We start from the raw sequence: 115,343 nt of genomic DNA, 5'->3' as shown, positions 1-115,343 counted from the left end.
TCACCATGGCGTTGAGCAGCGGCCAGTCCGCGATCGCGTCCGAGCCGTCCAGCATCGCCTCGGTCTCGCGGTACGGGGAGGCGACGGAACCGCAGTCGAGGTGGTCGCGGCCGATGACGATCGGCGCGCTGAGCTCACCGCTCGCCACCATGTCGTTGAACCGCTCACCGGCCTTGTCCCGCTCGCCGTAGCCGAGCCAGCAGATGCGTGCGGGCAGGCCCTGGAAGTGGACGCGCTCACCGGCCATCTTGATCCAGCGGGCGAGGGACTCGTTCTCGGGGAACAGCTCGAGGATCGCCCGGTCGGTCTTCGCGATGTCGGCCGGGTCGCCGGACAGCGCCGCCCAGCGGAAGGGGCCCTTGCCCTCGCAGAACAGGGGCCGGATGTAGGCGGGGACGAAGCCGGGGAAGGCGAACGCACGGTCGTACCCGGCCAGTTGCGCCTCACCGCGGATCGAGTTGCCGTAGTCGAAGACCTCGGCTCCGGCGTCCATGAAGCCGACCATCGCCTCGACGTGCCTGGCCATCGACTCACGGGCGCGGGTGGTGAAACCGGCCGAGTCCTTGGCGGCGGCGTCGGCCATGTCCTCGAAGGCGATGCCGGTCGGCAGGTACGCCAGCGGGTCGTGGGCCGAGGTCTGGTCGGTGACGATGTCGATGGGCGCGCTCATGGCGAGCAGCTGCGGCAGGAGGTCGGCGGCGTTGCCGAGGAGGCCGATGGACAGCGGACGGCGGGCGTCGCGCGCCTCGACGGCCAGCTGGAGTGCGTGCTCCAGCGAGTCCGCCTTCACGTCCAGGTACCGGTGCTCGATACGGCGGTCGATGGCACGCGGGTCGCAGTCGATGCAGATCGCGACGCCGTCGTTCATCGTGACGGCGAGCGGCTGGGCGCCGCCCATGCCGCCGAGTCCGGCCGTCAGGGTGATGGTGCCGGCGAGCGTGCCGCCGAACTTCTTCGCGGCCACGGCGGCGAACGTCTCGTAGGTGCCCTGGAGGATGCCCTGGGTGCCGATGTAGATCCACGAACCGGCGGTCATCTGCCCGTACATGGTCAGGCCGAGGGCCTCCAGCCGGCGGAACTCCTCCCAGTTGGCCCAGTCGCCGACGAGGTTGGAGTTGGCGAGGAGCACGCGCGGCGCCCACTCGTGGGTCTGCATGACGCCGACGGGACGGCCGGACTGGACGAGCATCGTCTCGTCCTGCTTGAGGCCCTTCAGCGTGCGGATCATCGCGTCGAAGGAGCGCCAGTCGCGCGCGGCCTTGCCGGTGCCGCCGTAGACGACGAGCTTGTCGGGGTGCTCGGCGACCTCGGGGTCGAGATTGTTCTGCAGCATCCGCAGGGCGGCCTCCTGCTGCCATCCCAGGGCGCTCAGTTCCGTGCCGCGCGGCGCTCGGACGGGGCGGGGTCCTGACATGGTCTGCCTCCTGGGGTACGGCCGCACGCGGCCGGGGGCGCGCGGGGACTGTTGCAGTGGTTATTCACATCCTGGCCACCTGAATAGAACTAGTCAATACATTCTTGCGCCAGCGTGGTGGCGGCAGGGATGTTTGGCTGGAGATACGACCACAGACAGTGGCACGGGGACGGGGGACACGGTGGTGGACATGAAAGGCTTCGGGACGGGACATACCGGCGCAGAGGGACACCCCGAGGACGCCGAGCGGGTGGCACGCCGGGACGAGGCCGTGCGCGCCGCGGTCGAGCAGGGGCTGCTCGGGCCGGACGCTCCCATCGTCGGCCTCCTGGACGTCGCCGGCATCCGCGACTCGGCGGCGGCGCTGCGGGCGGCCTTCGATGCGGTCATCGCGCCGGGGACCCCGGTACTGCACGCCTTCGCCGTGAAGGCGACACCGCTGGTACCGGTGCTGTCCCTGCTGCGGGCCGCCGGTATCGGTGCGGAGGTGGCGAGTGCCGGGGAGCTGGCCCTGGCCAGGGCGGCCGGCGTCGCACCTGAGCACATCGTGCTGGACGCGCCCGCCAAGACCCCCGCGGAGCTGCGGGAGGCGCTGGAGCTGGGCATCGCCGTGAACGCGGACAACCCGCAGGAGCTGGCGCGGATCGACGGCCTGGTCCGCGCGGTGAAGACGTCCTCCCCTCTCGGGATCCGGGTGAATCCGCAGCTCGGGGTGGGTGCGATCGAGGCGCTGTCCACGGCGACCGCCACCTCCAAGTTCGGGGTGGCGCTGCGGGACGAGGGAGCGCGCGAATGGCTGGTGCGCGCCTGCACCGAGCGGCCCTGGCTGACCCGGCTGCACGCACACTCCGGCTCACAGGGCATCCCGCTCTCGCTGATGGCGCGGGGCGTCGCGGAGACCTACGCGCTCGCCGAGGAGATCAACCGGCGGATCGGGCGGCGCCAGATCGACACGATCGACATCGGCGGCGGACTTCCGGTCAACTTCTCCTCCGACGTGACGACGCCGACGTACGCCCAGTACGCACGGCTGCTGGCGGAGGCCGTGCCCGGGCTGTTCGACGGGCGGTACGGGCTGGTCACCGAGTTCGGGCGATCGCTGCTCGCCAAGCACGGCACCGTGGTGGCCCGGGTGGAGTACACCAAGCGTGCGGGCGGCCGGGCGGTCGCGGTCACGCACGCCGGTGTCCAGGTGGCCACCCGCACGGTCTACGCACCGGCGTCATGGCCGCTGCGGATTTTGGCGTACGACGCGAAGGGGCGCCCCAAGGAGGGACCCGAGGTGGTCCAGGACGTGGCCGGACCGGCGTGCTTCGCGGGCGACCTGCTGGCCACGGGGCAGGCGCTGCCGCTGCTGGAACAGGGCGACCACGCTGCGGCGCCGGACACCGGGGCGTACTACTTCGCCCATCACTACGCGTACAACTCCCTCACCCGGCCCGGCGTGTACGGCTACGCGCCGGGCGCGGACGGCGGCATCCGGTTCGCCGTCGTACGGGAACCGCAGACCCTCGAGGAGGTCGTGGCGGAGTCGGGTGGAGGCCACACGGGCGCGCTCACGGCGCTCTGAGGAGTCGCACGCCCCGGGTCGAGCGCTCCCATCGGCCGCATGAGCACACGCCGGTGGACGGACGTCATACCGGCCCCGACACCCCCATAGGTGTGCACAGCCGACCCACCCTAGCGGGGCGGCTGCATGTTCCACCGGAAAATGCCAGATCCCTCACCCCTCACGCACACGTTGCGTAGCCTCTTCGTCACTCAGCCGAACCCGAGGCGGGAGGGGAGCCACGGTGCCCGGAATCGACGAGTGCCTACTGGAAGCCATGCGACTGCCCGGTGCCCGGGGTGCCTCGGTGGTCGACTGGACCAGCGGGCTCGCCCTGGGCACGGTCGGGGACTCGCCCGGCGGTGACCACGAGACCACCGCGGCGGAGGCGGCGGAACTGGCCCGGCTCGCCGCCGAACACCGTGCGTTCGCTCCGGAGGACGACGCCGGCTGGTCCGGCGAGGCGTGCCCGGTCGAGGACCTGATCATCGCCAACCGGGACAGCTACCACCTGCTGCGGTTCGTCCCGACCACCTTCGACAGCAGCGTCTTCCTGCACCTCTGGCTGGCCCGCGCGGAGGGCAACCTCGCCCTCGCCCGCATCCGGCTCGGCGAGATGGCCGGACGGCTGGTGCTGGGATGACGACGGTCAGGATGCCCATGCCGCCCCCGCTGCCCGTCCGCCGGCGGACCGAGATCCCCAGCGTCGGCGTCTCCCCCATGTTCAGGCGGCTCGCGGCCGAACGGGCCACGGGGGTGCTGATGCGCGAAGGAGGCATGCTCCATCTGCTCGAGGGTCAGGTGGTGTACGCCGAGAGCCATGCGACCCCCGGACTCGACGTACTGCTCGTCGCGCGCGGCGCGCTGGACGAGGAGGGCTGGCGGGAGGCGGTCGCCGAGGCGGGGGCGCACCGGTTGGTCGGCCGGTTCCTGGTCGACAGCGGCCGGATCGGACAGGGGGCACTGGAACTGTGCCATCTGGGCGCACTGTACGACGCGGCGTACTTCGTCCTCGGCCCGAGCAGCGCGCCCGCCCGCTTCCGGTACGGGGACGGCCATTGGCTCGGTCCTGTGCGCCCGGTTCCGGTGGCCGCGGTGGAACGCGAGACCCTGCGCCGCCGGGAGTTGCTGCACCGCATATGGCCCGATCCGGAGACGGACCAGGCTCCGCTCGTCCGCGCCGCCCGCCGGGCGGGCCCGGCCGTCACGTCCCGCCAGGGAGCGGTGCTCGACCGGATCGACGGCGTGCGGACGGCCACCGACATCTCACGAGAGCTGGGCCGTACCGCCTTCCACACGCTGGTCGACGTACGGCGTCTGGCCGCCGCGGGTGTCGTCGCGGCCCGGCCGGCCGCGCCCGCGCCCCGCGCCGAAAACCTTGTGCCCACCGCGCAGCCGGCGCCCTTCGCCGACCCCCACGTCACGTTGCTCAAGAGGCTGAGGGATGCGCTGGAGGCCCTTTGACCGGATCGAACGGGACACCCCCGCCGAGAGGAGACCCCTGATGGACGCGGAGCCCGAGGTCCTCGACGAACTCCGCCGGCTCAGATCCCGCATCCCTCAGCTGACGGGCGCCCTCGTCGCCAGCGTCGACGGACTGGTCCTCGCCCAGGACGCGCCCGGCGTCGAACCCGAGGGCGTCGCCGCGATGACCGCCGCCGCGCTGGGCGTCGCCATGCGGCTCGCCGACGCGACGGGCCAGGGCGACTTCCGCGAACTGCTCGTCCGCGGCATCCACGGCTATGTGGCCACGTACGCGGCGGGCCGCAGTGCCGTGCTCACGCTGCTGGCCCAGGACCGGGTCAACGTCGGCCGGCTGCATCTGGAGGGCCGGCGTGCGAGCACACGCATCGGCGAACTGGTCGACGAGGCCGCCCTCCGGGCCGGAGCGGCGCAGTCCCGCGCCGCAAGGGCCCCCACCAGGACCACCACCCGGTCCGCACCCACGCGGACCCGCACCGCGCGCACCCCCGCGAGCCCTCGATCGGCCGCGGACGCGCGTACCACCACGGAAAGTTGAAAGGACACCACACCTCATGGCCAACACCGAAACCACGCTGAAGGAAGCCCTCGCCTCCATCGAAGGCGCCACCGGGGCCGCCCTGGTCGACTACACCAGCGGCATGGCGCTCGGCACGATCGGCGGCAGCAAGAGCTTCGACCTCACCGTCGCCGCCGCCGGCAACACCGATGTCGTACGGGCCAAGCTGCGCACCATGGAGCACCTCGGGCTCAAGGGGCAGATCGAGGACATCCTGATCACCCTGAGCGATCAGTTCCACCTGATCCGCCTGCTGACCGGCCGGGGCGGCAACGGCCTGTTCCTCTACCTGGTCCTCGACGCCAAGCGCGCCAACCTGGCGATGGCCCGCCACCAGTTGAAGAAGATCGAGGAGGATCTGGAGGTCTGAGCCTCGGCCTGCCCGCTCCCCGCGTACTACACGAGTTCGGCCGTCCGGCGGCGCGCCCCGCCCGGGGCCGCGTCGCCGGCCGCGATGCCGGTGCTGCGGTAGCCCTTGACGGGCTTGCCCGCGGGCGCTCCGCCACGGCGTCCGAGCCAGTCGACACGCACCCACAGCAGTACGTCGTCGGCGCGTTCGCGGCGGCCCAGCCAGGCCGCCTTCAGCCGCAGGCCGACGCCGGTGCCGGCGAGCAGCATGCCGCCCGCGGCGGGCACCGCGAAGGAGCTGCCGAGCGCGACGGCGACGGCGAGAAGCAGCCACCAACGGTGCCCGCGCCGCCAGGTCCGGGTGGTGACCGAGCGGTCCTGCAGCACGTCGTACTTGCCGGCGCGGGCGGCTGCGCGGGAGAGCACGGCGTAGCGCCTTCGGCGCGCCAGTGCGACGGCTGCGGTCGCGACGACGAACAGCGCGGCCCCGGCCATCACTCCGATCCGGCGTCCGGTCAGTCCCGGTACCAGCACTCCGATACCGGCCGCGAACACTCCCAGCCACCACAGCGGTGCGGCACCGGCCCGTGCGACGACCGCCACCCTCGCCAATCCCTGTCCTCCGCGTGCCACGCCCAGCCTCCCGTCCGTTGCGGTGCCGTGTTCCGGTTCGCGCAGGCTAGCGAGCAAATGTGAGACGAGTCTGAAAAAACCGGCACCCGTCGGCGTGGACCGCCGGCCGTCCGGACTACTCCACGAACAGCCCCCGGGCCACCGCCTGTGCGTCGAACTCCTCCAGCCGCGCCTGGGCGTCGGGCAGGTCGTCGCACATCGCCTCGAGCAGGACTCGGCCGAGCAGCATCGGAGCGCAGGCCGTGTCGAAGGCGAGCCCCGTACCGACGGCGGCCGGCAGCAGCAGGTCCGAGACCTTCGCCACCGGCGCGAAAGCCGAGTCGGCGACCGTGACGACGGTCAGTCCCGCCTCCTTGGCGTACGCGAGTGCGTCGACGACCTCGCGCGGGTGGCGCGGCAGCGCGAAGCACAGCAGCGCGCTCGCGCCCGCCCGTACGGCCGCGTCGATGCGGTCGTCGAGCATCGTGCCGCCCTCGCGCAGCAGCCGGACGTCCGGGTGGACCTTCGCCGCGAAGTACGCGAAGCCGAACGCCTGGGAGGCGGCGGCCCGCAGGCCGAGGACCGGCAGTGGGCGCGAGGCCGCCAGGATCCGCCCGGCCCGCTCCACGGGCCGCGGGTCGGCCAGTATCTCCGCCAGGTGCCTGAGGTTCTCGATCTCCGCCTCGACGGCCTGCTGGTACTCGTTGTAGGCCCCCGCGTCCGGTGCGGGCTCCGCGGGGGCGACCTCGCGCAGGTGCTTGCGCAGCGCCGGATAGCCGTCGAATCCCAGGGCCACCGCGAAGCGCGTGACGGACGGCTGGCTGACTCCGGCGAGTTCGGCCAGCTCCACGCTCGACAGGAACGGCACGTCGGCGGCGCGCCGCACCATGCTGTGGGCGATGCGTCGCTGGGTCGGTGTGAGCCGGTGCCCCTCGAAGAGCGCCTGCAGCCGTGCGGCAGGACTGTCGGTCACGCTCATGACGTGCTCCCCCTCCAGATGTCGGTGAACCGGTCGAGCAGTCGGGCCGCCGCCGTCACGTCGTCCGTGAGCGGCCGGTCGGCCAGTTCGGCCTCCAGCACCGACTCGGCGAGCTCCAGCGCCCGGCCAACCGGAAGCTCCGGCTCGGGCCTGAGACCGCGCAGATGCAACGCCCGTACGGCGGCCACCAGTTCACAGCCGACCACCAGACGGTACGCGGAGCACGCGCGCAGCGTTTGACGCGCGGCGAGTGAGGCGAAACTGGCCTGCTCCTCGACGCCTCGGGAGAGTACAGCGTGTCCGAGGGACGCGGGTGCGGAGAACGCGCGCAGATCGCCGAGGGCGGCCCCCGCGGCGTACTCCAGGATCATCACGCCGGAGGAGGCGGGTTCGTTGTCGGCGAGGAAGGGGCGCAGCCTGGTGTAGGCCGGTTCGTTCAGTGTCGACAGGCGGGAGGTGGACAGCCGCGCCACCTGCGTCACGGCCAGCCGGAAGTGGTCCAGGGCGAGGGCGAGCTGGGCCTGGTAGAAGCCGCCGTGGTGATAAGCGGCCATGTCCTCGGGCGAGATCAGCGGGTTCTCGGCGGCCGCGTTGATCTCGATAGCGAGAACCTCCTCCAGCGCGTCCGCCGCGTCGTGTGCCGGACCGTGGATCTGCGGCAGGCAGCGGAAGCCGTACGGGTCCTGGATGCGGCCGAGCGGCGGTGTCGGGCGGTCGGCCGCGCCGATCAGCCGCCGCATCCGGCGGGCGACCTCGGCGGATCCGCGATGCGGCCGGGCGGCGTGCACGGGGGCGGCGTACGCCTCGTGCGAGCCGTCCACCGCGAGCAGCGAGAGCGCGGCCACCACCTGGGTGGCACCGACCAGGCCCCGCAGCTCGTGCAGTGCCAGCGCGGCCTGACCGAGGGTGAGGGCGTTGCTGCTGATGAAGGCGAGGGCGTCGTTGTTGTCGAGGGGCTGGGGCTGCGGCGCCCCCGCGCCCTTCCAGGGGTGCTCGCCGGCCAGCGCGAGTCCCGCCTGCGCCAGCGCCGCGATGTCGCCGGTCCCCACCGACCCGAACTCGTTGACGACCGGGTACGCCCCGCTCTCCAGCGCATCGCACAGCGCCGTGACCACACTGGGGCGCAGGCCCGCGCCGCCCGCGAGCAACTGGTTGGCCCGGACCGCCAGCATCGCGCGGACCTGACGCGCCGGCAGCTCCTCGCCGATCGCCCCGGCATGGCTGCGCAGCAGGCGCAGACCGTGCCCGGCGGCGGCCTCCGTCGGCACGTCCTCGGTGCGGTTCGCGCCCACGCCGGTGGAGCGGCCGTACACGCGCCCGGTCGCCGCGATCTGCCGGGCGGCGTCCCAGGACTCCTCCACCCGCTTCATGGCCTCCGTGCCGGGGACCGGCCGTGCGGCGCCCTCGGCGAGGCGCACCACGTCCTCCACGCCGAGTCCCACGCCGTCGAGGATCACGAGGTCGGAATACCCGGGACTCGGCTTGTCCACGATCCGAGACGACATAAAGCCTCAAACTCCCCTCAACCCGGACATCCCATCTTGCTCTGCGGTCATCTGTTACCTCGGATTGGCGCCGAAGCGTTGACAACCTATTCACACACCAAGAACTCTGCATGACGTTATACAGCCGGGCAAGGGACATCTCATGATCCAGTTCGATGCGGTCCACAAGCGCTTCCCCAACGGCACGACGGCGGTCCACGACCTCTCCCTGGAGATGCCGGAGGGCGGTGTGACCGTCCTCGTCGGATCCTCCGGCTGCGGCAAGACGACCACCCTGCGGATGGTCAACCGCATGGTCGAGCCCACCTCCGGCACCATCCGCGTGGGCGGCCGGGACGTCACCCGGCAGGACGCCGCCGAGCTGCGCCGTTCCATCGGCTACGTCATCCAGCAGGGCGGCCTCTTCCCGCATCGCACGGTGCTCGACAACATCGCCACCGTGCCCCTGCTGCTCGGCTGGAACCGAAGGAAGGCGCGGGCCCGGGCGGCCGAGCTGCTGGAGACCGTCGGCCTCGCCGCCGACGCCGGCAAGCGGTATCCGCACCAGCTCTCCGGCGGACAGCAGCAGCGCGTCGGAGTCGCCCGCGCGCTCGCCGCCGATCCGCCCGTCCTGCTGATGGACGAACCGTTCGGCGCCGTCGACCCGGTGGTGCGCACCCAGCTCCAGGACGAACTGCTTCGTCTGCAGAAGGAGCTGAACAAGACCATCGTCTTCGTCACCCACGACATCGACGAGGCCGTCCGCCTCGGCGACCGCATCGCCGTCTTCCGCACCGGCGGGCATCTGGTGCAGTGCGCCGCACCCGAAGAGCTGCTGGCACGCCCCGCCGACGACTTCGTGGCCGGGTTCCTCGGCGCCGAGCGAGGGCTGAAACTGCTCTCCCTGAGGACCCTGGCGGCGGTCCCGCAGGGCCCGGCCCCCGACTCCGGCACCTGGACCCTCGTCCTGGACGAGGCGCGCAGGCCCCTCCACTGGCGTTCCGCGGACGACGCCGAACGCCCCGTACGACCGCTCGGGGACTCCGACTCCCTGCTGTCGGCGCTGAACGAGTCCGTCGCCTCCCCCACCGGTCTGATCGCCCGGGTCGACGCGGACGGCGAGCTCACCGGCGTAACGTCCCGCGACGACATCCTCGAGCACGCCAACCGCGCCCACGCGGAACTGGGCGTGGCGGCATGACCATCGACTGGTCCTGGATAGCGGACCACACCGACGACCTCACCTCCCTGACCCTCTCCCACCTCGAGGCCGCCCTCACCGCCGTCCTGCTCGGACTGCTGGTCTCGCTCCCCCTCGCGGTGATCGCCCACCGCGTCCGCCCCCTGCGAGGCTTCCTGCTCGGCGCCTCGAACGTCCTGTTCACCATCCCGTCGATCGCGATCTTCGTTCTCCTGCTGCCGGTCAGCGGCCTCACGCGCACCACGACCGTGATCGGTCTGACGGTCTACAGCCTGGTGGTCCTGCTCCGGAACACGGTCGAGGGCCTCGACTCGGTCCCGGTCCGGGTGAAGGAGGCGGCGAAGGCGATGGGCACACGCCCGCTGCGCACCCTCCTGACCGTGGAGCTCCCCCTCGCCCTGCCCGTGATCATGGCGGGCGTCCGGATCGCGACCGTCATGTCGATCTCGCTGGTCTCGGTCGCGACCTACATCGGCGACGGCGGCCTCGGCCAGCTCTTCACCGACGGCTTCCAGCGCAACTTCCCGACCCCGGTGATCGTCGGAGTGGTCCTCACCCTCCTGCTCGCCGTGGTCGCGGACGCGCTGCTGGTCGCCCTCCAGTACGTCCTCACCCCGTGGAAGAGGCGGCGAGCCTGAGATGTACGAACTGTTCAAGAACCTCGGCACATGGCTGGTCAGCAGCTCCCAGTGGTCCGGCCCGGACGGCATCGCCCACCGCCTCGCCGAGCACCTCCAGTACTCCCTGCTGGCCACGCTCATCGCGGCCGCCATCGGCCTCCCGCTGGGCCTGCTGATCGGCCACACCGGCAAGGGCGCGTTCCTCGCGATCAACCTCGCGTCCTTCGGCCGCGCCCTGCCGACCGTGGGCCTGGTGGTCCTGGTCTTCCTGGCCGGCGGCCTGTCCATGCTGCCGGTGTACGTCGCCCTGGTCGCCCTCGCGGTCCCCGCGATCGTCACCAACACCTACGCGGGCATGACGGCCGTCGACCCGGACGTGAAGGACGCGGCGCGCGGGCAGGGCATGCGCGGCCGTCAGGTGCTGCTCCAGGTGGAGTTGCCGCTCGCCCTCCCCCTGATCCTGACGGGCCTGCGCCTGGCACTGATCCAGGTGGTCGCGACGGCCACCATCGCCGCCTACGTCTCCTTCGGCGGCCTGGGCCGCTACGTCTTCGACGGGCTCGCCCAGCGTGACCTCGTCCAGGTGCTCGGCGGCGCGGTGCTGGTCGCCGTGGTCGCCGTAGTCCTCGACCTGGCCCTGTCCGGCCTCCAGCGCTTCCTCTTCCGCCACCGCACTGCCTAGGGATCGAAGAATGAATCGTCGTGCTCTCCTCGGCGGCCTGTTCGCCGCCGCCTCCGTCCCGGCGCTCTCCGCGTGCGCGAGCGGCATCACCTCACTCGACGGCCGGGGCGACGCCGCAGGCGGCGGGGGCTCCAGCAAGGGCGGAGTCACCATCGGCACCGCCAACTTCACCGAGAACCAGGTGCTCGGCTATCTCTACGCGGCCGTCCTGAAGGCGGCCGGGGTGAAGGTCACCGTCCGCCCCAACCTCGGCACCCGGGAGATCGTCATCCCCGCGCTCGAGGGCGGCGACATCGACCTGCTGCCCGAGTACCAGGGTGCTCTGCTCAACTACCTCGACCCGAAGGCCACGCCCACCGAGGAGGGCGCCATGCAGAACGCCCTCACCCTGGCCCTGCCGGCCGGTCTTCAGGTCCTGCCGTACGGCACGGCCGAGGACTCGGACGCGTTCGTCGTCACCCGGGAGACCGCGCGGAAGTACGGCCTGGCCTCCCTCGCCGACCTGAAGAAGCAGAACGGCAGGCTGGTCATCGGGGCGGCCCCCGAGGTGAAGAAGCGCCGGGTCGGCGCGGTCGGCCTGAAGGACGTGTACGGCGCCGAGTTCAAGGAGTTCAAGTCGCTCGACTCCGACGGCCCGCTGGTCAAGGGCGCTCTGAAGAAGGGTGATGTGGACGTGGCGAACCTGTTCACCACGGACACCGACATCGAGGCCGAGGACTGGGTGGTGCTCGCCGACCCGGAGCATCTGATCCCGAGCCAGCACATCGTCCCCCTCATCGCCGACCGCAAGGCCGACGACACGGTCCGCAAGGCCCTCGCACGGCTCGGCAACGTCCTGACCACCGCCGATCTCACCGCGCTCAACCGCCAGGTGGACAAGGACAAGAAGGACCCGGAGGACGTGGCCGACGCCTACACGAAGCAGCACGGACTGGCGAAGTAGCCGAACGGCCGGGACCTGCAGCGCCCCTCGAGCACGCCCCCGGGGCAAGAGGGGGGGTATCCCCAGTGCGGCGGGGTTCCCGGATCCCTAACGTGCTCTGTATGACCGGTATGGACGCACAGGACGCCGACCTGAAGAAGGAACTCAACGCCACGCTGCAGGCCCGCAGGGAGCTGGGCGAGGAGTACGAGTCGGCGCTGGTCGACTCCTTCCTGGAGAAGGTCGACCAGCGCATCGACGGCGCGATCGACCGCCGGGTACGCCGGCAGCTCGCCGAGCAGCAGATGGCGGTGGCCCGCGGCGCACGCTCCTCGCGGGCGACGGACTCCTGGGGTGAGCGCTTCGGCTTCGGCATCGTTTCGCTGGTGCTCGCGATCCCGCTCTCGGCGATCGGCGGCGGCGTCGCGCACCTGCCCGGCCTGCTGATCACCTGGGTGGGCATCGTCGGCGTCAACGCGGTACAGGCCGTCCGTACCAACCCCGGCCTCTTCACCCGACGCCGCACGTCCTCGCAGGACGGCTGGGAGGACTGACCCCCCGGTCCGCGACCCACCGCGGACCTCACGGCGTCCCACGTCGACCCGAAGGCCGGCCGCGCGCTCCCGCCGGTTGTCCCGACCAGCGCGGCGAAGATCGGTCGCCGCCGCCGCCGACCGGCCGGAAACGACGGCGGCCGGCCCTCCGCCGTCATGGCGGGGAGCCGGCCGCATGAAGCATGCGCGGGGACCGCCGCACCCCCGTTGCCGGGGGGCGGGACGACGGCGGTCCCCGCGAGGGACGCGGGCCGGGTCAGGGCCGGGCTTGCGCGTCCGTGGCGTCCATGGAGGTCCGGGAGCCGCTCCGGAGGTCCCTGGCGCCGTTTCGGCCGTCGGCCGGGGCGGGGAGCCGCTCCCGCCCTGCCGACACCCACCAATGTGCCGGACGCGTGTTAAGCGGGTGCTGCGCGGACGTGACACGCTCGTACCACTTCCGAGAAGCCCGTGCCTCCCCCCGTCACCGCGCGTTCCCCGGTGACACGGCCGGTTCACCGGGCGTGACGCCGGAACGGTCCGAACGACGGACCCTAGTGCCTTCCGCCCTTGGCCAGGAACGACAGCAGGTCCTGCCGGCTGACCACACCGGTCGGCTTGCCCTCGACGAGGACGATCGCCGCGTCGGCGGTGCCGAGCACCGACATCAGGTCCCCGACCGGCTCGCCGGAACCGACCTGGGGCAGCGGAGCGCACATGTGCTTCTCCAGCGGGTCGTCGAGCGAGGCGCGCTTGGTGAACAGGGCGTCCAGCAGCTCACGCTCGACGACGGACCCCACGACCTCGGCGGCCATCACGTCCGGGTGCCCCGCGCCCGGCTTGACGATCGGCATCTGCGAGACGCCGTACTCGCGCAGCACCTCGATGGCCTGGCCGACCGTCTCGTCCGGGTGCATGTGGACGAGGGACGGGATGGAGCCGCCCGCCTTGTCGCTGAGCACGTCGCCCACACGGGCGTTCGGGCCGGTGTCCTCCAGGAAGCCGTAGTCGGCCATCCACTCGTCGTTGAAGATCTTGCTGAGGTAGCCGCGCCCGCTGTCGGGGAGGAGGACGACGACCACGTCGTCGGGGCCGAGCCGCTCGGCGACCCGCAGCGCGCCCACGACCGCCATACCGCAGGAACCGCCGACGAGCAGCCCCTCCTCCTTGGCCAGCCGCCGGGTCATCTGGAAGGAGTCCTTGTCGGACACGGCGACGATCTCGTCGGGGACCTCCGCGTCGTACGCGGTGGGCCAGAAGTCCTCCCCGACGCCCTCGACGAGGTACGGCCGCCCGGACCCGCCGGAGTACACCGATCCCTCGGGGTCGGCGCCGATGACCTTGACCTTGCCACCGCTGATCTCCTTCAGGTAGCGGCCGGTGCCGGAGATCGTCCCGCCGGTGCCGACACCCGCGACGAAGTGGGTGATCTTCCCCTCCGTCTGCTCCCACAGCTCGGGGCCGGTCGAGTGGTAGTGCGAAAGCGGGTTGTTCGGGTTGGAGTACTGGTCCGGCTTCCAGGCGCCGGGCGTCTCACGGACCAGCCGGTCGGAGACGTTGTAGTAGGAGTCCGGGTGCTCCGGGGCCACCGCCGTCGGGCACACCACCACTTCGGCGCCGTACGCGCGCAGCACGTTGATCTTGTCCGTGGACACCTTGTCGGGGCACACGAAGATGCACTTGTAGCCCTTCTGCTGGGCCACGATCGCGAGGCCCACGCCGGTGTTCCCGCTGGTGGGCTCGACGATCGTGCCGCCGGGCTTGAGCTCACCGCTCTGCTCGGCCGCCTCGATCATCCGCAGGGCGATGCGGTCCTTCACCGAACCGCCGGGGTTGAAGTACTCGACCTTCGCCAGCACGGTCGCCGTGATGCCGGCGGTCACGCGGTTGAGCCTCACCAGCGGGGTGTTGCCGACCAGGCTGATCATCGAGTCGTGGAATTGCACCGTTGTCTCCGGTTGCTGCAAAAGAAGTGGTCGTGATGGTGCCGCCAGCGTAAGGGCTCCGGCGTCCGGACGGTCGGCAAGCGCGGGCCGTCCCGGGCGTTCACGTCCGGTTGAGATTGGACGACAGGGCGTACGGGGCAAGCACAGTTTGTACGGCTACTAGGAGGTGGCGGCGACGCATGTCGAGCATGTCGAGGGCGAGGGTGGCCCGGCGCATCGCGGCGGGCGCAGCGTACGGCGGCGGTGGTATCGGTCTGGTCGGTGCAGCCGCCGTCGGGTTGCTGGTCGCCGAGGTGCAGATGGCCAAGCGCCATGTGGGCAACGGTCACAGCCCGTTCCCGCCGAGCGCGAACGGGCTGTACGGCCGGGGGTACGAGGGATCGGCGCTGAGGCTGATGATGCTCGGCGACTCCACGGCGGCGGGACAGGGGGTGCACCGCTCCCGGCAGACGCCGGGAGCGCTGTTGGCCTCGGGTCTGGCGGCGGTGGCGGAGCGCCCGGTGGAACTGAGCGTCGTGGCGCTCCCGGGAGCGCAGTCCGACGACCTGGACCGCCAGGTGGGACTGGCGCTGGAGGATCCCGACCAGGTGCCCGACGTCTGCGTGATCATGATCGGCGCGAACGACGTCACCCATCGCATGCCTGCGACACGCTCGGTGCGCCATCTGTCGTCGGCCGTACGCCGGCTGCGCACGGCGGGTGCGGAGGTGGTGGTGGGCACCTGCCCCGACCTCGGCACGATCGAGCCGGTCCAGCAGCCCCTGCGCTGGCTCGCCCGCAGGGCCTCCCGTCAGCTGGCCGCGGCCCAGACGATCGGGGTCGTCGAGCAGGGGGGTCGTACGGTGTCGCTGGGCGACCTGCTCGGACCCGAGTTCGCGGAGAACCCGCGTGAGCTCTTCGGTCCCGACAACTACCACCCCTCGGCGGAGGGCTACGCCACGGCGGCGATGGCGGTCCTGCCGACCGTCTGCGCGACTCTCGGCCTGTGGCCCGCGGAGGAGGAGCGCCCGGACGCCTCCCGCCGCGAGGGATTCCTGCCGGTGGCCCGCGCCGCGGCCGAGGCCGCGTCGGAGGCGGGCACGGAGGTCACGGCCGCGATGCCGACCGGCCCCCGGGGCCCCTGGGCCCTCCTCAAACGGCGCCGGCGCCGGCGCCTGCCCACCCCGGACGCGACCCCTGCCACGGCCGCGGAGCCGACCCCCTGACCCACGCGCTCCCGCGCCGGGCCCAGGATCTCGCCCCCTCCCCCGGAGGGGGCAGCCGCCGTCCGCGGCCTCACCGGGGCGACGCGGCCGACGCTCGCGGGCCGGTCGGCGGCCCGAGGCCGGATGTCTCCGCCGCCGCCGCTCCGAACGAAGAAAGCAAGCGCTTAGAAAAGTGCGGTCCGAGTCACACCCCACTTCCCGTGACCTCTTCCGTACGTACGGGTAACTTCCCCCACAGCCCTGCCTCCCTCGTGCAATGGAGCCGTGATGCCCGAAGCCGTCATCGTGTCGACCGCCCGCTCGCCCATCGGCCGTGCCTTCAAGGGCTCCCTGAAGGACCTGCGTCCGGACGACCTCACCGCCACCGTCATCCAGGCCGCCCTGGCCAAGGTCCCCGGGCTGGACCCCGAGGACATCGACGATCTGATGCTCGGCTGCGGCCTCCCCGGCGGCGAGCAGGGCCACAACCTCGGCCGCATCGTCGCCGTGCAGATGGGCATGGACCACCTCCCGGGGTGCACCGTCACCCGGTACTGCTCCTCCTCCCTGCAGACCTCCCGCATGGCCCTGCACGCCATCAAGGCCGGCGAGGGCGATGTGTTCATCTCCGCCGGCGTCGAGATGGTCAGCCGCAGCGTCAAGGGCACCTCCGACGGCCTCCCCGACACCCACAACCCCCTCTTCGCCGACGCCGAGGCCCGCACCGCCGCCGTCGCCGCGTCCGAGGGAGCCGGCTGGCACGACCCGCGCGAGGACGGCCTCCTCCCCGACCCGTACATCGCGATGGGGCAGACCGCCGAGAACCTCGCCCGGCTGAAGGGCGTCACCCGCGAGGAGATGGACGAGTTCGGCGTCCGTTCCCAGAATCTCGCCGAGCAGGCCATCGCCAAGGGCTTCTGGGAGCGCGAGATCACCCCGGTGACCCTCCCGGACGGCACGGTCGTCAGCAAGGACGACGGTCCGCGCGCCGGCGTCACCCTGGAGGGCGTGGCCGGGCTGAAGCCGGTCTTCCGCCCCGACGGCCTTGTCACGGCCGGAAACTGCTGCCCCCTGAACGACGGGGCCGCGGCCGTGATCATCATGAGCGACACCAAGGCCCGTGAGCTGGGGCTGACGCCGCTGGCACGGATCGTCTCCACCGGTGTCTCCGGCCTGTCCCCCGAGATCATGGGCTACGGCCCGGTGGAGGCCAGCAACCAGGCCCTCAAGCGCGCCGGCCTCACCATCGACGACATCGACCTCGTCGAGATCAACGAGGCCTTCGCCGCCCAGGTGATCCCCTCCTACCGCGACCTCGGCATTCCACTGGACAAGCTGAACGTCAACGGCGGCGCCATCGCCGTCGGCCACCCCTTCGGCATGACGGGCGCCCGTATCACCGGCACGCTGATCAATTCCCTCCAGTGGCACGACAAGCAGTTCGGCCTGGAGACGATGTGCGTCGGCGGCGGCCAGGGCATGGCCATGGTCATCGAGCGCCTCAGCTGACCGCGGCACTCCGTACGACGGCCCGGAGCTCCCTTCCCTCAGGGCTTCGGGCCGTTTTGTGATCCAATCTCCCCCAGGATGTGACCTATCTCCCCCTGAAGGGGGTTTACGCAGGTCACGGCAGTTTCATGAATAAACCCCACCCCCGGGTTCCTGTCCGTTTCGTGACGTTACGCACTGACAACTGGATAGTCCACCCTTCAAGCTGATGTAGGAAGTCGAGGGTCGACTTTGAACCGGGAGTACGTCAGTGAGCGCCATGCCGATAGCTCTGCTGCTCACCACGTCCGCAGCCGCGGGTGTGGGCGTCGCCGTCCTGTGCAGCGTGCGGGCGCTGCGCCGGCAGTTCGCTGCCCTGCAGGCCGAACTCGCCGAGAGCCGCGCCACGCAGCCGCGCGGTGTCGTGCCCGCTGCCCGCTCCACCGCCGACGCGGAGGAGATTCGCGCCGCCGTGGCCGAGGCACTGGCCGACGAGCGGGAGCGCGAGCTTGCCGAGGCGCGCGCCTTCTGGGCCGCCCAGGAGGCCCGTGACATCGCCGACGCGCCCTCCCTGTTCGGGCTGTCCGACAACGACCTCTTCCTGCCCCGCCAGTCGGACTTCGCGGGCCTGGAGCACGACAGCCTGGAGCCGGTGATCGAGCCCGCATCCGACGACAGCGAGTTCGCCGGCGGCACCGCCGCGGAGGGAGTCCTAAGCGGGGAGTCCCCGGAACTGGCCGCCGCCCGCCGCCGCCACCCCTCGCACCCGGACTTCGTACCGGCCCCGTCCCCGGTCGTGAACGACCACGAGCGCACGGTCGCGTGCCTCGAGGAACTGGCCGCCGCGCGGACCGAGCTGACCGACGTCCGCCCGGGCCCGCTGGGCACCCTCGACGTCTATGTCTTCGCGGACGGCACGACGCTGTGCATGACACCGGGCCACCGCGAGACCGCCGAGCGGCTGGCCGACGCTCTCGACGACGGCCACACCCCGGTCCTGCTGGGCGGCTCGGGCGTCTCGGGCGCGTACACACTGACGTTCGCATGCGGCGAGGAGACCGTCTACATCCTGGCGGACCGGGTCATCGCGTCGCTGTAGCAGCCGTCGTATCGGTTCCGGACGCCGGACGTCACACCCCGGCGCGTTTCTGTGCCTCCCCCACGAGCGCCACCGCCTCGGCGAGTTGCGCCGCGTCCTCCAGGACGACCGCCAGGTCGTGTCCGGCCACCGTGATCTGGTCGGCCGCCGCGAACATGCCCGCGTCGGGCATCTCCCGGGGCTCGGCCGAAGGCTCCTCGAGGAGTTGCGCACGGCGCGCCAACTCCCTGGCCAGAGCCAGAGCCTCGGCCGCCGCGCCGCGTTGCAGCCGACTCTGCGGAGCGGCCCGCAAGCGGTCGGCGAAGTGATCCACTGCCTGGGTCAAAGGCGTCGTATCGAGCACGCCGCGAGAGTACGCGTTGGGGCAGGACTGTTGCCAACAGGCGAACGCTCAGGCACGGTGACCTGAAGGACCGGCTTCATCGAGTGCGTCCGGAGGCGCCGATGTCCCAAGTCTTCTCCGAGGAGACCCATCGCAATCTGCTCGCCCGCATCCCCCACTGCACCGGTCGTGAAGTGTCCGACTGGCTTCGTACCGTCGACGAAGGCCCCGCTCTCGGCTTCGAGGAGAAGGTCACCTGGCTCCGGCACGAGCACAATCTCGCGTACGGCCACGCCAAGGCGATCATCCATGAGTACGACCTGAGAAGGGCCGCACGCAAACTGCTCTGAGCGCGCACCACCGGTTCCGTCCGCGATCAGGCATCACCACGACGAAGGGCCCGTGCACCCCGGAGAGGGGTTCACGGGCCCTTCGTGGCCTCGGGCGTCCCGCGCCCCGAAAGGGCGCGGGCGCGGTCAGTCGTTGCTGCTGAAGATGGCGACCAGCCGCAGCATCTCCACGTAGATCCACACGAGGGTCATGGTCAGGCCGAACGCGGCCAGCCAGGCCTCCTCGCGCGGCGCGCCGTAGGCGATGCCGTCCTCGATCTGCTTGAAGTCGAGGGTGAGGAAGAACGCGCCGAGCAGGATCGCGATGATGCCGACGATCGCGCCCAGCGGGCCCATGCTGCGCAGACCGCCGTCGGGGGCGACCCCGAAGGCGACCAGCAGGAGGTTGACCGCCATGACCAGAACGAAGGCCACGGCGATGGCGAGACCGATCCGGGCGTACCGGGCGGTGACCCGGACCCAGCCCGCCTTGTACACGAGCAGGGTCGCGCCGGAGACGGCCATCGTGCCGAGCACCGCCTGGAAGGGCGCGCCGTTCCACTGCGCGTTGTACATCTCGCTGATGACGCCCAGGAAGACGCCCTCGAAGGCGGCGTACCCGAGGATCAGCGCGGGCGAGGCGGTGCGCTTGAAGGACTGCACCATCGCCAGCACGAACGCGATGAGCGCCGAGCCGATCGCCAGACCGTAGCTGGTGGACGAGACCGGCAGCAGGGCCCAGGCGAGGACCGCACCCACCGCGACCGTGCCGAGCGTCATGGCCGAGCGCATGACGACGTCGTCCATCGTCATCCGGCCGGTGGTGGCCGGGGCCTGCGGCGGGGCCCCGTACTGCTGCTGGGCGTAGGGGTTCTGCGCGTAGGGGTTCTGCGCGTAAGGGCTGCCTTGCGCGTAGGGGTTGCCCTGCGTGCCGACGGCGGCTCCCCCGGCCTGCGGCGCGGTGTTGAAGCCCGCGTAGCCGTTGTCGCGGCTGAACCCCCGTCGCGAGAAGACCGGGTTGCTGCTCCTCATTTCACTCCTCCATGGCCACCCTGCGTGGCCTTGGCTCAAGAGTAATAGGTAGGCAAAGGATTGACCCTAATGCTTGGGGAGGATCTTTCCCTCGTCCTTGCGCGCAACACGCTACGCGCGTCCTTGATTCCCCGGGAGGACCCCCCTCGGCCCATGACCAACCTGGGACAGAGTCGAGACCGGCCGCTGATCCCGCGGGCGCGGGACCCGGCCGGCCGGGCGCGGCGCCATCGGCCGTCCGGGTGATCGCGGGGCGCCGCCGCCGACGCGGACGATCACTCGAGCGGAAACCCCGTGTAACCGTGCGCGAGGTCCGTCTCGGCGGCGCGCGAGGCGGTGAGCCGTGTCAGGCGGGCCAGCTGTATCCGCTCGTCGAACGGTGTGGCATCCGGGGCACGATGCAGCATCGAGGTCATCTCGTAGGAGAACCGCTCGGCCTGCCACACCCGCCGCAGACATGTCTCGGAGTACGCGTCGAGCCGCTCCCACGATCCCGTCTCCCGCTGGTGCGCCAGGGCGTGCGCGAAGGTGACCACGTCGCCGACGGCCAGGTTGAGCCCCTTGGCACCGGTGGGCGGCACGATGTGGGCGGCGTCCCCGGCCAGGAACAGCCGTCCGTGGCGCATGGGCTCGTGGACGTAACTGCGCATCGGGGTCACGGACTTGGAGGTGATCGGCCCGCGGGCGAGCGCCCAGTCGTCGGCGGTCTCGAAGCGCCGCTCCAGCTCCTCCCAGATCCGGTCATCGGACCACTCCCCGGCGTCCGTGCCGGCCGGCACCTGGAGATAGAGGCGGGAGACGGACGGGGAGCGCATGCTCAGCAGGGCGAAGCCACGCTCGTGGCGCGCGTACACGAGCTCGTCGTGCGACGGCGCGACATCGGCCAGGATGCCGAGCCAGCTGAAGGGATACGTGCGCTCGAAGACACGGGAGACCCCGGAAGGCACCGCCGTGCGGGACACACCCCAGAAGCCGTCGCATCCGACGACGTACTCGCACTCCAGTACGTCCTCACGGCCCTCGTGGCGAAAGCGGATCCGGGGCCGCTCCGTGTCCGCGTCCTCGACGGCGAGCGCCTCCGCCCCGAACAGCAGCGGGCCGCCCTCCTCCAACTGGAGCGCGATGAGGTCCTTGCAGACCTCGGTCTGCGCGTAGACCATCACGGACCTGCCGCCGGTGAGGGCGGGGAAGTCGACACGGTGGCGGCGGCGCGCGAAGCGCAGTTCGATCCCGTCGTGGGGCAGCCCTTCGCGGTCCATGCGGTCGCCGGCCCCGGCGGCCCGCAGCACGTCGACGGTGCCCTGCTCCAGGATCCCGGCGCGCTGCCGCTGCTCGACGTAATCCCGATCCCGGCTCTCCAGTACGACCGATTCGACGCCCGCCCGGTGCAGAAGCCGCGCCAGCAGCAGCCCCGCGGGTCCCGCTCCGATGATGCCGACCGTCGTGCGCATCCCGGCGCCCCTTTGCACTCACACTTGTTCGCTCAGTGAACTTAATTTCACCTCATTGGACCGAGTGTCCGGCCGCGAGGACCCGCTGTCAACGGTGTCGCCCCGCACAACCGGCGGACCCGAGTGCGCCGGCCACCACAGGCGGCCCATGTGCAGGAACCGTACGGGAGTTGCTCTTCCGGCCCCACGGCGCCGGGCGGTGAGACCGCGCCCCTCGGCGTGGACCGCGGCATCCATTCGCCCCCGTCCCCGGTGTGTTCGAAGCTCACTCCGGGGACGGAGGTGCAGGATCCGGCAGGCCGGGCTACGACCGGCACGCTGCGTCCGGTTCGGTGTGTCGTGGACGACGGATGGCCCGGAGGTGCCCCGGACACCGCGCGGGGCGCGAGGGACGCACCATCGGCCCACCCCCGGGCAGGCCGCCTCACGGCGGCGGCTGAACCGCCGTCAGCCGGGTCTCGCCGCCGTGGGCCGGCAGGCCCCGGCGGGGCCGGTCCGCGTCGGGAGGCGGGCGAGTCGGGCGGACGGCGCATCGGCACGGAGGCGGAGCCCTCCGGCTTCGCCTCCGTGCCGATGCAGGCGCGGTGCGTCAGCGGCGGCGCAGGCGCTTGTCGGTGATGGGCGGGGTGGGGTCGATGTAGAAGTCGTCGGGGTTGACGTCGACACCGGGCGGCACGATGGCGTCGATGCGGTCGAGGACGTCGCCGTCGAGTTCCACATCGGCGCCTGCGAGGAGATCGTCGAGTTGGTCGGGGCGACGGGGGCCGATCAGCACGGCGGTGACGGCCGGGTGGGCACGTACGAAGGCGACGGCGAGGTGGGCGAGCGGCAGACCGGCCTCGGCCGCCAGGGCACCGAGCTTCTGCACGGCCTCGGCCTTGGCCCGGACGCCGGGCCGGGACAGATCGAACATCTTCGCGCCGAGCCCCGCGTTGCGGTGTCCCGCGGTGGGGTCGGTGCGGCCGGAGAGCCAGCCGGAGTTCAGCGGGCCGAAGGTCAGCACACCCATGCCGTACCGCTGGGCCGTGGGCAGCACACGGCTCTCCACACCCCGGGTGAGGACGGAGTACGGCGACTGCTCGGTACGCAGGCGGTGGTGGCCGCGGCGCTCGGCGGTCCACTGGGCCTCCACGGTCTCCTCGGGGGCGAAGAAGGAACCGCCGACGGCGCGGACCTTCCCGGCGCGGACCAGGTCCGACAGTGCGGCGAGGGTCTCGTCCACATCGGTGCCCGGGTCCGGCCGATGCATCTGGTACAGGTCGATGTGATCGGTGTCCAGACGGCGCAGGCTGTCCTCGATCGCGCGACGGATCCAGCGGGCCGAGCCGCCCCGGTGGTTGGCGTCCTCCCCCATCGGGAGCCCGAACTTGGTGGCCAGCACGACCTCGTCGCGGCGGCCCTTCAGGGCCTTGCCCACGATCACCTCCGACTCCCCGGCGGAGTAGACATCCGCGGTGTCGATCAGATTGACACCCGCATCGAGGGCCGTATGGATCATGCGGATGCTCTCGTCGTGATCGGTGTTGCCCATCGCTCCGAACATCATCGCCCCGAGCGCGTACTCGCTCACCGACATGCCGGTACCGCCGAGAATCCTGCGCTTCATCGCAGATCACCTCCTGGTGTTCGTGGTTGTGTCCGCGTTCGAGCCAAGCACGGCGGACGAGGGAGGTGAGAGGCCTGATCGAACAGGGGGTCCAGCAGTGCCCCCTTCGCCGATCCGTATCGGGACCGCCGCATCTACCCTGGTCGCATGGGTCGTGAGCCGAATGTGGCGTTGCGTGAGTTCCTGCGCTCACGTCGCGCGAAGATCACCCCCGAGGAGGCCGGGCTGCCGCCGCATCCCGGTACACGGCGAGTGCCCGGCCTGCGGCGCGAGGAGGTCGCCCAGCTCGCCGGCGTCAGCATGGACTACTACATCCGTCTCGAACGCGGGCACCAGGCGGGCGTCTCGGAAGCGGTCCTGGAGGCACTCGCCCGCGCCCTTCGACTCAGCGACGTGGAACGCGCCCACCTGTTCCGGATCGCACGGCCCACCCCTGCCCGGTACCGCCCGTCGGCGCCGCAGCGGGTCCGCCCGGGCCTGCGGCTGCTGCTCGACACGCTCACCGAGGTTCCGGTCCTGGTGCTGGGGCGGCGCCTGGACGTGCTGGCCGCCAACCACCTCGCCCGGGCCCTCTACACCGACTTCGACGCGCTGCCCCCGCGCCACCGCAACATGGCCTGGCTCCTCTTCCTCGACGAACGGGTGCGCGCGCTGCACACGGACTGGGAGGAAGGCGCCCGCGGCACGGTCGCCTCTTTGCGCCTGTACGCAGGGCGCCACCCCGACGACCCCGCCCTGGACGAACTCGTCGAGGAACTCTCCCTGCGCGATCCGGACTTCCGCCGCTGGTGGGCCGACCACGACGTCCTCCAGCGCAGCCACGGCGTCAAGCGCTACCACCACGCCCTCGTCGGCGACCTCGTCCTCGGCTACGAGGCCTTCACCGCCACAGACGACCCCGAACAGACCCTCGGCATCTACACCGCCGAGCCCGGCTCCCCCTCCGAGGAGCGCATGAGGCTCCTCGCGGGCCGGAGCGCCCCTTCACACCCTCCGGGCCACCCCCTGCTTCCGCCGCGCGGCTGAGCGGCACCCGGCGGTGGCGGTGGCGGCGGCGGTGAGGCCATGGGGCGCCTGGCGGCACGGAGGGCGCCGACGTACCCTCATATCCGGAACGGGTTCCGGTTGCAGGTGGCGGCAGGAAGGACATCGGCAGTGACCGACCACGAGGGGGACGCGGCACGGCACCGCCGGCCCCTGCGCGCCGACGCGCAGCGCAACGAGGACAAACTGCTGGAAGCAGCGGCCACCGCCTTCGCCCGTGACGGAGCGGGCGCCTCGGTCAAGGACATCGCCCGCGCGGCCGGCGTCGGTGTCGGCACCCTCTACCGCCGCTTCCCCTCCAAGGAACTGCTCATCGAGGCCGTCTACCGGCAGGAAGTGCAACGCCTGTGCGAGGCTGCGCCGCATCTGACGGCCACGCTGCCGCCCGGGGACGCGCTGCGGACCTGGATGGAACACTTCATCGACTTCATGACCGCCAAGCAGGGCATGGCCGACGCACTGGCCGTGGTGCTGACCGACGACAACGAGAAGCTGCACACCCGAGCCCTGCTCGCCGACGCCATCGCCCACCTCCTCGACCCCGGGCCCGGCACCTCGGTGACCCGGCCCGGTGTCGACGCACAGGACGTACTGATGGCGCTCGGCGGAATCAGCCTCATGGCCGCCGGCGAGCAGCAACGCGACCTGGCCACCAGACTCATCGACCTGCTCCTGCACGGTGTCGTGACCGGATGACACGAACAGCGAGCCATGCCGTGCCCGGGTCGATCGTCGAACGCCGGCCGCCGTTCCACCTCGAAGCCGGCAGCCGGGTGCGGACCCCGGACGTCACCGAGGCGGTCGAGGCGGTCGTCGCCCGGCTGCGTTCGGGCGGGACGCCGGAGCACACGACCGCGATCGTGGACGCATGAGGGAACCCGGAGTGCCGCAACCACCGCCCAGCCGTGAGGACGTGGCTGCTCGGTGGCAGGCGCTGGTCCCGGGTGAGGTGACCCGTGAGGCCGTACATTCATGGGCGGCTCCATGGGTGGAGGACGAGGAGGAGTGCGACCTCGCTCCTTTGGTCCTCACGGCCCTGCAGCACCTGCATGGTTTCGACCTCTGCCGGGATCCGAATCGTCCGGAAGTCGTCCGGCACGGCACATCGGGCGAGGGCGAGTGGGTTCATTCGCTCGACGACATCGCCGGTGGACTGGCCCGTTGGCGGTCGAGATGCGATCTGCACGACGCGGACAAGGTCGACCGGACGGCTCCTGGAACCGTTTCGGCAGGTCCGGTGGGGCCAAGGCGGCGACGCCGGAACTCCCGTACAAGGGAGGGGTTCCCCGAAGGGCGGGGGCCGGACGTTCCCGTGGATCCGGCAGAGTGAACCGCCGACCGGTCGTCACTCCAGGTCAGCACGCGAGTACGCGGTGGTGCCCGGAACCGGACTCGAACCGGTACGCCCGCGAGGGGCAGCGAGGTTTAAGCTCGCCGTGTCTGCATTCCACCATCCGGGCAGGCCATGAGCGCCGCATCGAGCGTTCCGAGCCTATCGGGGGCGCATCCCCCGAACAGCGGGCGGGCGACGCGATGTTGTCTTATTTTATTGATGTCTGAGGGTGCATCAGCACTCGGTACGGGCCATCCGCACTTGCCAATAGCCTCGCGGGCCGCCGGGGCCGGTGCATGGGGAATGACGGAATTTCACCGTCCCGATGGATGGCAGTGGAACGGGCCCCGCAGCACATGAGCAACCGCTTTCCCCCGGGCGCCTTCTCGGGGGAGCCCGTCATACCCAGGTATGACGGGACACGGGCCGGTCCGACTCGAGACTGCCCCGGGAACCGGAACAGCGGGTGACTACACGCCGCCGATCGGCCGCGACGATGGAACACGTCTTCATCACCGTCGCCGTCCCGACAGGAGCACCCTCCCGTGACCAGCACTCCCCTCGTCGACCGGACCACCACCGTGGCCGCCCGCGCCACGGATCTGTCGAAGGTCTACGGACAGGGCGAGACCCAGGTGGTCGCCCTCGACCGGGTCACCGTCGACTTCCAGCAGGCGCAGTTCACGGCGATCATGGGGCCCTCGGGCTCGGGCAAGTCGACGCTGATGCACTGCGTCGCCGGGCTCGACTCCTTCTCCTCCGGTTCCGTCCGTATCGGCGACGTCGAACTCGGCTCCCTCAAGGACAAGCAGCTCACCAAGTTGCGCCGGGACCGGATCGGCTTCATCTTCCAGGCGTTCAACCTGCTGCCCACGCTGACCGCCCTGGAGAACATCACGCTGCCCATGGACATCGCGGGCCGCAAGCCCGACAAGGCCTGGCTGGACACCGTGATCCAGATGGTCGGGCTGTCGGGGCGGCTGAGCCACCGGCCCTCGCAGCTGTCGGGCGGTCAGCAGCAGCGCGTCGCGGTGGCGCGCGCACTCGCGTCCAGGCCGGAGATCATCTTCGGCGACGAGCCCACCGGAAACCTCGACTCGCGCTCCGGTGCGGAGGTTCTGGGCTTCCTGCGCAACTCCGTACGGGAGTTGGGGCAGACGGTGGTGATGGTCACCCACGACCCGGTTGCGGCGGCGTACGCGGACCGGGTGATCTTCCTGGCGGACGGGCGGATCGTGGACGAACTGCACGAGCCGAGCTCGGAGGCGGTGCTGGACCGGATGAAGCGGTTCGACGCCAAGGGCCGCACGAGCTGACGCCGGGCGCAGATCCCCTCGGGGCCCGCCCCCGCCCGCCCCCTCGGGGCCACCCATCCACCGCATCCCCAGCCCTGGACAGACAAATGTTCCGTACCGCCCTGCGCAACGTGCTCGCGCACAAGGCCAGGCTGCTCATGACCGTGCTCGCCGTGATGCTCGGCGTGGCCTTCGTGTCGGGCACCCTGGTGTTCACCAACACCATCTCGGAGGCCTACCAGAAGAGTTCCGCCAAGGGCCTCGACCAAGTCGACGTGGCGATCCGGCCGGAGGGCCGGGCGTCCCACGGCGACACGATCGCCAAGCAACCCCGGCTGACACCGGAGCTCCTGGACAAGGCCGCCAAGGCACCGGGCGCCGGCACGGCCATCGGGGTCGTCAGCGGCTTCACCGCCATCGCCGACAAGGACGGCAAGCTCATCGGCGGTGACTTCCAGTCCCAGGGCGGGAACTACTGGGGGACCGAGGACCCCCGGTATCCGATCGTTGACGGACACGCGCCGCAGGGGCAGGACGAGGTCCTCGTCGACTCCGAGACCGCGAAGCGCGCCGGGTACAAGGTCGGCGACACGGTGCGGCTCTCCATCGACGGCCCCGTGCTGACGCCGAAGGTCGCCGGCGTCTTCACCACCGACGACGGCAACGTGGCCGCGGGCGGCAGCCTCGCCCTCTTCGACACGGCCACCGCCCAGCGCCTGTTCCACAAGGACGGCTCGTACGACGAGATCGATGTGAAGGCCGCCTCCGGGACGAGCCAGATCGCGCTGCGCAACGCCCTCGACGAGACCCTGCCGAAGGATGTCGCCTCCACCACCACCGGCAAGCAACTCGCCGACGACCAGGCGCAGCAGATCGCCGCGGCGACGCGCGACTTGCGCACGGGCCTGCTGGTCTTCGCGGGCATCGCGCTGTTCGTCGGCACCTTCATCATCGCCAACACCTTCACCATGCTGGTCGCTCAGCGCACCAAGGAACTGGCCCTGCTGCGCGCGGTCGGCGCGTCCCGCCGTCAGGTCACCCGGTCCGTGCTCATCGAGGCGTTCGTGGTCGGCGCGGTCGCGGCCGTCACCGGTCTGGTGGCCGGCATCGGCATCGGCGCCGGACTGCGCACCCTGGTGAGCCGGTTCGGCGGCACGATCCCGGACGGTCCGCTCATCGTCAGCCCGGGCACCGTCGCCACGGCCTTCGCCGTGGGCATCCTGATCACGATGCTCGCCGCCTGGCTGCCCGGCCGGCGCGCCGCGAAGATCCCGCCGGTCGCCGCCATGGGCAGCCTGCACGCGAAGGCCACCGCCAAGTCCCTGCTCCTTCGGAACACGATCGGCGCCCTGCTGGCCTCGGCCGGCGTCGCCGTCATCCTCTACAGCACCACGCTGAACGCCTCGGACGCCCAGGGCCCGATGGGGCTCGGCGCGGCGATCCTCGTCATCGGCGTCTTCGTACTCACCCCGCTGCTGTCCCGCCCGCTGATCGCGGCCGCGGCCCCTCTGCTGCGTGTCTTCGGGGTCGCGGGGAAGCTGGCCCGGCAGAACTCGGTGCGCAACCCGCGGCGCACCGCCGCCACCGCCTCGGCCCTGATGATCGGCCTGACCCTGATCACCGCTCTGACGGTGATGGCGGGAAGCCTGCAGACCGCGATCGACAAGATGGCGTCCTCCGCCCTCAAGGCGGACTACGCGGTGACGATGGCGAACGGCAACGATCTCTCGCCCGACGTGGAGAAGAGGCTGAAGTCGGCCGACGGTGTCATCGCGACCAGCCCGCTGCGCAACGCGCCCTCGCGCATCAACGGCGAGACCGAGTTCCTGACCGGCGTCGACGGCGCCACCATCGGCAAGCTGACCGCGCTGGCGGTCGACGCCGGCACCTTCGAGGTCGGCGGCACCCGGGTCGTCGTCGACCACGACACCGCCACGTCCCACCACTGGACGGCCGGTTCCCGGTTCACGGTGTCGTACGAGGACGGCAAGAAGCAGCAGTTGACGGTCGCCGGTGTCTACCGGAGCACCGAGATGATGCGCGGCATCATGCTGGACACCGCGACGCTCGCTCCGCACCAGACCGAGCCGTCCGACATGCAGGTCCTGGTCAAGACGTCCGGCGGGGCCACCGCCTCGGCCAAGGACGCGCTGGTGAAGGCGCTCGGCGACAACCCGGCCATCAGGATCATGGACAAGAAGGACATCTCCAACAGGATCGGCCAGATGTTCACGCTGATGCTGAACATGCTCTACGGCCTGCTGGCCATGGCCGTGATCGTCGCCGTGCTCGGCGTCATCAACACCCTCGCCATGTCGGTCTTCGAGCGCTCGCAGGAGATCGGCATGCTCCGTGCGATCGGACTCGACCGCAGGGGCATCAAGCGGATGGTCCGGCTGGAATCCCTTGTGATCTCGCTCTTCGGCGGTGTGCTCGGTGTCGGCCTGGGGGTGTTCTTCGGCTGGGCCGCCGGTGAACTGCTCGGCACGAAGCTGGCGACCTACGAGCTGATCCTGCCCTGGGGACGCATGGCCGTCTTCCTCCTCCTGGCGGCGACGGTGGGTGTGCTGGCCTCCCTGTGGCCGGCCCGCCGCGCGGCCCGTCTGAACATGCTCACGGCGATCAAGTCGGAGTGACGGCCTACCGAAAGGGCCCCGTTCCGCAGTCGGAACGGGGCCCTTTCGCCGTGCCTGGGAAGGTCACCCGCCCCAGGTACGGGCGCGCAGGGGCATGCCCGACGCGCCCGACTCGGGCGACCGCACCGCCAATACCTGGTTGACGCCGATGCGGTTGTGTTCGAAGGACAGCGCGGAGGCGGCCATGTAGAGGCGCCAGACGCGGGCCCGCCCCGGGCTGGTGAGGCGCTGCGCCCGCACCCACTCGGCCTCGAGGTTCGCGACCCAGCGGCGCAGGGTCAGAGCGTAGTGCTCGCGCAGGCTCTCCACGTCGCGGACCTCGAACCCGGCGCGCTCCAACTGAGTCACCGTGCTGCCGATGGGCGCGAGCTCGCCGTCGGGGAAGACATAGGCGTCGATGAACGCGTCGACCGAGTAGGCGGACTCGTCCTTCTGGGGCCGCCGCGCGATCTGGTGGTTGAGCAGCCGCCCGCCCGGCTTGAGCAGGGCGTACAGATCCCGGGCATACCCCAGATAGCGCTCGGCGCCCACGTGCTCGGCCATGCCGATGGAGGAGATCGCGTCGTACGGGCCGTCGGTGACGTCGCGGTAGTCCTGCACCCGGATCTCCACGCGATCGGTCAGGCCCTCCTCGGCGACCCGCTTGCGGGCGAACACGGCCTGCTCCTGGGAGAGGGTGATGCCGACGACGCTCACGCCGTGCTCGCGAGCGGCGTGCACGGCCATGGAGCCCCAGCCGCAGCCGACGTCGAGGAGCCGCTGACCGGGCTTCAGGTCCAGCTTGCGGCAGACCAGTTCCAGCTTGTCGCGCTGGGCGTCCTCGAGGGTGGAACCGGGACCCGCCCAGTAGGCGCAGGAGTACACCATCGACGGGCCGAGGACGATCTCGTAGAAGTCGTTGCCGACGTCGTAGTGGTGGCTGATGGCGCGTCGGTCGCTGCGCCGGGTGTGGAGGTGGCTGCGGACCCTGCGGACCTCCTCGGGAGGCGGCGGAGGCGGCGGGAAGGGCCCGGCCAGCCTCGCGAGCCCGCGTACCGCGGCGCGGACCTGCGGGTCGCGGGCGGCCTGGCTGAGGGAGCGGGCGTCTTCGCCGCGCTCCCAGATGAGCCCTGCGAGGAGGTCGAGGGCGGTGTACAGATCACCGTCGATCCCCAGATCCCCGGAGACCCAGGCGCGGACGAGGCCCAACTCGCCCGGTTTCCACAGCAGACGGCGCAGGGCACGGCGATTGCGCACGACGAGGGCGGGAGCGCCCGGCGGCCCGGACTCCGAACCGTCCCAGGCGCGGATGCGCACAGGGAGCGGGGCTCCCAGCAGTTGTTCGACGAGGCTCTTCAGCCGCGGCGCGGCGTCGGCCATGGTGCACACCTCCCATAGGGGCGTCCCCTTGCTCGAACACAGTCGATAGCTCGGGGAGAGCGATCCCGGAATGCTCTACACCACGTAAACACCTGTAGGGCCGCCCCGCAGTCCCCCGTTGGCGTTACAGCTGGGCAAAAAGCCTGCGTGCACGCCGAAAGGGGCCGCCCGCACCACGGATGGCGGGCGGCCCCTTTCGGGTGTTGCCGGGGGACCCGAGGTCAGGAGGCCTTGGCCTTCTCCTCGGTCTTGGCCGCGGCGGCGACGGGCGCCGGCTTGGCGGCCTCGTAGAACTCCTCGCGCGGCGACTCGATCGCGCCGAGGGAGACGACCTCGCGCTTGAGGAACATGCCCAGCGTCCAGTCGGCGAAGATCCGGATCTTCCGGTTCCAGGTCGGCATCGCCATGCCGTGGTAACCGCGGTGCATGTACCAGGCGAGACGGCCCTTGAGCTTGATCTTCATCTTGCCCATGACGATCATCGCGACGCCCTTGTGGAGGCCGAGGCCCGCCACCGCGCCCTTGTTCGCGTGGCTGTACTCCTTCTGCGGGAAGCCCCGCATACCGGAGACCACGTTGTCGCCGAGCACCTTGGCCTGCCGCAGCGCGTGCTGTGCGTTCGGGGGGCACCAGGCGTTCTCGTTGCCCGCCTTGCGGCCGACGAGGTCGGGCACCTGCGCGTTGTCGCCGGCGGCCCAGATGTAGTCCGTGCCCTGCACCTGGAGCGTTGCGGCGGTGTCGACGTGACCGCGCGGACCGAGCGGCAGCCCGAAGCGGGCGAGCGCCGGGTTCGGCTTGACGCCGGCCGTCCACACGATGGTGTTGGAGTCGACCTCGAGGCCGTTCTTCAGCACCACGTGGCCGTCGACGCAGGACTCCATCGAGGTGGAGAGGTAGATCTCCACACCGCGGCCCTCGAGGTGCTCCTTGCCGTACTGGCCGAGCTTGGGGCCGACCTCGGGGAGGATCTTGTCGGCGGCGTCGACGAGGATGAAGCGCATGTCCTCGCGGGACACGTTCCTGTAGTACTTGGCCGCGTCCCGGGCCATGTCCTCGACCTCACCGATGGTCTCCGCACCGGCGAAGCCACCGCCGATGAAGACGAAGGTGAGCGCCCTGCGGCGGATCTCCTCGTCGGTCGTGGAGTCGGCCTTGTCGAGCTGCTCGAGGACGTGGTTGCGCAGGCCGATGGACTCCTCGATGCCCTTCATACCGATGCCCTGCTCGGCGAGGCCGGGGATCGGGAAGGTGCGGGAGACCGCGCCGAGCGCGATCACGAGGTAGTCGAAAGGCAGCTCGTACGCCTCGCCGACCAGCGGGGCGATCGAGGCGACCTTGCGGTCCTGGTCGATGGTGGTGACCCGGCCGGTGAGGACCTCCGCCTTCGGAAGCACGCGTCGCAGCGGGACGACGACATGCCGGGGGGAGATGCTGCCGGCGGCGGCTTCGGGGAGGAAGGGCTGGTAGGTCATGTACGAGCGCGGGTCGACGACCGTGACGGTCGCCTCGCCGTAGCGCATCTTCTTGAGAATGCGACGAGCTGCGTACAGGCCTACGTACCCACCGCCTACTACGAGGATCCTGGGACGCTCCGTGGTGCTCATGGCATCGAGTATCCACCCGCCCCAGGGGGGTCGCTCGTGCGCCCCTTCACAAGCTTGGGTGGGGTGTCTGCTACACTGCGCCGCTCGCGTGACGGAGGTCATTCCGTCACGACATCATCCCCTCGCGGGGTGAACGGCCGTCAAGGCCACGTGAGCTGCCACGCAAGGCTTTCGGGGCGCCGAACGACGACTCCGCACCCTCGCCGGCGAACCCTCCCGGAACGATCGCCGGAGCACCCCCGGCGACGCCTCACACCCCGCGGACGGCCGAGTGGACCCCCGCCGTCGCCCGGCCGGTGCGATTTCCTTGTGAAGAACTTCACGAAGTTTTCCGTGCGCCCTCCGACAGAGGGACACCAGGGCCCCGCCGACTACGCTCATACGTTAACCGACCCGCTCAGGGGAGGCTACCGACGGGTAGGAAATTCCCCTGCCCGAGACCTCTGATCGCCCGTCAGAACCCGTGCACGCGCCGGGCGATGAGACACGTCTACGCGATGGACCAGGCGATGCCGTCGAGGATGTCGTGCTCGCTGACCACGACTTCGGCCGCCCCGATCCGCTCCATGATCGCGAGCAGGACGAGGGCGCCCGCGCCGATCACATCGACCCGGCCCGGATGCATGGAGGGGATCGCCGCGCGCTCGGCGTGCGTGGACCTCAGCAGCCGTTCGGTGATCTCCCGGACACGGTCCCGGGAGATCCGGGAGTGGTGGATCCTCTCGGAGTCGTACTCCGGGAGGCCCTGGTCGATCGCGGACACGGTGGTGACCGAGCCGGCGAGCCCGACGAGGGTGTGCGCCTCGTGCAGCGGAACCGTCTTCTCCACCAGGTCCAGTGAGGCCTCGATGTCGTGTCGTATGGCCGCGATCCGCTCCGGGGACGGCGGATCGGAGACGACTCCCTCGTGCACGAGATGACGCTCGGTCATACGGACGCAGCCGATGTCGACGGACCGCGCCGCCCGCACATGCTCCTCGCCCACCACGAACTCCGTGGAACCGCCGCCGATGTCCACGACCAGGAAGGGCTTCGCCAGGTCCGCGCGGCCCACCAGCTCCTTGGTCGCGCCCGTGAAGGAGAACTCCGCCTCCTGCTCGCCGGAGATGACCTCGGGCTCGACACCGAGGATCTCCAGCACCCCGCGGACGAAGACGTCCCGGTTCTCGGCGTCACGCGAGGCGGAAGTGGCGACGAACCGGATCCGCTCGGCGCCGTGCTCCTTGATGATCCCGGCGTACTCCCGGCAGGCGGCGAACGTGCGCTCGAGGGCCTCGGGGGCGAGCCGCCCGGTCCGGTCCACGCCCTGGCCGAGCCGGACGATGGTCATCCGCCGGTCCAGTTCGACGAGTTCGCCGGTGGCCGGGTCGGCGTCCGCGACCAGGAGCCGGATGGAGTTCGTACCGCAGTCGACGGCGGCGACGCGCGTCATGAGCCCTCCTCCTCGGAATCGGTGCGCGCGGCGGCGGACCGGCCGGTGCCGGACGGGTCCGCCTGCGCCTCCTCACCGTACGGCGGCTGCGCGGGTGTCACGCACGACCCCTTGCGCCACCACTCCGGCAGCATCGCGATCGCCTCGTCGCCCAGCGGGTTGACCCCGGGGCCGGCGACCAGGGAGTGCGCGACGAGCACGTGCAGGCACTTCACCCGGTCCGGCATGCCGCCCGCGCTCGGGAAGCCCGCCAGCACCTCGATGGCGTCGCGGCGGGCGATGTAGTCCTCGTGCGCGGCGCGGTAGGCGGCGGCCAGCGCGGGGTCGGTCGCCAGACGCTCCGTCATCTCCTTCATGACGCCGCCCGCCTCCAGCGTGCCGATCGCGGACGCGGCACGCGGGCAGGTCAGGTAGTACGTCGTGGGGAACGGCGTGCCGTCCGGGAGCCGGGGCGCCGTCTCCACGACGTCCGGCTGCCCGCACGGGCAGCGGTGCGCGATCGCACGCAGCCCGCGTGGGGGGCGCCCGAGCTGCTGCTCGATGGCCGCGACGTCCGCGTCCGTGGGCTCGGTGCGCGGGGTGGGCGGCAGATCGAACAACGTCTGCGCGCTGCGCTGCCCCTCAGGGGCGGCGGACGGGCGGCGGGCGGGAGTTTCCATGGCTGTCTTTCAGGCTGTCTTTCTCGTCGGTGCGCTGATCCGTCGGATCGGTGATGCGTCCGGTCATCGGGTCGTCCGGCTCGCAGCGCCTCTGCGTGTGCGACGGGGGCGCCGTGCACGGCCGCCCCGCCGGGGCGGCGGGCCGGTTCACCGGCCGGACTTGTCGGACCTGTCGACCCCGTCCCAGATGTTGTCGTACCAGGGGCGCGCGGCACTCGTGAGGTCCGCACGCGACTGCCTGGCCGCGTCCGGGTCGATCACGATGTAACCGGTCTCCCCCGGCAGCACATAGTGCAGCCGCAGCCGGATCTGCTGCTGCGCGTACGCGTCGTCCTGCCAGCGCGCCTTCAGGTCGCGCAGCTGCTCGACGCGCTCGCGGGCCTGCGCCTGCTGCCGCTCCAGGTCCGCGATCTCGGCCCGCTGGGAGACGTACTGCCTTATCGGGTACGCCAGTGCCACGATCAGCGAGCACAGGACGAGCGCGAGCAGCGCGGCACGGCCGGTCAGCCGGGAGCGGCGGGCCTGCCGCCTGGTCTGGGAGCGGTAGACCCTGGCCGCGGTCTGCTCCCCCAGCAGCCGCAGCCTGGTCGCGGTGGAGAACCGGTCACGGTCCTTCACGGCCATGTCCCCGCCTCCCCTTCCACACGTACGTACGTCCCCGCACACGGTACGGGACCGAGTACGGGGACGTACGGACGACTGGCTAAGGCGTGGCCCTGCCCGCTCAGCCCTTGAAGCGCGGGAACGCGCTGCGGCCCGCGTACACCGCGGCGTCGTCGAGGATCTCCTCGATGCGCAGCAGCTGGTTGTACTTGGCGACGCGCTCGGAGCGGGCCGGGGCGCCGGTCTTGATCTGGCCGCAGTTGGTGGCGACGGCCAGGTCGGCGATGGTGACGTCCTCGGTCTCGCCGGAGCGGTGGGACATCATGCACTTGAAGCCGTTGCGCTGGGCCAGCTCGACCGCGTCCAGGGTCTCGGTCAGCGAGCCGATCTGGTTGACCTTCACCAGCAGCGCGTTGGCGGTGCCCTCCTCGATACCGCGGGCCAGGCGCTCGGGGTTGGTGACGAACAGGTCGTCGCCCACGAGCTGGACCTTGTCGCCGATCCGGTCGGTGATGACCTTCCAGCCGGCCCAGTCGTCCTCGAACAGCGGGTCCTCGATGGACACGAGCGGGTAGGCCGCGACGAGCTCCTCGTAGTACTCCGTCATCTCGGCGGCGGAGCGCTCCTTGCCCTCGAAGAGGTACTTGCCGTCCTTGTAGAACTCGGAGGCGGCGACGTCGAGGGCGAGGGCGATCTGCTCACCGGGGACGTACCCGGCCTGCTTGACGGCCTCGAGGATGAGGTCGAGGGCCTCGCGGTTGGAGCCGAGGTTCGGGGCGAAGCCGCCCTCGTCGCCGAGACCGGTGGACAGGCCCTTGCTCTTCAGCACCTTCTTGAGGGTGTGGTAGACCTCGGTGCCCCAGCGCAGGGCCTCGGAGAAGGACTCCGCACCGATCGGCGCGATCATGAACTCCTGGATGTCCACGTTGGAGTCGGCGTGCGAGCCGCCGTTCAGGATGTTCATCATCGGCACCGGCAGCAGGTGCGCGTTGGGGCCGCCCAGGTAGCGGAAGAGCGGAAGGTCGCTCGCCTCGGAGGCGGCGTGGGCGACGGCGAGGGAGACGCCGAGGATGGCGTTGGCGCCGAGCGAGCCCTTGTTGTCGGTGGCGTCCAGGTCGAACATCGCCTGGTCGATCAGGCGCTGCTCGGTGGCGTCGTAGCCGACGAGCTCCGGGCCGATCTGCTCGATGACGGCGAGGACGGCCTTCTCGACGCCCTTGCCCTGGTAACGGTTGGGGTCACCGTCGCGGAGCTCGATGGCCTCGAAGGCGCCGGTGGAGGCGCCGGACGGAACGGCGGCACGACCCGTGCTGCCGTCGTCGAGGCCGACCTCGACCTCGACCGTGGGGTTGCCTCGGGAGTCCAGGATTTCCCGGGCTACGACGACGTCGATGGACGGCACGAGCATCTCCTTCTTGGATGTGACGCTGAGAGTGCGGGGCACTTGCGACTAGAGCCTATCCGCCCCGGAGCGGCGGTCGGCCGACCGACCGTCCCGTGGACAGGATGACGGTACACATTGTTTCAGCGCGGAACAAAGGGGCGGGGAAAGTCGCGGTGAAATGCACGGGACGGGCAAGCAAAAGCCCCGCTCCGGTGCGTACGGGGGGTACACGCACCGGAGCGGGGAGCCCGTGGGGACGGGGGCTGTCCTCACAAGACCGCACGAGGACTCGATGGGCCGGCTGCCCGGCCGCCGTCACTTCAGGTGCAGCTGCTGACCCGGGTAGATGAGGTCGGCGTCCTCGACGATGTCCTTGTTCAGCCGGAAGAGCTTCTGCCAGCCGCCCTGGACGCCGTTCTTCGCGGCGATGGAGCTGAGGGTGTCGCCCTTGACGACCTTGTACTCGCCGTCGCCCTTCTCGACCTTCTGGCCGGCCGGGGTGGTGACGGTCTTCTTAGCGGCCGGACGCTCGGTCGAACGGGAGGCCGGCTTCGGGGCCGTGCGGTCGGTGCCGCTCTTCGCGCTGCCGGAGGAGGCGGCGGCCGCACCGTTGTACGGAGTACCGGACAGGCCCTTGCCGCAGACCGGCCAGGCGCCCTTGCCCTGACCCGCGAGGACCTTTTCGGCTATCGCGATCTGCTGCGACTTGCTCGCCAGGTCGGCACGCGAGGCGTAGGCGGTGCCGCCGTACGCGGCCCAGGTCGAGTTCGTGAACTGCAGACCGCCGTAGAAGCCGTTGCCGGTGTTGATGGACCAGTTGCCACCGGACTCGCACCGGGCGACGGCGTCCCACTCGGAGGCGGTGGCAGCGGAGGCGTTGCCGGCCGCGAGCAGCGGGGCCGCGACGGCGGCACCGGCAACACCGGCGAGCGAGATGACGCGGACGGCCTTGGACGGACGGCGGTGCTTGCCCTTGCCGGAACACAGCATGGTTCGATCCCCTCACCGACGCCTGCGAGGTGAGCTGTCGGGTTCGGGCCGGTTGAGTTGCCCGGCCGTGCGCAACTGGGCGCACGGCTCCACCCCAAGCCGGCCCGGTCGATGTCCGGGCGCGGCACTTACCTTGGGTCCCCCGCTCCTGCCTACGGCGCTTGACGCGACGACTGTTCCGCACGGCCGCTGGCAGGATTCGGCGTTGCGACCGTGGGGGCCCGCTGTGGCGAGCGGTCATGACCGTAAGCAGTCGATCCGCGGAATTTCAAAGACGATCAGGGCCTTTGAGACCCATCTCTCACTCTCGCCAAATCGGACATTAAGCCCGAAGCGGGATGTGAAGTACCGCCGGTCGACGGGCAGTTCAGTGCTTCCCGGCGGTCGGATCCACATCGAGCGCAAGGCTCTGACCGGGGAGGATGAGGTCCGGATCGGCGCCGACCGTCTGCTCGTTGGCCTGGTAGAGCGCCCGCCACCCGCCGGAGAGGTCAAGGGAGTCGGCGATGTCCGACAGGTTGTCCCCGGGGCGGACGGTGTACGAGCCGTCGGCACCGTCGCGTGCGGCCCGGGAGTCCCGCGAGGCGTGCCGGCCCGCCGAGTCGCCCGCACGGCTGCCGGAGTCACCCTCGTCGGCACTGCCGCCGCGGTGGCGGCCGGCGCCGGACGCCTCATCCGCACCGTCGCCCGAAGAGGCATCACTCCGCCCGGACTTGTCCGACTCGTCACTCTTCGCACCGGTGGACGAGTCGTCGTCGCCCCGGAAGGTGCCGGCGCCCGAACGGTCACCCTCGCCGTCATGGGACGTACCGGAAGAGGGGGACGAAGAGGAGGAGTCGGACGACTCCGACGAAGGCGAAGAGGGGGACGGCTTCGCCGAAGCGGATGTTCCGGATGAGTCGGACAAGCCGGAGTCAAGCCCGAAGCCGGAGGAGCCTCCGTCCGACGAGTCGCCCGCCACGCCCGTGTCGACGTCCGCGGAGCCGGAGTCCTCGTCCAGTCCCGCGACCAGCGCGCAGGCGGACCAGACGGAGGCGCCCTGGTCGGCGAGGATCCTCTCCGCGACGGCGATCTGCTGCGAACGGCTCGCCCGGTCGGGGCTCGAGGCGTAGGCGAGACCGCCGTGCCGCTCCCAGTCCCGCTGCGTCAACTGCAGTCCGCCGTAGCGGCCGTTCCCGGTGTCGGCGCTCCAGGAGCCGCCGCTCTCGCACTGCGCGACCCGGTCCCACGTGGTGCCGTCGGCCGCGCTCGCGCCGCCCGCACCCAGAAGCGGAATGGCGATCGCCGAGCCGGTCACCCCTGCTGCGACGAGGAGGGCCGGAGCCTGGCGGGGGCGACGGTGACGACCGTTCCCGGAGAGCATGCGGTTGCCTTTCGTACGACAGCAGTGAACCCCGCGGCGGCTGTGGCGTGCCGCCCCGTTGCTGCGTGAACGTATCGGCACTCGGCCGCTTGTCACAAGTTAATGCAGCGCAGATCACGCGAAGATCACAGTGGTGAGGAACCGTCACCCTCCCGTGACCGGCCGCGCGTTCACCGTGTCATCCGGTGGAGTCGGCGGTACGGAAATGATCTTTTCCCGGAATCGGTGTGAACTCCACGGGAAGCGTGCGCAATCCGCGCATAATGAGCCCGCCGCGCCAGCGCAGATCGGTGGAATCCACCGCAAGTCGCAGGTCCGGCAGGCGGGTGAGGAGGGTGGCGAGCGCCATCTGCCCCTCGAGGCGGGCGAGCGGGGCGCCGAGGCAGTAGTGGATGCCGTGTCCGTACCCGAGGTGCTGATTGTCACGACGGGCGAGGTCGAGCACATCGGGGTCGGCGAACCGCTCCGGATCCCGGTCGGCCGCCGCGAGCACGACGAGCACCGGGTCCCCGGGGGCGATGTCCTGCCCGCCGATGGTGACCGGCTGTGTGGCGAAGCGCCAGGTGGCGAGCTCCACCGGGCCGTCGTAGCGAAGGAGTTCCTCCACGCCGGTCTCGAGCAGGGACCGCTCGCCGCGGGCGAGGGAGGCCTGGAGCCGGGCTCGCTGCTCCGGGTGGCCGAGGAGGGCGTAGGTGCCGTTGCCGATGAGGTTGACCGTGGTCTCGAACCCGGCGAAGAGCAGGATGAAGGCCATGGCGGCGGCCTCGTTCTCGGTGAGGTGCTCGCCGTGGTCCGAGGCACGGATGAGCCCGGAGATCAGGTCCTCGCCGGGGCCGGGCGCCTCGGGCAGGGCTTCCCGCTTGCGGTGGATGAGGTCGGCGAGGTAGCCGCGCATCTTCTTGACGGACCGGGCGACTCCGCCCCTCGGCCCCCCACCGTGCCGGATCATCATCCCTGCCCAGTCCCGGAAGTCGTCCTGGTCCTCGCGGGGCACGCCGAGCATGTCGCAGATGGCGTAGATGGGGAGCGGGAAGGCGAACTCGTGGATGAGGTCGGCGGAGCCGCGGCCCGCGAACCCGTCGATGAGCCGGTCGGTCAACTCCTGCACCCTCGGCGCGAACTCGGCGACGCGCCGGGGTGTGAAGGCCTTGGAGACGAGCCGGCGCAGCCGCGTGTGGTCCGGCGGATCGATGTTGAGCAGGTGAGTCATCAGCTCGGCCTTGCGCTCGCCGGGGATGCCGGTCCTGCCCTTGGCGTGTGCCGGTTCGTCGTGATGCGCCGGGTTCTTGCTGAGCCGCTGGTCGGCCAGGGCCTGCTTGGCGTCGGCGTAACGGGTGACCAGCCAGGCCTCGACACCGCTGGGCAACCTGGTCCGGTGCACGGGGGCGTACTCGCGGAGCCAGGCGTAGGCGGGATAGGGGTCGGCGGCGAACTCCCAGGTGAAGAGCTCAGGGGTGGGGTTCGTGCGCGCGGGGCGGGGCTGGTCGGTCACCCGTCGACGGTATCCGGCCGCCCGCAGCGGGCCGCACCTCAGCCGCCGCTCTCCGCCTCCCGGATCGCGTCCCGGTACGCACGGGCGGCCGCGCGCAGCGCCGCCTCGGGGTCCACGCCCTCGGCCTCGGCGCGCGCGGCCATCGCCAGCAGTTCGTATCCGATGCCCTCCCCGTGCGGCAGCGGGACGTCGAGACCGGCCGTGCGGGCGCGGGACGACAGCTTGGCCGCGAGCGCCAGGCCCGGCTGGCCGAGGGGGACGCCCTCCGTCACCGAAGTGCGCTGCTTCTCGAGGGCCTTGGTGCGCAGCCAGTGCTCCTTGACCTCTTCCGGCGTCGTGGCGGTCTCGTCGCCGAACACATGCGGGTGGCGGTGGATCAGCTTGGCCACGATGCCGCCCGCCACGTCGTCGATGGAGAACGGGGCATCCGGGTCCTCCTGCGCGATGCGGGAGTGGAAGACGACCTGGAGCAGGACGTCTCCCAGTTCCTCGCGCAGTTCGTCCCGGTCGCCCGCCTCGATCGCCTCGACCAGTTCGTACGCCTCCTCGATGCCGTACTTGGCCAGACCCCGGTGGGTCTGCCGGGAGGACCAGGGGCACTCGGCGCGGATGCGGTCCATGACCTGGACGAGGTCGAGGAGCCGGGCGCCGGGCAGGTCGTACGACGCGGGCAGCAGCTCGAGCTCCGGCATCCGCACCCGTCCGGAGCCCGCCAGCCGGGCCAGACCGTCGGTGAGCCGGGGCTCTCCCTCGCCGGTCGCGACGACCACGACCGTACGGCCGCCGGCGCAGGCCTCGACCAGCTCCTGTGCGGACGGGGCGGCCTCGTCGACCACGATGCCCGCCTCACGCAGATAGGGCAGCTGGGGGTGCGCGCCGTCCGCGCAGCTGACCCGGTCGGCGTCGCGCAGCACCTGCCAGGCGGGCCAGGACAGCAGACCCGGTGCGACCCGGTGGCTGGTGGTGAGCAGGACGATACGGCCGACGGCCGCCTCGGAGGCTTCGGTCCCGTGCGGACCCTGGGCGCGGGAGCTGGTGGTGTTCACCCTTCGAACGTAACGCACGCCACTGACGGCCCGTACGCGGTCCACGGGCCCCGCACCGACCGTGCTACGCCTGCTGCCCGGCCGCCGCGGTGACCTCCTTGACCCACGGCGTCCTCGCGTCCACGCGGCTGCTCTTCTGCACGTCCCAGGTGCCGTAGCGGGGATTGAGCTTGATGCCGAGCTCCTTGGACGCCTGCGCCATCGCCGTCCAGAACGCGGCCTTACCGTCGGTCGTGTTCATGTCGACACCGAGCGCCCCGGCCAGCTTCTGGGCCTGGACCTCCGTGCGCAGGCTGTCGTCGAGGCGCTGGGGGGCGACCCCGTACTGCTGCAGCCACGCCGACTGCAGCGCCTTGCTGCCGCCCGCCTGCTGCTCCAGGCCCTGCCGCATCTGCTCGACGTCACTGCGGGTGACGCTGACGCCCGCCTCCTTGGCGGCACGGTTCAGGACCCGGTCGAGGACCATGGTGTGGAGCGTGTCCCGGGTGAGGCTGCTGGTCTGGGCGAGAGTCTGCTGGTACTGGGCGTCGTCGGTGGCGGCGGCGTGCTGGGCCGTGCGCACCTCGTTCACCCGGCTCTCCAGCTGTGCGACCGTGATCCGCTGCCCTCCGACAACGGCTGCGGCACCCGCGTGGGGGGACCCGCCGCACGCGGTGAGGAGGGGAGCCGCGGCCAGGGCGGCGCTGAGGGCGATCGCGGTGCGACGGCGGTGCAAGGTGGCCTCCCGAGGAGATTGTGCGGCGATGCACAAGGTCTTGCGAAGATCGATGGTAGGCAGTGACCAGGCTCTGGCCAACCCATTCGAACCAACGATTCGCCGGGACTTCGGGCACCGCCGCGTCCGCCCCGGGCTCAGCCGGTGATGGCGACCGGCGCGTCCCACGCGTCCCGGTCCACGGTGAGCGTGTAACCGCCCCTGGTCTCCTTGCTGTTGACCATGTACTGATGACCGCGGCTGTGGCCGGTGTACTGGGTCTTGCCCCACGGCCAGTCCGTGGTGGTGGTGTTCTGCTTGTCCCACAGGGCGTACCAGAGGTTGCCCGGAAGGTCGGTCTTGTTCGTCGCGGTCGCGATGGCCTTGGCGCTGGAGCTGCTGAAGCCGTAGAAGCCGGCACGGTACGTCTTGGCGCGCAGCGTCTTGGTGAAGGAGCGGACGTAGGTGAGCACCGCGTCGTTGCACGACTTGTTGGTGATGTCGTACGGCTCCATGTCGAGGTAGATCGCGCTGCCGGCCTTCATCCCGAGCGCCGAGGCCTTGGCCACCGCGTCCGCGCCGTCCTTCGTGCCGAGGGAGGCGGCCGTGGAGACGGTCAGCTTCTCGGGGTTGGTACCGGTCTGGCAGGACGGCTGGGCGCCGACGTAGATCGGAATGAGCTTCCAGCCGAGCGAACTGACCGACTTCACCCAGGACGCCGTGAGGTTGGGCTGGCTGCAGCCGCGGTTCTTGCCGCCCACGTATACGGCGGCCGCACCGTACAGACCGCCCTTCCATGCCTTCATCGCGGACAGCGAGGGCGCGGTGCAGGTGTCGAAGGCGCGCCCCGTGTAGGTCTTCTGGGCGGGCCAGGTCGTGGCGGCCATCGAGGTCTGCGCGGCGATCCCGGCCCCCGCGACCACCGCAGCGCCCGTCACCCCCCAGGCGATGTATCTGCGCTTCCTGGACAACCGGTGATTCGACATGAAGGTCCCCACCCATGATCGATCGTGCATGACACAAACGGAGGCAACCTAGTGGACGGTGCTTCCGTGATCGGAAAACGTAACCCCCCGGGCCCCACAAGATTTCTCCAAAGCCCGGCAAAAGCAAGGGCCTCGGACGTGACTCAGCCGCGCACCTGCCCCAACCACTGGAGCGTCCGGCGGACGTCCACGGCCAGCGGATGACCTGGGCCGCGCAGGCGTTCGACCTCGTGCAGGAGCCGTGCGAGCGTGTCGTGGGCGGCGGCCCGGTCGCCCAGTGCCAGCAGCAGATGGCCGATGCGGCGGCGGACGTCATGGGCGAGTTCCGGGTCGCCCGCCACGTACTGGTTCTCGTAGTACGGCAGCAGTGCCCGGTACTCGGCGAGCGCCGCGGCCGGCTCGCCCAGTTGCTCGAGGCACTGCGCGGCGTCGAGGCGGAAGCGCAGCGCCTGAGGGTCCGCCTGGCCCACCTCGGCGGCGCGTTCGTCCGCGAGGCGGCGGAGTTCGGGCAGCGCCCGCCGGTACTGGCCGTCGTCCATGAGGGTCGCCGCGTACTGCTTGCGCAGCGTGCGGACCACCGGGGAGTGCTCGCCGTGCTGGGAGGCCGCCGCCGGGAGGATCGCGCCCAGTATGTCGACGGCCTGGGTGATGCGGCCTTCGCCGAGCAGCCGCTTGACCTCGTCGACGGCACCGGCGACATCGGGCTTCTCGACCGCGGGCGCCGCCTGCGGCCGGGGCGCCGGGGTGCGCGCCCGATCGGGCCACGGGGCGTACGGGCGCAGGAAGGGCCGGGTGGGATCGAGCGGGGCGCCCGTGGGTATGCCGCGCGCCGGGAGCAGCGGAAGCAGGTGCTCGTACGTCTCCTGGGCCGAGGCGGGGCGGTGCTGCGGGTCCTTGGCGAGCAGACGCAGGACGAGCGATTCGAGCGGCTCCGGCACCTCGGGGCGCAGCCGGCGCACCGGAACCGGGGGCTCGTAGAGATGGCGGTGCAGCACCCCGAGCGCGGTGGCGCCGGTGAACGGCACGTCCCCGCTGAGGAGTTCGTGCATGAGCACACCGAGGGCGTACAGGTCGGTGTACGGGCCGACGGCCCCGCCCATCGCCTGCTCGGGCGCCATGTAGGCCGGCGAGCCGATGGGGGAACCGGTATGGGTGAGGCGGGTGGTGTCGGTGTCCATGACCGAGGCCACGCCGAGGTCCAGGACGGTGACCGTACCGTCCTGCTTGACCATCACGTTCCGCGGCTTGAGGTCACGGTGGATGATCGGCACGGCGTGCACCGCGGACAGTACGGCGCACAGTTGGGCGGCGACCGCCACCACCCACTGCCAGGGGTAGGGATCGTGCTCCGCGAGGTGGTCGGCGAGGTCGGCCCCGTCGACGTACTGCATGACGAGGTACAGCTCCTCCCCCTCGCTGCCGGCGTCGTGCACCGTGACCAGCCCCGGGTGGTCGACCTGCGCGGTCACCCGGCACTCCCGCGCGAAGCGGCTGCGCAGTTCGTCGGCCTCGTGGCCGGCCACCTTGTCGGGACGCAGCAGCTTGACGGCCACCCGGCGGTCCAGCCGCTGGTCGTACGCCGTCCAGACCTGGCCCATGCCGCCTTGACCGATGAGTGTCGACAGTTCGTAGCGGCCGGCGACGACGCGTCCGGTCGCCACGCTCACCTACCGTCCTCGTGCTTGCGAAGGTAGTCGCTCAGTTCGTCCAGTTCGGCGCGTACCTGGTCGATGCGGGCGGGCGCGGGACGCTGCGGTGGCGGGGTAGGCGGCGTGTACTGCGGCGGAGGCTGCGGATGCTGCGCCGCCTGGTACGGCTGGGTTGCCGGTGGATAGCCGTGGCCCTGCGGCGGCGGCTGGGGCGGCAGGTAGGCGCCCGTCTGCTGCGGTGCGGGGCCGAGGGGAGGCTGGGCTCGGTGGTGGCGTATGTCGAACACCAGGAAGTAGGCACCGCTGAACGCGCCGAGGACGAGGACCAGCGCCAGCGCGACGTCGCCCCGGTGGTCGCTCTCGGGGACGGAGCCGACGACGGCGAGGCAGCCGATGGCCACCGGAAGACTGATCCAGGCGAGCAGCCAGTCCGTCCGCCTGCCACGCAGCACTGCCACCCGGAACAGCGGCAGGCAGGAGAGCAGCCCGCAGCTGAGGAAGCCCGCGATGACGAACAGCACCCGCAGGGTGATGACGGTGCCCGACGTGCGGGTGGGCGGCGCCGCGCCGTGGCCGTACATGACTGCTCCTGGGACCGGGTGAGGACGAGCGTACGAGTGTCGAGGTCCGAGCGTATAGCCCGGCTCGGACACACGGTCACGGGTTGTACCGAACCGTTGTCCTTGTGATCCGGTCGAAGCGTCGGGCGGGGCGCGGGATGCGGGTGCGGCGGCCTTGGGTGCGCGCCCGTCAGTCCGGCGCGACCCTGCCGTCCGTCAGTCCGTCGTACAGGCCGCGCACGAGTTGGTCACCGAGGCGGCCCGCGAGGCGCAGGGTGTCCTCGAACGCGGCGAGCGCCCGGAAGCGCGCGCCGTAACGGCGCTGCTTGCCGAGCGGGATCCTCGGCAGTTGGAGCCGGCGCACGTCGAGCCGGGTCGCGGTGGAGGCGTAGCTGCTGGCCTGGCGGTTGTTGGCGGTGCCGCGCAGGAAACCGGCGAGGAACCAGGGATCGACGGCGGCCGGATCGGGGCGCAGCAGCGTGAGGTTGCGCCCGAGCGCCGCCCCCGCGGTCGCCTCGTCGATCACCCGCGCGACGGCGCCGCCGCCCAGGACCGGGACGACCACGTCGCCCTCCTCGACGAGGACCGGGTCCTCCCCGGAGTCGGGCAGCGCGCCGGAGGGCGCGACACCGGCGATGACGTCGTGGTCGGTGAGCACGCGTGCATGGGGGCCGTGTCCACCGGTCCGCATCACCAGCGCGCCCGCACGGGCCAGTTCGCCGACCGTGGTGAGCGGCCAGCGGCCCTGTTCGTTGGTGTCGGCGGCGGGCGGGGCGAGGTCGGCGGTGAGGCGGAGGGTCTCGTCCAGGCGTGCCCGCAGGGCACCGAGCTCCTCGGCGCCGCCGCCCGCCGCGGGAGGCGGCAGATGGCGGGCGGGGGCCAGATCGACGTCGTCGTCGAGGAGTTCGATGACGGGAACGGACCGGCTCAGGCCCGCCACCGAAGGTGCGCTGCCGCTGCGGGCGAACCGGCGCCAGGCGTCGAGCATCATCGAGCGCACCGCCTGCCAGTCGGGGCCGCCCCGCCCCTCGGCCGTGAGCGCCCCGGCGTCCGCGACCAGCAACTCGGGCTGTACGGCGGCCGATGCGGGGCGGCGCAGCACCCACAGGTGCAACGGGATGTTGTGCGGTGGCGCCGCACCGGCGGGCAGGGCGAGCACGGCCCGCAGGGCGCCGCGGCGCAGCAGGTCGGCGCGGATGCGGCGGCCGGAGCGCCGGGAGGCGGCGGCGGGCGGCATCAGCAGGACCGCGGTGCCGCCGTCCTTGAGACGGGCCAGCGCATGCTGCACCCAGGCGAGTTCGGACTCCATACGGGCCGGGAAGCCGTACTCCCAGCGGGGGTCATAGGCGAGTTCGTCGTGGCCCCAGTTGCGCTCGTTGAACGGCGGGTGGCACAGCACGGCGTCGGCCCTGAGGGTGTCGAAGGCGTCGGCCCGGAGGCTGTCGCCCGCTGCGGTGCGCACGGCAGCCTTCGTGTGCAGCGTGAGGCGCAGCGCGCTGAGCGCGGCGAGATGCGGGTCGCTGTCCTGGCCGTGCAGTTCCTGGGCGGGTGTGGGAGCGACGGCGCGCAGCAGGGCGCCCGTGCCGCAGGCCGGGTCGAGAACCGTCCGGGCGGGGCCGGCGAGGTCCGCCATCAGGGCGGCGAGATCGCCCGGGGTGAGCGTGTACTGGCGTGGGTTGGCGTCGAGATGCCGACCGAGCAGGAACTCGTACGCCTGTGGAGCGCCCAGCTCGGCGGCGAGCTGGGCGGCGGCGCGCAGCAGCGGGGCGGAGGGCAGGAGCTCGGCGGGTGTCGGGGCCGGCACGCCCGTGCGGGGGGTGAGCACCTGCTCCAGGGCCGTGGGCAGCAGTTCCGCGAGTCGGGCGTCCGAACCGGCGCTCGCCTCCTTCCAGACCGTCGGCCGGTCGTGGACGAGCACCAGGGTGCAGCCCGCGTGCACCAGGGCCGTGACGGGTCCCTCCGGGTGGCCGGCGGCCTGCTGCCACACGCGCTCCCGCAGGGGCACCTCGGCCAACTTGCCCTGGCGGCGCAGCCATTCCTCGATGTCCGCAAGGGCGAAGGAGGGACTCGTCTCGGTGCCGCCGATCGGCTTGGGGAAGTCCGTATGGCGGCGGCGCCAGTTGCTGACGGCGGCGCGGCCGACACCCGCGAGCCGGGCGATCCCGGCGGCGGTCACCTCTGTCCCGTTGTCCTGCACCCGCCCGGCTCCCCTCTGCCCTGCGCGGTCCGACTGCCCGTGCTACGCCGTTGCCCGCGGTGGTCGTCGCGTGCGGTGCACCCGTCACATGGCGTCGAGCATACCGATACACGCAAGATCCACCCTTTCACGCGCGTGTACTCGACTCAACGATGAGTTCGTGTTGACTCGGTTCACAAGCTCTGGTCTTATTGACTCATCGGACGAACGGCCGCCCGGGAAAGGCAGCGGCCACGTCGGTACGGGGGAGGGGAACTGCCGTGGGCATCGGAACAGGCATCGTGTTGAGCGCCGTGACCTGCGACGTCGTCATCGGCACGGCGTCGGCGATCGCGGATGCCCGAGCCGGCGGGGACGGCAGGGGGCCGTCCGCACCCACCGGACGGCGCTCCGGGCCACCACCGGACCCCACCGTGCGGTCCTGCGCCCGGCGCTCCCGGCAGTGCGCCGAGAACGCCCCGCACTCCCCTGGGCCCGTCAAGGCGAACGCCGTCGTCACCTGAACCACCGTCGTCACCGTCGGCGCGCACGACGCCTGCTTCCGGGCGACGGACCGCCGGGCCGGGACGACGTCCTGACTCGCCGCCCCACCGGGGCGGACATGCCATCGCGCACCCGCACTCCCGCGGCTCTCCACTCACTTCATTTCACGCCATCTCACCTCGAGGAACTCCCATGCGTCGCACCGCACTTGCCGCTCTCTGCCTCGCCGCCGCGGCCACCGCGGGACTCACCGGCTGCCTGCCCGGCCAGAACACGGCCGACGACAAGCCCAAGGGCCCGTTCGCCGGGATGACCGGGGGCGAGATCGCCGACCGGGCCGTGAAGGCCACCACCGCTGCGACGTCGCTGCGTATCAAGGGCGACGTCCCCGACGACGAGAGCGCGGGCACGATCCGGATCGACATGGCCCTGAACAAGAAGGGCGAGTGCGCAGGCACGATGAGCATGAGCGGACAGGGCAACGCCGACCTGGTCAAGAGCGGCGACACCGTCTACATGAAGTACGACGAGGCGTTCCTGCGCGCCCAGGGCAAGGGCGAGTCCAAGGCCGACACCGACGCGGTGGTGGCCATGATGGCCGGGAAGTGGACCAAGATGTCGGCCAAGGGCCAGGACGCCAAGGACATCGCGGGCTTCTGCGACCTCAACACGGTGCTGGCCGACGCCCGGAACGTGAACTCGGACGCGACCCGCGGCCGGACGACCACGGTCGACGGCACTTCGGCGATCGTCCTGGAGGAGAAGGAAGGCAGCGACCGCTACACGCTGTACGTCGCCGCCGAGGGCAAGCCCTACCTCCTGAAGGTCACCAGCACCTCCAAGAAGGACCCGGGCACGATCGTCTTCACGGACTACGAGAAGCCCGTTCCGGCCGTCGCGCCCAAGGGCGACGTCCTCGACCTGGACAAGCTGGGCGGCTGACATGAACCGGGCGGTGCGGTCGGGGCCGATCGGAGGGGGCGGCCCCGCCCGCACCGACCCACGGCACCCTTCACGACCGGTGCCCTGCCCCCATGTCGCGCCTCGGCGAAGGCACACCGTCCGGCGGCGTGGACACGCGGGAACAGGCGGTCGGACGGGCGGACGGCAGGGATCCGGCACCCGTCACACAGGGCACGCGCAGGTGGGAGCGGTCAGCCGCCGCACTGCGCCAGCATCGCCTGCTTGTCGGCGGTCGTGACGGGAAGGTCGTACTTCTGCGACACCTGGGCGAAGCGCACCGCGTAGGAGCAGCGGATCCCCTTGCTCGGGGGCAGCCAGGCGGCCGGGCCCGAGTCGCTCTTGGAGCCGTTGGTGGGGCCGTCCACCGGCATCAGGTTGAGCGGGTCGTTGGCGATGTCCTCGCGCTTGCCCTTCGTCCAGTGCGCGGCGCCCATCTGCCAGTCGTAGGAGAGCGGCATCACGTGGTCTATCTGGATCGTGGTGGCACGGGACTTGGTCCACTCGATCGTCTTGCCGGTGTAGGGGTCGTGCAGCGTCAGGGAGGTGACGACGCAGTCCGAGCCCGACCGGAAGCGGACCTGCTCCCCGTCACGCTTCAAGAGATCGTTCCTGGAATCGCACCCGTTGTGCGCGAAGGGAATGCCGCCGGGAGCGGAGTCCATCCAGGCGTACCCGAACTTGTCCCGCTCGTAGCCCGTCTTGGGGCCGCGCCCCTTTGTGGCCACCTTCTCGATCAGCGTGCGCGCCTTCGCCTTGTCCGCCGCCGAGGTGATCGCCGCCAGTCCCGGCTTCGTGCCGTCGGGGTTGTCCAGCGGGCTCACCGCGCGACCGCTCTGTGCCGGGACACCGGCGCCCGAGGCGGAGCCGTCGATGGGGAAGTCGGCGCTGTCGCAGCCCGTGAGCAGCAGCCCGGTGCCGAGCAGGGCCGCGGACGCCACAACAACGCGCCGGGTTCCGCCGATGTGCCTCATATGCCTCTCGGAACGCATGGCGCCCCGCCCTCCCCTTGCCCGTAGCACTCGTCCGAACCGCCCCCGTGGGCACGGTTTCCCTGATCTCACCGTAGCGGCCGGGGCGTCATGCCCACACCACCGCCCGGCGGTCGACCGGGTGCACGCCCGGCGCGTACGGCACCGGCCGGGGCACGCTCGGCCGGTCCCGGGGCCGGGGACTGCCGCGCCGAACCGTTCGGCCCCGTCGCCGCCTTGGCACTTCCTCATACCTTCCCGATGCCGAGCGTCGTCTCGGAGGGGAGCAGACCCGAGCTCAGTGCGGCCACCCAGAACTCACCCAGCAGGTCGGCCAGTTCGGCCGCCGCGGCCGGGCCCGACGCCAGCCAGGGCTGTGCGGCGAGCTCATCGGTGTGCTGCTCGGCCCGGCGCCGCAGCTCGCGGCCGGCCTCTGTCGCCGTGCCGTCCCGGTTCACCAGGCCGCGGGCAACGAGCCGGTCCCGGGCCGCCGCCCACTCCTGGGACGTCCAGCCCCGGCTCTCGAAGCGCTCCACCGAAGCCGCGCCTATCGCGGCGAAGGAGACCAGGGACTCGACCGGGTCCAGGCCCGCGACGAGGAGAGCCGCGAGATGGCCGTCACCGCGGTGCTCGCGCAGGATCGTGGCCGCGTGCCACAGCTGCTGGTGCGGCGCTCGGGGCCAGGGCAGTTCGGCGTTGGCGGCGGCGAGGGGGCGGCCGGCGGTGTTCGCGGCCTCGGCCGCGCGACGGGCAAGCGCCGCGGCCCTGGCGAGCTCGGGGCTGTCGACACGGTCGCTCAGTATCGACCGGTAGACCCGGTCGACCGCCCGCTCCCGTGCCTTCAGCACGACCTCCGGACGCGCGATGCGCCATGCGGGAGCGATGTGCTCGGCGACCATGCGCGGACTGAAGCTGTAGAAGGCGGAGGCCGCACGCTCACCGCCGACAGCACCCAACGGCGCGGCGCGGTACGGGAAGTAGCTCGGCCAGCGCTCCCCGATGTCGAACCCGAGCGCGGCCGCTTCCTCGAAGGCCTCGGGCGCGTAGTAGAGCAGTGCGTGCAAAGGCTCCAGCAAGTGCCACAACTGCCGTACCCGGCCCGGCTCGACCGCGTCACTCTCCCCCGCGCCCACGGCGCTCGTCGGGCTCTCGACATTCCCGGACATGGCCCACCCCTCGTCTCGGCCACCATGGAACTTGACACTGACTAGATTGCCGGACCCCACTGAACTTGTCAATGCCTAGATTCCGCGTACCCTGCTGCACATGACCGCCGCCAGGACCGCGAAGACCACCCGGACCGCGAACGACTCCACGACCACGTCTGCCGACGACCCCGCCGGGACCGAGGAAGCCGTGCGGGCCGCAGCGGCTGGGCGGGCCGAAGAGGCCACGCGGCCCGAGGAGGCCGAAGGGCCACCCTCCCGCCGCTACCACCACGGCGACCTGCGCCGCGCGATCCTGTCCGCGGCCCTCGACGTCATCGGCACCGACGGCCCGTCCACGCTCAGCCTGCGCGATCTGGCCCGTCGCGCGGGCGTCTCGCACGCGGCTCCCGCCCATCACTTCAAGGACCGCACCGGCCTGCTCACGGCGATCGCGGCCGAGGGTTACGCCCTGCTCGCCGCGGCACTCGGCGACGCCGACGGCCTGCGCGACGCCGGCGTCCGCTATGTGCGGTTCGCGACGGGGCATCCGGCCCATTTCCAGGTGATGTTCACACCGGAGCTGCTGCGCGGGAACGACGTGGAACTGACCGCGGCCCGGGCTCTGGCGGGCGAGCGCCTGCGCACGGCCGTCGCGGACTCGGAGTCGGCGGGCCGCACCGCCGACGCCCGCCTCGCCGGTGTCGCCGCGTGGTCCCTGGCCCACGGCTTCGCGACACTCCTCCTCGGCCACAATCTCGACGCCCCGATCGGCGACCGGGACCCCGAGGACGTCTTCCGCACGCTGTCCGGGATGCTGTTCCGCTCCGGCTGAGAAGGCACCGGCGGACAGGACGCCGACGGAACCGACGCGCGAGGGCGGCACGCCGGCGGACAGGGCCCCGGCGGTCCGCCAGGGCCCGCGGCCCGAACCGTACGGGCCCCTAGGACCCGAGGATCGAGGTCAGGAACTCCCCGACCCACCCCAGCAGTTCCCGGCCGACCAGCGGCTTTCCTCCCACCTTCGCGGTCTTCGGGCGCGGCACCAGGACCTGGTGGGCCGTCGGCTTGATGACCGTGCCGGGGTAGAGCCGCTTGACCCGCAGCTCCTGGGACTCCCTCAACTCCACCGGGGCGAAGCGGATGTTGTTGCCCTGCAGCACGATCTCGCCGACGCCGCAGGCACGCGCGAGCATGCGCAGGGCCGCCACCAGGAGGAGGTTCTCGACAGGCTCGGGCAGCTTGCCGTAGCGGTCGACGAGTTCCTCGCGGACGGACTTGATGTCCTCCTCCGTGTTCACGGAGGCGATCGCACGGTAGGCCTGCAGACGCAGCCGCTCGCCCGGGGCGTAGTCGTGCGGGACGTGTGCGTCGACCGGGAGCTCGATCTTCACCTCGAGCGGCGGCTCCTCCTCCACCCCGCCGTCCAGGGACGCGCGGTAGTCGGCGACGGCCTCACCGACCATCCGCACGTACAGGTCGAAGCCGACGCCCGCGATGTGGCCCGACTGCTCGCCGCCGAGGAGGTTGCCAGCGCCGCGGATCTCCAGGTCCTTCATCGCCACGTACATGCCCGCGCCCATCTCCGTGTGCTGGGCGATCGTCGCGAGGCGTTCGTGGGCGGTCTCCGTGAGGGGCTTCTCCGGCGGGTACAGGAAGTAGGCGTAACCGCGCTCGCGGCCCCGGCCCACACGGCCGCGGAGCTGGTGCAGCTGGGAGAGACCGAAGTTGTCGCCGCGCTCGACGATCAGGGTGTTCGCGTTCGAGATGTCGATACCGGACTCGACGATCGTCGTGGAGACCAGGACGTCGTACTTCTTCTCCCAGAAGTCGACGACCACCTGTTCCAGCGTCTGCTCCGACATCTGGCCGTGGGCCGTGGCGATCCGCGCCTCGGGGACGATCTCGCGCAGGCGCGCCGCGGCACGGTCGATCGACTCCACCCGGTTGTGGATGTAGAAGACCTGGCCCTCGCGCAGCAGTTCACGGCGGATGGCCGCGCCGATCTGCTTCTCCTCGTACGGGCCCACGAAGGTCAGCACCGGGTGCCGCTCCTCCGGCGGGGTCGTGATGGTGGACATCTCGCGGATGCCCGTCACGGCCATCTCCAGCGTGCGCGGGATGGGCGTCGCCGACATGGTGAGCACGTCGACGTTCGCGCGCAGCTTCTTCAGCTGCTCCTTGTGCTCGACGCCGAAGCGCTGCTCCTCGTCGACGATGACCAGGCCCAGGTCCTTGAACTTGGTCTCCGAGGAGAACAGCCGGTGCGTGCCGATGACGACGTCGACCGAGCCGTCCCTGAGCCCCTCCAGGACCGCCTTCGCCTGCGTCTCCGTCTGGAAGCGGGACAGCGCCCGCACGTTCACGGGGAACTGCGAGTACCGCTCGCTGAACGTGCCGAAGTGCTGCTGCACCAGCAGGGTCGTGGGGACGAGGACGGCGACCTGCTTGCCGTCCTGCACGGCCTTGAAGGCCGCCCTGACCGCGATCTCCGTCTTTCCGTAGCCCACGTCTCCGCAGATCAGTCGGTCCATCGGCACCGACTTCTCCATGTCGTCCTTGACCTCGGCGATCGTGGTCAGCTGGTCGGGCGTCTCGACGTAGGGGAACGCGTCCTCCAGCTCGCGCTGCCAGGGCGTGTCCCCGCCGAAGGCATGGCCGGGCGCCGCCATCCGCGCGCTGTACAGCCTGATCAGGTCCGCGGCGATCTCCTTGACCGCCTTCTTCGCGCGGGCCTTGGTCTTGGTCCAGTCGGCGCCGCCCAGGCGGTGCAGCGTCGGGGCCTCGCCGCCGACGTACTTCGTGATCTGCTCCAGCTGGTCGGTGGGGATGTACAGCCGGTCGCCGGGCTGGCCGCGCTTGGCCGGCGCGTACTCCACCACCAGGTACTCACGGGTCGCGCCCTGCACGGTGCGCTGCACCATCTCGATGTAGCGGCCCACGCCGTGCTGTTCGTGGACGATGTAGTCGCCCGGCTCCAGGGTCAGCGGGTCGATCGTCTTGCGGCGCCGGGCCGGCATGCGGGTGCCGTCACGTCCGGCCGCCTTCTGCCCGGAGAGGTCGGTCTCGGTGAGCACGGCGAGTCCGAGCGCGGGGTCCACGAAGCCGTAGTCGATCGAGCCGCACGCCACATGCACGAGCGACGGGGACATCTCCCCGAGGTCGGCGTCCAGACGGGCCGCGATGCCCTCGCTGCCCAGCACCTCGACCGTGCGCGACGCGGGGCCGTGGCCCTCGGTCACGAACACGGCGCGCCAGCCGTCGGCGAGCCAGCCCTTGGTGTCGGCGAGCGCCTTCGCGGTGTCGCCGCGGTAGGTCTCGGTCGCATGCATGCCGAGCTTGAGGGTGTCCCCGTCCAGGGAGTCCAGCTCGTCGTCGGCCGCGAACGGCGACACCGACCACCACAGCATGCCCAGCTCGCGGCCGCGCTCCCGGACGTCCGCGATGGACCAAAGGGAGGCCGCGCCGACGTCGATCGGCGCTTCGCCGCCGCCCGCGGTGGCCGCCCAGGACGCCTGCAGGAACTCCTGGCTGGTGGCCACCAGGTCCGCGGCCCTGGTCCGCACCCGCTCGGGGTCGCAGACGACGGCCATGGCGCGCGCCGGCAGAACGTCCAGGAGGAGTTCCATGTCGTCGACGAGAACGGGGGCGAGGGACTCCATGCCTTCGACCGCGATGCCCTCGGCGATCTTGCCGAGCAGCTCGCCCAGCTCGGGGTGCGCCTCGGCGAGGGCGGCGGCCCGCCTCCGCACGTCGTCGGTCAGCAGCAGCTCACGGCACGGGGGCGCCCACAGGCCGTGCTCGGCGACCTCCAGGGAGCGCTGGTCGGCGACCTTGAAGTAGCGGATCTCCTCGACGTCGTCGCCCCAGAACTCGATGCGCAGGGGGTGTTCCTCGGTGGGCGGGAAGACGTCCAGGATGCCGCCGCGCACTGCGAACTCGCCGCGCTTCTCCACCAGCTCGACCCGGGAGTACGCGGCCGCGGCCAGCGCGCCCACGATCTCCTCCAGGTCGGCCCGCTGCCCGGTGCGCAGCGCGACCGGCTCCAGGTCGCCCAGCCCCTTGACCTGGGGCTGGAGCACGGAACGCACGGGAGCTACGACAACCGAGACCGGTCCGGTCTCGGGGTCGTCCGGCCTCGGGTGGGCGAGCCGTCTGAGGACGGCGAGCCGGCGGCCGACGGTGTCGCTGCGGGGGCTGAGCCGCTCGTGCGGCAGGGTCTCCCACGACGGGTACTCCACCACGCCGTCGGGGGGCAGCAGGGAGCGCAGGGCTGCCGCCAGGTCCTCGGCCTCCCGGCCGGTCGCGGTCACGGCCAGCACGGGCCGGTCGGTCTCGCGGGCCAGGGCGGCGATCGCGAAGGGGCGTGCCGCGGGCGGGCCGACCAGGTCGACATGCATGCGGTTGCCGTCTGCGGCCGCCTGGATCGCTTCGGCGAGGGCGGTGTCCTTGACGACGGCGTCGAGCAGACCGTGCAGGCTCATGAAGGGGCATCCCGTCCCGGGTGGGCAACACGAAGACCCGGCCGCGAGGTTCCGGGGGCCGGGGTTGTCCAGCGTACGACGCTGCGCGGGTGTACGCCGGGCCTGTGGACAACGCCCGCCGTCGCACGCCCGGCACGGAGTGCAACCGCCCCCGGGGGATCCGCCGCGGCGGGGGAGGGACTCGGGGCGACCGACGCGCGCGGCCCGGTGCCGGGGAGCGGTCGCTCCCCGGCACCGGGCCTTCCCCCGTGCCCCCGTTCTCCCCGCCCGATGGCTACTCGGTGGCGATCGCGTTCAGCACGTTCATCCGGCCGGCGCGGAACGCCGGGATCAGGGCCGCGAGCAGGCCCACGAACGCGGAGCCGATGAAGACCGCGATGATCGTGCCCCACGGGATCTCCAGGACCTGCAGTCCCTCGAGGGCCAGCAGCTTCTGGGCGGTCGCGCCCCAGCCCATGCCGAGTCCGAGGCCGAGCAGGGCACCGAAGAGGGCGATCACGACCGACTCCAGACGGATCATCCTGCGCAGCTGGCGGCGCGAGAGCCCGATCGCCCGCATCAGGCCGATCTCCCGGGTGCGCTCCACCACGGACAGGGCCAGGGTGTTCACGACTCCCAGGACCGCGACGATGATCGCCAGTGCCAGCAGGCCGTAGATCATGTTCAGCAGCTGGCCGATCTGGTCCTTCAGTGCCTGCTTGTAGTCGGTCTGGTCCCGGACCGTGTACTGCGGATAGTCGTGCAGTGCCGACTTCAGCGACTTGTAGGCGGCCGTCTCCTGGCCGTCCTTGGCCGTGGCGAACACCAGGACGTCCAGCGGCATGCTGTCGGCCGGCACGTACTTCGCGGCCGTGGTGATCGACGCGTACATCGCGCCCTTGTCGATCACGACGTCGTCGCTGGTGATCGCGCGGACCGTCAGATCGGCCGTCCGGCCGTCCTTGAAGTCGACCTTCACGGTGGACCCGACCTTGATGCCGTGCTTCTTGGCGAACCCTTCGAAGACGGACATCGAGTCCGGGCGGTAGGCGTCCGCCAGGTCTCCCGCGACCGTCTCGGTGCGCAGGTCCTGCGCGTAGGTCGGGTCGGCGGCGTTGATCGTCTCGTTCTTGGAGGTGCGTCCGTCGGGCGTGGTCAGTGCGGCGTCGAGCACCTTGTACTCGGTGACCCGTTCGAGATCCGGGGTGGACTTCACGGCCTTGACCGCCTGCGGGGTGATCAGCTGCCCGCTGTCGCTCTGGACGATGAAGTCCGTGCCGACGCTCTTGTCGAGCTGGTCGGTCGCGGAGGCCACCATGGAGGAGCCGACGACCGAGAGGCAGGCCACCAGGGCCAGGCCGATCATCAGGGCCGCGCCCGTCGCGCCCGTGCGGCGCGGGTTGCGCAGGGCGTTGCGTTCGGCCATCCGCCCGACCGGGCCGAAGATCCGCAGGACGACCGCTCCGAGCGCCCGGACCACACCTCCCGCGAGCAGCGGTCCGACGGCGACAAAGCCGATCAGCGACAGGACCACGCCGAGGCCGAGCCAGAGCGAGCCGTCCGTGGCCTTGTCGGCCGCCGCCGCCAGGTAGAGGCAGTAGCCGCCGGCGCCGGTGAGGAGCAGGCCGATCAGGGCCCGGATCCGTCCCGCCCTCGCGTCGGCCGGGGCACCCGCGTCGCGGAGTGCGGCCATCGGGGAGATCTTGCCGGCACGCCGGGCGGGCAGGTAGGCGGACAGGATCGTGACGACCACACCCAGCACGACACCGGCCACGGGGGTCGTCCAGGCGACGGTCAGATCACTGGTGGACAGATGCATGCCCATCGAGCCCATCAGCTTCATCAGGCCGACCGCGATGCCGACTCCCGCACCGACACCGAGAACGGATCCCGTCGCCCCGAGCAGCAGGGCCTCGGTGAGCACCGAGCGGTTGACCTGGCGGCGCGAGGAGCCGATCGCCCGCATCAGACCGATCTCCCGGGTCCGCTGGGCGACCAGCATGGAGAAGGTGTTGATGATCAGGAAGATGCCGACCAGGAAGGCGATCCCGGCGAAGCCGAGCATCGCGTACTTCATCACGCTCAGGAGGCTCTCGACGTCCTTCTGGTTGGCGTCCGCGGTCTCCTTCGCGGTCTGCACCTTGTAGGCGCCACCGATCCCGGCCGCCACGTTCTTCTTCAGCTGTGCGTCGCTGACGCCGCTGTCCGCGGTGACGTTGACGTTCGTGTAGACGCCGGTCTTCCCGACGAGCGCCTCCTGGGCCGTCCTGGTGTCCAGGTAGAAGATCGCGGCACCGGGATTGGTGACGGTGAAGGTGGCGATTCCGGAGATCTTCGCGGAGTGCGTGCCGACGGCGCTGATCACGCCGATGTCGTCCCCGAGCTTCAGGTGGTGCTTGTCGGCGGTGTCGGCGTCGACCATGATCTGGTCGGTGCCCTCGGGCGCCGCACCCGAGGTGATCTTCATGGTGCGGGCGTCGTTGCCGTTCCAGCTGCCCACGATGGTGGGGGCGCCGCTCTTGGGCGACAGGTTGTTCTTATCGGCGTCGACGACGGTCACCGAGGTGGAGAAGACCGTGCCCTCGGCGGACTTCACCCCTTGCGCCTTGCGCACCTCGCCGAGCACGGAGGCCGGCATGACGGGCGGCTTTCCGTTCCCGGACGTGGTCTCACCGGTGTCGGAGGCGCCCTTCGCGCTGACCGTCACATCCGACGACGTGACCGCGAAGAGCTTGTCGAAGGTCGTGTTCATCGTGTCGGTGAAGACGAGCGTGCCGCACACGAACGCCACCGACAGCAGGACGGCGACGGCCGACAGGGCCATGCGTCCCTTGTGCGCGAAGAAGTTGCGCATCGAGGTCTTCAGGACGGTCATGACGTACGCCCCCGGGCGTCGAAGTCCTTCATGCGGTCGAGGACGGTGTCCGCGGTCGGCTTCAGCATCTCGTCGACGATCCGGCCGTCCGCCAGGTAGAGCACGCGGTCGGCGTACGAGGCGGCGACCGGGTCGTGCGTGACCATCACGATGGTCTGGCCGAGCTCGTCGACCGAGCGGCGCAGGAAGCTCAGCACCTCGGCGCCGGCCCGTGAGTCCAGGTTTCCGGTCGGCTCGTCACCGAAGATGATCTCGGGGCGGGCCGCCAGGGCGCGGGCCACGGCGACACGCTGCTGCTGGCCTCCGGAGAGCTGGGTGGGGCGGTGCTTGAGGCGGTCGGCCAGGCCCACGGTCTCCACGACGCGGTTCAGCCACGCGCGGTCCGGCTTGCGACCCGCGATGTCCATGGGCAGCGTGATGTTCTCGATCGCGTTCAGCGTGGGAAGCAGGTTGAACGCCTGGAAGATGAATCCGACGCGGTCCCGGCGCAGCTGGGTGAGCTTCTTGTCCTTCAGCCGGGTGATCTCGGTCTCGTCCAGGAAGATCTGGCCGCCCGTCACGGTGTCGAGCCCGGCGAGGCAGTGCATCAGGGTGGACTTGCCCGAGCCCGAGGGGCCCATGATCGCGGTGAACTGGCCACGCGCGATGTCCACGTCGACATGGTCGAGGGCGACGACCCGGGTCTCCCCGGAGCCGTACGCTTTGACGACCTGCCGCGCCCGCGCGGCTACGGCCGTACGCCCTCCAGTACCCCCGTGCCTGGGAATGGTCACGGCCGATGTCATGGCAAAGTCTCCTCTTGCGGTCGGTGGACGGGACGTGCGGTCCCGCGTCGCGGCGGGCGGTGCCCTGCCGCGTCGAACAGTCTGGTTCCGGGAGGGGCCCCGGCGCGCTGGTGCCCGGCCCCGTCTTCCGCTGGGGAAAACCCCACCCCTTCCGGTACGGCGGGCACGCCCCCGTGCGTCCCGGCCGCTCCCCAGCGGCGTAAAGCCAGGTTAAGAACGGACGGGGCGCGGCTCGTCCTCCGTCGGGACGAACCCTCCCCGAGCCCTGGTACGGAGCTACCCCTAGGGGCAGTCCACCGGAGGGTGGAGTCCTTCTCAGGGTGGGCTCCACCCACCTGCGACATCAGGCTCCACCCTTCCGTCGCGTGAGGGTCAAGGATCCACGGCCCCGGGGGGCGCGCGAGGCCCTCACGCGCCCCCCGGAGTCGGCCTTACCGCGGGGTCCGGGTCGGTGAGAAACTTGCGTGCGGCAGACATGTGAAAGGGAGGGCATCCGGTGGGCAGTACAAGACCCGCGACACGAGAGGCCGTACGGCACACCGGATCCGCGAGGCGCGGCGCCGTCGTCGCCGCCCTGATGCTCGCGATGGCGCTCGCCGCGCTCGACTCGACGATCGTGTCGACCGCCGTGCCGCAGATCGTCGGCGACCTCGGCGGCTTCTCCGTCTTCTCCTGGCTGTTCTCGGGCTATCTGCTGGCCGTGACGGTGACGCTGCCCGTCTACGGCAAGCTCTCGGACACCATGGGCCGCAAGCCGGTGCTGGTCGCGGGCGCGGCCCTCTTCCTGGTGGGCTCGCTGCTGTGCGCGGTCGCGTGGAACATGGGTGCGCTGATCGCGTTCCGTATCGTGCAGGGCCTGGGAGGCGGCGCCCTCCAGGGAACGGTGCAGACGCTCGCCGCGGATCTGTACCCGCTGAAGGAGCGTCCGAAGATCCAGTCCAAGCTGTCCACGGTGTGGGCGGTGTCCGCGGTCGCGGGCCCGGCGCTCGGCGGAGTGTTCGCCGCGTACGCCGACTGGCGGTGGATCTTCCTGGTCAATCTGCCGATCGGGGCGCTCGCGCTGTGGCTGATCGTCCGCCATCTGCACGAGCCGCACCGGGAACGGGGTCCCCGTCCCCGTATCGACTGGGCCGGGGCGCTCGCGGTGTTCGCGTGCGGTGGCGTCCTGCTGACGGCGCTGGTGCAGGGCGGGGTGGCCTGGCCCTGGCTGTCGGCACCCTCGCTGGCGCTGTTCGCCGCCGGACTCGCGCTGATCGCGATCGTGGTGGCGGTCGAGCGCCGGGCGGCGGAGCCGATCATCCCCGGCTGGGTGTGGCGGCGCCGTACGATCGCCGCGGTCAATCTGGCGCTCGGCGCGCTGGGGCTGCTGATGGTGGCCCCGTCGGTCTTCCTGCCGACGTACGCCCAGGCGGTCCTCGGCCTCGCCCCGGTCGCGGCCGGATTCGTGCTCTCGGTGTGGACGCTCAGCTGGCCGGTGTCGGCGGCGCTCAGCCAGCACGTGTACCGCCGCATCGGCTTCCGGGACACGGCGCTGCTGGGCATCGGGCTCGCGGCCCTGATCCTGCTGGCCTTCCCCTTCCTGCCCTATCCGGGCTCCCCCTGGCAGCCGACGCTGCTGATGCTGCTGCTCGGCGGTGCGCTGGGGCTCTTCCAGCTCCCGCTGATCGTGGGCGTGCAGTCGACGGTCGGCTGGTCGGAGCGCGGCACGACGACGGCGTCGGTCCTGTTCTGCCGTCAGACGGGCCAGACCGTGGGGGCGTCGGTGTTCGGCGCGATCGCCAACGGCGTCCTGGCGTCCCGGCTGGGCGGTGTCGGCGATCTGGACGCGGTGACGAGGGCCCTGGACAAGGGGTCCGTGCCGGAGGCGACCCGCAGGGCGATCGCGTCCGCGGTCCACTCGGTCTACCTGGGCGCGTCCTGCGCGGCCGCGCTCGCCTTCGTGGCCCTGCTCCTGCTGGCCCCACGCCGCTTCCCGGTGCTCAACGACTGACCGACGGCCGTGTCGACGCGGGCTCCCGCCGGTCCCGGCCGCTACCGCCGGGGCCGCGCGGAGGCCGGCCCTGAGACGTTGAGTATTGAAGTAAACGCGGGTAACAACACAGGTCGGTGAAGGTAAGCGCATACCGACCGCTCAGTTCGGTGAAAAGCCCGCACGGTTCCCTACGCGCGGGTAACGTGCGTCGCCACCCCCCGCTCCCTGCGGTCCGCCGCCACGGACCCGAGCCGGCAAGGAGAATCGGGATGTCCGACGCCTTTCTGTCACCGCATTCGCCCCCCGAGTACACACCGCCGCACCACGCGCCACCGTCGCACGCGACCTATCCCTGGCAGCCGCCGCCCGCCGAACCGGTCCGCAGGCGGCTGCCACGCCACCAGCCGCTCGGACGCCACAGCGACCTGCGCGTGCTGCGGACCGCCTACCGCCGGCAGCGGCGCGTGGCCACCCTGACCGCGCTCGGCTACTTCACGTTCTTCCTGGTGCTGTCCGCGTTCGCGCCCTCCTTCATGACGGGCGAGGTCTCCGGCGGTCTCACCACCGGCATGCTGCTGGGCCTGATCCAGGTCCCCGTCACCTGCGTCGCGATCGCCGTCTACGAGTACACCGCCCGCCACACCGTCGACCCGATCGCCGACCGCATCCGCCGGCAGACCGCACTGGACGCCAAGCGGGAGGCCGGACGATGACCGCGACCGCAGCCGTCGGGCTCACCGGATTCAGCAGTTCGGCGCAGACCATGTCGCTCGTGGCGTTCACCACCGTCGCCACCATCACGCTCCTGCTGTGTGTGATGACCGGCCCGGACCGGGACGACCTCGACGAGTTCTACACCGGCTACAGTTCCCTCTCCCCGATGAGCAACGGCCTCGCCATCGCGGGGGACTACATCTCCGCCGCCACCGTGCTCAGCACCAGCGGGATCATCGCGCTCACCGGGTACGACGGTGTCGTCCTCGCCCTGAGCACGGTCCTGTCGCTGATGCTGCTGATGTTCCTGCTGGCCGAACCCCTGCGCAACGCGGGCCGTTTCACCATGGGCGACGCCCTGGCGCGGCGGATGCCGGGACGGGCCGTCCGCATGACCGCGTGCATCGTGACCCTCGCCGCGCTGCTGCCGATGATGCTCGTCCAACTCGCCGGGGCCGGGGACCTGCTGGCCTTCATCCTCGGCTTCTCCGGCGACTCCGTGAAGACGGGGTGCATCGTCGGCCTCGGCACGCTGATGATCAGCTACGCGGCGATCGGCGGCATGAAGGGCACCGCCCTCATCCAGATCCTCAAGATCGTGATGCTGCTGGGCTCCGGCGCGACCGTCGCCGCGCTGATCCTGCGCCGCTTCGGCTGGGACCCGGGGGCGTTGCTCACGGCGGCCGCGCAGAACAGCGGGGTCGGTTCCGCCTTCCTGCACTCGGGACTGCAGTTCGCGGGCGGTCCCGCCCCCCGACTCGACATGATCAGTTCCGAGCTGACGGTGGTGCTCGGCGGCGCCTGCCTGCCGCACATCACCATGCGCATGTACACGGCCAACAGCGCCCGGCAGGTGCGCCGCTCGCTGTCCTGGGCGGTGCCGTCGGTGACCCTGCTCGTGCCCATCATCACGGTCGTCGGGTTCGGCGCGACGGCCCTGATCGGGCGGGCGGCCGTCGCGGCCGCCGACCCGCAGGGCCGCACGGCCTATCTGCTGGGCTCCCGGGCCGCGTTCGGGCCGGACCTGTCCGCCGCCGCGACCCTGCTGTTCACCGCGGTGACGACGGCGATCTTCCTCACCCTGCTGGCGTCCGTGGCCGGAATGATCCTCGCCTGCGCCAACTCCCTCGCCCACGACGTGTTCGCCTCCCACGTACGGGACCTGACACCGCGTCGCGAGATGACGGCGGCACGCCTGTCGGCACTGGCTGTGGGCGCCCTGGCGATCCTGCTCGCCACCCTCGTCCAGCACCTGAGCCTTCAGCCGCTGGTGACGCTCTCGTTCTGCATCGGTGCGTCCGCGATCGCACCGGCACTCGTGTACAGCCTCTTCTGGCGCCGCTACACCCGAACCGGCCTGCTGTGGACGCTGATCGGCGGCACGGTGACGGTGGTGGTCCTGATGACCGGAACGAACCTGGTCTCGGGCTCCCCCACCTCCGCCTTCCCGAACGTGGACTTCAACTGGTATCCGTTCACCACCACCGGTCTCGTCTCCATCCCGCTCGGCTTCGCCTACGGCTGGCTGGGCACGATCGCCTCCGGCCGCCGCCAGGCCGCGGAGCAGCGCCGGCAGTACGAGGCGGTGGAGGGGTGGATCCTGGCGGGGGCGGTGCGAAGGAGCGGCTGAGAGGGGGCACGCCCAGAACCCGGACTACTCCGCGACGGCCCGGCCCGTCAGCATGGCGAGGCTGTTGCGCACATGGTCCATCTGGGCCTGCACACAGTCCCATTGCTCGCCGTGCTCCCGCAGCACCCGTTCCGTCTCCCGGGCGATGCGCTCCTCCCGCAGGCGCGCATCGGCGATGATCTCGGCGGCACGCGCCCTGGCGTCCCGCTGGATCTGCCGGGCCGACTCCTCGGCCTCGCCGAACGCCTGCTTCGCCTGCGACAGTACGGCCTCCACCCCTGCCACCCGCTCGGCCTCCGCCGCGTCCAGCGCGGCGGCCCGCGCGGCCACCGCGCGCTCCTCGCCTTCCTGGCGCTCGGCGTGCTCCCGCTCCTGCTCGGCGAGCAGCGTCTCGGTGCGCTGCCGCACCTCGCGCAGCGCGGCCAGCGCCTCACCGCGCCCCTCCTTCACCTCGCGCCGTGCCTGGATCCGCATGTCGTCGGCCTCGGCCCGGGCCGCCAGCATCCGGGTGCGGACCCGCTCCTCGGCGTCCGCACGCACCTCGCCCGCGTGGTCCTCCGCGGCCTGCCGCATCCGTCCGGCCGCCTCCTCCGCCCCGGCGACCAACTCCTGCGACTCCCGCCGCGCCTCGTCCCGAAGGGCGCCGGCCTCCTCCCGCGCCATGTCGAACAACCGCCGGGCCCGGTCGCCGAGCGCCTCGTACGTCTGCGGATCGAGCTGCGACACCGTCTCGCGCAGCCGCTCCAGGTCCCCCTCCATCTCCTTGGCCAGCACGGTGAGCCGGGCGGCCCGCTCCCAGGCGGCGTCGCGGTCCTGCGAGAGGGCCGCGGTGTACGCGTCGACCTGATCGGGACGGTAACCCCGCCGCACGGACACGAAGCCGTGCGGCGACCCCGCTGCGCTGCTCATGGAACCCCTCTCCGCCCGACCCACAGGAGCCGATGATCGTGCGCACATCTTGATGGATCAGACAGAAGTGTTCATAACGCGACACTCCACATGTAAGCAACGGACAGCGGTGAAGATCACCTGAAAAAGGGGCTGGGCCCGGTCGTATGTACGACCGGGCCCAGCCCTTGACGAAACCTCAGAAACGGGTCAGAGCAGCCCGTCCCACATCTGTTCCAGCAGCACCGACCACCAGCTCTCCGGCGAACCGAGCGCCGCCGGGTCCAGGGAGGCGAGTTGGGCCTGGAAGTCCACGGTCCAGCGGCCCGCCTGCTCCTGGTTGAGCCCGAACCTCAGCCGCCACATCCGCCCGAGCAGCGCAAGACAGCGCACGAACTCGGGCAGGCCCGTGTTCACGAACTGCGGCGGAACGGAGACGGCACCCTCCACCGGCACCGCGACGATGTTCGCCGTGCCGTACTGCACACAGATCGCCTTGCCGAAGTCGCTGCCCATGACCAGGTACGAGGCCGCGTCCGGGGCGGGCTGCACGCCACGCTCCTGCGCCAGTTCGGCCAGCGTCGGCACCGGACGGCCCGGCTGGGCCTGCGCCCAGAAGAACGGGCCCATGTCCAGCGGCAGTCCGGCCACCACCAGGGTGTGCGACACGATCGGCGGCACACCCTGCCGGGAGACCGCGGCATGATCGAACCGGAAGATCCCCGGCCCGAAGGCGCCCGCCAGCTCCTGCGCGATGCCCTCCGGCGGGATCGGCGGCACGGGCTGCACCGCGGGCAGCGGCGCACGCACCGGGCCCGGCCGCGCCGGACCGTCCGCCACCTGGTGCAACTCACCCTGGTGCGCCAGCAGTTGCTGCATGCCCTGCTGACGCGAGGCGTGATCGGTGCCGTACGGGGCGATGCTGGTGATCCGCGCCTGCGGCCAGTTCTCCCGGATCATCCGCGCGCAGTAGGCCCCCGGCAGCTCGCACGACTCCAGCTCCGTGTGCAGCTCCAGCACCTGGTCCGGCGGGACGTTCATCGCCCGCAGCTCGTGGAAGATCTGCCACTCCGGATGCGGAGTTCCCGGCGCCGAACGCCGGATCAGCTGCTGCTCGGAACCGTCCTGCGCGCGGTAGCGCAGCACGGCCTGGTAGCCGGGACCCACCGTCGGCAGACCGGAGGGCGGATACCCGTACGCCGGCTGCTGACCCGGCACCGGCTGCGGAGCCCCGGGCGGCACACCCGGGGCCCCCGGGGGCGGCGGAGGCGTCCCGGGCCCACCGGCCGGCGGCCCGGACAGCACGGTCTCGGCGTGGTGGACGACACCCGGAGCGCCGGGAGGCATCCCCGGGGCGCCGGGGGCGGCCGGCGGCTGCGGGGCACCCGGGCCGGACGGACCGGCGAGCATCGTGGCCGCGTGGTGCGCTCCGCCGGGAGGCGTACCACCCGGCGTGTTCGGCGCACCCGGAGTCTGCGGAGCACCCCCCGGCGGCCCCGGAGGAACCGGCGGCCCCGCGGGAGCGGCCGGCGCCGCAGGAGTGGCGGCGCCCGGCGCACGCGGCGGCACACCCGGTGCACCAGGGGCGCCCGGCGGCTGCGGAGCACCCGGGCCCGCGGCACCCCCCGGCCCGCCGGGCCCGAGCTGTGACACCAACTGGGTCGGCACATAACCACCCGCCCCGGGGCCCGGCGGCGGAGGCGGCGGTGCGGCACCCGGCCGCGGCCCCGGCGCGCCGGGCTCACCCGGCGGACGGAGCGCACCCCCGGACCGCGCCCCCCGAGGAGGCGCCGCCTTGCTGGTCGCGGCATCGGCGATGTCCTCGGCGTTCGGCGCGAGCCGCGGGCCCGACGCGGCCGAAGCCGCCGGGGGCTGCCCGGCGCCGGGCGCTACGGGAGCCTGCGGCCCATCCTGCCGAGGCGCGCCCGGCGCACCACCGGGGCCCTGCGGATAGCCGTACGCCGGAGCACCGGGACCACCCGGACCCTGCGGCGCACCCGGCGCGCCGCCCGGACCCTGCGGATAGCCGTACGAGGGCGCACCCCCGGGCGCGGCGCCCGCCCCCGGCTCCTCCACCACCGGAGCGACCGACGTATGCGGCAGCCGGCTGCCGCCCGCCATCAGCGTGGTCTCCGCATCCGGGACGGACGCGGGCGGCGGCGTACCGCCGTCGTCCGCGTCGGCCAACGGCGGCGCGAACACCGTCGCCGGCAGCGGAACCGAACGGTCCTCGCCCGCATCGGCGTTGGTGTCCGTCCCCGTCCACGGCGTCGCCCCCGCCGGCACACCCGGCCTCGCGTCCTGCGGCTCCTCCTGCCCGCCCCCGGCCGCGGGCCACGGCGTACCCGAAGGGGCCGCGGCAGCCGCACCGTCCTGGGACCCGGCCGCCGCGGCCGGGCGCGGACCCGCGCCGTCCGACGCCCCGGACGACGAACCGCCGTCCCGGCGACGGTCCGGAATACCCATCCTGTCGGCCGCCTCCTGAAGCCATTCCGGCGGGCTCAGCAGGAACGACGTCTGGTTCAGATCCACCCGGGCCGGCGGCGCCGGCGCCTGCCGCGCCGCCGCGTCCACCACCCCGTACTGCTCCTCGTACCGGCGGATCACCTCACCCACCGCAAGGCCCGGCCACAGCGTCGCCTCACCGCTGTCACGGGCTATCACCAGCCGCTGCGCGCCACCGTCCGACCGCGGCCCCTCGGCCCTGTCCTCCGCCCACACCACGAAGCCGAGCTCGAACTCCCGCACCCGCACCTCACGATGCTGGTACGTCGGCACGTCACCGTTGATCCACTCTTCCGCGCGCTCCTGCGCCTGAGCGAACGTCACCATCGCTTCGACTCACTCCCCCACCGACGACACAGGCACCGCGCGCGCGAACCCACCGTCCACCATCAGGTTCGCCACGGTCTCCAACTCCGGCGGACCGCCCGCGAGCCGCGACAGAAACCCGTCGAAGTCGTCACCGCACGGCAGCAACAGCCGCCGCACACGCTCGGCCGCCGTCCACGACGCATCCACGTCACGCACGTCGTCATAGGCGCAGAACCAGACCGAACCGATCGCGTCGCCCTTCACCTTCACGGCCAGCAGACCGCCCTGCACGAACCCGACACCCAGATAGTCCTTCGTCAGATGGTCGCGCAGACACTTGTTCATATAGACAAGGTCGTTGACGGCCGCCTCGTCCCGCACCGTGAAGAACGGCTGGTCCACCAGCAGCCCCAACTCCGCGTCGAGCGCAACGCCCACCGGCGCCGCACCACCCGCCGCCTTCAGGAACGACCGGTACGCGCCCGGCAGCCGGTACCCCAGGTCCTCCTCGACCCCCAGCACCTGCTGCTCCGTCACCGCCACCGACGACTTCGGCAGCCCGAAGTGCGCCGGCCGCGTCTCCTGCAGCGGACGCGTCCCCCGCTTGCCGTGATCGACGCGCGCCGTCGCCACCCCGCCGTGATGCCGCAACAGCGCCTTCACCTCGACCGGGACCAACTCCAGCCGCCGCGTGCCCCGGACGTGGTGCCACGTCCACCCGTGCGGCGTCGCCACCGCCGGGATCGTGTCCCACAGCTCGTTGCCGGACGCCGCCGACACCGCATTCGCCGACACGTAGTCCGTCAGCCGCAACTCGTCCACACCGAACCCCTCGGGCGGCTCCGCGATCTCCGCGGCCGCACGGGCATAGGGCGAGAAGTCGGGATACCCGAACTCGTCGACCTGCACCCCCCTGGGATGCCGAGCAGCCCTCACCGGGTCAGGAAAGTGCACGACCTGTCCGGCGTAAGCCGCGTTCGGCGGCGCGGCATGTCCCCCAGCCTGAGGTACCCCCAGCCCGAGCCGACCTGTCGTCATGACGTTTGCCCCCTGCGGCGTTCTGTCTGGCCTCTACGGCAGTGTGGATCGCGGATGTCACCAGCCTATGCGGTACGACGGCGCCGGTCACCGGGCCACCGCTCACACACCGTGGCCGACACGCCGCCATCGTGACCAGCCGTCACCCCACCGTGACCGTACGCCGAAGCCCTGGCGTGTCGCAGCGCCCCAGCTTCCGCACCGGCCAGGGCATTTGGCAGTCTGTTTCCTCCCAGGAGGGATGCAAGGGAGGGGAAGACGATCATGAACGCAACACAAACGGGCACGTCGGGAGACCCACGCGTCGACTGGAGCACCAGCGACGCCGCCCCCGCCCCCACCCTCCACCACCGTCGCGACGGCATACTCCCCACCGTCGCCGCCGCCCTCTCCGTCCGCGGCGCCACCCTCACCGGCACCGCCGCCCGCGGCGACCAGCCCCCCGTCCTGCACCCTCTCGTCCAGGACTTCCTCGACACCCTCACCAGCGGCCAGCGCGACCGCTGCACCGGCAGATGCGCCGAAACGATCCTCATCTCGCGGCACATCGCCACCGCCGACGCGGCACGCACCAAACGCGCCGCACGCAAACCCATGACCAACGGCGAAGCCCGCAAAACCCTCAAACAGGCCAAGCTCACCGCCCGCCGCATCCGCGAGGACGGCGACCCCCTGCACGGCAGCTTCGCCGCACCCTGCCGCGCCTGCACCGCACTCAGCGACCACTTCGGCGTACGCATCGTCGACCCCACGGCACAGGACTGACCCCACGGCGCAGCACCACCACCCCCACACCCCACCGCACGACGGCGCCCGCGCCGCGCCACCGCACTCGACGAACGAAGGGCAGATGCACGCCGACCGCACCTCCACCACACGCTTCTCCGTACCCGTCGACGCCGCATTGCGCGCCGCCGGCTGGCAACCGGGCCGCTGGGACATAAAGCAGGCGGAAGTCTGGGCCGACACCCTCCGCGGCCACACCTCCCCCGCAGGCCACCAGCACGCGGTCTTCCCCGCGGCCGTCGAAGCATGGGCGGAATTCGGCGCACTGCACATCACCGCACAAGGACCCGGCCGCGGGCTCGCCCCCGCCGCCCTCCACCTCGACCCCCTGCACGGCCTCCACATGGCCCGCACCCTCGGCGACCTCGGCCGGGCCCTCGACACCGAGGTCTGCCCCCTCGGCGAGGAGACCGACAGCCGCGCGGTCCTCGCCATCGACACCGAAGGCCGCGTCTACGCCCTCGACCACACCGGCGACTGGTACCTCGGCCCCGACATCGACCACGGCCTCGCCACCCTGCTCACCGGGATCGAACCCGTACGGCTCACCCCCGGCTGACGACCGCCACCACCACACGGGCCATGGCACACAAAAGCCGGCCCGCACCCGGGACCGCCTCAGGCCACCTGGGCCGGAATGACCGCCGACACCCGGAACCCACCGGCGTCCGTCGGCCCCGACACAAAAACCCCGCCCAACGCGCTGACCCGCTCCTTCATCCCGACGAGGCCGTTGCCCCCACTCGGCAACCGCGCCGACTGCGCCGAACCCGGCTCCGACGGCGGCTCGTTCTCCACCTGCATCGCGATCTCCGCCGAGCGGTGCGCCAGCCGCACATGCGTCTTCGCCCCCGCCGCGTGCTTGTGCACGTTGGTCAGCGCCTCCTGCACCACGCGATACGCGGTCTGCTCCACCTCACGCGCATACGCGCGCACCTGACCCTCCACCGACAGGTGCACAACCATCCCGGCCGCCGCCGACTGCCCGATCAGCTCGTCCAACTCGGCCAGACACGGCCCCTCGGAGGAATCCCCCACCGCCCGGGACGCTGCGGCCGCCGCAGCCGCCCCGACAGCCGCAAGCGGCACAGCGTCCCGCACCGACCGGCCCGCCAGCCCCTCCCCCGTACGCAGCACCCCGAGCATCTCGCGCAACTCCGTCAGCGCCTGCCGGCCCATGTCCCCGACCAGGGCGGCGTTCTTGACCGCCTTCTCCGGATCCTTCCGCGCCACCGCCTGCAGCGCCGCCGCATGCACCACCATCAGACTCACCCGATGCGCGACGACGTCATGCATCTCCCGCGCGATCCGCGTCCGCTCCTCGTTCCGCGCCCACTCGGCCCGCTCCTCCGCCCGCTCAGCGAGCAGCATCAACTCCCGCTCCAGCGAGTCCGCCCGCTCCCGCAGGCTCTCCATCAGCCGCCGCCGGGCCCCCACATACAACCCGAGCAACACGGGCGGAGCCGTCATCCCCAGCGCGGTGGTGACCGAAAGAAACGGGATGAACCCGCCCGCGATCGACAGATCCCCGCGCACCATCCCCTGATGCGCCCGCACATACGTGACGATGAACATCCCGACGAACGACATCCCCGCCAGCGCGCCGATGATCCGCCGGGGCAACTCCGAGGCCGCCAGCGTGTACAGCCCCACGAGACCCAGCAGGAAACCCATCTGCGCCGGAGTGATCGCGATCGACACGAGCACCACCGCCACGGGCCACTTCCGTCGCAGCAGCAACGTGACCCCGGCGAACAGCCCGAACGCCATCCCGACCGGAACGGGCAGCCCGGCATCCCTCGAGAACTGGATGCCCTCCAACGAGCACTCCACGGCGGACACCGCCGCGAGAGACATGTCGAGCACCGCACTACGCCACCGCGTCCACCACCACGGGCCGGTCACGGCCCCCTGGTGGACTTCCCCCGTCGTGGTCATGCCTCCAGCCTACGGGCGCAGGGCGGGGGTTTTCCGGCGAGTTTCCACTGCTGCGTCACACCACCCTCCGTAATCGAACAGAAGCGAAACCGGCCGGAATCCCTCGAACTGCTGAATCACACAACGTTCGACCACGGACGACCACATTCCGCCCGGACGGTATGCCCGTGGCAGACGCACAGGGCAAATACGCGGACTTCGAAGAACCGAGGGAACGGGCGGTCGCGCCAGGGCGCTCGTGGCTCAGCCTTCGGCAGATCGCAACCAGTTGAAGATCTTCAACAACTGGGGTGCTCGAGGAGTTCCGTCTCGATGTGGGTACGGGGTCCTCCGACGCCGGAGCGCAGGCGCAACCGCGACGCTCGAGAAGCACGATCCCAGGACGGTGCGCAAGAACGTCGGCGGACTCCCACCGAGGATGCCTGGTGATCAAAGTCCTGAAGGGAGCCGACTTGTACCGTCGCATCGAGGGGTCCTGGTACGGCATAGTGTTGGGTGCCAACCCGGCGGTCTGACCGAATGTCCGATTCAGCCAGGTGTCTTCCCCCATGGTGTAACCAGGCAGCACTGAGGGTTTTGGTCCCTTAAGTTCAGGTTCGAATCCTGATGGGGGAGCTGCTGGCGCCCGGGCCCTGACAGCACCGTCAGGGCCCGCTCTCATGTCGCACCGGAAACACCCCGGTATCCTGCGGTTGTCCACCCCACCATGAAGCCGAAGGGCATCTCCGTGAGCGCCAACCGCCCGGCCGCCGTCGTCGTTCTCGCAGCGGGTGAGGGCACCCGTATGAAGTCGGCCACACCCAAGGTTCTGCACGAGATCTGTGGCCGCTCCCTCGTCGGGCATGTACTCGCCGCCGCACGCGAGTTGAAGCCCGAGAACCTCGTCGTCGTCGTGGGCCACGCCCGGGAGCAGGTCACCGCGCACCTCACCGGGATCGACCCGGAGGCCAGGACAGCGGTCCAGGCCGAGCAGAACGGGACGGGGCACGCCGTCCGGATGGCTCTGGAGGAGCTGGGCGGGTCCGTCGAGGGCACCGTCGTCGTGGTGTGCGGCGACACTCCGCTGCTGACGGGCGAGACCCTCCAGCGGCTGGCCGGCACGCATCAGCAGGACGGCAACGCCGTCACGGTGCTGACCGCGGAGGTGCCCGACGCCACCGGCTACGGCCGTATCGTCCGTGACAGCGGCACCGGTGCCGTGACCGCGATCGTGGAGCACAAGGACGCGAGCGACGCCGAGCGGGCGATCAAGGAGATCAACTCCGGTGTGTTCGCCTTCGACGGGCCTCTGCTCGCCGACGCCCTCGGGAAGGTCCGCACGGACAACAGCCAGGGCGAGGAGTACCTCACCGACGTTCTCGGGATCCTGCGGGAGGCCGGGCACCGTGTGGGTGCGTCCGTGGCCGGCGATCACCGTGAGATCGCGGGCATCAACAACCGGGTGCAGCTGGCGCAGGCCCGCCGCATCCTGAACGACCGGTTGCTGACCGACGCGATGCTCGCTGGGGTGACGGTCGTCGATCCCGCGACCACCTGGGTCGATGTGGCCGTGACGTTCGAGCAGGACGCGGTCGTGCTGCCGGGGACGCAGCTGCTCGGTTCGACCCACATCGGGCAGGGGGCCGAGGTGGGCCCGAATTCGCGGCTGAAGGACACCTCGGTGGGTGCGGGGGCGCGGGTGGACAACACCGTGTCCGACGGGGCGGTCGTGGGGCCGCAGGCCTCCGTCGGCCCGTATGCCTATCTCCGTCCGGGTACGCGGCTGGGTCCGAAGTCGAAGATCGGTACGTACGTGGAGACGAAGAACGCCTCCATCGGTGAGGGCACGAAGGTGCCGCATCTGTCGTACGTGGGGGACGCGACGATCGGCGAGTACACGAACATCGGCGCGGCGAGTGTCTTCGTGAACTACGACGGGCAGGACAAGCACCACACCACGGTGGGGTCGCACTGCCGCACCGGTTCGGACAACATGTTTGTGGCTCCCGTCACGGTCGGGGACGGCGCCTACACGGCCGCGGGGTCTGTGATCACGAAGGATGTGCCGGCCGGTTCGCTGGCTGTGGCCCGTGGTCAACAGCGGAATATCGAGGGCTGGGTGGCCCGTAAGCGTCCGGGGAGCGCGGCTGCGAAGGCGGCCGAGGCGGCTGTCCGGGACGTGGAAGGCGAAGCCTGACCGGAAACAGGTGCGTCTGACACGGCGTACCGTGATAAGTGCACACCCGCACCCACCAGCTGAGACGGCCGTCGCACCCAGCCGCGGCGTCTGCCGGCATCGAGCTGAGAACACCTCTGAGGAGACAGTGCTGTGACCGGGATCAAGACGACCGGCCAGAAGAAGTTGATGTTCTTCTCCGGCCGCGCCCACCCCGAGCTTGCCGAGGAGGTCGCCCGCCAGCTGGATGTCGGGGTCGTCCCGACGAAGGCCTTCGACTTCGCCAATGGCGAGATCTATGTTCGCTACGAGGAGTCGGCGCGTGGTGCCGACTGCTTCCTGATCCAGAGCCATACGGCTCCGATCAACAAGTGGGTCATGGAGCAGCTGATCATGATCGACGCCCTGAAGCGGGCGTCGGCGCGTTCCATTACGGTGATCGTGCCCTTCTACGGTTACGCGCGGCAGGACAAGAAGCACCGCGGACGTGAACCGATTTCGGCACGCCTGGTTGCGGACCTGATGAAGACGGCGGGTGCGGACCGCATCCTGACGGTGGACCTGCACACGGATCAGATCCAGGGGTTCTTCGACGGTCCGGTGGACCATCTGTTCGCGCTGCCGCTGCTGGCGGACTATGTGGGCGCGAAGGTGGACCGGAACAAGCTGACGGTGGTGTCCCCGGACGCGGGTCGCGTGCGGGTGGCGGACCGTTGGTGCGACCGTCTGGGTGCGCCGCTGGCGATCGTGCACAAGCGGCGTGACAAGGACGTAGCGAACCAGGTGACGGTGCACGAGGTCGTCGGTGATGTGAAGGGCCGTATCTGTGTCCTGGTCGACGACATGATCGATACGGGTGGCACGATCTGTGGGGCTGCGGACGCGCTGTTCGCGCACGGTGCGGAGGATGTCATCGTGACGGCGACGCACGGTGTGCTGTCGGGTCCGGCGGCCGACCGGCTGAAGAACTCGAAGGTGAGTGAGTTCGTGTTCACGGACACGCTGCCGACGCCGGGTGAGCTGGATCTGGACAAGATCACTGTGCTGTCGATCGCGCCGACGATCGCGAGCGCTGTGCGTGAGGTGTTCGAGGACGGTTCGGTGACGAGCCTGTTCGACGAGCAGTGATGGTGGTCCGGCCGGGCCGGTAGAGATCGTTTTGGGTGTGGCCTCCCGCTCCGAGTAGACTGCTGCAGTTGCTCGGCGAGGGAGGCCGTACCCATGGGTACGGCGGTCCGTTATCGACGCGCTCTTCGTAGCAGGCCGTTCGTGGCCGGGTGACCGTCCATTACTGCTTCTACGAGGAGTGATCATGTCCGAGGTGAAGATCGCCGCCGAGACGCGCACCGAGTTCGGCAAGGGTGCCGCGCGTCGTATCCGTCGTGACAGCAAGGTTCCCGGTGTGCTGTACGGCCACGGTTCCGAGCCGCTGCACCTGACCCTGCCGGGCCACGAGCTGCTGCTGGCGCTGCGTACGCCGAACGTTCTGATCTCGCTGGACATCGACGGCAAGAGCAATGAGCTGGCGATTCCGAAGGCCGTGCAGCGTGACCCGCTGAAGGGTTTCCTCGAGCACGTGGACCTGCTGCTGGTCAAGCGTGGCGAGAAGGTCACGGTCGAGATTCCGGTCCAGGCCGAGGGTGAGCTGGCCCCGGGTGGCAACCTGCTGGAGCACGTGCTGGCGGCGCTGCCGGTGGATGCCGAGGCCACTCACATCCCCGAGGCGGTGACCGTTTCGGTGGAGGGTCTGGAGGCCGGTGCGTCCATCCACGCCAAGGACATCGTTCTTCCGTCGGGTGTGACCCTGGCTGTGGACGAGGACGCCGTGGTGCTGCAGGTTCTGGCCGCGCAGGCGGAGGAGGCCCCGGAGGGCGAGTCGACCGAGGGCGAAGAGGCCGCCGTCGAGGCCTGATTCCCGTCGTCGTTCTGTCAGCCGCTGTTCCCGTGTGGGGCAGCGGCTGGCGCGTATCGAGGAGACATGGACGTGACCACCCCGGTAAACGGCCCCTGGCTCGTTGTGGGCCTCGGCAATCCCGGATCCGAGTATGCGATGAACCGGCACAACGTGGGGTTCATGGTGGCCGATCTACTGGCCGAGCGGATCGGCGGGAAGTTCAAGCGGGCGGGCAAGGCGCAGGCTCAGGTCGTGGAGGGGCGGATCGGTCCGCCGGGTCCGGCGAACCGTCGGGTGATCCTGGCGAAGCCCATGTCGTACATGAACCTGTCGGGCGGCCCGGTGAGTGCTCTGCGGGATTTCTACAAGGTTCCGGTAGCGAACGTCGTGGCGGTGCACGACGAGTTGGACATCGACTACGGCACCCTGCGGTTGAAGCTCGGGGGTGGGGACAACGGTCACAACGGGCTGAAGTCGATCACGAAGGCGATGGGTGCGGACTATCACCGGGTGCGGTTCGGGATCGGTCGTCCTCCGGGGCGGATGCAGGTCGCGGATTTTGTGCTGAAGGACTTCTCGTCGGCGGACCGCAAGGAGCTGGACTACTTCCTGGACCGTGCGGCGGACGCGGTGGAGTGTCTGGTGATCGAGGGGCTGGAGCGGGCGCAGGGCACGTACAACTCCTGAGTGCGGACGGGTGGGTGCGCGTGTCGGGTGCAAGGCGGCGTTTCATGGGTACAACTCGGGACTTGTCGCACTCGGCGACGGGCCGGAGTTGACCGGGCGCAAGGCCATGGCCAAGGATCGCCGGCATGCCTTCTGCCGTCTCGTCCTCTCAGGGTGCGGTCGCGGTGCTGCGGTTCGGGCGGCTCGCGGCCATGGGTGCGGTCGCCGTCCTGATCGTGGTCGCCGGCGCCTGGGGTTCCTGGGGCACCGCGCAGTACGTGATGCTGACCAAGGGCCGTGAGCGCGGCACGATCGAGGTGACGCGGTGCGGCGCCGACACGTGCACCGGTCCCTTCACACCCGTCTCGCCGGGGGCGCGGGCGCGCGGGAGCGTGGTCATCGACAAGTCGGTCGCGGTGAAGCGCGGGCAGACGTACGCGGTGATCGTGAAGCCGGGTTCGGACGCCGTCGTGCGCTCCGGTCCGGCGGGTGTTCTGTATGCCTGGGTGCCGCTGGGCGGGGCGTTGCTGCTGGCCTCGGTCGTGGTGGCGGGCGGACTGCGTGCGGTGCGTGCGGCGTGGGTGCTGGCGGGGGCCGGGGTCGCGTTGCTCACGGCCGCCTTCGCCCTGCTGTGAGGGTGTCCGGATAATGTCCGGGGTGGCCGTTTGCCGGGTGTGACGGTGCCCCCGTGCCCGCCTGCGGGGCGGGTACGGGGGCACCGTGGTGCGCGGGGTGGGTTCAGCCGGTGTTGCGCAGGCCCGCGGCGACGCCGTTCACGGTCAGCAGCAGGGCCCTGGCCAGCAGCGGGTCGGCCTCGGCTCCCTCGGCCGCCGCGTCGCGCTGGCGCTTGAGCAGGGCGACCTGGAGGTAGGAGATCGGGTCGAGGTAGGCGTCCCGGATGCCGAAGGTCTGCTTCAGGACGGGGTTGGCGTCGAGGAGTTCCTGCTCGCCGGTCACCCGCAGTACCTCACGGACCGTCAGTTCGTGTTCGGCCTCGATCGTGCCGAACACGTGCTTGAGCTCGTCGGGGACGAGGGTGTCGACGTAGTGGCGGCCGATCCGCAGGTCCGTCTTGGCAAGGGTCATCTCGACGTTGGAGATGAAGTTGCGGAAGAAGTGCCACTGTTCGTGCATCTCGTCGAGCACGGTGTCGAGGCCGGCCTCGCGCAGCGCCTTCAGGCCGGAGCCGACGCCGAACCAGCCGGGCACGATCTGCCGGGACTGGGTCCAGCCGAAGACCCAGGGGATGGCGCGCAGTCCGTCGAGTCCGGCCCCGGAGTCGGGGCGCCGTGAGGGGCGGGACCCGAGGTGGAGGTCGGCGAGCTGGTCGACCGGCGTGGAGGCGAAGAAGTACGCCGGCAGGTCGGGGTCCTCGACGAGCCTGCGGTAGGCGGCGTGGGCGGCGTCGGAGACGACGTCCATGGCCGCGTCCCAGCGTGCGAGGGCCTCGACGGACTGGCGGGGCGCGGTGTGCAGAGCCGAGGCCTGGAGGGTGGCGGCGACCGTCAGTTCCAGGTTCTCCCGGGCCAGGGAGGGGATCAGGTACTTGTCGGAGATGACCTCGCCCTGCTCGGTCACCTTGATCTCGCCTTCCAGGGTGCCCCAGGGCTGGGCGAGGATCGCGTCGTGGCTGGGGCCGCCGCCGCGTCCCACGGTGCCGCCGCGGCCGTGGAAGAGCCGCAGGCGTACGCCGTAGCGGTGGGCGACGTCGCGCAGCCGGCGCTGGGCGCGGTGGATCTCCCACTGGGAGGTGGTGATGCCGCCGAACTTGGAGGAGTCGCTGTAGCCGAGCATGACCTCCTGCACGTCTCCGCGCAGCGCGACGAGCCGCCGGTAGGACGGGTCGGAGAGCATGTTCTCGAGGAGGGTGTCGGCGGCCTTGAGCTCGTCGGTGGTCTCCAGCAGCGGGACGATGCCGATCTTGGCCCAGCCGGCGTGCAGGTCGATCAGTCCGGCCTCACGGGCGAGGACCGCGGCGGCGAACACGTCGTCGGCACCCTGGCACATGGAGATGATGTAGGACTCGATGACCTCGGGTCCGAAGACCTTCAGGGCCCGCTTGATCGTCTCGAACGTGCCGAGGGTCTTGGCGCCCGCGGCGTCGAGCGGGGCCGGGGTGGGCGCGAGGGGCCTGCGGGAGCGCAGTTCCTTGGCGAGCAGCCGGTGCCGGTACTCGCGCGGCATGTCGTCGTAGCGCCAGGACTCCTCGCCGAGCCGGTCGAAGAGCTGGCCGAGGGCGTGGTGGTGGGCGTCGGCGTGCTCGCGGACGTCCATGGTGGCGAGCTGGAGGCCGAAGGCGGCGATGGTGCGGATGGTGCGGGCGAGCCGGCCGTCGGCGAACAGGCCGCCCCGGTGGGCGCGCAGCGAGGCCTGGACGAGCCGCAGGTCGTGCAGGAGTTCGCCGGTGCCGAGGTAGTCGCGTCCGGGCTCGTGCTGGGTGCCTCTGGCGAGGCGCCGCTTGGTGTTGACGAGCTTCTGGCGGATGCAGGTGGCCTTGAGGCGGTAGGGCTCCTCGGCGTTCAGGCGCTTGTAGCGGGGGCTGATCTCGGGCAGCAGCTCGAGGTCCGCGCGGAGGGACTCCAGCAGGTCCTCGGTGGCGCCGGTGTAGCGGATCGACTGGGACAGCAGGCCGCGCAGTTCGTCGACCATCTCCAGCACGTCGTTGATGCCGTGCTCGTGCTGCAGGATCAGCACCTCCCAGGTGACCTCGGGGGTCACGTTGGGGTTGCCGTCGCGGTCGCCGCCGATCCAGGTGCCGAAGGTCAGGGGGCGGGTGCCGTCGGGGAGCTTGACGCCGACGCGCTCCAGTTCCGCGGTGAGGTCCTCCAGGACGTCGCCGACGGCGCCTGCGTGCAGTTCGTCCAGGTAGTAGATGGCGTTGCGGGCCTCGTCGCTGGGCTCGGGGCGTACGACGCGCAACTCGTCGGTCTGCCAGACGAGGTCGATGTTCTCGGCCAGGCGGATGTCCTGGCGGCGCCGGTCGGACTCGAGGACGGGGGTCTCCAGGAGCGCGGCGATACGCCGGAGCTTGTTGAGGACGGAACGGCGCGCGGCCTCCGTCGGGTGGGCCGTGAACACCGGGCGGACGTTCAGGTGCGTGACGGTCTCACGCAGGTGCTCCGGGTCGGCGTCCTTGAGGCGGTCGGCCGTACGGGCGAGGAGTCCGCCCTCGGCGGCGCGCTTGGCGCGCAGCTCGCGGCCGCGGTGGACCTGCTCGGTGACGTTCGCGAGGTGGAAGTAGGTGGAGAAGGCGCGTACCAGCTTGGCCGCGGTCTCCAGCTCGGTGCCGCGCAGGAGTTCCGCGGCGGCCTCTCCGTCCTCTCGGGTGAGCCGGCGTACCCGCTCGACCAACTCCAGGAGTTCGGGGCCCTCCTGCCGGACGAGGGTCTCGCCGAGCAGATCGCCCAGTCGGCGGATGTCGGCGCGCAGCTCGCTGCTGGTCGTCGTGGTCTGGTCGTCGGCACTGCTCACAGGTGCGGCTCCTTGCAGTATTCAGGAGGTGCGTCGCGTCAGCGACTCCCTGGAAGGGCGGTGGTGGGCGACGGGTGGAGGTCGTCTGGGAGGGAACCCGGATGGGTGCCGCGCGGTGGGTGCCGCATACGGAACGGGCATCCGGGAAGGTAACAATGCGGACCGCGGTGTCCGACCGACTCCAGGATAGGTGCCGGGCGGACGCGCAGGCCCACGGGCTCTTGCCGCCGGGCAACGCACTGCCATACTTACGATGCCGTAGGTTACGGAGACGTAGGGTCTCCCGTCAGATCACGGGAGCACCTTGGGGCCGTAATCCGGGCACCTGCCGCAACCCTCGACCCCACAGGGGACGCCCCATGACCGCACGCTCCGATGTGATGGCAGACGCCACACAGGCGAACGACGACACTCTGCTGCCCTCCGCGACTCTGGGTGGCGAGCAGAAGCGCTCGATCGAGCAGATCGCCCTGCTGCTGTTCATCACCGTCCCGTTCCTGGCGCTCGTCGCGGCGGTGCCGCTGGCCTGGGGCTGGGGCGTGAGCTGGCTCGACCTCGGCCTGATGGTCTTCTTCTACTACCTGGGCTGTCACGGCATCACGATCGGTTTCCACCGCCATTTCACGCACGGTTCGTTCAAGGCCAAGCGGCCCCTGAAGATCGCGCTGGCGATCGCGGGTTCGATGGCCGTGGAGGGCCCCTTGGTGCGCTGGGTGGCCGACCACCGCAAGCACCACAAGTTCTCGGACGCCGAGGGCGACCCGCACTCCCCTTGGCGGTTCGGCGAGACGCTCCCGGCCCTGATGAAGGGCCTGTGGTGGGCGCACATCGGCTGGCTGTTCGACGAGGAGCAGACGCCTCAGGACAAGTACGCACCGGACCTGATCAAGGACCCGGCCCTGCGGGCGGTCTCCCGGCAGTTCGTGCTGTGGACCGTGGTGTCCCTGGCGCTGCCGCCGCTGATCGGCGGGCTGGTCACGATGTCCTGGTGGGGCGCTTTCACGGCGTTCTTCTGGGGCTCACTCGTCCGGGTGGCGCTGCTGCACCATGTGACCTGGTCGATCAACTCGATCTGCCACGCGGTGGGCAAGCGCCCGTTCAAGTCCCGTGACCGCTCCGGCAACGTGTGGTGGCTGGCGATCCTGTCGTGCGGCGAGTCGTGGCACAACCTGCACCACGCGGACCCGACGTCCGCCCGGCACGGCGTGGAGCGGGGCCAGCTGGACTCCTCGGCGCGGATCATCCGCTGGTTCGAGCTGCTCGGCTGGGCGTCCGACGTGCGCTGGCCGTCACGCTCGCGTATCGATTCCCGCCGCAGCACGGACGGGAACGGCTCCCGGCGAGGGAAGGCGACCGCCGACGCGGCATGATTGACGCGTGGCGACCGACTCCTCCAGCACCCCCAGCAATGAAAAGCCGCGGCGCCCCCGCCGCACCCGGATGACCGGTGCGGAGCGCCGCCAGCAGTTGCTGGAGATCGGTCGCACGCTGTTCGCCGCCAAGGGCTTCGAGGGCACATCGGTGGAGGAGATCGCAGCGAAGGCCGGGGTCTCCAAGCCGGTGGTCTACGAGCATTTCGGCGGCAAGGAGGGGCTGTACGCGGTGGTGGTGGACCGCGAGATGCGGCGCCTGCTGGACATGGTGACCGGTTCGCTGACCGCGGGGCATCCCCGCGAGCTGTGCGAGCAGGCGGCCTTCGCGCTCCTCGACTACATCGAGGAGTACACCGACGGTTTCCGCATCCTGGTCCGCGACTCGCCCATCCCGCAGTCGACGGGTTCCTTCGCCTCCCTCATCTCGGACATCGCCACCCAGGTGGAGGACATCCTCGGCCGCGAGTTCAAGAGCCGCGGATTCGACCCCAAGCTGGCCCCGCTCTACGCCCAGGCCCTGGTCGGCATGGTCGCCCTGACCGGGCAGTGGTGGCTGGACGTGCGCCGGCCGAAGAAGGCCGAGGTCGCCGCCCACCTCGTGAACCTGGCGTGGCACGGCCTGGACGGGCTGGAACCGAAGCCGCGGCTGATAGGCCATCGCAAGAACTGAGGCGGGCCCGCCGGGGTCACCCGTTGTGGTGATCCTCGCCGGCCGTGACCGGCTCGAGGAACTCCAGCCGGTTGCCCACCGGGTCCTGCATGTAGAAGCGACGGTGACCGGGAAGGCCGCCGTCCCAGGTGACCTCGGCCCCACGCGCCCGGAGCCGGGCCGCGTACGCCCCGATGTCCGTGACCCGCAGCCCCGGGTGGGCCTTCCTCGCGGGCCGGAAGTCGCTCTCGATCCCCAGGTGCAGCTGCACCGCGCCCGCCCGGAACCAGCAGCCCCCTCGGGCGACGAGCACCGGCGGCTTGGGGACCTCGGTCATGCCGAGGACATCCGTGTAGAACGCCCGCAGCAGCTCCTCGGAGCCCGGCGGGGCGGCGAGCTGGACGTGGTCGACGGCGGCGAGCATCCCTCACGCCTCCTTCGTGGCGACGGCGAAGATGCGGCGGAACGGGAACAACGTGCCGTGCGCGGTCGCCGGGTACGCCTCCCGCAGGGCCGCGCGGTAGTCGGCGAGGAACTCCTCCGCGCCGTCCCCGAGCTCGGTCAGCACCGGGCGCAGTCCGGTGCCCTTCACCCAGTCCAGGACCGGATCCTCGCCGTGGAGCAGATGCAGGTACGTCGTCTCCCAGGCGTCCACCGTGCAGCCGAGGTCGGCCAGGCGCTCCAGATAGGCCCCCGGGGTGAGCACGGCGTCGTCGTGGCGCAGCGTGCCGGCCAGACGGTCCTTCCAGCGGGGCGAGTGGGCCAGTTCCCGCATCAGCCGGTGGCTGGGCGAGTCGAAGTTGCCGGGGGCCTGGAAGGCGAAGGTGCCCCCGGGAGCGAGGCCGGCGATCCAGTCGGGGAAGCGTGCGGCGTGCCCGGGCACCCATTGCAGGGTGGCGTTGCTGACGATCAGGTCGTACGGCTGCGCCGGCGTCCAGGTGCGGGCGTCGGCCGGGGCGAAGTCGAGGCGCCCGCCGCCCGGGGTGGGGCCCTCGTGCTCGGTGTGGGCCTTGTCCAGCATCTCCGGCGAGTTGTCGTACCCGGTGATGTGCGCGGTGGGCCAGCGCTCGGCGAGCAGGGCGGTGACATTGCCGGGGCCACAGCCGAGGTCCGCGATGCGGGGCGGGCCGCCGGGCAGATCGGGGACGCGGGCGAGCAGATCGGCGAAGGGGCGGGCGCGGTGGCCGGCGTGGCGCAGGTACTGGCCGGGATCCCAGACGGGGGCGGCGGGCATGACAGGGCCTCCTCACGGCAGGCGGACGGGGCGCGGCGGAGCACCCTGCCCGGGTGCCCTCGTACGGAGGCGGCGCCCCCGTTCGACGTTCGACGTCGCCTCCGTACGGACAGCATCCTCGTACCCAAACTATCTCGACGTCAAGAGACTCCACATCAAGAGACTTCATGTCGACACAACCACTACACTGATCGACATGGAGGACGAGGTCGATCGGCTGGTCGCTGCGTGGCGCCGGGAGCGCCCGGACCTCGACGTGGAACCGCTCGAAGTGCTCAGCCGGGTCAGCAGGCTGGCCCGGCACCTGGACCGCGCACGTCGGCTGGCGTTCGCGGAACACAGTCTCGAGCCCTGGGAGTTCGACGTCCTCACCGCGCTCAGGCGGGCCGGCGGCCCCTACCAGCTCTCGCCGGGCCAGCTGCTGACCCAGACTCTGGTCACCTCCGGCACCATGACCAACCGCATCGACCGCCTGGCGAAGAAGGGCCTGGTCGAGCGGCTTCCCGACCCGAGCGACCGCAGGGGTGTGCTGGTACGCCTCACGGACGAGGGCCGGGACCGGGCCGACCAGGCACTCGCCGGACTGCTCGACCAGGAGCGCGCGATCCTGGCGGAGCTGAGCGCCGCCCAGCGCAGTGAACTGGCCGCACTGCTACGCCAGTTGACCGCCCCGTTCGACAACATCCCCGGCTAGGTCGACCGGTCCGACACCGGCGCGCCGGGCGAGGGCCACGGCCGCGAGGGTGGAGTGGACGCCCAGTTTGCCGAGGACGTTCTGCATGTGTGTGCGGACGGTGTGCGGGGAGAGGAACAGCCGCTCGGCGACGGCCTTGCGGCCGAGCCCGGCGACCATGCAGCGCAGTACCTCACGCTCCCGGGGCGTCAGGGACTCCACCAGCCGCTCGCTCTCGGTGCGGTGCTTGCGGGCCGCGGTCAGCTCGCGCAGTACACCGGTGAGCAGGGCGGGCGGCAGATGCGTCTCGTCCCGCAGCACACCCCGGATGACCGTCAGCAGCCGGGACAGCGAGCAGTCCTTGGCGACCCAGCCGGACGCCCCGGCCTGCAGGGCGAGCGCGGCACGGCGCGGGTCGTCCTTCTCGGCGAGGACGACGGTCCGCACATGAGGCTGACCGGAACGGACCCCGGCGACCAGGGATATGCCGTCGACGAGTCCGTCCTCGTCGCCCGCCTGGACGGGGACCGCCGGGCGCGAGCCCGGGACGTTGCCCCCGAGGTCCGCGTCGACGAGCATCACGTCGAATCTGCGGCCCTCGGCGGCCGCCCGGTCGAGGCAGCGCAGTGCGGCCGGGCCGCTGCCGGCCGCGGACACGTCGACGTCGGGCTCGGCCGCCAGGGCGGCGGCGAGCGACTCGGCGAAGATGCGGTGGTCGTCGACGACCAGGACTCGGATGCGGATCACTGAAACCCCCACAGCTCGGGGGACGACCGGCGCAGGTACGGCGCCCGGAATGCTCCCCGGTCATTCACCTGGGACGGAGGCGACGCAGTCGCACGGCCGCCGCCGTGCTGGAACTGCTACCCCCACCCCGGGCGTCGTACCCGACTGTTTCGCCCCCTGATCAGCACCGGCCCCCACCGGCGCTGTTCACAGGGTAGGGCCAGGGACCGGGAGCGGAAGGAAATTTGCAGAACTGGTTGGCCGACGCGCTTATGGTGTGCCGCATGTTTCGTATCGAGACGGAAGTCGACAAGACGCGGCGGGAACTGCTCATCACTCGGCTGCGCGAGACGAACACGGCGGCCTCCCCGATACTGCGCGCGCTGCGCGGAACCCCGACCGAACGCGAAGTCCCGCTCCAGATATGGGCGTTGGACACGACGGGCGAACTGGCCGGCGGCCTGGTCGGGCACACCTGGGCGACGTGGCTGTACGTCGCCTACCTCTGGGTGGACGACCGCCATCGCGGCGCCGGCCTCGGCGGCCGGCTGCTGGGCGAGGCGGAGCGCGTTGCGAAAGAGGAGCGCGACTGCACGGCCGCGCGCCTGGAGACCTGGGACTTCCAGGCCCCGGAGTTCTACCGGAAGCAGGGCTACGACGTGGTGTGCGTGATCCCCGACTATCCGCCGGGGATCACGGAGTACACCCTTACGAAGCGCTTCGGCCGACCCGGTGCGCTCCCGCCGCAGGAACTGCCGGGAACACCCGGGGCGCCGTGAAACCGGCGGCGCCGAACGCCTCCTCGATCGCCTTGGCGACGGTGTCCGCCTCCGAGGCCTCCACCAGGACGATCGCCGAGCCGCCGAAGCCGCCGCCGGTCATCCGGGCACCGAGCGCGCCGCAGGCGTTCGCGGTGTCGACCACCAGGTCCAGCTCCGGGCAGGAGATGCGCAGGTCGTCCCGCAGGGAGACATGGCCCTCGGTCAGCACGGGCCCGATCGCCCGGACGTCGCCCGCGTCCAGCAGGGCGACGACCCGGTCGACGCGGTGGTCGTCCGAGACGACATGGCGTACATAGCGGCGCAGCCGCTCGTCGGACAGGCGCTCGAGCGCGGGCTGAAGGTCCTCGTAGGCGATGTCGCGCAGATGCGAGACCCCGAGCTGTCGAGCGCCCTCCTCGCACCCCTCGCGCCGCTCGGCGTACGCCCCGTCGCCCAGCGCGTGTTTGACACGCGTGTCGACGACGAGCAGCGCGAGGTCCTGGGAGGCCGGGTCGAAGGGGATCTGGCGGAGGGACAGATCACGGCAGTCGAGGTGGAGGGCATGGCCCTCGGTGCTGCAGGCCGACGCCATCTGGTCCATGACCCCGCACGGCACGCCCACGAAGTCGTTCTCGGCGCGCTGGGCGAGCCTCGCCAGCTCGGGACGGCCGAGGCCGAGGCCGTACAGGTCGTTCAGGGCGAGGCCGGTGACCACTTCGAGCGCCGCCGACGAGGACAGACCGGCGCCCGTCGGCACGGTCGAGGACAGATGCAGATCCGCGCCGGTGATCTCGTGCCCCGCCTCGCGCAGCACCCACACGACTCCGGCCGGGTAGGCGGCCCAGCCGGTGTCGGTCCGCGGCCGGAGTTCGTCGATGCGTAGTTCGACGACCGGGCCCTCGATGTCCGCCGAGTGCAGGCGCAGCACCCCGTCGGTGCGCCGCGAGACCGCCGCGACCGCCGTGTGCGGCAGTGCGAACGGCATCACGAACCCCTCGTTGAAGTCCGTGTACTCGCCGATCAGATTGACCCGGCCCGGTGCCGCCCAGACGCCCTCGGGAGCCGCCCCGTACAGCTCCTCGAAGCCCTCGCGTACGCCCACCTACTGCTCCCTTGTGATGTTCTGTGCGAACTCCCACGCGTCCGCGACGATGCCCGCGAGATCCGCGCGGGACGGGTTCCAGCCGAGCCGCTCGCGGGCCGTGGCCGCGGAGGCGACCAGGACCGCCGGGTCGCCGCCCCGGCGCGGGGCCACGACCTCCGGGATCGGATGTCCGGTGACCTGGCGCACCGTCTCGATCACCTCGCGCACGGAGAAGCCGTTGCCGTTGCCGAGGTTGCAGATCAGGTGCTCGCCGGCGGTGGCGGCGTCCAGTGCCAGCAGATGGGCCTCGGCCAGGTCCGCGACGTGGATGTAGTCGCGCACGCAGGTGCCGTCCGGCGTCGGGTAGTCGTCACCGAAGACCGAGATCGCCTCGCGCCGGCCCTGCGCGACCTGGAGCACGAGCGGGATGAGGTGGGACTCCGGGTCGTGCCGCTCGCCGCAGGAGCCGTACGCGCCCGCCACGTTGAAGTAGCGCAGCGACACGGCGCCCAGACCGTGCGCCGCCGCCTCACCGGTGATCATGTGGTCGACCGCGAGCTTGGAGGCGCCGTAGGGGGAGGTCGGCGCGGTCGGGTCGGTCTCGGTGATCGGGGTGCTGACCGGCTCGCCGTAGGTCGCCGCGGTGGAGGAGAAGACGAGCTTGCGCACACCCGCCTCGCGCATGGCGCCGAGCAGCGCCATGGTGCCGCCCACGTTGTTGTCCCAGTACTTCTCGGGCTTCACGACCGACTCGCCGACCTGCGAGAACGCGGCGAAGTGCAGGACCGCGTCGAAGGAGGGGTCCAGCCACTTGGCGGCATCGCGGATGTCGCCCTCGACGAAGGAAGCGCCGGCCGGCACGCCCTCGCGGAAGCCGGTGGAGAGGTTGTCGAGAACGACGACCTCGTGCCCCGCCTCCAGCAGATGCTGCGCGACCACACTGCCCACATAGCCCGCGCCACCGGTGACCAGATACTTCCCGCTCATGAACTCGCTACCTCTCGCAGTCGCTGGGCCGCGGCTTCCGGCGGCACGTCGTTGATGAACACGTTCATGCCGGACTCGGAACCCGCGAGGAACTTCAGCTTGCCTGAAGTGCGGCGAATGGTGAAAAGCTCGAGGTGGAGGGCGAAGTCGTCCCTCGTCACGCCGTCGAACTCCTCCAGCGTGCCGAACGGCGCCTGGTGCCAGGCGGCGATGTACGGCGTCGGCGACTCCTGCGCTCCCCCCTCGCTGTCGTCGAAGATCCGGTCGAAGCGCCTCAAGAGTTCCAGGTAGACCTTGGGGAATTCTGTGCGCGCCGCCTCCTCGAGCGCCAGCAGATCGGGGACACGGCGGCGGGGATAGAGGTGGACCTCGTAGGGCCAGTGCGCGGCATAGGGCACGAAGGCCACCCAGTGCTCACCCTCGAGTACGACCCGCCCGTCGGCGAGTTCGCGTTCGAGGACGGCGTCGAAGAGGTTCTCGCCTCCGGTCGCCTCCTTGTGCGCGGCCAGGGAACGGAGCATCAGGGCGGTGCGGGGCGTGGTGAAGGGGTAGGCGTAGATCTGACCGTGCGGGTGGCCGAGGGTCACACCGATCTCCCGGCCCCGGTTCTCGAAGCAGAACACCTGCTCCACGGCGGGCAGATGGGACAGTTCGGCGGTGCGGTCGGTCCAGGCGTCCAGGACCAGGCGAGCCTGCTCCTCGGTCAGGTCGGCGAAGGAGGCATTGTGGTCGGAGGTGAAGCAGACGACCTCGCAGCGGCCGGAGTCGCCGGCGAGCGAGGGGAAGCGGTTCTCGAAGACCACCACATCGTACGAGGAGTCCGGGATCTCGCTCAGCCGCTCACCCCGGGAGGGGCACAGCGGGCACTGGTCGGCGGGTGGGAGGTAGGTGCGGCCCTGCCGGTGCGAGGCGACGGCGACCGAGTCGCCGAGCAGCACATCGCGGCGGATCTCGGAGGTCGTGACGGTCCGCTCCAGCGGCCGGCGGTCCACGGCGTCCCGCACGGTGTCGTCGCGCAGGTCGTAGTAGATGAGCTCACGACCGTCGGCCAGCCGGGTCGAGGTCTTCTTCACGACACCTTGCCTTTCTGCTGCACTGCCGGACTCGCCGTCCGCACCCGAACGGGCTCGTCATCCGCACCCGTACCACTCTTCAAACATAACTCAACACAACAAACCACGAGCAACCACCAGCGTCAACATCACAATCCAACAAAGCCCATCATCGGAAGTGTTCAAATATCGAACACAACGGCGTAGGTTCCGCTCTGATTGGTTCACGCAACGAAGCGAGTACGTATGCAAACCCCCACATATCTCGCCGCCGGGCTCCGTCTCCCCACAAACGGGCTCGACTACACGATCCTCGGGATCTACTTCGCCGTGGTCCTCGGCATCGGGCTGGCCGCCCGGCGCTCGGTGAAGACCAGCCTCGACTTCTTCCTGTCCGGGCGCTCGCTGCCCGCCTGGATCACCGGTCTGGCGTTCATCTCGGCCAACCTGGCCGCCACCGAGATCCTCGGCATGGCCGCCAACAGCGCCCAGTACGGTGCCTACACCGTCCACTGGTACTGGATCGGCGCCATCCCGGCCATGGTCTTCCTCGGCCTGGTGATGATGCCCTTCTACTACGGCTCCAAGGTCCGCTCGGTCCCGGAGTTCCTGCTGCTCCGCTTCGACAAAGGGGCACACCTTCTGAGTTCGATCCTGTTCGCCTTCGCCGCCATTTTGATCGCAGGCGTGAACCTGTATGCGCTGGCGATCGTCGTGGAGGCGCTGCTGGGCTGGCCGCAGTGGGTGGCGATCGTGGTCGCCGGGTTCTTCGTGCTCGCCTACATCACCCTCGGCGGTCTGTCCTCCGCGATCTACAACGAGGTGCTCCAGTTCTTCGTGATCCTGGCGGCCCTCATCCCGATCACCCTGCTCGGCCTGAAGAAGGTCGGCGGCTGGGACGGCCTGACCGACAAGCTCAGCGCGACCCACGGGCATGACTTCGTCACCGCCTGGGGAGGCACCGGAATCGGCCATGCCAACCCGCTCGGCGCCAACTGGCTGACGATCGTCCTCGGCCTCGGATTCGTGCTGTCCTTCGGCTACTGGACGACCAACTTCGCCGAGGTGCAGCGCGCCCTGTCCGCGAAGAACCTCTCCGCCGCCCAGCGCACCCCGCTCATCGCCGCGTTCCCGAAGATCTTCATCGTCTTCCTGGTGATGATCCCGGGCCTGGTCGCCGCCGTCCTGGTGCCGAAGATCGGCACCCCGGGCTCGGATCTGCAGTACAACGACGCGATCCCGTACCTGATGCAGGAACTGCTGCCCAACGGCATCCTCGGCATCGCGGTGACCGGCCTGCTGGCGGCCTTCATGGCCGGCATGGCGGCCAACGTGTCGTCCTTCAACACGGTGTTCACCAACGACATCTGGGCGAAGTACGCGGTCAAGAACCGCGAGGACGCGTACTACGTCAGGTTCGGACGGCTCATCACCGCCATCGGCGTACTCGCGTCGGTCGGCACGGCGTTCCTCGCCTCGTCGTTCTCGAACATCATGAGCTACCTGCAGACGCTGTTCTCCTTCTTCAACGTGCCGATGTTCGTGGTCTTCATCGTCGGCATGTTCTGGAAGCGCGCGTCCGCGAAGTCCGGACTGTGGGGCCTGCTCGCCGGCACGGTCACCGCGATGGTGAACTACTTCGTCATCTACAAGCAGGGCATCATCGGCATCCCCACCGACCAGGGCGCCAACTTCGTCTCCGCGATCGCCGGTTTCGTGGCCGGTGCCGTCGTCATGGTGGCGGTCTCGCTGTTCACCGAGCCGAAGCCCGCGGAGAGCCTGCAGGGCCTGGTCTACGGCACCCGCTCCCCCGGCGTTGCCGAGGCGCCCGCGGCGGGCGACGACGCCTGGTACCGCAAGCCCGCCCTGCTGGGCTGGGGCGCGGTCGTCCTCGCCGCCGCCTGCTACATCCCGTTCTCGCTCTGACCGCGGGAGGATTGAGAAACCATGTCCGAGTACTCCGAGCACGACGTCCACCGCGCCGTCACCGACCTCGAGGGCAAGTCCACGACCGCCGCCCGGATCTTCGACCTGCGCCGCATCATCGGCGGCCTGTTCGTGGTCTACGGGATCATCGTCATGATCGCCGGCTTCACCGCCTCCGACGCGGACATCCGCAAGGCCCAGGGCGTCAACATCAACCTCTGGACCGGCCTGGGCATGCTGCTCCTCGGCCTGTTCTTCCTCGTCTGGCTGAAACTGCGCCCGACGGCTCCGCCGCTTCCGGAGGAGACCGCGGACGAGAAGCCTGCGCCATGACGTGCCCCTCGGCGGGCGAACCGTCCGCGGCCTGAGCCGCAGCGGCACCCCGCGCCCCGGCAGGAGCGCGGGGTGCCGCCCGGCCGGTCGCGAACGGCCGCACGGCGATGGATCCGCGGCTACTGCGGCGCCGGGTCCGCCCCGTGCGGCCGCGCGTTGTCGAGCGGTCCTGCACGGTCCAGCAGACCCGTGCGGGCCGCGAGGGCCGCCGCCTCCAGACGGGAGCCCACGCCGAGTTTCATCAGGACGCGCTGGACATGGGTACGGGCCGTGGACGGCGCGATGCCCATGCCGGCCGCGATCAGCCGTGTGTCCTCGCCGTCGGCGACCCGTACCAGGACCTCCACCTCGCGCGGCGTCAGCATCTGCAGCAGGCGCTGCCCCTCGTCGTCGGGCTGGGCCGCCGGATTGAGCAGCTCGCTGAAGGCGCCCTGCAGCAACTGCGGCGCCACCGCCGCCTCACCCGCCCGCGCCTTCATGATCGCCCGCTCGACCCCCTCGATGCGCTCGTCGTGCCGCACATAGCCCGAGGCGCCCGCGGCGAACGCGGCAGCGATCCCGCGCGGACTGGGCACCGGTCCGAGGACCAGCACCGCCACCTGTGGGCGCTCCCGTTTGATCCGCACCACCGGGTCGAAGATCCCCGGCTCGGCCGGTGTCGCCGTCCCCAGCAGGCACACCTCGGGTGCCCTGGTGATCACCAGTTCCGCCGCGCCCGCGGCCGGCGCGGCCGCGGCGAGCACCCGGTGCCCCCGCAGCTTCAGTGCCGAGGCGAGCGCCTCGGCGAGCAGCCGGTGGTCGTCGACCACCATGAGCCGCACTCCCATCGAGCAACCCCCCAGTCCCCCCATGGATGCCCACTACGGATGCCCACCGGCCCGTACGGGCGAAAGCCCCCGCGCACCCCCGCCCTTCATGCCCCCGGAAGCTACACGCTTGTTCGACGTCGCGCGCCCCTACCGGTGAGAAGTGCCCCGGATTGCGGAAATCCCAACCATTCGGAAGGAACGAGAATACGCGTACGGCCCCGCCCTTGAACTGGGACGGGACCGCACGACCGAGACTCGGTCAGATGTCCGGGCCGGTGATCGCGAAGGCCGGCCGGGCCGTCAGCCGGTGCCGAACGCGACGGCCAGGTAACGGCCGTCGCCCGAGCCCGACAGCTTGTCCGCGAAGACCTGGGCCATGTAGAGGTGGCCGCTTCGGTAACGGATCTCCGCGTAGTCCGGGGAGAAACGGCTCTCCGCGTTGCGGACCGACTCGGACGAGGGGTTCTCGAGGAGCTCGGTCGGCTTGAAAGAGCCGCCGTCGATGCTGACGATTTGGCCGCCCTTGTCGTAGGGCGGGCGCTTGTAGGCGATGATGTTGCCGCCGTCCATGCGCAGCGGGGAGAGGGTGTAGCCGTCGCCCGCGTCCGCGCGCTGGCCGTTCAGCTTCCCGGTACCGAGGTCGAAGGCGACGATCTCGTTGGTCTCGCCGTAGCCGCCCGCGCTGCCCTCGTGCTCCTTGGTCGGCACATAGACCCTGTCGTTGCCGACGGTGATCTGGGTGCACGCCTCGGTCTGTGTGATCCCGTCGCACCTGGCCGCGTACGTCTTGGCGGGCAGCGAGATCTTCGTACGCAGCGCGCCGGTCTTGTTGTCGATGGAGAACAGGTCCGAGATGCCGCTGCCGGCCGCGGAGTCGCCGACGTCCGCGGCGACCACGAGCGGGTCCGTCGACACGACGCTGGCGTACTCGATGCCGGTCGCCATCTTGTATTCGGACTTCACCTGCCCGGACTTGGGGTCGATGGTCTGGATGTGCAGCTGGCGTGCGCCGTACTGACCGCACTTGCGGACGGCGACCAGGGCCGGCCCTCCGCCGTACCCCGCGTCGTAGCAGGTGTCGCCCGGCTTCGGGCTCCACAGCGACCGGCCGGTGGCCAGGTCGAAGGCGGCCCCGCCCGAGGTGCTGCCCAGGGCGACCGTGTTCCCGCTCTGGGTGATGTTGCCGAAGGAGATCTTGTCGTCACCGGCCTTGGCGGAACCGGTCCACAGCTTCCTGCCCGCGCTCAGGTCGATGGCGGCGACCTCGGTGCAGCCGTAGGACGGCTTGTCCTTCGTCGGCATCCCCGACTGGTAGAGGATCGCCGTGCGGTCATCCTCGCTGGTGTAGCGGCTCACCGCACACACCGGGCCGGGAAGCTTGATGGTCCACAACTTGGTGCCCTTGTCGGGGTCGTAGCCGTCGATCTCGGCCACCCCGCTCTTCACATACGCCTTGTCGGTGGCCCAGGAGCCGGCGACCTGGACGCTGGAGTCGTTCTTCACCACCGGCATCGGCAGCTGGAACAGCACCTTGGCGGCGGTGTCGGCCGGGGCCTTCTCCTCGGCACCACCGGAACCGGAGCCGCCGATGGGGCCCTTGTCCTTGCCGCCGTCGGACGCGGAGTTTCCGCCCTTGTCACCGCCGCGGTCGTTCGCGTACCAGACACCGCCGCCGATGATCAGTGCGATGGCGGCGACCGCCGCGACGATGATCCAGACCTGGGCGGAAAGCCCCTTGCGGCCGCCGCCCTGTGGGGCCTGCGCCCCCAGCGGAACGGTCGGCGCGGAGCCGTAGGGCTGCTGGTTCGGGTAGCCGTGACCGGGGTGCTGCGGGTAGCCGTACGGCTGCTGCGGCGGGTTCGGCGCCTGCGGGTAGCCGTACCCCGGGCCCTGCGCCGGCGGCGGAGGGGTCTGGGGCGGGGGCGGGGTGCCGTATCCCGGGCCCCGCGCCGGCGGCGGATCCTGGGGAGCGCCGAAACCGCCCGGCGGCGGATCCTGCGGGGCGCCGAAACCGCCCGGCGGCGGCTGGTTCGGGGGCGGAGGCGGCTGGCTCATGAAGGGGTACCTCGAAGGACGGAAGAGTGGTGGGCAGGGACGGAGGAGCCGGCAGCCGGGTCACTTGCCGTAGGCGAGCATCAGCTTCTCCTTCGACTGGTTGGTGCCGCTCAGCCGGGTCGTGGAGATGTAGAAGCGCCCGTCCACGTAGTCGACCGCCTTGGCGTAGAAGCCGCTCTCGACCTGCGCGGCACCCGACGGGTTCTGCAGCAGCCTGCTGACGCCGTGGCTGCCGCCGCTCGTCGGGATCGAGACCACCTGACCGCCGGCGGAGTACGACGGCTCGACGTAGGCGATCAGCCGGGTGCCGTCCGTCTTCAGCGGGAGCATCGTCTCGTCCGCGGGGGACTTCACCCGCCACTTCTCCTTGCCGGTGTCGAGGCTGAACGCGACGACCTCGTTGGGGCCGCTCTTCGACTCGGTCGGCAGGTACAGGGTGGTCGCGTCGGCCACCGCGCCGGTGCAGCCCTGCAGGTCGCGGCTGAGGACGGCAAAGCCGCACTCGGGCGCGAAGGAGTCCTTCGACTCGACATCCGAGCGGGGGGTGCCGTCGTTCTTCAGCGTGGAGATGGCCACGGCCTTCTTGTCGTCGTTGGTCAGATACAGGACGACGGGATCGACGGAGAAGGCGCGCGCCACCTTCCAGCCCTTCGGGATCGGCCTGGTCCACTTGGTCTTGCCGGTCGCCGGGTCGAGTTCCTGCACCTCGTCGTGCGCCTTGGAGTTGCCCGCGGCGCAGGAGGCCACGGAGATCAGCCTGGTGCCGCCGGCGAAGGCGGTCGGGAAGCAGGCTCCGGTGTACTCCCGCTTGTCCCACAGCTTCTTGCCGGTGCCGACGTCGTAGGCCGTGCCCGACTGCGAGCGGCCGACCACCAGGGTCTTGCCGGTGACACTGAGATCCAGGCCGAGGGTGCTGTCGAACAGGGCGCCGTCGGCGACCTGCGCCTTCCAGCCCAACGCGCCGGTGTCGAGGTCGATCTGCTGGAGCAGGTTGCACTTGGCGTTCTCGCTGACGCCGCTCATATAGGCCACGACGACCTTGTCGTCGGCCGTCTTGTGCGGGGTGACCGCGCAGATCTTCTGCGGGAACGAGACCGGCTGCCAGGCCGGGGCGCCGCCGGCGATGTCGTACGCGAACACCTGCTTGTACGCGGCCTTCACCACCGCCTTGCCGGTGACCCACATGCCGGGGGCGTCGGCGCCGGAACCGGGCGCCTCGGGCGCCTCCTTGTACCAGAGGACCTTCGACTCACCCGCCTTGCGGCCCTCGTTGAGGTTCTCGGGGTCCTGGCCGCCGTCGCCGCTGCCGTCGCCCCGGTCGACCGGTGTGGAGGCCGCCGCGGACGGCTTGGCCGGCCCGCTCCTCTCGGCGGTGGGCTTCTTGTCCCCGCCGCCGTCACCGCTGACCGCGTACACGGTCCCGCCTATGACGAGCAGCACGGCGACCGCGGCGCCGACGGCCAGCGCCGGCCTGCCCTTGAAGGGGTTCTTGGAGCCGCCGGGAGGCGGGGTCGGGGCGCCCGGGAACTGGGGCGGCGCCTGCGGATACCCGTACCCCGGCTGCGGCGGGGCGTAGGGGCCCGGCTGCTGTGGATAGCCGTAGCCGGGCTGGGAGTTGTACGGGCCGGGCTGATGGGCGTAGGGGCCTGGCTGTTGCGGTCGGCCGTACCCGGGTTGCGGCGGGGCCGGGGGTTGGGCGGGCGGCGAAGGCGTGGCCTGCCGGGGGTCCTGCGGAGCGCCGAAGCCCCCCTGCGGCGGTGGATTCTGCGGTGCTCCGAAGCCGCCCTGCGACGGCTGGTCGGGAGGCTGAGTCATCAGTGCGTTCCCCCTCATAACTGATGCGTCCCCACACCCGCGGTGCGCAAAATCGCGCATACGCCGGTGGTACTCAGGCTGTTCTCGGACGGCCCTTTGTATCACTGGGACGCCCATGAACACCGGGCCGATCCTGCCCCTGTTCCCAAGGGAGGACCGGCCTGTGATGACCCCGTTATGGCCTTCACGGGGCCTTCACGCCGGGTTGCGGGCGCCGCCGAACGGCTAGGCCTCGTCCGCCAGTTCCAGCCAGCGCAGCTCCAGCTCCTCGCGCTCGCCGACGAGTTCGCGCAGCTCGGCGTCCAGGCCGGCCACCCTCTCGAAGTCCGTGGCGTTCTCGGCGATCTTCCGGTGGAGTTCGGCCTCCCGCCCGGAGAGCTTGTCCAACTGCCGCTCGATCCGCTGGAGTTCCTTCTTCGCGGCGCGGGCGTCGGCGGCGGAGACGGCCGGCTTCTCGACGACGGGCGCCGGGGTCGCGGCGGCTGCCGCGGCCTCCTCCATGCGGTGTCGCCTCTCCAGGTACTCGTCGATACCGCGGGGCAGCATCCGCAATGTGGCGTCGCCGAGGAGGGCATACACCTTGTCCGTGGTCCGCTCGACGAAGAACCGGTCGTGCGAGATCACGATCATCGATCCGGGCCAGCCGTCGAGGACGTCCTCGAGCTGGGTGAGGGTCTCGATGTCGAGGTCGTTGGTGGGCTCGTCGAGGAAGAGGACGTTCGGCTCGTCCATCAGGAGCCTGAGCAACTGCAGCCGCCGCCGCTCACCACCTGACAGGTCCCCGACGGGGGTCCACTGCTTCTCCTTGGTGAAACCGAAGGTCTCGCACAGCTGCCCGGCCGTCATCTCGCGTCCCTTGCCGAGATCCACGCGCTCGCGCACCCGCTGCACGGCCTCGAGCACCCTCCAGGCCGGGTCGAGCTCCGCGACCTCCTGCGAGAGATAGGCGAGTCTGACCGTCTTGCCGACCGCGACCCGGCCTCCGGCGGGCTGCTGCTCCCCTGCGCTGCGCGCGGCCTCGGCCATGGCACGCAGCAGGGAGGTCTTGCCCGCGCCGTTCACCCCGACGAGGCCGATCCGGTCGCCGGGACCGAGCTGCCAGGTGACGTGCTTGAGCAGCACCTTGGGGCCGGCCTGGATCGTCACGTCCTCGAGGTCGAAGACCGTCTTGCCGAGCCGGGAGCCGGCGAACCTCATCAGCTCGCTGCTGTCCCGGGGCGGGGGCACGTCGCTGATCAGTTCGTTGGCCGCCTCGACGCGGAAACGCGGCTTGGAGGTCCGGGCGGGCGCGCCGCGCCGCAGCCAGGCCAGCTCCTTCCTGATCAGGTTCTGCCGCTTGGTCTCCTCGGAGGCGGCGATCCGCTCGCGTTCGGCACGGGCAAAGACGTAGTCGGAGTAGCCGCCCTCGTACTCGTGGACCGTGCCCCGCTGCACGTCCCACATCCGGGTGCACACCTGGTCGAGGAACCAGCGGTCGTGGGTGACGCAGACCAGCGCGGAGCGGCGCTCGCGCAGATGGGCGGCGAGCCAGGCGATGCCCTCGACGTCGAGGTGGTTGGTGGGCTCGTCGAGCACGATCAGCTCCTGCTCGGCGATGAGCAGCTTGGCCAGTGCGATACGGCGCCGCTCACCACCGGACAGCGGACCGATGACGGTGTCGAGACCCTGCGGGAAGCCGGGCAGGTCGAGCCCGCCGAACAGCCCGGTGAGCACGTCGCGGATCTTGGCGTTGCCGGCCCACTCGTGGTCGTCCATGTCCCGGATGACCTCGTGCCGGACGGTGGCGGCCGGGTCGAGGGAGTCGTGCTGGGTGAGCACGCCGAGGTGCAGCCCGCCGGAGTGGGTGACCCGACCGGAGTCGGCCTCCTCCAGCTTGGCGAGCATCCGGATCAGGGTGGTCTTGCCGTCGCCGTTGCGGCCGACGATCCCGATCCGGTCCCCCTCGGACACGCCGAGTGAGACGCCGTCGAGCAGGGCGCGGGTGCCGTACACCTTGCTGACGTTCTCGACATTGACCAGGTTGACGGCCATTTCTCTCCTGACGCGGGGATCGATCAGCCTTCAAGCCTAGGGCCTGCGGGGGTGGTGACGGGACGCGAACGGGGCGTCACTCTTCGTAGTGAGGCGCTATGCGATCGACGCGCGTCATCGGCATCGGCAGGAACGCCTTCGGCGACCTCCGGAACGGGTCGGACGGCCGCACCCCGGCTCCGGCCCGCCAGCTCCACCAGCAGCCACCCCGAGAGCGTCATCACGACCGCCGCGGGAGCGGTGACGTGCACGGCGATCAGCAGCGCCGTACGTCCTTGCAGAAGACCCCCGAAGCCCACCGCCGACAGGCCAAGGACCCCGAACAGGCAGAAGGTGACGCCGAGCGCGGCGGCGGATCCCGCCCAGGCGCGCGGCGCACTCGACTCCCGCGCGCCCGAGGGTTTTTCGAAGACACGGAAGACGGCCACCAAGGCACCGGTGAGTGTCACGGCGGCCACGATGCGCCATGTTACCTGTATCCACCACGCACTCGAGCCGGGTTCCGGCAGTCGGACACCGAGGGCGAGCAGCGCGCCGTAGACGCCGAGCATCGCCGTCAGATGCCACAGAAAGGCGGTCATCGAGACGCCGTTCGCCGCCACGACCGTGCGCCACACACGCGGACAGTCCAGCCACCGCGCGGCGGGCGCGCGCAGCAGTTCCACGACCCCGACCAGCCACAGCCCGTGGCACAGCAGGGCGAGCGTGGGCGGCGCCATGTTGGAGACCTTCTCGCCCGGCATGCCCACCATCGACACCGGATACGGTCCGAGGGCCACCAGCAGCGCCGCGCCCGCGAGGCCCGCCCCGGCGAGGACGTACGGCCGGCCGAGCCGCCCGTCCGCGCGCAGGAAGCCGAGTTGGTGGACGGCCAGCCAGACGAACGCGAAGTCGAGGAACTCGACGTAGGGGACGCCGAGTCCGAAGCGGAGCAGGTCGACCAGCCCGGCCGCGGCGACCAGCCCGCCGAACGCCCCCCACCCGTATCTCTCGTGGAGCCCGAGCAGCGGCGGGGTGAAGGCGACCATGGCGAGATAGATCCCCACGAACCACAGGGGCTGCGCGACCAGCCGCAGAGTGACGTCGAGCAGCCCGCCGCCGAGCCCGGACATCTGGAGGGCCGCGGCCACCGCGCCCCACACCCCGATGAACACGACGGTCGGACGCAACAGCCGCTGGAGGCGCACGCGCAGGAACACCGAGTAGGCCCTGGCGGTCCGGCGGCGGGTCGACCGCCAGGAGAGGGCGTGCGAGAAGCCTCCGACGAAGAAGAACACCGGCATCACCTGGAAGACCCAGGTGAGCAGTTGGAGCCGGGGCTGGAGGGCGAGCAGGTTGCCGACCTGGACGCGCCCGTCCGCTTCCACGGACACGGCCGCCATCAGCCAGTGCCCGAGCACGACGGTGGCGAGCGAGGCGACCCGCAACAGATCGATGAAGCGGTCGCGGGAGGCGGGTGTGGCGGCGGCGAGATCGCTGGGCCTCATGGCGCCACGATCGCGCGGCGGCGAGGGGACATGTCAGCGCACTTGTACTCAAGTGCGCTCTGAGTACGGCGCCTTGACCGAGAGCGCACCGACGAGACCTGCTCGAACGCGCCCTTGCGGGTGGTGCCTTTGCCGAAGGGCGGCCCGGGTGCGGCGGCTTGCTCAAGCCCGGCAGCTACGCGCGGACTTGCTCAAGCGCCTCTCGCCAAGGGGACTTTGCCCAACTGGGCCCGGCGAACAAGCCCTTGCTCACATGAGGCCCAGGCACCCGGACTTGCTCAAGTACGCCTTGGGCACGCGGCCTTGGGTATTCGCCTTCTCAGTCTCGAGCCCCGGTCGCGTCCCGGTGGCCGGGGCGGACCACGGTCGCTCCCGGAGCCGGCGACGGAGCAACCCGTGCCGACTTGCACGTCCCGGACGCCCGCAGAGCCTCAGCGATCCTCTCCGCCCCGGACGCGTCCCGGGCGAGAAACGCCGTCGTGGGTCCCGATCCCGACACCAGCGCGGTGAGCGCCCCCGCCGCACGCCCGGCGTCCAGGGTCTGCGCCAGCTCTGGGAACAGGGACAGCGCGGCCGGCTGGAGGTCGTTGGAGACCGCCGCCGCGAGCGCTCCGGTGTCCCCCTTGGCCAGCGCCTCCAGCAGATCCTGTGAGGCGACGGGTTCCGGGATCCGCACTCCTTCGCTGAGCCGGTCGAACTCGCGGAACACCGCGGGCGTCGACAGCCCCCGGTCGGCCATGGCGAACACCCAGTGGAAGGTCCCGCCGACCTCGAGCACCGTGAGCTTCTCGCCCCGCCCGGTACCCAGCGCCGCCCCGCCCACCAGGCTGAACGGCACATCGCTGCCCAACCCGGCGCAGATCTCGAGCAGTTCCTCGCGTGACGTCCGCGTGCCCCACAGCGCGTCGCAGGCCACGAGCGCGCCGGCCCCGTCCGCGCTGCCGCCCGCCATTCCGCCGGCGACGGGGATGTCCTTGGCGATGTGGATGTGCACGGCCGGTTCGAACCCGTGGCGGCCGGCGAGTGCCAGCGCAGCCCGGGCCGCCAGGTTCGTGACGTCGAGCGGCACCTGTGCGGCGTCGGGGCCCGAGCAGGTGACGCGCAGGGCATCGGCCGGGGTCACCGTGATCTCGTCGTACAGGCCGACGGCCAGGAAGACGTTCGCCAGGTCATGGAAGCCGTCGGGACGGGCGCCGCCCACCGCGAGCTGCACATTGACCTTGGCGGGGACACGTACGGTCACGCTCACTGCTGGGCCTGCTCCTCGTTCTCGGTGCTGTCGTTCCCGGTGCTGTCGTTCCCGCTGTTGCGGTTCTCGGCGATGCGCGCGAACTCCTCCACCGTCAGCGACTCCCCGCGGGCCTGCGGCGAGACCCCGGCGGCGACGAGCGCGGCCTCGGCCCTGGCGGCCGACCCCGCCCAGCCGGCGAGCGCGGCCCGCAGCGTCTTGCGCCGCTGGGCGAAGGCGGCGTCCACGACGGCGAACACCGCCGCCTTCGACGCGGCGGTCTTGACCGGCTCGGCCCGCCGGACCAGCGAGACGAGCCCGCTGTCGACGTTGGGCGCCGGCCAGAAGACATTGCGTCCGATGGCCCCGGCGCGCTTGACGTCGGCGTACCAGTTGGCCTTCACCGACGGCACCCCGTACACCTTCGAACCGGGTGGGGCGGCCAGTCGGTCGGCGACCTCGGACTGCACCATCACCAGCGTCCGCTCGATGCTCGGGAAGGTGTCGAGCATGTGCAGCAGGACGGGCACCGCGACGTTGTACGGCAGGTTCGCGACGAGGGCGGTGGGCGCGGGGCCCGGCAGCCCGGTGACGTGCAGGGCATCGGAGTGCACCAGTGCGAACCGCTCCGCGCGCTCGGGCATCCGCGCGCCGATGGTCGCGGGCAGCGCCCCCGCAAGGACGTCGTCGATCTCGACGGCCGTGACGCGCTCGGCCACCTCCAGCAGCGCCAGCGTCAGGGAGCCGAGTCCCGGCCCCACCTCCACAACGACGTCCTCGGGACGGACGTCGGCGGTGCGCACGATGCGCCGCACCGTGTTGGCGTCGATGACGAAGTTCTGGCCGCGCTGTTTGGTGGGGCGCACACCGAGGACGGCCGCGAGTTCACGGACGTCGGCGGGGCCCAGGAGGGCGTCGGGGGTGGAGCTGCTCACGGAGCAAGGGTACGGGGCGGTGTGACGGCGCCGCGCACGCACGGCCGCGGGCCGCCCGGGCCTCCCCCGGTGCCTTGTGAGCCAGGGGCGGCCCGGGCCTCCCCCGGTGCCTTGTGAGCCAGGGGGAGGCCCGTGGACGGTGCCGTCCCCGGAGGAACGGCGGCGGTTGCGGCTTCAGCGGTAGAGGTGCGGCCCGCAGTGCGGCCAGGGACTGGAGCCCTGGCGCACGTACAACTTCTTGGCCCGGTACGTCTGCTCCGAGGACGGAGCGTCCTGCGGCCGGCCGGAGCCGCCCAGGCTGCGCCAGGTGCGCCGGTCGAACTGGTAGAGGCCTCCATAGGTGCCCGACGGGTCCACCGCACGCGCCCTGCCGCCGGACTCGCAGGTGGCGAGCCCGTGCCAGTTCAGGCCCTCGGCGCCCCTCACCGAGTCCGGGTGCCGCCTGGTGCCCACCCGGATCAGCTGGGTCCTGGGCTCCTGCACCACCTCGGACTCGATCCGCTTCGGCTTCTGCCGGACGCCGTTGACGGTGCGCAGGACATACGTCACCCGGCGCGTGCCCGGCCGCCCGGCGCGGACCACGACCTCGGTGCCCCTGAACAGACGCGGGTCCCGGGTGCGCCGCACGTCGAACGGGATCTGCTCCTCGCGGATCTCCTTCGAGCCCTTCACCCTCAGCACGGTCACCGTCTGGCCGTCGCGCGGAAAGCTGTCCGGCCGTGCCGAGGTCGTGTCCTGTCCGCGCAGGACGATGCCGGCCTGCTCGACCGCCTCGCGGACGGTCGCCACGTTGGTCCGGATCGTGCGCGGCCGGCCGTCCGCGATCACCGTGACCGAACGCTCGGTGCGGATGTTCAGCGCGAGTCCCTCGCGACCGATCTTCCGGGAGCGCACGGTGGACAGAAAGGCGCCCTCCGCGCGCACTCCGAACTGCTGGAGCGCACCGTCGACGGTGCGCGCCGTGGTCCACACCTGGCGCCGGTGGCCGTCGACGGTGAGGAACAGAGGTCGCCCGTAGCGCACCACGACATCGTCCCCGCTGGCCAGCGGGGTCCCGGGCGCGGGCGAGACGACGTCGTGCGCACCCACGGAGACCCCCTCCTCGGTGAGCAGTTCACCCACGTCGGCGGCGAAGGTGTGCAACGCGCGCGGCCGGCCGTCCACGGTGAGTTCGATCGCCTTGTCGTTGGCGACGAACGCGGTGGTGCCGCCGGCGAGGAATGCGACGACCAGTGCCTGAGGGATGAGACGGCGGACGGAATCGGGGCGGGAGCGGCCCTTTCCGCGGCGCGCGGCGTGCCGGGCCTGGGCACGGCCCGGCGGACGGGCCGTCGTCTCCGGCTGGCCCGGCCTCGGTCCCGCTATGTCCCCGGCGTGCACGGTGTGGGCCCGCGCCTCGTAGGCAGGCCGGTAGGTGTCCGGGTACGCCGGGCCGTAGGGCTCGTGATCCTCGTACGCCGGGGCCGGGTCGTACGTCCCGCATGGCGAGTACTGCCGATTGCTCACGACGACACGCTCCAGAGAGGTCCGAAACGGGAGACCAGAACCTAGCGCCTGGCCGTCACTCTCCAAAGCAACGTCGTTACTCGGTGTGGCGACACGCTTTCACTCCGAAACACCCGGAAATCCGGACGTTCCGGCGCTCCGGCCCCACGCCTGCAACCGGGTGAAATCACGTTCAGTAATCGAAGGCGCGCGCCGTGTTCCTTGCGATCGCCTCCGCCAGCACGTCCTCCTCGAGCCCCTTCACGGCGGCCATCGCGCGGACCGTGATCGGAACGAGATAGGGGGCGTTGGGCCTGCCCCGATAGGGCGCGGGAGTGAGGAACGGGGCGTCGGTCTCCACCAGGACGAGGTCGAGCGGGGCCACGGCGAGAGCCTCCCGCAGCGGTTGCGCGTTCTTGAAAGTCATGTTTCCCGCGAACGACATGAAGTACCCGGCGCGGGCGCAGGTCTCGGCCATCGCCGCGTCACCCGAGTAGCAGTGGAAAACCGTCCGCTCGGGCGCACCCTCCTCCTGCAGAATGCGCAGCACGTCGGCGTGGGCGTCACGGTCGTGGATGACCAGCGCCTTGCCGTGCCGTTTGGCGATCTCGATGTGCGCGCGAAAGGAGCGTTCCTGGGCGATCCTGCCCTCGGGCCCGGTGCGGAAGTAGTCGAGCCCGGTCTCACCGACGCCCTTGACGTGCGCAAGGGCCGCGAGAGCGTCGATCTCGGCGAGCGCCTCGTCCAGAGCGGCGTCACCGCCCGGTTCGCGGGCGCCCTGCCGGGACCAGCCGTCGGGGTCGCCGCCGACGATGCGGGGCGCCTCGTTGGGGTGCAGCGCCACGGCCGCGTGCACGGACGCGTGCGCGGCGGCCGTCTCCGCGGCCCAGCGCGAGCCCTTCACATCGCAGCCGACCTGCACGACCGTGGTCACGCCCACCGCCGCCGCCCTGGCGAGCCCCTCCTCCACCGTCCCGGACTGCATGTCGAGGTGGGTGTGCGAGTCGGCGACGGGCACGCGCAGGGGTTCCGGAAGCGGGGGCGGCCCGTTCTTGTCGGACGCTTGGGAAGGCATGCTCCGATCCTACGAAAGGGCCGCGCCGCCTCTCGCCCGGGAGGATCCGTTCACCCCGCCTTGCGATGGTGAAACATGTGGAGCAGGTCCGAGAGGTGCCAGTGGTGGTGCTGCCCGGTCTCCTGCGCCCGCGCCGCCGCCTCGTCCAGGGTCTCCTCCCCGGCGGTCCGCCCTGCCGGGTGGTGGTGCCGGTGCATGGAGTTCTGGACGGAGGACACCTGGCCGGGGCGCATGATGCGCACCACGTGGCTGTCGCAGTTCAGGCAGCTGGGACGGCTCAGCGGCGACGGGACGACGCGGCCGCCCGCCACATACATCACGAACTCGTTGCCGTCTCCGTCGAGGTGGTGCTCGATGTCGTACGACTGCTCCCAGCCGTGCCCGCACCGCATGCAGGCGAAGGAGTAGGACTCCTGTACGACGGCGGTGGCCATGCCTCGGTCGGCCTGCCCGATACCGGCCGCCTCTATCCGGCCGGTGCGTCCTGCGATCTCACTCATGCCAGCTCCTCTTGTCCGCTGGACAAGCGCCCCGGTGAGGCGGGGTTCCCCCGGAATCCCGCGAGGTCCCACTGTGGGCGAGGGACGGGGACGTCCCTTCACCCAGTGGACGACTTCACCAGCGCGAACGCATCAAGGCCTGCCGAGTGTTGGAGGCGATTTGGAGTCCGCTTGCCAAATCGACCCGAACGCACCGTTATGGCTTTGCCTTCGGCGACAGCTCTTTGCCCGTCCATGGGGCGTCCGCTCATGGGAGATGATCCCTGCTCGGAGGGGGTGTGGCCTCACGCGGACCGGTCGGCGGTCTTGGCCGCCACCACCGCGTCGAAGACCTCCCGCTTCGGCACGCCCGCCTCGGCGGCGACCGCCGCGATGGCCTCTTTGCGCCGTTCGCCCGCCTCTTCGCGCACCCGCACCCGGCGCACCAGCTCGGTCGCGTCGAGCTCCTCGGCGGCCTTCTCGCCCGCGCCCTCCACGACGACGGTGATCTCGCCCCGTACACCCTCGGCGGCCCACTCCGCCAGTTCGCCGAGCGGACCCCTTCGGACCTCCTCGTACGTCTTGGTCAGCTCGCGGCAGACGGCGGCCCGGCGCCCGGCGCCGAAGGCCTCGGCCATGGCGTCGAGGGTGGCCTGGAGCCGGTGCGGGGCCTCGAAGTAGACGAGGGTGCGCCGCTCCTCGGCGACCTCACGCAGCCGTGACAGCCGCTCGCCCGCCTTGCGCGGCAGGAACCCCTCGAAGCAGAAGCGGTCCACGGGCAGCCCGGACAGCGCGAGCGCGGTGAGCACGGCGGACGGACCGGGCACGGCCGTGACGCGGACGTCCTTCTCGACGGCGGCGGCGACCAGCCGGTACCCGGGGTCGGACACGGACGGCATCCCCGCGTCGGTCACCAGCAGCACCCGCGCCCCGCCCTCCAGCGCCTCGACCAGCTCGGGCGTCCGGGCGGACTCGTTGCCCTCGAAGTACGACACGACACGCCCGGCCGGCTGCACGCCCAGCGCCTGCGTGAGCCGGCGCAGCCGGCGGGTGTCCTCGGCGGCGATCACGTCGGCGGTGGCAAGCTCCTTCGCGAGCCGCGGCGGAGCGTCCTCGATGTCCCCGATGGGGGTGCCTGCGAGGACCAGGGTTCCGGGCGTAGCTGTCACGTTTCCATCCTCCCAGGCGCGGGCCGTACCCGATCGGAGGGGCCAAGCGCGGGACTCACACAGACGCGTTCCCTACGATGGCGCCGTGACCAGTACCGCGTCCTCCACGGACACCCGGCAGGGCCAGGCCACCGAAGAGCACCGGCCGGCATGGCAGCAGCGGCTGCGCCGTTTCGGATACACGGCGCGCCCCACAGGCGACGTCCGTGACCGGCTGGTGCCGCCCTACAGCGAGCCCAGCCCCCGTGTCTGGGGGGCGCTCGGCCTGCGCAAGGAGGTCGCGGACCGCCTCACCCGTTGGTCGGGCTGGGGCGGCCCGCTGCTCGTGACGCTCGTGGCGGGGCTCATGCGGTTCTGGAACCTGGGCAGCCCCAGGGCGGTGATATTCGACGAGACCTACTACGCCAAGGACGCCTGGGCGCTCATCCACAACGGATACGAGGCGAACTGGGCCAAGGACGCCAACGACCTGATCCTCAAGAACCACGGGCATGTGGCGATCCCGACGGACGCCGCCTACGTGGTGCATCCGCCGGTCGGCAAGTACGTGATCGGGCTCGGCGAGCTGATCTTCGGGTTCAACCCGTTCGGCTGGCGGTTCATGACGGCGCTGCTCGGCACGCTGGCCGTGCTGATGCTGTGCCGCATCGGCCGCCGGCTGTTCCGCTCGACCTTCCTGGGCTGTCTGGCCGGTGCGCTGATGGCCGTCGACGGTCTGCAGTTCGTGATGAGCCGCACCTCGCTGCTGGACGGCGTCCTGGAGTTCTTCGTGCTCGCGGCCTTCGGCTGCCTCCTCATCGACCGGGACAGGGTGCGCGAGAAACTGGCGGCGGCGCTTCCGGCGGACGCCGACGGCCGGGTGCGCCCGGACCCGCACACGGCGGAGACGGTCCGCTTCGGTCTGCGCCCGTGGCGCTGGGCGGCGGGAGTGATGCTCGGTCTCGCCATCGGCACCAAGTGGAACGGCTTGTACTTCCTGGCGGCGTTCTGTGTGATGGCGGTCCTGTGGGACTACTCCGCCCGCAAGGTCGCCGGGGCCCGGCAGAGCGCCACGGCGGTCCTGAAGCGCGACCTGGGTCTGACCTTCCTCGCCACGGTCCCCGTCGCGATCTGCGTCTACCTCGTCTCGTGGATCGGCTGGATCCTCTCCCCCGCCGACGGCTCCGGAGGCTACTTCCGCAACTGGGCGGCCACCGACGGCAAGGGCGGCACCTGGGCCTTCCTGCCCGACTGGCTGCGCAGCCTGTGGCACTACGAGCACGAGGTCTACCTGTTCCACGTGGGCCTGTCGTCCCCGCACACGTACCAGTCGAACCCGTGGAGCTGGCTCGTGGTGGGCCGGCCGGTCTCGTACTTCTACGAGTCCCCCTCCCCCGGCGAGTCGGGCTGCCCCGCGGACGCCGGCGACAAGTGCGCCCGGGAGGTCCTGGCGATCGGCACCCCGCTGCTGTGGTGGGCGGCCTGCTTCGCGATCCTGTACATCCTGTGGCGGTGGGCGTTCCGCCGCGACTGGCGGGCCGGCGCGATCGCCTGCGGGATCACCGCGGGCTACCTGCCCTGGTTCATGTACCAGGAGCGCACGATCTTCTACTTCTACGCGGTCGTCTTCGTCCCGTTCCTGTGCCTGGCGGTGGCGATGATGATCGGCGCCATCATCGGACCACCCGGCTCGGACGAACGCCGCCGACTGGTGGGAGCGGCGGGCGCGGGCATCCTGGTCCTGCTGATCGCCTGGAACTTCATCTACTTCTGGCCCCTGTACACGGGCACCGCGATCCCGATCGACCAGTGGCGGTCGCGGATGTGGCTCGACACCTGGGTCTAGCTGCTCAGGCGTAGCAAGGGGCGCGGCGACCTGCCGCGCCTGCTTCGTCGTTGTCGGTCGTCGGCGATTGCCGCCCACCGCCCCCGGACGGCCCGGTCAGGGCGCCCCGGGAGAAGTGCCCAGGGCCAGGTCGCGGTCGACGATCACCGCTACCTTGCCCACCACGCCGTGGCCCGACTTCAGCGACTGGAGCCCCGCGTTGATGGCGTCGACGGCGCTGTCGATGGTCCGGCCGATGTGCGGGACCACAAGCCCCTGCTCCGCCCACTCCATCGCCAGATCCATCCCCTGCCGGAGAAGGGCGCGCGCCTCGCCGTCGAGCGTGGCGGGCTCGGAGAAGTAGCGCAGCAGATTGACGTCGACACGCTCGGCGCCGCGCTCGGCCAGGATCGCGTCCACAGGGCTGTGGGTTTCGGCCAGGCGCGTCGTCCTGCCGGGGCCGACGCCGAGCACGATCCAGCTGCCGCCCCGCCGGACGGTCTTCGCGCTCTCGACGAAACCCTGCTCGCTGTAGGTGGCGTCGAAGACGAGGTCGACTCCCCGGCCGCCGGTCAGCCGGGCGATGTCGGCGGCGATGTCGTCGTGCTTGTAGTCGAAGACGTGCTGGGCACCGGATTGCCGGGCCAGTGCGATGGACTGCGGCGTACTGCCGCTGCTGACGACCATTCCGGCACCCAGCGCACGCGCTGCCATCTGCACGGCCAGATGCCCGACGCCGCCCCCGCCGCCCGGGACATAGACCGTGTCGCCGGTCTGCACCGCTTTGTGAAGACCCGCGAACGCGGACAGAAAGCACATCGGAAGCGCCGCCGCATCGCGGAAGCTCAGGGACGGTGGTTTGCGGGCGGTGAGGAATCGGTGGGCGAGGGCATAGCCGCCCTCGCCCCCGCCGGATGCGACCCAGCCGCCGTCACCGTCCAGATCGGCCAGGGCGGCCACCGCGTCGCCGACGGTCACATCACCGACATCGTGACCCACGGCGACCACCACACCGGCGAGGTCGAGCCCGAGGCCGACAGGGGGCGTCCGTCCCATGAAGTTGAGCTCGGCCAGCTTGTACTCCAGCGGGTTGAGCGACGAGGCAGCGACGCGGATGAGCACCTGGCCCGCCGCCGGCTGCGCGACGGGAATCCGCACCGCCTCGAGCGGCAGCCCGGCCCGGTCATGTGTGTAACCGACGCCGAGGAACGCCTCGGGAGTCTTCACGGTCTGCTTCATGACGCTGCCACCTCCGCAGCCACTCGTATCGGGACGGACCCCGCCACCTGAAGCCGGCCCCGCTGTCCCCGTACCACCATGTCCGATTGTCGTGGACCTGCGCGCTGCCGCCAGCGGTGACGGCGGCGCAAGCACGACGAAGGGTGCGTGGCCTGCGGTCATCGCAGGCCACGCACCCTTCGTGCCACTGATCGCCGCCGTCTGCAGCTCATGCTCTGCCTTACCCGGGCCGGATCGTCAGGAGACGATCCGGCCCGTTCGTGCTCTGCAGTCTCCAACGCCGATGTCGGATCGCTCAAGGCGTACCGGGTGGAGGCGGAGGACCCGTTCACCAACCCGGAGGGAGCCAAGGGCATCGGCGAGATCTGCGTCGTCGGCACCGCCGCGGCGATCGCCGACGCCGTCCACCACGCCACCGGCGGCCGCGTCCGTGACCTGCCGATCACTCTGGACAAGCTGCTGAACCAGGTCGGCGCCGGGCAGTCGTGGAGCGGGTCGGGCGCCGCCGTCGTCGTTCAGGTATGTGGTTCGATGTGGGGGTTTGGGTCATGTATCTGATCACTCTTCGGCCAATAATCAAACACGCCCGTCACAACCTCCCCGAGGGCCGCCTACAGTGCGAGATCTACGGGGAGGGGATGACGCGCCATGCGCAAGGGGGTCAAGACCGCCATAGTCGGCGGGGTGTTCATGGTCATGGTGGGGGGTGCCGGGTACGGGGCGTACAACTTCCTGACGGCACTGAACGGGGACACCTCCTCCGGCAGCAGTGTCGGCGGACCGGCGCCCGTGAAGACCGGACCGCCGTCCGCGAGCGAGGTCAAGGAGGCGAGTGCCAAGTTCCTCGCCGCCTGGCAGAAGGGCGACGCGGCCGCCGCCGCCTCGTACACGAACAACGCCGGGGCCGCCGAGCAGTTGCTGACCGCCTACGGCACCAGCGCGCACATCACCAAGGTGCACATCACTCCGAGCGCGCCGAGCGGTGACTCGGTGCGGTACTCGGTGAAGGCGACGGTGTCGTACGGCGGGAAGTCCGAGCCGCTCGCCTACGACAGCGAGCTGACGGTCGTGCGCGGTGTTACCACCGGGCGGGCACTGGTCGACTGGCAGTCGTCCCTGGTCCATCCCGCCCTGGAGAAGGGCGACACGCTCGTCACGGGTGAGGCCAAGGTCCCGCCCATCGAGGCGGTGGACCGGAACAACACGGTCCTGACCGCGGCCAAGTACCCCTCGCTCGGACCGATCCTGGACGCGCTGCGCGAGAAGTACGGCGACAAGGCGGGCGGCAGGCCCGGCGTGGAGCTGTCCGTCGAGCGCGCCGATCCGAGCGCGCCGAGCAAGACCCTGCTCACGCTCGCCAAGGGCACCCCGGGCAAGCTCCGCACCACGATCAGCGCCCCCGCGCAGGCGGCGGCCGAACAGGCCGTGCGGCAGTACGCGGAGTCGTCGGTGGTGGCGGTCAAGCCGAGCACGGGTGAGGTGCTCGCGGTCGCCAACCACCGGCAGGACGGGTTCAACGCGGCCTTCGAGGGACGGCTCGCGCCGGGTTCCACGATGAAGGTCATCAGCGCGGCGACGCTCATCGACAACGGCGTCACCAGCATGAACGGCCCGGCGCCGTGTCCTGAATCGGCCGTCTGGCAGAGCCAGACGTTCCACAACCTCCAGGGTCTGGTCCCCAACGAGCAGGCCACGCTGGCCAACAGCTTCATGCGGTCGTGCAACACGGCGTTCGTGAAGTACGCGGACGCGGTGAAGGTCGACTCGCTCACCCGGGAGGCCGAGGACCGTTTCGGGCTCGGCCAGGACAACTGGAAGACCGGCATCGTCTCCTTCGACGGGTCGGTGCCCGCCTCCGGCGGCCCGGACACCGCGGCCAACCTGATCGGCCAGGGCCAGGTCCAGATGAGCCCGCTGAACATGGCGTCGGTCACGGCGACCGCCACCACCGGTGCGTTCCGGCAGCCGTACCTGATCTCGCCGAAGCTCGACGGCCGCCAACTGGCCCGGGCCAGGGGCCTGTCCGCCGGTACCGTCGCCCAGCTGAGGGCGATGATGCGGCTGACGGCGACCCAGGGCACGGCCGCACACGTCATGGCGGGGCTCAGCGGTGACATCGGGGCGAAGACCGGCTCGGCGGAGGTCGACGGACAGACCAAGTCCAACAGCTGGTTCACCGGCTACCGGGGCGATGTCGCCGCGGCGGCCATGACCCAGGAGGGCGGGCACGGCGGCGACGCGGCCGGTCCTATCGTCGCAGCTGTGCTACGAACCGGCGGCTGAGGTCACCCGCGCCGACCCGGGACTCTAGTGTGGTGTTCTCGTTGAGGAACGTGGGGGCACCGGGGGACCTGGGGACTGCGGAGGATCGGGAGCTGTGGGCAAGAGAAGGCGCGCCGCCGAGCGCAGGAAGAGCCGCCCGCTGGTGGTCGGAGGACTGATCGCCGTCGTCGGTGTGGCCGGAGCGTTCGGCGCCTACAGCCTGCTCGGCGGCGCGGCGGCCGACGACGGCAAGGCGTTCCGGGGCGTGCTCAAGCCCGCGAAGACCGGGCCGCCGTCCGCCTCCGAGGTCCGCACGACGGCGGCGGCGTTCCTCACGGCCTGGCACCAGGGCCAGGTGGCGAAGGCCGCGGCCGTGACGGACGACTCGGCGGCCGCGACGCAGGCCCTGACGGGTTACGGCAAGGACGCGCACATCACCGGGGTGACACTGACCCGCGGTACTCCGTCCGGTGCCTCGGTGCCGTTCTCCGTCAAGGCGACGGTGTCGTACCAGGGCAAGAGCAAGCCGCTGGCGTACGGCTCGAAGCTGACGGTCGTGCGCCGGGCCGAGGACGGTCTGCCGCTGGTCCGTTGGCAGCCTTCGGTGATGCACCCGGACATGGCCGAGGGCGACCGCCTGGTGACGGGGGAGGCGGGCACGCCACCGATCAAGGCCCTCGACCGGGACGGCGGCGAGCTGACGACGGGCAAGTACCCCTCGCTCGGGACCGTGCTGGACGGTCTGCGGGAGAAGTACGGCAAGAAGGCCGGCGGCAAGGCGGGCGTCGAGCTGCGCATCGTACGCAAGGCGGCGGCCAAGGGCAGCCAGAAGGTGCCCGACAAGACGCTGGTGACGCTGAGCGAGGGCACGCCGGGCACGGTGAAGACGACGCTGAGCCCGACGCTCCAGGCGAAGGCCGAGCAGCAGGTGTCGCAGAAGGACAAGGCCTCCGCGGTCGTCATGCGCCCGTCGACGGGCGAGATCCTGGCCGTGGCGAACTCGAGCCACGGCTTCAACGCGGCCTTCCAGGGCTCCCTGGCACCTGGCTCGACGATGAAGATCGTGACGTCGACGCTGCTGTTCGAGAAGGGGCTCGCGCACGCGGACAAGCCGCACCCGTGCCCCAAGTACGTGACGTACGGCGGCTGGAAGTTCCAGAACGACGACAAGTTCGAGATCAAGAACGGCACGTTCAAGGCGAGCTTCGCGGCCTCCTGCAACACGGCCTTCATCAGCCAGGCGGAGAAGCTGAAGAACGACGACCTCACGAAGATCGCCCAGCAGATCTACGGTCTGAGCATGAACAACTGGGCGATCGGCGTCCCGTCCTTCGACGGCGCGGTCCCGGTACAGAACGCGGCCCAGATGGCGGCCTCCCTGATCGGCCAGGGCAGCGTCCGCATGAATCCGCTGAACATGGCCTCGGTGGTCGCGACGGCCAAGACCGGCGTCTTCCACCAGCCGTACCTGGTCTCACCGTCGGTGGACGACCGCACGCTGGCCAAGGCGACCCGCACCATGTCGGCGTCGACGCAGGCCCAGCTCAAGGAGGTCCTCCAGTACACGGCCGCGGCCGGCACCGCCGCCAAGGCGATGGCGGGCCTGGGTCCCGACTACGGCGCGAAGACCGGCTCGGCCGAGGTGGACGGCCAGGAGCAGCCGAACGGCTGGTTCACGGCGTGGAAGGGCGACCTGGCCGCCGCGGGTGTGGTCCAGCAGGGCGGCCACGGCGGTGACTCGGCGGGACCGATCGTGGCGTCCCTGCTGCGCGCGGGGAGCTGACCCGCGACCGGTCGTGTCCCCTCGCCGCGGGCCCGCGGCGAGGTGGCCCTCGGCCGCATCCGCGGCATCGGGCCCCGCGGATGCGGGGCGGCTAGGAGAAGCGCTGCCCGGCGGCCCCCGCCGTGTACGTACGGCGCAGGAAGCGCAGCAGCGCCTTCGACTCCAGCTGCACCACCTCGACCCCCCGCTGCGAGTGGAACTCCATGACCGCCTGGACCCGGCCGCAGGGCCAGATACGGACATCGCCCTTCTCGGCCGGGGCGCGCAGCCCCCTCTCCAGGAGATCCCGCGAGAAGGCCCACTCGTGCGGTCCGGGCAGACCGATGCTGACGGATCGTGGATCGGTGTCGGGGTCGTAGCGAAGAACGATGGGAACGGCGTCCGGGGCTTCGGGGGAATCCGTGACGACATGGGCTCGTGCGTACTGCTCCACAACTGTCATGGGACCGCTCCTCACGTTGCGTCACCCACACAGAAGGTGAATCCACTACTTCTCTAATGTCTCATATCAGGACAAAGGCGGCTTTCGATGCTCGCAAGAGGTAGTCACGGAAACCAAGCTCTTGCAATAGCTTCGCAATAAGCCGCTATCCTCCAACGGTGCATGTACCCGACGGATTCATCAACGCCCCCACCTCCGCCGCAACCGGTGTCCTCGCCGCGGGTGCCCTGGCCGTCAGCCTCAAGGGTGCCCGGCGTGAACTCGACGAACGCACCGCGCCGCTCGCCGGCCTGGTGGCCGCGTTCATCTTCGCCGTACAGATGCTGAACTTCCCGGTCGCCGCCGGTACCAGTGGACATCTGCTCGGCGGGGCGCTGGCCGCCATCCTGGTCGGGCCTTTCACCGGGGTCCTGTGTGTGTCGGTCGTCCTCCTCATGCAGGGGATCCTCTTCGCCGACGGCGGACTGACGGCCCTGGGCGTCAACATCACCGACATGGCGATCGTGACCACCGTCGTCGCCTACGCCGTCTTCCGCGGTCTGGTCAAGATCCTCCCGAGGACGCGCCGCTCCGTCACCGTCGCCTCCTTCCTCGCCGCACTGCTCTCCGTCCCGGCGGCGGCCGTCGCCTTCACCCTGATCTACGCCGTCGGCGGCACCACCGATGTCTCCATCGGCAAGGTCGCCACCGCGATGATCGGCGTCCATGTGCTCATCGGCCTCGGCGAGGCCGTCATCACCGCCCTCACCGTCGGCGCCGTCATCGCCGTACGCCCGGATCTCGTGTACGGCGCCCGGGGTCTTCAGCAACGCCTCAAACTGCGCGTAGGCGGCGAACTGGTCGACGCGCCGGCCACCGGGCCCGCACCCGTGCCGGCCGCCGCCCGGTCCCACCGCAGGCTGTGGATCACGGGTCTCGTCACCTCCCTCGTCCTCGCGGGCTTCGTCAGTTTCTACGCCTCCGCCAGCCCCGACGGCCTGGAGAAGGTCGCCGCCGACCACGGCATCGACGGCACGGCGCGGCAGCACGCCTCCGCCGACTCCCCGCTCGCCGACTACGGCGTCAAGGACGTGGACGACGCCCGCCTGTCCGGCGGTCTCGCCGGTGTGATCGGCGTCGGAGTCACCGTCGCGGCGGGCAGCGCCGTCTTCTGGGCCGTCCGCAGGCGGCGCGCCGAGAGCACCTCCCCGGCCGCCTGAGATGAGGACGCAAACCGGACCCTCTCGAGCGAGGGGAGGCGAGCGCGGTGCCGCGCACCGGCTCTACCGGCACGGGCACTCTCCCGTGCACGCCCTGCCGCCGCACACCAAACTCGCCGCCACCTTCGCCTTCGTGGTCGTCGTGGTGTCGACACCGCGCGAGGCGATGTGGGCGTTCGCGCTGTACGCCGTTCTGCTCGGTGCGGTGGCGCACCGGGCCCGTGTACCGGCCGGGTTCCTCCTCAAGCGCCTGCTGATCGAGGTCCCGTTCGTCGCCTTCGCCGTGCTGATGCCGTTCGTCGCGGAGGGCGAGCGTGTCGACGTCGCGGGGCTCTCGCTCAGCGTCGGCGGGCTGTGGGGCGCCTGGAACGTGCTCGCCAAGGGCACCCTCGGCGTCGCCGCTTCCGTTCTGCTCGCGGCCACCACCGAACTGCGCGAGTTGCTGCTCGGACTGCAGCGCCTCAAACTCCCGCCGCTCCTCGTGCAGATCGCCTCCTTCATGATCCGCTACGGCGACGTCATCACCGACGAGATGCGGCGGATGCGCATCGCACGGGAGTCGCGCGGCTTCGAAGCGCGAGGCATCCGGCACTGGGGCGTCCTCGCCAAGTCCGCGGGCGCGCTCTTCATCCGCTCCTACGAGCGGGGCGAGCGCGTCCACCTGGCCATGGTCAGCCGCGGATACGCCGGCTCCATGCCGGTCATCGACGAGGTGTCCGCGACCCGTGCGCAGTGGTCGCGCGCCCTCGCCCTGCCCCTCGCCGCCCTCGTCGTCTGCCTGTTGGGATGGACCCTGTGACACCTTCGCTGGAAGTGGCCCGACTGGCCTTCGCGTATCCGGACGGGCACCAGGCCCTGTTCGGCGTCGACTTCACCGTCGCGCGCGGTGAGCGGGTGGCACTGCTCGGGCCGAACGGCGCCGGGAAGACCACGCTCGTGCTGCACCTCAACGGCATCCTGACCGGCGGCACGGGCACGGTGAAGGTCGCCGGGCTGCCCGTCGGAAAGAAGCACATGACCGAGATCCGGCGCCGGGTCGGCATCGTCTTCCAGGACCCGGACGACCAGCTCTTCATGCCGACGGTCCGTGAGGACGTGGCCTTCGGGCCCGCGACGGCCGGGCTCAAGGGCGCCGAGCTGGAGGCCCGCGTCGACCGCGCCCTGGAACAGGTCGGCATGGCGGACTTCAAGGACCGGCCGCCGCACCACCTCTCCTTCGGCCAGCGCCGCCGGGTCGCGGTGGCGACCGTGCTGGCCATGGAACCGGAGATCCTGGTCCTGGACGAGCCGTCGTCGAACCTCGATCCCGCCTCGCGGCGCGAACTCGCCGACATCCTGCGGTCCCTTGACGTCACGGTCCTCATGGTCACCCACGACCTGCCCTACGCGCTGGAGCTGTGCCCGCGCTCGCTGATCCTCAGCGAGGGCGTCATCACCGCGGACGGGAAGACCGGCCAGCTGCTCGCCGACGACACGCTCATGCGCGCGCACCGGCTGGAACTGCCCTACGGCTTCGATCCCCGATCCGTGCCGTCGGCGGTGGACCGCTCCCGGTGACCGCCGTCACGCCCGGCTGGTGGACGGGTCCCGAGCTGCCCGCCGCCCTGCGGCGCCGGCACCGGAACATCGGCGTCGTGCCCGTGCCGGGCTGAGGAATCGAAGGCGCAACGACGGTGTTGGAGTCACTGTCGCAGGCGGATGAAAGGGAACACGGGCGTGGACGTGAACGGCGCTGTGGCCGAGGGCTTCGAGCCGGTCAGGGAAGCGTTCCTCGGGAACTTCGAGACGATGGGGGAACGCGGGGCGGCGGTCGCCGTGTACCGCAACGGCCGCAAGGTCGTCGACCTGTGGGCCGGGACGCGGGACATCGACGGCACACACCCCTGGGAGCGGGACACGGCCCAGATCGTCCGCTCGGCCACCAAGGGCGTGGCCGCGGCTGTGCTGCTGATGCTGGCCGAACGCGGAGAGCTGGACCTGGACGCCCCGGTCGGCCGGTACTGGCCCGAGTTCAAGGCGCAGGGCAAGGAGCACACCCTGGTGCGGCACGTGCTGGCGCACCGGGCCGGGGTGCCGGCGCTGGACCTTCCGCTGACCCCCGCCGAGGCCGCCGATCCCGATCTCGCCGCCGCGGCGCTGGCCGCCCAGTCGCCTCTCTGGGAGCCCGGCACGGACCACGGCTACCACGCTCAGACGTACAGCTGGCTGACCGGCGAGCTGGTCCGCCGGGTGACGGGCCGGGACCTCGGCGCATGGATCGCGGCCGAGATCGCCGGGCCACTCGGCCTGGACCTGTGGGTCGGACTCCCCGAGGCCGAGGCGCACCGCGTGGGCCGGGTCGGCCCCCTCGAGGTGCCGGCCCAGGCCGGGACGCTGCGCACCCGCCCCAAGCGCGCGGTCGCGGACGCCTACGCCGACCCCGACAGCCTCACCCG

The 115,343-nt window shown here is 71.0% G+C and carries 99 protein-coding genes, 1 tRNA gene and 1 riboswitch (2 of these 101 only partly in view); of the genes, 46 read left to right on the top strand and 54 right to left on the bottom strand.

Going from position 1 to position 115,343, the window contains the following annotated elements:
• A protein-coding gene (gene hutU / locus ADL25_RS28850) for a urocanate hydratase (RefSeq protein ID WP_059130763.1) crosses the window boundary here: on the bottom strand, positions 1–1,414 show its 5' portion. 251 nt of this gene lie to the left of the window's left edge; 1,414 of the gene's 1,665 nt are visible here — the first part of the coding sequence; it begins with the start codon at positions 1,412–1,414; its stop codon lies off the left edge, out of view.
• A 190-nt stretch (positions 1,415–1,604) separates the two neighbouring features.
• On the opposite strand from hutU, the gene ADL25_RS28845 reads away from it, so the two are divergent.
• From ADL25_RS28845 to ADL25_RS28825, 5 genes are all read left to right on the top strand, one after another.
• Positions 1,605–2,984: a diaminopimelate decarboxylase gene (locus ADL25_RS28845; protein ID WP_059130831.1), complete on the top strand. Its 1,380-nt coding sequence runs from the start codon at positions 1,605–1,607 to the stop codon at positions 2,982–2,984.
• 223 nt (positions 2,985–3,207) lie between these two features.
• Entirely contained in the window at positions 3,208–3,606 is a 399-nt protein-coding gene (locus ADL25_RS28840) for a hypothetical protein (RefSeq protein ID WP_059130762.1), read from the top strand.
• Positions 3,607–3,623: 17 nt separating this feature from the next.
• Entirely contained in the window at positions 3,624–4,427 is an 804-nt protein-coding gene (locus tag ADL25_RS28835; RefSeq protein ID WP_059130761.1) for a hypothetical protein, read from the top strand.
• Between the two features lie 40 nt (positions 4,428–4,467).
• The gene (locus tag ADL25_RS28830) at positions 4,468–4,983 is read left to right on the top strand and encodes a roadblock/LC7 domain-containing protein (protein WP_059130760.1); all 516 of its coding nucleotides are present in this window, start codon (positions 4,468–4,470) and stop codon (positions 4,981–4,983) included.
• A gap of 16 nt (positions 4,984–4,999) precedes the next feature.
• Positions 5,000–5,374: a hypothetical protein gene (locus ADL25_RS28825; RefSeq protein WP_059130759.1), complete on the top strand. Its 375-nt coding sequence runs from the start codon at positions 5,000–5,002 to the stop codon at positions 5,372–5,374.
• A gap of 26 nt (positions 5,375–5,400) precedes the next feature.
• Here the strand turns inward: ADL25_RS28825 and ADL25_RS28820 are convergent, their stop codons facing one another.
• From ADL25_RS28820 to ADL25_RS28810, 3 genes are all read right to left on the bottom strand, one after another.
• Entirely contained in the window at positions 5,401–5,985 is a 585-nt protein-coding gene (locus ADL25_RS28820; protein ID WP_079050628.1) for a hypothetical protein, read from the bottom strand.
• A 115-nt stretch (positions 5,986–6,100) separates the two neighbouring features.
• Entirely contained in the window at positions 6,101–6,943 is an 843-nt protein-coding gene (locus tag ADL25_RS28815; protein WP_059130757.1) for a MurR/RpiR family transcriptional regulator, read from the bottom strand.
• Positions 6,940–8,448: an aromatic amino acid ammonia-lyase gene (locus ADL25_RS28810; protein WP_059130756.1), complete on the bottom strand. Its 1,509-nt coding sequence runs from the start codon at positions 8,446–8,448 to the stop codon at positions 6,940–6,942. Before ADL25_RS28810 ends, ADL25_RS28815 begins: the two co-directional genes overlap by 4 nt.
• 142 nt (positions 8,449–8,590) lie before the next feature.
• Between ADL25_RS28810 and ADL25_RS28805 the strand changes: the two genes are divergently transcribed.
• The 5 genes from ADL25_RS28805 (at position 8,591) to ADL25_RS28785 (ending at position 12,406) form a co-directional block, all read left to right on the top strand.
• Positions 8,591–9,628, top strand: a complete 1,038-nt coding sequence (locus ADL25_RS28805; protein WP_059130755.1) for an ABC transporter ATP-binding protein — start codon at positions 8,591–8,593, stop codon at positions 9,626–9,628.
• Positions 9,625–10,266 carry an ABC transporter permease gene (locus ADL25_RS28800; protein ID WP_059130754.1) on the top strand — a complete coding sequence of 214 codons (642 nt, stop codon included), beginning with the start codon at positions 9,625–9,627 and terminating at the stop codon, positions 10,264–10,266. The genes ADL25_RS28805 and ADL25_RS28800 overlap by 4 nt, the downstream gene beginning before the upstream one ends.
• A gap of 1 nt (position 10,267) precedes the next feature.
• A complete protein-coding gene (locus tag ADL25_RS28795; protein ID WP_059130753.1) occupies positions 10,268–10,930 on the top strand; it encodes an ABC transporter permease in 663 nt (220 codons plus the stop codon).
• A 10-nt stretch (positions 10,931–10,940) separates the two neighbouring features.
• On the top strand, positions 10,941–11,873 hold the full coding sequence (locus ADL25_RS28790) for an ABC transporter substrate-binding protein (protein ID WP_059130752.1): 933 nt from the start codon (positions 10,941–10,943) through the stop codon (positions 11,871–11,873).
• 101 nt (positions 11,874–11,974) lie between these two features.
• Positions 11,975–12,406, top strand: a complete 432-nt coding sequence (locus ADL25_RS28785) for a hypothetical protein (RefSeq protein ID WP_059130751.1) — start codon at positions 11,975–11,977, stop codon at positions 12,404–12,406.
• 530 nt (positions 12,407–12,936) lie between these two features.
• Here ADL25_RS28785 and ADL25_RS28780 read toward each other — a convergent pair.
• The gene (locus ADL25_RS28780) at positions 12,937–14,328 is read right to left on the bottom strand and encodes a cystathionine beta-synthase (protein ID WP_059130750.1); all 1,392 of its coding nucleotides are present in this window, start codon (positions 14,326–14,328) and stop codon (positions 12,937–12,939) included.
• A gap of 179 nt (positions 14,329–14,507) precedes the next feature.
• Here ADL25_RS28780 and ADL25_RS28775 point away from each other — a divergent pair, with 179 nt between their 5' ends.
• The 3 genes from ADL25_RS28775 to ADL25_RS28765 all read left to right on the top strand — a co-directional run bounded on the left by ADL25_RS28775 (position 14,508) and on the right by ADL25_RS28765 (position 18,099).
• On the top strand, positions 14,508–15,533 hold the full coding sequence (locus ADL25_RS28775) for an SGNH/GDSL hydrolase family protein (protein ID WP_079050627.1): 1,026 nt from the start codon (positions 14,508–14,510) through the stop codon (positions 15,531–15,533).
• Between the two features lie 267 nt (positions 15,534–15,800).
• The gene (locus ADL25_RS28770) at positions 15,801–17,021 is read left to right on the top strand and encodes an acetyl-CoA C-acetyltransferase (RefSeq protein WP_059130748.1); all 1,221 of its coding nucleotides are present in this window, start codon (positions 15,801–15,803) and stop codon (positions 17,019–17,021) included.
• 259 nt (positions 17,022–17,280) lie between these two features.
• Positions 17,281–18,099, top strand: coding sequence for a hypothetical protein (locus tag ADL25_RS28765; protein WP_059130747.1), 819 nt, complete (start codon positions 17,281–17,283; stop codon positions 18,097–18,099).
• A 31-nt stretch (positions 18,100–18,130) separates the two neighbouring features.
• Here ADL25_RS28765 and ADL25_RS28760 read toward each other — a convergent pair whose 3' ends face one another.
• The gene (locus ADL25_RS28760) at positions 18,131–18,442 is read right to left on the bottom strand and encodes a hypothetical protein (protein ID WP_181923066.1); all 312 of its coding nucleotides are present in this window, start codon (positions 18,440–18,442) and stop codon (positions 18,131–18,133) included.
• Between the two features lie 101 nt (positions 18,443–18,543).
• Here ADL25_RS28760 and ADL25_RS28755 point away from each other — a divergent pair, with 101 nt between their 5' ends.
• A complete protein-coding gene (locus ADL25_RS28755; protein ID WP_059130829.1) occupies positions 18,544–18,771 on the top strand; it encodes a DUF4287 domain-containing protein in 228 nt (75 codons plus the stop codon).
• A gap of 126 nt (positions 18,772–18,897) precedes the next feature.
• On the opposite strand, the gene ADL25_RS28750 is transcribed toward ADL25_RS28755, so the two are convergent.
• The 3 genes from ADL25_RS28750 to ADL25_RS28740 all read right to left on the bottom strand — a co-directional run bounded on the left by ADL25_RS28750 (position 18,898) and on the right by ADL25_RS28740 (position 22,839).
• The gene (locus ADL25_RS28750) at positions 18,898–19,782 is read right to left on the bottom strand and encodes a Bax inhibitor-1/YccA family membrane protein (RefSeq protein WP_059130746.1); all 885 of its coding nucleotides are present in this window, start codon (positions 19,780–19,782) and stop codon (positions 18,898–18,900) included.
• A gap of 275 nt (positions 19,783–20,057) precedes the next feature.
• Positions 20,058–21,233 carry a 4-hydroxybenzoate 3-monooxygenase gene (locus tag ADL25_RS28745; protein ID WP_059130745.1) on the bottom strand — a complete coding sequence of 392 codons (1,176 nt, stop codon included), beginning with the start codon at positions 21,231–21,233 and terminating at the stop codon, positions 20,058–20,060.
• A 589-nt stretch (positions 21,234–21,822) separates the two neighbouring features.
• Positions 21,823–22,839, bottom strand: a complete 1,017-nt coding sequence (locus tag ADL25_RS28740) for an aldo/keto reductase (RefSeq protein ID WP_059130744.1) — start codon at positions 22,837–22,839, stop codon at positions 21,823–21,825.
• Positions 22,840–22,986: 147 nt separating this feature from the next.
• Between ADL25_RS28740 and ADL25_RS28735 the strand changes: the two genes are divergently transcribed.
• From ADL25_RS28735 to ADL25_RS49200, 3 genes are all read left to right on the top strand, one after another.
• Positions 22,987–23,865, top strand: a complete 879-nt coding sequence (locus tag ADL25_RS28735; RefSeq protein WP_059130743.1) for a helix-turn-helix transcriptional regulator — start codon at positions 22,987–22,989, stop codon at positions 23,863–23,865.
• A 129-nt stretch (positions 23,866–23,994) separates the two neighbouring features.
• Positions 23,995–24,579 carry a TetR/AcrR family transcriptional regulator gene (locus ADL25_RS28730; RefSeq protein WP_059130742.1) on the top strand — a complete coding sequence of 195 codons (585 nt, stop codon included), beginning with the start codon at positions 23,995–23,997 and terminating at the stop codon, positions 24,577–24,579.
• Positions 24,576–24,755, top strand: a complete 180-nt coding sequence (locus ADL25_RS49200) for a hypothetical protein (RefSeq protein ID WP_147317925.1) — start codon at positions 24,576–24,578, stop codon at positions 24,753–24,755. The genes ADL25_RS28730 and ADL25_RS49200 overlap by 4 nt, the downstream gene beginning before the upstream one ends.
• 502 nt (positions 24,756–25,257) lie before the next feature.
• Here ADL25_RS49200 and ADL25_RS28725 read toward each other — a convergent pair.
• Positions 25,258–25,343: transfer RNA gene (locus tag ADL25_RS28725), tRNA-Leu, on the bottom strand.
• Between the two features lie 418 nt (positions 25,344–25,761).
• Here ADL25_RS28725 and ADL25_RS28720 point away from each other — a divergent pair.
• Positions 25,762–26,532, top strand: coding sequence for an ABC transporter ATP-binding protein (locus ADL25_RS28720; RefSeq protein ID WP_059130741.1), 771 nt, complete (start codon positions 25,762–25,764; stop codon positions 26,530–26,532).
• Between the two features lie 86 nt (positions 26,533–26,618).
• Complete coding sequence (locus ADL25_RS28715; RefSeq protein WP_059130740.1) at positions 26,619–29,147, top strand: ABC transporter permease; 2,529 nt, start codon at positions 26,619–26,621, stop codon at positions 29,145–29,147.
• A gap of 63 nt (positions 29,148–29,210) precedes the next feature.
• Here ADL25_RS28715 and ADL25_RS28710 read toward each other — a convergent pair whose 3' ends face one another.
• The 15 genes from ADL25_RS28710 to ADL25_RS28640 all read right to left on the bottom strand — a co-directional run bounded on the left by ADL25_RS28710 (position 29,211) and on the right by ADL25_RS28640 (position 47,165).
• Positions 29,211–30,506 (bottom strand): SAM-dependent methyltransferase, encoded by a 1,296-nt coding sequence (locus ADL25_RS28710; protein WP_059130739.1) that lies wholly within the window; start codon positions 30,504–30,506, stop codon positions 29,211–29,213.
• Positions 30,507–30,727: 221 nt separating this feature from the next.
• Positions 30,728–32,110, bottom strand: a complete 1,383-nt coding sequence (locus ADL25_RS28705) for an NAD(P)/FAD-dependent oxidoreductase (RefSeq protein WP_079050625.1) — start codon at positions 32,108–32,110, stop codon at positions 30,728–30,730.
• A gap of 490 nt (positions 32,111–32,600) precedes the next feature.
• A complete protein-coding gene (locus tag ADL25_RS28700) occupies positions 32,601–33,542 on the bottom strand; it encodes a Ppx/GppA phosphatase family protein (RefSeq protein WP_059130737.1) in 942 nt (313 codons plus the stop codon).
• Positions 33,539–34,201, bottom strand: a complete 663-nt coding sequence (locus tag ADL25_RS28695) for a DUF501 domain-containing protein (protein WP_234381071.1) — start codon at positions 34,199–34,201, stop codon at positions 33,539–33,541. The genes ADL25_RS28700 and ADL25_RS28695 overlap by 4 nt, the downstream gene beginning before the upstream one ends.
• 147 nt (positions 34,202–34,348) lie before the next feature.
• Positions 34,349–34,825: an FtsB family cell division protein gene (locus tag ADL25_RS28690; protein ID WP_059130736.1), complete on the bottom strand. Its 477-nt coding sequence runs from the start codon at positions 34,823–34,825 to the stop codon at positions 34,349–34,351.
• 100 nt (positions 34,826–34,925) lie between these two features.
• Positions 34,926–36,212, bottom strand: coding sequence for a phosphopyruvate hydratase (gene eno, locus ADL25_RS28685; protein WP_059130735.1), 1,287 nt, complete (start codon positions 36,210–36,212; stop codon positions 34,926–34,928).
• Between the two features lie 291 nt (positions 36,213–36,503).
• Complete coding sequence (locus tag ADL25_RS28680; RefSeq protein WP_059130734.1) at positions 36,504–37,178, bottom strand: transglycosylase family protein; 675 nt, start codon at positions 37,176–37,178, stop codon at positions 36,504–36,506.
• 4 nt (positions 37,179–37,182) lie between these two features.
• Positions 37,183–37,348: riboswitch (cyclic di-AMP (ydaO/yuaA leader) on the bottom strand.
• A 197-nt stretch (positions 37,349–37,545) separates the two neighbouring features.
• Entirely contained in the window at positions 37,546–38,541 is a 996-nt protein-coding gene (locus ADL25_RS28675; protein ID WP_059130733.1) for a transglycosylase family protein, read from the bottom strand.
• A gap of 178 nt (positions 38,542–38,719) precedes the next feature.
• On the bottom strand, positions 38,720–40,033 hold the full coding sequence (locus tag ADL25_RS28670; RefSeq protein ID WP_059130732.1) for a cytochrome P450 family protein: 1,314 nt from the start codon (positions 40,031–40,033) through the stop codon (positions 38,720–38,722).
• A gap of 38 nt (positions 40,034–40,071) precedes the next feature.
• Positions 40,072–41,079, bottom strand: a complete 1,008-nt coding sequence (locus ADL25_RS28665; protein WP_059130731.1) for a nucleoside triphosphate pyrophosphohydrolase — start codon at positions 41,077–41,079, stop codon at positions 40,072–40,074.
• Between the two features lie 64 nt (positions 41,080–41,143).
• Entirely contained in the window at positions 41,144–41,794 is a 651-nt protein-coding gene (locus tag ADL25_RS28660) for a SurA N-terminal domain-containing protein (RefSeq protein WP_059130730.1), read from the bottom strand.
• Positions 41,795–41,931: 137 nt separating this feature from the next.
• A complete protein-coding gene (locus tag ADL25_RS28655; protein ID WP_059130827.1) occupies positions 41,932–42,759 on the bottom strand; it encodes a glycoside hydrolase domain-containing protein in 828 nt (275 codons plus the stop codon).
• A gap of 143 nt (positions 42,760–42,902) precedes the next feature.
• Positions 42,903–44,384, bottom strand: a complete 1,482-nt coding sequence (locus ADL25_RS28650) for a serine/threonine-protein kinase (protein WP_267889282.1) — start codon at positions 44,382–44,384, stop codon at positions 42,903–42,905.
• A gap of 38 nt (positions 44,385–44,422) precedes the next feature.
• Positions 44,423–44,989, bottom strand: a complete 567-nt coding sequence (locus tag ADL25_RS28645; protein WP_059130728.1) for a hypothetical protein — start codon at positions 44,987–44,989, stop codon at positions 44,423–44,425.
• A 169-nt stretch (positions 44,990–45,158) separates the two neighbouring features.
• Positions 45,159–47,165, bottom strand: a complete 2,007-nt coding sequence (locus ADL25_RS28640; protein ID WP_059130727.1) for an N-6 DNA methylase — start codon at positions 47,163–47,165, stop codon at positions 45,159–45,161.
• A 260-nt stretch (positions 47,166–47,425) separates the two neighbouring features.
• Here ADL25_RS28640 and ADL25_RS49195 point away from each other — a divergent pair, with 260 nt between their 5' ends.
• Together ADL25_RS49195 and ADL25_RS28630 are read left to right on the top strand one after the other, a co-directional pair.
• Complete coding sequence (locus ADL25_RS49195; RefSeq protein WP_147317927.1) at positions 47,426–47,668, top strand: hypothetical protein; 243 nt, start codon at positions 47,426–47,428, stop codon at positions 47,666–47,668.
• 172 nt (positions 47,669–47,840) lie between these two features.
• Entirely contained in the window at positions 47,841–48,590 is a 750-nt protein-coding gene (locus ADL25_RS28630; RefSeq protein ID WP_059130725.1) for a hypothetical protein, read from the top strand.
• Between the two features lie 212 nt (positions 48,591–48,802).
• Here ADL25_RS28630 and ADL25_RS28625 read toward each other — a convergent pair whose 3' ends face one another.
• Both ADL25_RS28625 and ADL25_RS28620 read right to left on the bottom strand, forming a co-directional pair.
• Entirely contained in the window at positions 48,803–49,582 is a 780-nt protein-coding gene (locus ADL25_RS28625) for an HNH endonuclease family protein (RefSeq protein ID WP_079050624.1), read from the bottom strand.
• Between the two features lie 245 nt (positions 49,583–49,827).
• Positions 49,828–50,745, bottom strand: a complete 918-nt coding sequence (locus ADL25_RS28620) for an SCO6745 family protein (protein ID WP_059130724.1) — start codon at positions 50,743–50,745, stop codon at positions 49,828–49,830.
• Between the two features lie 100 nt (positions 50,746–50,845).
• Between ADL25_RS28620 and ADL25_RS28615 the strand changes: the two genes are divergently transcribed.
• Positions 50,846–51,559: a TetR/AcrR family transcriptional regulator gene (locus tag ADL25_RS28615; protein ID WP_079050623.1), complete on the top strand. Its 714-nt coding sequence runs from the start codon at positions 50,846–50,848 to the stop codon at positions 51,557–51,559.
• Positions 51,560–51,668: 109 nt separating this feature from the next.
• On the opposite strand, the gene mfd is transcribed toward ADL25_RS28615, so the two are convergent.
• The 3 genes from mfd to ADL25_RS28600 all read right to left on the bottom strand — a co-directional run bounded on the left by mfd (position 51,669) and on the right by ADL25_RS28600 (position 58,847).
• Positions 51,669–55,208, bottom strand: a complete 3,540-nt coding sequence (gene mfd / locus ADL25_RS28610) for a transcription-repair coupling factor (RefSeq protein WP_059130723.1) — start codon at positions 55,206–55,208, stop codon at positions 51,669–51,671.
• Positions 55,209–55,482: 274 nt separating this feature from the next.
• Positions 55,483–58,062, bottom strand: a complete 2,580-nt coding sequence (locus tag ADL25_RS28605) for an ABC transporter permease (protein ID WP_059130722.1) — start codon at positions 58,060–58,062, stop codon at positions 55,483–55,485.
• A complete protein-coding gene (locus tag ADL25_RS28600) occupies positions 58,059–58,847 on the bottom strand; it encodes an ABC transporter ATP-binding protein (protein ID WP_059130721.1) in 789 nt (262 codons plus the stop codon). Before ADL25_RS28600 ends, ADL25_RS28605 begins: the two co-directional genes overlap by 4 nt.
• A 496-nt stretch (positions 58,848–59,343) precedes the next feature.
• On the opposite strand from ADL25_RS28600, the gene ADL25_RS28595 reads away from it, so the two are divergent.
• The 3 genes from ADL25_RS28595 to ADL25_RS28585 all read left to right on the top strand — a co-directional run bounded on the left by ADL25_RS28595 (position 59,344) and on the right by ADL25_RS28585 (position 63,163).
• Complete coding sequence (locus tag ADL25_RS28595; RefSeq protein WP_059130720.1) at positions 59,344–60,837, top strand: MFS transporter; 1,494 nt, start codon at positions 59,344–59,346, stop codon at positions 60,835–60,837.
• A gap of 251 nt (positions 60,838–61,088) precedes the next feature.
• On the top strand, positions 61,089–61,532 hold the full coding sequence (locus ADL25_RS28590) for a DUF485 domain-containing protein (protein ID WP_059130719.1): 444 nt from the start codon (positions 61,089–61,091) through the stop codon (positions 61,530–61,532).
• On the top strand, positions 61,529–63,163 hold the full coding sequence (locus ADL25_RS28585) for a cation acetate symporter (protein ID WP_059130718.1): 1,635 nt from the start codon (positions 61,529–61,531) through the stop codon (positions 63,161–63,163). Before ADL25_RS28590 ends, ADL25_RS28585 begins: the two co-directional genes overlap by 4 nt.
• A 24-nt stretch (positions 63,164–63,187) precedes the next feature.
• On the opposite strand, the gene ADL25_RS28580 is transcribed toward ADL25_RS28585, so the two are convergent.
• From ADL25_RS28580 to ADL25_RS28570, 3 genes are all read right to left on the bottom strand, one after another.
• The gene (locus ADL25_RS28580) at positions 63,188–64,072 is read right to left on the bottom strand and encodes a DivIVA domain-containing protein (protein WP_059130717.1); all 885 of its coding nucleotides are present in this window, start codon (positions 64,070–64,072) and stop codon (positions 63,188–63,190) included.
• Positions 64,073–64,261: 189 nt separating this feature from the next.
• Positions 64,262–66,883 (bottom strand): SUKH-4 family immunity protein, encoded by a 2,622-nt coding sequence (locus tag ADL25_RS28575; protein ID WP_059130716.1) that lies wholly within the window; start codon positions 66,881–66,883, stop codon positions 64,262–64,264.
• A 9-nt stretch (positions 66,884–66,892) separates the two neighbouring features.
• Complete coding sequence (locus tag ADL25_RS28570; protein WP_079050622.1) at positions 66,893–67,903, bottom strand: SMI1/KNR4 family protein; 1,011 nt, start codon at positions 67,901–67,903, stop codon at positions 66,893–66,895.
• Between the two features lie 264 nt (positions 67,904–68,167).
• On the opposite strand from ADL25_RS28570, the gene ADL25_RS28565 reads away from it, so the two are divergent.
• The gene (locus ADL25_RS28565; protein ID WP_059130714.1) at positions 68,168–68,668 is read left to right on the top strand and encodes a YwqJ-related putative deaminase; all 501 of its coding nucleotides are present in this window, start codon (positions 68,168–68,170) and stop codon (positions 68,666–68,668) included.
• Between the two features lie 85 nt (positions 68,669–68,753).
• The gene (locus ADL25_RS28560) at positions 68,754–69,248 is read left to right on the top strand and encodes an SUKH-3 domain-containing protein (RefSeq protein WP_059130713.1); all 495 of its coding nucleotides are present in this window, start codon (positions 68,754–68,756) and stop codon (positions 69,246–69,248) included.
• 59 nt (positions 69,249–69,307) lie between these two features.
• Here ADL25_RS28560 and ADL25_RS28555 read toward each other — a convergent pair whose 3' ends face one another.
• Positions 69,308–70,627 (bottom strand): sensor histidine kinase, encoded by a 1,320-nt coding sequence (locus tag ADL25_RS28555; protein ID WP_059130712.1) that lies wholly within the window; start codon positions 70,625–70,627, stop codon positions 69,308–69,310.
• Positions 70,628–71,354: 727 nt separating this feature from the next.
• Here ADL25_RS28555 and glmU point away from each other — a divergent pair.
• From glmU to ADL25_RS28530, 5 genes are all read left to right on the top strand, one after another.
• Positions 71,355–72,803 carry a bifunctional UDP-N-acetylglucosamine diphosphorylase/glucosamine-1-phosphate N-acetyltransferase GlmU gene (gene glmU, locus ADL25_RS28550; RefSeq protein ID WP_059130824.1) on the top strand — a complete coding sequence of 483 codons (1,449 nt, stop codon included), beginning with the start codon at positions 71,355–71,357 and terminating at the stop codon, positions 72,801–72,803.
• 132 nt (positions 72,804–72,935) lie between these two features.
• The gene (locus ADL25_RS28545; protein ID WP_059130711.1) at positions 72,936–73,910 is read left to right on the top strand and encodes a ribose-phosphate diphosphokinase; all 975 of its coding nucleotides are present in this window, start codon (positions 72,936–72,938) and stop codon (positions 73,908–73,910) included.
• 184 nt (positions 73,911–74,094) lie between these two features.
• Positions 74,095–74,694, top strand: a complete 600-nt coding sequence (locus tag ADL25_RS28540) for a 50S ribosomal protein L25/general stress protein Ctc (protein ID WP_059130710.1) — start codon at positions 74,095–74,097, stop codon at positions 74,692–74,694.
• Between the two features lie 66 nt (positions 74,695–74,760).
• Positions 74,761–75,363 (top strand): aminoacyl-tRNA hydrolase, encoded by a 603-nt coding sequence (gene pth, locus ADL25_RS28535; RefSeq protein ID WP_059130709.1) that lies wholly within the window; start codon positions 74,761–74,763, stop codon positions 75,361–75,363.
• Positions 75,364–75,488: 125 nt separating this feature from the next.
• On the top strand, positions 75,489–75,977 hold the full coding sequence (locus ADL25_RS28530) for a hypothetical protein (protein ID WP_059130708.1): 489 nt from the start codon (positions 75,489–75,491) through the stop codon (positions 75,975–75,977).
• A 103-nt stretch (positions 75,978–76,080) separates the two neighbouring features.
• Here the strand turns inward: ADL25_RS28530 and ppc are convergent, their stop codons facing one another.
• Positions 76,081–78,813 carry a phosphoenolpyruvate carboxylase gene (ppc, locus tag ADL25_RS28525; RefSeq protein ID WP_059130707.1) on the bottom strand — a complete coding sequence of 911 codons (2,733 nt, stop codon included), beginning with the start codon at positions 78,811–78,813 and terminating at the stop codon, positions 76,081–76,083.
• A gap of 359 nt (positions 78,814–79,172) precedes the next feature.
• On the opposite strand from ppc, the gene ADL25_RS28520 reads away from it, so the two are divergent.
• Both ADL25_RS28520 and ADL25_RS28515 read left to right on the top strand, forming a co-directional pair.
• Complete coding sequence (locus tag ADL25_RS28520) at positions 79,173–80,183, top strand: acyl-CoA desaturase (protein ID WP_059130706.1); 1,011 nt, start codon at positions 79,173–79,175, stop codon at positions 80,181–80,183.
• Between the two features lie 7 nt (positions 80,184–80,190).
• Complete coding sequence (locus ADL25_RS28515) at positions 80,191–80,856, top strand: TetR/AcrR family transcriptional regulator (RefSeq protein WP_059130705.1); 666 nt, start codon at positions 80,191–80,193, stop codon at positions 80,854–80,856.
• A 16-nt stretch (positions 80,857–80,872) separates the two neighbouring features.
• Here ADL25_RS28515 and ADL25_RS28510 read toward each other — a convergent pair whose 3' ends face one another.
• Positions 80,873–81,259: a VOC family protein gene (locus ADL25_RS28510; RefSeq protein WP_059130704.1), complete on the bottom strand. Its 387-nt coding sequence runs from the start codon at positions 81,257–81,259 to the stop codon at positions 80,873–80,875.
• A 3-nt stretch (positions 81,260–81,262) separates the two neighbouring features.
• The gene (locus ADL25_RS28505) at positions 81,263–82,069 is read right to left on the bottom strand and encodes a trans-aconitate 2-methyltransferase (protein ID WP_059130703.1); all 807 of its coding nucleotides are present in this window, start codon (positions 82,067–82,069) and stop codon (positions 81,263–81,265) included.
• 196 nt (positions 82,070–82,265) lie between these two features.
• On the opposite strand from ADL25_RS28505, the gene tamR reads away from it, so the two are divergent.
• Positions 82,266–82,763 carry a MarR family transcriptional regulator TamR gene (tamR, locus tag ADL25_RS28500; protein WP_059130702.1) on the top strand — a complete coding sequence of 166 codons (498 nt, stop codon included), beginning with the start codon at positions 82,266–82,268 and terminating at the stop codon, positions 82,761–82,763.
• Here tamR and ADL25_RS28495 read toward each other — a convergent pair.
• Positions 82,722–83,489, bottom strand: coding sequence for a LuxR C-terminal-related transcriptional regulator (locus ADL25_RS28495; RefSeq protein WP_059130701.1), 768 nt, complete (start codon positions 83,487–83,489; stop codon positions 82,722–82,724). The genes tamR and ADL25_RS28495 overlap by 42 nt on opposite strands.
• 251 nt (positions 83,490–83,740) lie before the next feature.
• On the opposite strand from ADL25_RS28495, the gene ADL25_RS28490 reads away from it, so the two are divergent.
• The gene (locus ADL25_RS28490) at positions 83,741–84,247 is read left to right on the top strand and encodes a GNAT family N-acetyltransferase (protein WP_059130700.1); all 507 of its coding nucleotides are present in this window, start codon (positions 83,741–83,743) and stop codon (positions 84,245–84,247) included.
• On the opposite strand, the gene galK is transcribed toward ADL25_RS28490, so the two are convergent.
• The 3 genes from galK to galT are packed head-to-tail and all read right to left on the bottom strand — an operon-like array spanning position 84,177 to position 87,373.
• Entirely contained in the window at positions 84,177–85,331 is a 1,155-nt protein-coding gene (galK, locus tag ADL25_RS28485) for a galactokinase (RefSeq protein WP_059130699.1), read from the bottom strand. The two genes, ADL25_RS28490 and galK, sit on opposite strands and share 71 nt — an antisense overlap.
• Positions 85,332–86,300, bottom strand: coding sequence for a UDP-glucose 4-epimerase GalE (gene galE, locus ADL25_RS28480; RefSeq protein ID WP_059130698.1), 969 nt, complete (start codon positions 86,298–86,300; stop codon positions 85,332–85,334).
• Positions 86,297–87,373 (bottom strand): galactose-1-phosphate uridylyltransferase, encoded by a 1,077-nt coding sequence (gene galT, locus ADL25_RS28475; RefSeq protein ID WP_059130697.1) that lies wholly within the window; start codon positions 87,371–87,373, stop codon positions 86,297–86,299. Before galT ends, galE begins: the two co-directional genes overlap by 4 nt.
• Positions 87,374–87,598: 225 nt before the next feature.
• Between galT and ADL25_RS28470 the strand changes: the two genes are divergently transcribed.
• On the top strand, positions 87,599–89,278 hold the full coding sequence (locus ADL25_RS28470) for a sodium:solute symporter family protein (RefSeq protein WP_059130696.1): 1,680 nt from the start codon (positions 87,599–87,601) through the stop codon (positions 89,276–89,278).
• 21 nt (positions 89,279–89,299) lie between these two features.
• Positions 89,300–89,611 (top strand): hypothetical protein, encoded by a 312-nt coding sequence (locus ADL25_RS28465; protein WP_059130695.1) that lies wholly within the window; start codon positions 89,300–89,302, stop codon positions 89,609–89,611.
• Positions 89,612–89,730: 119 nt separating this feature from the next.
• Here ADL25_RS28465 and ADL25_RS28460 read toward each other — a convergent pair whose 3' ends face one another.
• The 11 genes from ADL25_RS28460 to rsmI form a co-directional block, all read right to left on the bottom strand.
• Entirely contained in the window at positions 89,731–90,438 is a 708-nt protein-coding gene (locus tag ADL25_RS28460) for a helix-turn-helix transcriptional regulator (RefSeq protein ID WP_079050621.1), read from the bottom strand.
• A 282-nt stretch (positions 90,439–90,720) separates the two neighbouring features.
• Positions 90,721–92,475 (bottom strand): PQQ-binding-like beta-propeller repeat protein, encoded by a 1,755-nt coding sequence (locus ADL25_RS28455; protein ID WP_059130693.1) that lies wholly within the window; start codon positions 92,473–92,475, stop codon positions 90,721–90,723.
• A 60-nt stretch (positions 92,476–92,535) separates the two neighbouring features.
• Positions 92,536–94,290 (bottom strand): PQQ-binding-like beta-propeller repeat protein, encoded by a 1,755-nt coding sequence (locus ADL25_RS28450; protein WP_059130692.1) that lies wholly within the window; start codon positions 94,288–94,290, stop codon positions 92,536–92,538.
• Positions 94,291–94,515: 225 nt separating this feature from the next.
• The gene (locus ADL25_RS28445; protein WP_059130691.1) at positions 94,516–96,321 is read right to left on the bottom strand and encodes an ABC-F family ATP-binding cassette domain-containing protein; all 1,806 of its coding nucleotides are present in this window, start codon (positions 96,319–96,321) and stop codon (positions 94,516–94,518) included.
• Positions 96,322–96,344: 23 nt separating this feature from the next.
• Positions 96,345–97,808: an acyltransferase family protein gene (locus ADL25_RS28440; RefSeq protein WP_079050620.1), complete on the bottom strand. Its 1,464-nt coding sequence runs from the start codon at positions 97,806–97,808 to the stop codon at positions 96,345–96,347.
• Between the two features lie 319 nt (positions 97,809–98,127).
• Positions 98,128–99,057 (bottom strand): 4-(cytidine 5'-diphospho)-2-C-methyl-D-erythritol kinase, encoded by a 930-nt coding sequence (locus tag ADL25_RS28435; protein WP_059130690.1) that lies wholly within the window; start codon positions 99,055–99,057, stop codon positions 98,128–98,130.
• Complete coding sequence (gene rsmA / locus ADL25_RS28430) at positions 99,054–99,971, bottom strand: 16S rRNA (adenine(1518)-N(6)/adenine(1519)-N(6))-dimethyltransferase RsmA (protein WP_059130689.1); 918 nt, start codon at positions 99,969–99,971, stop codon at positions 99,054–99,056. The genes ADL25_RS28435 and rsmA overlap by 4 nt, the downstream gene beginning before the upstream one ends.
• Before the next feature lie 174 nt (positions 99,972–100,145).
• Positions 100,146–101,477 (bottom strand): resuscitation-promoting factor, encoded by a 1,332-nt coding sequence (locus ADL25_RS28425; protein WP_079050619.1) that lies wholly within the window; start codon positions 101,475–101,477, stop codon positions 100,146–100,148.
• A 172-nt stretch (positions 101,478–101,649) separates the two neighbouring features.
• On the bottom strand, positions 101,650–102,531 hold the full coding sequence (locus tag ADL25_RS28420) for a TatD family hydrolase (protein WP_059130687.1): 882 nt from the start codon (positions 102,529–102,531) through the stop codon (positions 101,650–101,652).
• A gap of 50 nt (positions 102,532–102,581) precedes the next feature.
• Positions 102,582–103,031 carry a hypothetical protein gene (locus ADL25_RS28415; protein ID WP_059130686.1) on the bottom strand — a complete coding sequence of 150 codons (450 nt, stop codon included), beginning with the start codon at positions 103,029–103,031 and terminating at the stop codon, positions 102,582–102,584.
• Between the two features lie 284 nt (positions 103,032–103,315).
• On the bottom strand, positions 103,316–104,179 hold the full coding sequence (gene rsmI / locus ADL25_RS28410) for a 16S rRNA (cytidine(1402)-2'-O)-methyltransferase (protein ID WP_059130685.1): 864 nt from the start codon (positions 104,177–104,179) through the stop codon (positions 103,316–103,318).
• A gap of 85 nt (positions 104,180–104,264) precedes the next feature.
• Between rsmI and ADL25_RS28405 the strand changes: the two genes are divergently transcribed.
• Positions 104,265–106,004 (top strand): dolichyl-phosphate-mannose--protein mannosyltransferase, encoded by a 1,740-nt coding sequence (locus ADL25_RS28405; RefSeq protein ID WP_059130684.1) that lies wholly within the window; start codon positions 104,265–104,267, stop codon positions 106,002–106,004.
• A 96-nt stretch (positions 106,005–106,100) separates the two neighbouring features.
• On the opposite strand, the gene ADL25_RS28400 is transcribed toward ADL25_RS28405, so the two are convergent.
• Positions 106,101–107,222, bottom strand: coding sequence for a quinone oxidoreductase family protein (locus ADL25_RS28400; protein WP_059130683.1), 1,122 nt, complete (start codon positions 107,220–107,222; stop codon positions 106,101–106,103).
• Positions 107,223–107,531: 309 nt separating this feature from the next.
• Here ADL25_RS28400 and ADL25_RS49900 point away from each other — a divergent pair, with 309 nt between their 5' ends.
• The 3 genes from ADL25_RS49900 to ADL25_RS28385 all read left to right on the top strand — a co-directional run bounded on the left by ADL25_RS49900 (position 107,532) and on the right by ADL25_RS28385 (position 111,267).
• Positions 107,532–107,780 carry a hypothetical protein gene (locus ADL25_RS49900; RefSeq protein ID WP_059130682.1) on the top strand — a complete coding sequence of 83 codons (249 nt, stop codon included), beginning with the start codon at positions 107,532–107,534 and terminating at the stop codon, positions 107,778–107,780.
• A 90-nt stretch (positions 107,781–107,870) separates the two neighbouring features.
• Positions 107,871–109,505 (top strand): penicillin-binding transpeptidase domain-containing protein, encoded by a 1,635-nt coding sequence (locus ADL25_RS28390; RefSeq protein ID WP_059130681.1) that lies wholly within the window; start codon positions 107,871–107,873, stop codon positions 109,503–109,505.
• 94 nt (positions 109,506–109,599) lie between these two features.
• Complete coding sequence (locus tag ADL25_RS28385) at positions 109,600–111,267, top strand: penicillin-binding transpeptidase domain-containing protein (RefSeq protein WP_059130680.1); 1,668 nt, start codon at positions 109,600–109,602, stop codon at positions 111,265–111,267.
• A gap of 91 nt (positions 111,268–111,358) precedes the next feature.
• Here the strand turns inward: ADL25_RS28385 and ADL25_RS28380 are convergent, their stop codons facing one another.
• Positions 111,359–111,709 carry an SsgA family sporulation/cell division regulator gene (locus tag ADL25_RS28380; protein ID WP_059130679.1) on the bottom strand — a complete coding sequence of 117 codons (351 nt, stop codon included), beginning with the start codon at positions 111,707–111,709 and terminating at the stop codon, positions 111,359–111,361.
• A gap of 158 nt (positions 111,710–111,867) precedes the next feature.
• Between ADL25_RS28380 and ADL25_RS28375 the strand changes: the two genes are divergently transcribed.
• The 4 genes from ADL25_RS28375 to ADL25_RS28360 all read left to right on the top strand — a co-directional run.
• Positions 111,868–112,908 carry an energy-coupling factor ABC transporter permease gene (locus tag ADL25_RS28375; RefSeq protein WP_059130678.1) on the top strand — a complete coding sequence of 347 codons (1,041 nt, stop codon included), beginning with the start codon at positions 111,868–111,870 and terminating at the stop codon, positions 112,906–112,908.
• A gap of 1 nt (position 112,909) precedes the next feature.
• Positions 112,910–113,707 carry a cobalt ECF transporter T component CbiQ gene (cbiQ, locus tag ADL25_RS28370; protein WP_059130677.1) on the top strand — a complete coding sequence of 266 codons (798 nt, stop codon included), beginning with the start codon at positions 112,910–112,912 and terminating at the stop codon, positions 113,705–113,707.
• On the top strand, positions 113,695–114,465 hold the full coding sequence (locus tag ADL25_RS28365; protein WP_059130676.1) for an energy-coupling factor ABC transporter ATP-binding protein: 771 nt from the start codon (positions 113,695–113,697) through the stop codon (positions 114,463–114,465). Before cbiQ ends, ADL25_RS28365 begins: the two co-directional genes overlap by 13 nt.
• 159 nt (positions 114,466–114,624) lie before the next feature.
• A protein-coding gene (locus tag ADL25_RS28360) for a serine hydrolase domain-containing protein (RefSeq protein WP_059130675.1) crosses the window boundary here: on the top strand, positions 114,625–115,343 show its 5' portion. The gene runs 439 nt beyond the window's last position; only the first 719 of its 1,158 coding nucleotides appear in the window; its start codon is at positions 114,625–114,627; its stop codon lies beyond the right edge, outside the window.

The sequence above is a fragment of the Streptomyces sp. NRRL F-5122 genome (assembly GCF_001507435.1).
Classification (GTDB): domain Bacteria; phylum Actinomycetota; class Actinomycetes; order Streptomycetales; family Streptomycetaceae; genus Streptomyces; species Streptomyces lannensis.
This window is presented reverse-complemented; position numbering and strand designations above follow the sequence as displayed.

Coding starts and splice junctions, on each gene's coding strand:
- ADL25_RS28845 (WP_059130831.1), top strand. CDS start 1,605: ATGAAAGGCTTCGGGACGGGACATACCGGCGCAGAGGGACACCCCGAG.
- ADL25_RS28835 (WP_059130761.1), top strand. CDS start 3,624: ATGCCGCCCCCGCTGCCCGTCCGCCGGCGGACCGAGATCCCCAGCGTC.
- ADL25_RS28830 (WP_059130760.1), top strand. CDS start 4,468: ATGGACGCGGAGCCCGAGGTCCTCGACGAACTCCGCCGGCTCAGATCC.
- ADL25_RS28825 (WP_059130759.1), top strand. CDS start 5,000: ATGGCCAACACCGAAACCACGCTGAAGGAAGCCCTCGCCTCCATCGAA.
- ADL25_RS28815 (WP_059130757.1), bottom strand. CDS start 6,943: ATGAGCGTGACCGACAGTCCTGCCGCACGGCTGCAGGCGCTCTTCGAG.
- ADL25_RS28810 (WP_059130756.1), bottom strand. CDS start 8,448: ATGTCGTCTCGGATCGTGGACAAGCCGAGTCCCGGGTATTCCGACCTC.
- ADL25_RS28805 (WP_059130755.1), top strand. CDS start 8,591: ATGATCCAGTTCGATGCGGTCCACAAGCGCTTCCCCAACGGCACGACG.
- ADL25_RS28800 (WP_059130754.1), top strand. CDS start 9,625: ATGACCATCGACTGGTCCTGGATAGCGGACCACACCGACGACCTCACC.
- ADL25_RS28795 (WP_059130753.1), top strand. CDS start 10,268: ATGTACGAACTGTTCAAGAACCTCGGCACATGGCTGGTCAGCAGCTCC.
- ADL25_RS28790 (WP_059130752.1), top strand. CDS start 10,941: ATGAATCGTCGTGCTCTCCTCGGCGGCCTGTTCGCCGCCGCCTCCGTC.
- ADL25_RS28785 (WP_059130751.1), top strand. CDS start 11,975: ATGACCGGTATGGACGCACAGGACGCCGACCTGAAGAAGGAACTCAAC.
- ADL25_RS28775 (WP_079050627.1), top strand. CDS start 14,508: ATGTCGAGCATGTCGAGGGCGAGGGTGGCCCGGCGCATCGCGGCGGGC.
- ADL25_RS28770 (WP_059130748.1), top strand. CDS start 15,801: ATGCCCGAAGCCGTCATCGTGTCGACCGCCCGCTCGCCCATCGGCCGT.
- ADL25_RS28765 (WP_059130747.1), top strand. CDS start 17,281: ATGCCGATAGCTCTGCTGCTCACCACGTCCGCAGCCGCGGGTGTGGGC.
- ADL25_RS28755 (WP_059130829.1), top strand. CDS start 18,544: ATGTCCCAAGTCTTCTCCGAGGAGACCCATCGCAATCTGCTCGCCCGC.
- ADL25_RS28750 (WP_059130746.1), bottom strand. CDS start 19,782: ATGAGGAGCAGCAACCCGGTCTTCTCGCGACGGGGGTTCAGCCGCGAC.
- ADL25_RS28745 (WP_059130745.1), bottom strand. CDS start 21,233: ATGCGCACGACGGTCGGCATCATCGGAGCGGGACCCGCGGGGCTGCTG.
- ADL25_RS28740 (WP_059130744.1), bottom strand. CDS start 22,839: ATGAAGCGCAGGATTCTCGGCGGTACCGGCATGTCGGTGAGCGAGTAC.
- ADL25_RS28735 (WP_059130743.1), top strand. CDS start 22,987: ATGGGTCGTGAGCCGAATGTGGCGTTGCGTGAGTTCCTGCGCTCACGT.
- ADL25_RS49200 (WP_147317925.1), top strand. CDS start 24,576: ATGACACGAACAGCGAGCCATGCCGTGCCCGGGTCGATCGTCGAACGC.
- ADL25_RS28715 (WP_059130740.1), top strand. CDS start 26,619: ATGTTCCGTACCGCCCTGCGCAACGTGCTCGCGCACAAGGCCAGGCTG.
- ADL25_RS28710 (WP_059130739.1), bottom strand. CDS start 30,506: ATGGCCGACGCCGCGCCGCGGCTGAAGAGCCTCGTCGAACAACTGCTG.
- ADL25_RS28705 (WP_079050625.1), bottom strand. CDS start 32,110: ATGAGCACCACGGAGCGTCCCAGGATCCTCGTAGTAGGCGGTGGGTAC.
- ADL25_RS28700 (WP_059130737.1), bottom strand. CDS start 33,542: ATGACGCGCGTCGCCGCCGTCGACTGCGGTACGAACTCCATCCGGCTC.
- ADL25_RS28695 (WP_234381071.1), bottom strand. CDS start 34,201: ATGGAAACTCCCGCCCGCCGCCCGTCCGCCGCCCCTGAGGGGCAGCGC.
- ADL25_RS28690 (WP_059130736.1), bottom strand. CDS start 34,825: ATGGCCGTGAAGGACCGTGACCGGTTCTCCACCGCGACCAGGCTGCGG.
- eno (WP_059130735.1), bottom strand. CDS start 36,212: ATGCTCGTGCCGTCCATCGACGTCGTCGTAGCCCGGGAAATCCTGGAC.
- ADL25_RS28680 (WP_059130734.1), bottom strand. CDS start 37,178: ATGCTGTGTTCCGGCAAGGGCAAGCACCGCCGTCCGTCCAAGGCCGTC.
- ADL25_RS28675 (WP_059130733.1), bottom strand. CDS start 38,541: ATGCTCTCCGGGAACGGTCGTCACCGTCGCCCCCGCCAGGCTCCGGCC.
- ADL25_RS28655 (WP_059130827.1), bottom strand. CDS start 42,759: ATGTCGAATCACCGGTTGTCCAGGAAGCGCAGATACATCGCCTGGGGG.
- ADL25_RS28645 (WP_059130728.1), bottom strand. CDS start 44,989: ATGTACGGCCACGGCGCGGCGCCGCCCACCCGCACGTCGGGCACCGTC.
- ADL25_RS28630 (WP_059130725.1), top strand. CDS start 47,841: ATGCGTCGCACCGCACTTGCCGCTCTCTGCCTCGCCGCCGCGGCCACC.
- ADL25_RS28625 (WP_079050624.1), bottom strand. CDS start 49,582: ATGAGGCACATCGGCGGAACCCGGCGCGTTGTTGTGGCGTCCGCGGCC.
- ADL25_RS28620 (WP_059130724.1), bottom strand. CDS start 50,745: ATGTCCGGGAATGTCGAGAGCCCGACGAGCGCCGTGGGCGCGGGGGAG.
- ADL25_RS28615 (WP_079050623.1), top strand. CDS start 50,846: ATGACCGCCGCCAGGACCGCGAAGACCACCCGGACCGCGAACGACTCC.
- mfd (WP_059130723.1), bottom strand. CDS start 55,208: ATGAGCCTGCACGGTCTGCTCGACGCCGTCGTCAAGGACACCGCCCTC.
- ADL25_RS28605 (WP_059130722.1), bottom strand. CDS start 58,062: ATGACCGTCCTGAAGACCTCGATGCGCAACTTCTTCGCGCACAAGGGA.
- ADL25_RS28600 (WP_059130721.1), bottom strand. CDS start 58,847: ATGACATCGGCCGTGACCATTCCCAGGCACGGGGGTACTGGAGGGCGT.
- ADL25_RS28590 (WP_059130719.1), top strand. CDS start 61,089: ATGTCCGACGCCTTTCTGTCACCGCATTCGCCCCCCGAGTACACACCG.
- ADL25_RS28585 (WP_059130718.1), top strand. CDS start 61,529: ATGACCGCGACCGCAGCCGTCGGGCTCACCGGATTCAGCAGTTCGGCG.
- ADL25_RS28580 (WP_059130717.1), bottom strand. CDS start 64,072: ATGAGCAGCGCAGCGGGGTCGCCGCACGGCTTCGTGTCCGTGCGGCGG.
- ADL25_RS28575 (WP_059130716.1), bottom strand. CDS start 66,883: ATGGTGACGTTCGCTCAGGCGCAGGAGCGCGCGGAAGAGTGGATCAAC.
- ADL25_RS28570 (WP_079050622.1), bottom strand. CDS start 67,903: ATGACGACAGGTCGGCTCGGGCTGGGGGTACCTCAGGCTGGGGGACAT.
- ADL25_RS28565 (WP_059130714.1), top strand. CDS start 68,168: ATGAACGCAACACAAACGGGCACGTCGGGAGACCCACGCGTCGACTGG.
- ADL25_RS28560 (WP_059130713.1), top strand. CDS start 68,754: ATGCACGCCGACCGCACCTCCACCACACGCTTCTCCGTACCCGTCGAC.
- ADL25_RS28555 (WP_059130712.1), bottom strand. CDS start 70,627: ATGACCACGACGGGGGAAGTCCACCAGGGGGCCGTGACCGGCCCGTGG.
- ADL25_RS28540 (WP_059130710.1), top strand. CDS start 74,095: ATGTCCGAGGTGAAGATCGCCGCCGAGACGCGCACCGAGTTCGGCAAG.
- pth (WP_059130709.1), top strand. CDS start 74,761: ATGGACGTGACCACCCCGGTAAACGGCCCCTGGCTCGTTGTGGGCCTC.
- ADL25_RS28530 (WP_059130708.1), top strand. CDS start 75,489: ATGCCTTCTGCCGTCTCGTCCTCTCAGGGTGCGGTCGCGGTGCTGCGG.
- ADL25_RS28520 (WP_059130706.1), top strand. CDS start 79,173: ATGACCGCACGCTCCGATGTGATGGCAGACGCCACACAGGCGAACGAC.
- ADL25_RS28510 (WP_059130704.1), bottom strand. CDS start 81,259: ATGCTCGCCGCCGTCGACCACGTCCAGCTCGCCGCCCCGCCGGGCTCC.
- ADL25_RS28505 (WP_059130703.1), bottom strand. CDS start 82,069: ATGCCCGCCGCCCCCGTCTGGGATCCCGGCCAGTACCTGCGCCACGCC.
- tamR (WP_059130702.1), top strand. CDS start 82,266: ATGGAGGACGAGGTCGATCGGCTGGTCGCTGCGTGGCGCCGGGAGCGC.
- ADL25_RS28490 (WP_059130700.1), top strand. CDS start 83,741: ATGGTGTGCCGCATGTTTCGTATCGAGACGGAAGTCGACAAGACGCGG.
- galE (WP_059130698.1), bottom strand. CDS start 86,300: ATGAGCGGGAAGTATCTGGTCACCGGTGGCGCGGGCTATGTGGGCAGT.
- ADL25_RS28470 (WP_059130696.1), top strand. CDS start 87,599: ATGCAAACCCCCACATATCTCGCCGCCGGGCTCCGTCTCCCCACAAAC.
- ADL25_RS28465 (WP_059130695.1), top strand. CDS start 89,300: ATGTCCGAGTACTCCGAGCACGACGTCCACCGCGCCGTCACCGACCTC.
- ADL25_RS28460 (WP_079050621.1), bottom strand. CDS start 90,438: ATGGGAGTGCGGCTCATGGTGGTCGACGACCACCGGCTGCTCGCCGAG.
- ADL25_RS28455 (WP_059130693.1), bottom strand. CDS start 92,475: ATGAGCCAGCCGCCTCCGCCCCCGAACCAGCCGCCGCCGGGCGGTTTC.
- ADL25_RS28450 (WP_059130692.1), bottom strand. CDS start 94,290: ATGACTCAGCCTCCCGACCAGCCGTCGCAGGGCGGCTTCGGAGCACCG.
- ADL25_RS28445 (WP_059130691.1), bottom strand. CDS start 96,321: ATGGCCGTCAACCTGGTCAATGTCGAGAACGTCAGCAAGGTGTACGGC.
- ADL25_RS28440 (WP_079050620.1), bottom strand. CDS start 97,808: ATGAGGCCCAGCGATCTCGCCGCCGCCACACCCGCCTCCCGCGACCGC.
- ADL25_RS28420 (WP_059130687.1), bottom strand. CDS start 102,531: ATGCCTTCCCAAGCGTCCGACAAGAACGGGCCGCCCCCGCTTCCGGAA.
- ADL25_RS28415 (WP_059130686.1), bottom strand. CDS start 103,031: ATGAGTGAGATCGCAGGACGCACCGGCCGGATAGAGGCGGCCGGTATC.
- ADL25_RS28400 (WP_059130683.1), bottom strand. CDS start 107,222: ATGAAGCAGACCGTGAAGACTCCCGAGGCGTTCCTCGGCGTCGGTTAC.
- ADL25_RS28390 (WP_059130681.1), top strand. CDS start 107,871: ATGCGCAAGGGGGTCAAGACCGCCATAGTCGGCGGGGTGTTCATGGTC.
- ADL25_RS28380 (WP_059130679.1), bottom strand. CDS start 111,709: ATGACAGTTGTGGAGCAGTACGCACGAGCCCATGTCGTCACGGATTCC.
- cbiQ (WP_059130677.1), top strand. CDS start 112,910: ATGAGGACGCAAACCGGACCCTCTCGAGCGAGGGGAGGCGAGCGCGGT.
- ADL25_RS28365 (WP_059130676.1), top strand. CDS start 113,695: ATGGACCCTGTGACACCTTCGCTGGAAGTGGCCCGACTGGCCTTCGCG.